The following is a 115,343-nucleotide window of genomic DNA, read 5'->3' on the forward strand; positions in this document are numbered from 1 at the left end:
CCCGAGGTTTGTGGTGGGTGGGCGTGGGCCCAAGATGTGCCGCCGGGGCCCCCAACTACTTGCCCACTTTTTATGGGGTTTCGGGTTTAGCGTTCGCTAAAACGTGTCGTTTTATTTCTTAAGCTGTTGTTTTTGTTTGGCTAATTTGTAGCTGGCACAGCCCTTGATATCTCCGTGGCCCCCGGATTGGCATTCACGTCATTTCGGGTGGTTTTTTTGAGCACGGAGAGCACCCTTGGCAAGCCCCCTAAATCCGCCCGTTGGTGGCGAGCAACGCGAAACGCAAGTGGCGATCGTTCCGCTTGATCTGATTCAGGTGGAAGACGTTGGTCTTGGTGCGGCCAGTTTTGATGCCTGGCTGCAAGAGATCAGCGGCGGGTTTGTCACGCTTGAGCGGATCAAGACTGTAGCGGGTGGACTCCCCGTCGTGGGCAACATCATGGCGCTGGTCGATGCGCTGAATGACATTGTCCGGCTTGCGACCAGTGACGAGCGCGACCCTCTGGATTGGGTCAGTTTGGGCATCAATCTGATCGGCATGATCCCCATCCCGCCAGGCATGGCGGCAGCACGGATGAGCTTGCGGCCGATGCTGTTTCTGGTGCGTCAGGAGATGCGTCAGGCCGGGAAGATGGTGTTGGGGGATGCGCTGATCGAGGTTTTGATCGGGCATCTGAATGCCACCATTGTCGGGACGCTTGATGACTTTGTGAGCCAGGCGCAGGGCAAGCTCCCCGGGATTCTCGAGGATGCGGGGAAGCTTGGGGAAGGCGTACTTTTTCAGATCGCTGATGGTCTGGAGAAGCTGGTTAACCCGGAGCTGAACGCCAAGGCTGACTTGCTGGAAGCGGAGCAGTTGGTTCATGCCGCTGGAGATCTCTGGGCTTACGACCCTAAGGCGGCGATTGGCAACATCTTTGCGGCGGCTGCGGAGGTTTGCGCTGCTGCGGGCAAGGGTGCGGTAAATGGCGCTGTTGAACATCTTGTGCCTGAAGCAGTTAAAAAAGAGGTCGTCAAACAGGCCGATTTGTTGCGTGCGATGGGGCCGGAGCTTCGGACCCAGATCAAAGGGCTGGCGGATCCTGGGGCTCAGAACTCGCTTGGTTCTTTGCTGCTAACGTTGGACGGCGCCGTTGTCAGTTGGCGGGCGCGCAACGGGCATGGTCAATCGTTCAACATCAAGCCTGGGGTGACTAATCAGGCCAAGCGCAGGGCCGGGGAAGGCAAGCTTGAGAAGGTTCAGCGTGAGACGCCAGCAAAGGGCCAGCCCAACCCGAAGATAAACTGTGTCTGTGCCGCTACGGGCAACAGCATTAGTTTTGCGATGGGTTCGGAGTCGGTGCGGCATACCGATTTCAGTCTGCCGGGGCCGTTTCCGATTGAGTGGGCGCGGACTTATTGCTCGAGTCTGGATGCTTACGATCAGGATGTTATTGGCGCACGCTGGATCACGCCGTTTACCACGCGGTTTGATTGTGTGGATGACCGGTTGGTGTTTCATGACTCCGACGGTCGCAGCCATGAATTCCCTCTGCCCAAGGTCAAGCTGTTCCACTTCAACGCCATTGAAAATCTGACCGTTATTCGACTCAGCAAGGATCGGCTGTTGCTGATGCGTGGCCTGGATCACAGGGAGACCTATGTTCGGCGGGGCAAGCGCTTTGTTCTGATCAACAAGATGCTGCCCAACGGCGCCGGGGTCATGCTGCATCACGAGCATCGGCATGATGGGCGTTTGGTGCTCTCCGAGTTGGTCACTTACTCGGAGAAAGATCTAAACAAAGTCCATCTTCGTCTGGGTACGTTGATTGATGATCAGGGGCGGCTGACCGGTCTCTGGGAAGTTCGCGATGGCGAGGTTAAACGCCAACTGTGTGCGTATCAGTACGATGATTCCGGCGATCTTGTTCTGGCACAAGACGAGAACGGCTCGGCCTGGCGTTATCAGTATCAAAATCACCTGATCACTCGCTACACCGACCGTACGAATCGCGGTTTGAATCTTCAATGGCAAGGCTCCGGTCCCGATGCGAAGGCCATCCGCGAATGGGCTGACGACGGCAGTTTTGACACGCGATTGGCGTGGGATGAAAACATCCGTCTGACCTACGTCACTGACGCTTTGGGTCACGAAACCCGGCATTACTACGACGGCCTCGGTTACACCTATCGCATCTGCCACGCCGACGGGCGTTCGGAATGGTTCTTCCGTGATGCTGCAAAAAACATCATTCGCCACGTCCATACCGATGGCAGTACAGACCGTTATCGCTACGACAAGCTGAGCAATCTGACCGAGCACACCCGCGCTGACCACAGCGTGATGAATTACGCCTACGACGACAAAAGCCATCTGATCAAAATCAGCGATGGCGAAGGCGGGTTGTGGAAACGGGACTATGACCTTCGCGGAAACTTGGTTGAGGCGATCGATCCGCTAGAGAACGTTACCGAATACGCCTACAACTCGTTTGGTCTTCCTACTGCGATCAAGGACGCCAACGGCAATACAAAAGCGTTGGCCTACAACGACGCCGGACAACTCGTTAAGTACACCGACTGCACCGGGAAGGTAAGCGCTTGGGAGTACGACGAACGCGGCCAGATGATCCGCTTCACCGATCCGGCCGGGCACAGCACGGCCTACGAGTACAAGTTAGGTCAGTTAGTGCTGATCAAGCATCCGGACAAAACCGAAGAACGTTTTAGCCGCGATGCCGAAGGTCGTTTGCTGGCCCACTCCGATGGTCTTGAACGCTGCACCACCTGGCGCTACACGGCTGCCGGTTTTATTGCCGAACGCATCGACGCCGCCGAACAAACCTTGCGTTACCGCTGGGACAAGCTTGGCCGGCTGGTGGCGCTGGAAAACGAAAACGAGCGGCGCGCGCACTTTCACTACGACCCGGTCGGAAGACTTTTGGAAGAGCGCGGCTTCGACGGGCGCTCGACTCGCTATCAATACGATCCCGAAACCGGGCGCCTTGCCGAGACCCTCAACGGCCAGCGGGCCATTGCGCTGACCTTCGACCCGATGGGCCGCTTGACCGAGCGCCGCGCCACCCTCGGCGAACAGTCCCAGAGCGAAACCTTTGCCTACGACGGCAATGGCCATCTGGTCATGGCGACCAACGCCGTCAGCAAGCTGCAATGGTTCCACGACCCGGCCGGCAACCTGCTGCGCGAACATCAGCACTACACCAGCCTTATATAACCGCTGGTCGCCGTCTGGCAGCACGAGTACGACCCGCTTAACCACCGCGTCGCGACTATCAGACCGGACGGACATCGCGTCAGCTGGCTGACCTACGGCAGCGGTCATTTGCTGGGTATGAAGCTCGACGAGCACGAACTGCTCAGTTACGAACGCGATGACCTGCACCGCGAAGTCGCTCGCCATCAGGGCAACCAAGTTCTGCAAACCCAAAGCTGGGATGCAACTGGGCGTTTAAACGAGCAACTGCTGGGACGCGCCGACGACAAGTCCACACTCATTAAACGCGCGTACACCTACGATGCCGCCGGCCAGCTCACCGACATCAACGACAGCCGCCGCGGGCCGCTTTCTTATCGCTACGATCCCGTCAGCCGACTAATCAATGCGACCAGTCGCTTGGGTGTGGAAACCTTCGCCTTCGACCCCGCGAGCAACCTGCTCGACGACAGCGCAGCACCCGTCCGCCGTCCACTCGACCCCGAACCTGTCCGCAACAAACTCATGGACAACCTGCTCCGCGACTACGCCGGCGGCCACTACGAGTACGACGAACGCGGCAACCTTACCGAGCGTTGGACCAACGGCCTGCGCAGTGAACTGCACTGGGACCTCTTTGATCGCCTCGCGCATTTCCGCGATCCCCGTCTGACCGTCGATTTCGGCTACGACCCCCTCGGACGTCGCCTCTACAAATCCTCCAAAGCCCACTACCGGCCGCGCCCCGAAGCCGGCACCGGCTGGAACGAAAACGAACACGCTCGCAATGAACGCGAACTCGGCTGCAGCTTTACCCTGTACGGCTGGGACGGCGACAACCTCGCTTGGGAAAGCAGCCCGCCGCCGTACGCAGGTGCCCTCGGCCGCACCGTCCACTACATCCACGAACCCGGTACTTTCGTGCCGGTGGCCCAGGCCATCCGCCACGAAACCATCCGCCTCGTAAGCCAACCCACTTACGAAGGGCGCTACAACTTCAAAGAAGACCCGCTTTGGAACTACAAACCCGTCGCACTAAAAGTCGACGCCTTGGCCTGGTACCAATGCGACCACCTCGGCACCTCACAGGAAATCACCGACCAAAACGGCAACACCGCCTGGAGCGCGCAATACAAAGCGTGGGGCGAGGCGCAAGAACAGCGCTCCGAATTCGCCCAACAGATCGGCCTGACCAACCCGATCCGATTCCAGGGCCAATACCACGACCACGAAACCGGCCTGCACTACAACAGGCATCGGTATTATGATCCAAGGGTCGGGCGGTTCATCAGCAAGGATCCGATTGGCTACAGTGGTGGGCTAAACCTCTACCACTACGTGCCGAATCCGTCAGGGTGGTTTGACCCGCTGGGGTTGAAACGAAAACTCGGAATCACACCAAATAACAAAGGCACTCGCTCCACCGGTGACGACGGGCCAATCCCAATACCCGAGGTTGGTTACAGCACGCGAGCCGGTGGCGCTGGCGCAGAGCACCCCGTTGTGAGGGACCTCTACGCTTCGGTTCCGCGCGACAAACGTACTGAGTTGTTTCATGGGGACTGCGGAGAAGCTGACCTACTTAGCAAGATAGCGCGCAATCACGACGCGCAGAGCGTTCCCCAGTTACAGCAACTAGTTGAAGGTGCCACCTTTACGACCGTACGCAACGATGGCAAACCGATGCCTTTTTGTCCTTCCTGTTCCCAAGTGATGGGAGCTCTCGGTATCAAAGACGGAGTTTTACAATGATAAGTGATCAACTTGCCCAAGAGATTGACGTTCTTGAAGAAGCACTGGTCTTACACGGAGTGTCGATAGATGATTTGAGGCGTCATTACGCTAAATTTTTACTCCAGCTGATAAGTGATGGCAGCTTTAGCGACATTCCTAAGGGAATAATGGAGAAATTTGTTTCTTGTCTTAATGTGGCGGCGGCGCACGAAAGAATAAATAAAGAAGATTGCATGACGAAAATGCTTATCTCTGTATTGTGGGAGATCGAAGAGCTAAGAACGGAGAGCGACGCAGCTAGTTCCAAGCTGGCGAGATGCGTGATTCTGTGCTTTGGAACAGAGGAAGGCTGGCTAGAGATGGACTCCGGCGAACCTACACCTTTAGACTTTTACCTGTTTAGCTTGATAAGGTGCCGTCCGCAGATTGCGCAGCGATATATGATTTTCTTTAGAAATCTCTTACGTCCTAGGGTTGAACTGGGCGAGCCCCTTTAGCTTTGTTGCAACCAACACGGGCAAAGGCGAGCGGCCAGACGTGACACCTCCCTTTAACTCAATTTTGCGATTCCTGTTTACCTGTTATGAATCGGCTCGGCGTGAGGGACGGAATTTCAGGTGATTGGAAACCAGGAAGACCCTTGGCATCAAGGATGGAACATTAATATGATTGATGAGATAGAAGCTCTAGAGATGGAAGCACTCGAACAACGATTCGTTGAGGAGGGATTGTCATACGACACAGTTAGACGTCTTTTTGGAAAGTTCTTGCTAGGACTTTTTGACAACGGAACATTTTCTAGCATTTTTGACGAGCGAACGCCAAATCTTGTTCCTCATCTAAAAAAAGCGGTCGCTTGTCGAAAAATAGATCGACGCGACCCAGCAATAATAAAACTGATGCATGAACTTTGGGTTTTGCACGACCAGCAATGTGGACCAAACGCCGCCCTTTCAAATCTTGCTAGGTGTGTAATCGTCTGCTATGGAACTCAAGAGGAATGGGAAGAAGGAGACTCAACTGAGCCAACAGCGGTATATCTCTACTTGGTCTACTTAAAGAAAGTTATTCCCGGGATCCGCCCGCTTTTAATTGAGTTCTTTACCAAGGATTAGGCTTTGAATAGCGGCCTCTTTCTTTTCTGTGATTACCTAAAAGGGCTGGCCTCGGTTTTTTTGCTGATTCGAGGTGGACAGCCGCCCTAGGCCCTAGAGCTCGTTTCTGTTTAATCTAAATCTGAGGATGAAAAAAAAAGGAAGCGGCTCATACAGCCAGTATCGCTCAACCGCCTTGAGTAATTGGAAATAAATCATGGATCGCGAACACTTTAAAAAATATAGTATCAACTCAATAGTTCGACCTGCCGGCGACTCTAATGCACTTAAGCATCAGCTTACGTTCTTTGTCAGCGTTTTGGACGCATTGGATATTCATTTTTCAAATCCCGAAAACGATCCGATGAGGTTGGTGGGGGACTATATTGAAGACAAGATCCCTGTTGAGACACTTACTGCTAAAGCCTCAACTTGGTGGTCAATAATTGATGATTCAGCAGCGGTGCGTGAATTCCGAGACCGTAATATATTAATGGCAAGACTTGCTATCTGTCTTCTCTACTGGGATGAGACCAAACGCTCAGACCTAGGAGATAACCTGTCATGGTTTCTTGAGCTGCTACACGCTTTGAACGTCGATAGGAACCTACCAACTGAAATGATGATAAAGTATTTTGAATATAGATAAAAATAGCTAGCACGTTAAAGATGCGGACCATTATGGTTTACTGCGCTCATGTCCTGAAGTCTCAGAAGAGTTCTTTGCCTTTTTCAACGTGCTGATTGCAGCGCTGTGGGAGGAGGCTCGTTGTGATTGGTCACGCACTGAAAGCTCATTACGAAGATCAACCCGGATTTCGAGTTGCAGATGCAGCGCGAAATCGAGCGCACTGAGCCGGCGAAAATCGTGTTGAAGCCCGCTCAGCCCTGATCGGTCTTTGATCAAAAGAAAAGGCGTTGCCCTCGCGGGCAACGCCTTTTTTGTTACTGCCAGCCCTGCAGATTACGCAGGAATCGCTTTCGCTTTCGGCTCACGAGCCCAGACGCGGTGCTGCTGGATCGCATCGAAGAACGCCTTGCAGGAGGCTTCGTCCGAAACGGTCAGCAAGCCGGCATCGGATTCCAGACGCAGTAGGTCGATCAATTTCTGCGCGTCGCCCGCGTAGGCGATGGCTTTGAGGTGCTTGTACGCCTCAAGCACGTAGTGCAGTGCCACGCCGTCGCCGCTCAGGGCCTTGATCGAAGCTTCGCCGCCCGGGATGAACACAGCGTCGAACGCGACCGATGGCAAACCTTCCATCGAAGCATCCACTGCCAGGGACGCGCCACTCGCGGTTTTGACCGGTGCCGAGGTAGGACCCAGCACCTTGGCGTGCGCGCCTTTGGCTTCCAGCGCCGATTTCATCGTCGCTACAGCTTTGTCGTCAACACCGTTCGCGACGAGGATGGCAACTTTGCGCGAAGCAATGTCAGCAGGCAGCAGGTTCGCCTGGCTCAGCAGGGGCGAGCTGTCGACGCTCAACTTGCCGTTGCCTTGCGCCTTGACGGTAGCGGCTTTCGGCGCCGGCAAGCCAAGATTTTCAGCCACACGTGCGGCTAGGGTGAGGTCGATATTCGCGAGAATCTCGTTCACCTGACGTGCGCGAATGTGCTCACGTTCAACCTTGCCCAGCTCGAAGCTGTAAGCCGCGATGATGTGCTCTTTCTCGTGCTCGCTCATGCTGTTGAAGAACAGCGTGGCTTGGGAGAAGTGATCGCCAAACGACGGGCTGCGTTCACGCACTTTGTGCGCTTCGATGCGTTCTGGATACGTCTCGAAGCCGCCATCCTCTGGACCTGCAGGGGTTTCTTTCGGCCAGCCGCCGTCGATCGAGTTCGGCTCGTAGGAAGCGCGACCCTTGTCGATGGTGGTGCGGTGTTGAGCATCACGCTGGTTGTTGTGGTTCGGCGAGACCGGACGGTTGATCGGGATCTCGTGGAAGTTCGGCCCGCCCAGTCGGCTGATCTGCGTATCGGTGTAGGAAAACAGCCGACCTTGCAGCAGCGGATCATTGGAGAAGTCGATACCCGGCACGACGTGGCCTGGGCAGAACGCAACCTGCTCGGTCTCGGCGAAGTAGTTGTCTGGGTTACGGTTGAGCACCATCTTGCCCAGCGGTGTTACCGGCACCAGCTCTTCCGGGATGATTTTGGTCGGGTCCAGAATGTCAAAGTCGAACTTGTGCTCGTCTTCCTCGGCAACGATCTGAACGCCCAGTTCCCATTCCGGGTAGTCGCCCATCTCGATGGACTCCCACAGGTCGCGGCGGTGGAAATCGGTGTCCTTGCCCGCAAGCTTCTGCGCTTCGTCCCACACCAGAGAGCACGTACCGTACTTAGGCTTCCAGTGGAATTTAACGAAAGTGGATTTACCTTCGGTGTTGATCATGCGGAACGTGTGAATGCCGAAACCCTGCATAGAGCGCAGGCTTTTCGGAATCGCACGGTCGGACATGGTCCACAGCACCATGTGCGCGGATTCCGGCACTAGGGATACGAAGTCCCAGAAGGTGTCGTGGGCCGAGCCGCCCGTAGGGATTTCGTTGTGAGGCTCTGGCTTCACCGCGTGTACGAAATCGGGGAACTTGATGGCGTCTTGAATGAAGAACACCGGCATGTTGTTACCGACCAGGTCGTAGTTACCTTCGCCGGTGTAGAACTTGACCGCGAAACCACGTACGTCACGCACGGTATCGCCGGAGCCGCGTGGGCCTTGAACCGTGGAGAAGCGTACGAAGACCGGGGTTTTCTTGCCCGGGTCACGAAGGAATTCGGCTTTGGAAAGCGCCGAATGGTTTTCATAGGTCTGGAAGTAACCGTGAGCCGCAGTACCGCGCGCGTGGACGATACGCTCCGGGATACGTTCGTGGTCGAAGTGGGTAATCTTCTCGCGCATGATGAAGTCTTCAAGCAGCGACGGGCCGCGCGAGCCGACTTTCAGCGTGTTTTGGTTGTCGGAGATCTTTACGCCCTGATTGGTACGCAAAGCCTCGCCGGTGGCGTCGGAGCGGAAGGTTTCAAGGCTTTCGATCTTGGCGTTGGTATTGCCACGATCCAGCGTGTCAGTGCCAGCCAGTTCACTGTTGGCGGTGGCGCTAACAGGCGGATTGGTGTTCTTACTCATCAGACAAAACTCCTCGGTTCGGACGGCTCCCTGTTCGGCGTTCCATGGTGTGGAGGCAGCAGGAGCTCGCAGGCGGCAACACCTGACACGAGGTCAGGCATTATTCAGGCGCTAAGTAAGTGACTGACGATGAAATCAGCCGTTCCGTTTGTTTTTCGGATTCATCGATTTCCTTCGTCAGCCCGACAGTCGGCCGTGCATATGACCGTTCGGCAGGTGCAGTGTGAAATAAATGATAAGAAGGCTGGGCCCAATCCGGATTCGACAGGCTAAAATGCGCGCCCGGTTTACCCAGCCGAAGCCGAAATGGCATCGCTCAGCAGCGTGATGAAGGCATAAGTCTCCACGCTGATTTTTCAACGCGCCCCACAAGGTTCGCTCCGTGATCGAGTTCCAGAACGTCCACAAAACCTATCGGGTCGCCGACCGGGAAATTCCCGCGCTGCACCCCACCAGCCTGCGCATCGAAAATGGCCAGGTGTTTGGCCTGATTGGCCACTCCGGCGCCGGCAAAAGCACCATGCTGCGCCTGATCAACCGCCTTGAAGCGCCGAGTGGCGGCCAGATCCTGGTCGATGACGTCGACGTCACCGCATTGGACGCCGAGGGTCTGCGCGGCTTCCGCCGCCAGGTCGGCATGATTTTTCAGCACTTCAACCTGCTGTCGTCCAAGACAGTGGCCGACAACGTCGCCATGCCACTGACGCTGGCCGGGGACATGTCCCGCGGGCAGATCGATCAGCGCGTGGCCGAGCTGCTCGCTCGCGTGGGTCTTTCCGATCACGCCAAAAAGTACCCAGCGCAATTGTCCGGCGGTCAGAAGCAACGCGTTGGCATCGCCCGCGCGCTGGCGACCAAGCCGAAGATTCTGCTGTGCGACGAGGCCACCAGCGCCCTCGACCCGCAAACCACGGCCTCGGTGTTGCAGCTGTTGGCCGAGATCAATCGCGAACTGAAGCTGACCATCGTGCTGATCACCCACGAAATGGACGTGATCCGTCGCGTCTGCGATCAGGTGGCCGTCATGGATGCGGGCGTGATCGTCGAACAGGGCGCTGTGGCCGATGTGTTTCTGCACCCCAAGCACCCGACCACTCGCCGCTTTGTGCAGGAAGACGAAGAGGTCGACGAAAACCAGGTGAACAGTGATTTCGCCCATGTTCAGGGCCGCATCGTGCGCCTGACGTTTCAGGGAGAAGCGACCTACGCGCCATTGCTGGGCACGGTCGCGCGGGAAACCGGCGTGGACTACAGCATTCTGGCCGGTCGTATCGACCGCATCAAAGACACGCCTTACGGGCAACTGACGCTGGCCATCACCGGTGGTGACATGGACGCCGCGTTTGCCCGCTTCACCGCAGCCGACGTTCATATGGAGGTCCTGCGCTGATGGACACTTTTCTCAACCTGTTTTCCAACGTCGACTGGTACGAAATCTGGCTGGCAACCGGCGACACCCTGATCATGCTTGGCGTCTCGCTCGCCTTCACTGTTCTGCTGGGCTTGCCGCTGGGCGTGCTGATGTTCCTGACCTCTCCGCGTCAGTTGCTCGAGAACAAGCCGGTCTACACCACCGTCGGCTTGATCGTGAACATGCTGCGGGCGTTGCCGTTCATCATCCTGCTGATCGTGATGATGCCGCTGACGGAAATCATCACCGGCACCTCGCTGGGCATTCTTGGCACGCTGCCACCGTTGATCGCAGGCGCCACGCCATTCTTCGCGCGCCTGGTGGAAACCGCGCTGCGGGAAGTGGACCGCGGGATCATCGAGGCCACTCAGGCGATGGGCGCGACGACCCGGCAGATCGTGATCAAAGCGCTGTTGCCTGAAGCACGCCCCGGCATTCTCGCGGCAATCACCGTGACCGCAATTGCGCTGGTGTCGTTCACGGCCATGGCCGGTGCGGTCGGTGCCGGTGGCCTGGGCGATCTGGCGATTCGCTATGGTTACCAACGCTTCCAGAACGATGTGATGTTTGTAACGGTCGTATTGCTGCTGGTGCTTGTGCAGATCCTGCAAACCGTCGGCGACAGACTGGTCGCGCATTTTTCACACCGTTAACCGAATTCGCCGGTCACTGACCGGCAGATGCATGCGACTGCGCGTGCATTTCAGGAGTAGTAGAAATGAAGAAGTTGTTGGCTGTATTCGCTGCCGTGGCGGCGCTGTCTGCCCATGCCGATGAGACCTTGACCGTTGCGGCCTCCGCCGTGCCCCATGCCGAGATTCTCGAGTTCGTGAAGCCGATGCTGGCGAAAGAGGGCGTGACGCTGAACGTGAAGGTCTTCAACGATTACATTCAGCCGAACGTGCAGGTCGACCAGAACCGCATGGACGCCAACTTCTTCCAGCACCAGCCGTATCTGGATGAGTTCAACAAGGGCAAGGGCACTCATCTGGTGAGTGTGGCCAAGGTTCACATCGAGCCGTTTGGCGCTTACTCGGACAAGCTCAAGAGTCTGGCCGAGCTGCCGGATGGCGCCAACGTGGCCATCCCGAATGACGCCACAAACGAGGGCCGTGCCCTGTTGCTGCTGGTCAAGGCCGGTCTGATCACCCTGAAGGATCCGACCAGCATCACCGCCAAGCCAAGCGACGTGCAGCAGAACCCGAAGAACCTGAAGTTCCGCGAGCTGGAAGCGGCGACCCTGCCACGCGTACTGACGCAGGTGGACCTGGCGCTGATCAACACCAACTACGCCCTGACCGCCAAACTTGATCCGACCAAGGATGCGCTGATCATCGAAGGGGCGGAGTCGCCTTACGCGAACATCCTGGTGACCCGCGAGGACAACAAGGATGCCCCGGCCATCCAGAAACTGGTCGCCGCGCTGCACAGCCCGGAAACCAAGGCGTTCATCGTTGAGAAGTACAAAGGCGCCGTGGTCCCGGCGTTCTGATCGCCACACGCCCATGATCTCGGCGCAACGCCGAGATCATTCCTTACTTCCTCTCAACCAGCCCCGGCAACTGCGCCACCAGCTTCTGGCTGTTCAGCGGCGCGCGGATGAACCCGCGCTGGGTGCCGTCAGGGCCGAGGAGGGCGAGGTTGCCGCTGTGGTCGACCGTATAGCCCGGCTTACTGGTGTCCGCCGGGATGTACGGGATGCTCACCGCATTCGCCAGGTTCTTCAGCGTATCGACCGGCGCCCTCAAGCCGACGAACCCCTTGTCGAAATAACCCAGGTATTGCTTGAGCTGTTGCGGCGTGTCGCGATCAGGATCAACGCTGACCAGCACGATGCGCAGCTTGTCGACGGTCTCAGGGGGCAGCTCGCTTTTGATCTGACGAAGCTGGGCGAGGGTGGTCGGGCAGATGTCCGGGCAGAAGGTGTAGCCGAAGAACAGCACCGTCCATTGACCCTTCAACTGGCTCAATGGAAAGGGTTGACCGTCCTGATCGGTGAACGAGAGATCAGGCACAGTGCGGCTCTGCGGGAGAAGGATGATGCCCGCGTCGTTAAGCGCGGTCTGATCGCCCTGATCCGTTCCGGACAACACCCGGAAGACGGTCAGACCCAGCACCAGCGCCACGATGGCGGCAAGGATGAAAACGGTTTGTTGGGTTCGGGTCATGAGTTCAGCACATTGATAGTCCACGAGCGCGCGATTATGCACATAAGCATGAAGCTGTTATGACAATTACGTCTTAGGGCCATTCGTGAGCAGGCTAATGTATGAATTCCCTATAATGACCGCCTGGTTTCACTGCCTATGGAGCATCCATGAACACCGCCGCATTGCGCGAGCAGATCACCCTAGCTCAGGAACACGAAGCCCAATCCGGTCAGCTTTCGCGCCAGTTGGAGTCGCAACTTCCTCATCTCCACCCGTCCATTCACCTGCCTGACGTAGACGCGCGAGGCGTACTGACGCGCTTTGTCATTGCCTACATTGGTCAGGTTCCGGACCTGCTGGACGCTGCCCATGACGTCGCGTTGCAGGCCGGAATCGATAGCCAGATCAGACCGGTCCTGAAAATCGCCGAGCAATTCTTCACGGCGCCGCCGGCCATCATGGCGGGCCACGAAGGGCTGGATGGGTTGCTGGACGAAGCTTACCTGGCCCACCGGCTGGTGGAAGAAGTGAACGATCTGTACATCAAGCACTTCGGCCAGCCGCTGATACCCATGAATACCACCGTGGCCAGCGTCATCGCCCACCAGCTGATCGGCGAGGCCTTCGCCAATCAGCTGGACGAAGTGGTGCATCACGCCATCGACGAGATGCTCGACGACGACAGCTTCTCCCTGGAGTCGGTGGAAGCCTACCGCGAGCGCCTCGCCAGCCCGGACACCGAAGCAGCATGGAAACGCTGGCCCAGCCTGTCACGCCAGTTGGGCGTGGGGCTGGAGATGGAATGCGGGAAAGACTGATCCCGCACGCCCCTCACGCGGACCTTAATGCAGCGCTGTTCCTCCAATCGACGTGCGGATCCTTCCCTCCACGCGACGCTTGAGCAGCCGTTGCTCCAGCAGTAAACGCGAACCCTGCGCCGCGTTGGCGCGGCCCCACTCTTCCAGCAGCTCCAGGCAGGAATGGTCGATGTAGGTCAGGTTGCCCAGCGGCACATGCAACGTGGTGCCAGGGGGCACGGTTTCCAGCGTCTGGGTCAGGGCCGGCACCTTGAGGAACGTGGCCGAACCATTCAGGCGCAGCTCCATCTCCCCCTCGGCTGGCAGATCGACGAGGTTGATTTTCAAGCGCGATGCATTCAGCGCCAGCTTCACCAGGGTCAGGCCAAAGCCGATCAACACACCCGTAAGCAGGTCGGTCAGGACAATCGCGCTGGCGGTCGCGCCATAGATGAACATTGGCATGCGGCCATAGCGCCCCAGCCCTTTGAGTGCTTGAACATTCACCAGCTTCACGCCGGTGTAGACCAGCACGCCTGCCAGGCTCGCCACAGGAATGCTTTGCAGCACACTGGACAGCAACAGCACGAACGCCAGCAGCCACAAACCGTGGAACATTGCCGACAGCCGCGTCTTGGCACCGGCCTGGACGTTGGCCGAACTGCGCACGATCACGCCCGTCATCGGCAGCGCACCGACCAGACCGCACAACATGTTACCCACACCCTGGGCGCTGAGTTCTTTGTCGAAGTCCGACCGCTGGCCGTCATGCATCCGATCCACCGCCGCTGCCGACAACAGGGTTTCAGCGCTGGCAATGAAAGCCACGGCAATCGCCGCGATCAGGATGGCAGGGTCAGCGAGGTTCAGCAGGTCTGCGGGGCGCAGCCAGTCGATGGCCTCTGCAAGATTGGCTGGAACCTCGACGCGCTTGACCTGCAAGCTCATCACCAGACTCACCACCGTCGCAATGCCGACGCCGAGCAACGCGCCCGGTACGAACCGAAGTGCCTGGGGCCGACGCTTTTCCCACAGCCACATCACGGCGATGGTGCCCAGCCCGAGCAGGCCGGCCTGCATGGCGCTGCCCATTCCCATCGCACCCATGAGGGTCTGCGGGAACGCCACGAGATTATCGAGCCCGGAAGGCTTGGGCCCACTGTCGAACATAACGTGGACCTGGGAGAGCACAATCAGCACGCCGATGCCCGCGAGCATGCCGTACACCACCGCAGGCGCCGTCACACGAAACCAGCAACCGAGCTTCAAGCGTCCAGCCAGCAATTGCAGCGCACCGGCGAGTAGCAGAATCGGCCCGAGCATGGCCATACCGTGTTCACGTACCAGCTCGAACACCAGCACTGCCAGACCTGCCGCCGGGCCGCTGACCTGAAGCGGCGAACCGGCCAGCCAGCCCACCACCAGACCGCCGATGATGCCGGTGATCAGACCCTTGGAGGGCGGCATGCCGGAAGCGATGGCGATCCCCATGCACAGCGGCAGGGCCACCAGAAAAACCACCACGGAAGCCAGCAGCTCCCGTGGTAACAGCGCTTTCAGATCAGTAGTAGCCATGACGACTCTCCGGAATTCAGACGTGACAACGCCCGGCGGCACGCGCTATGCGCGGCCGCTACGAGCTTGTATGGGGGTGGAACCGTCAGGGCTGACCCGCTGCGCTCAGGCGCAGCGGGTCAGCCAGCGATCAATATCGCCCGCGGGGAATCGACGCCATGGGCACCGGATGGTCGCCATCCAGAGGCAGGAAGCAATCCTGCTCGGCATCGTAGGCGCGGATCTCGCTGGTCTCGATGTCGTAAACCCAACCGTGGATAAACAATTGGCCGCTGGCCAGCTTGGACGCCACGGAGGGGTGCGTGCGCAGGTGTTGCAGCTGTGCGATGACGTTTTCTTCGGTGAGCACGTGCATGGTTTCATGCTCGCCGGTGCAATTGCAGTTGTCTTGCACAACGGTCTTGGCGACCTCGGCATGACGCAGCCAGGCTTTGACCGTCGGCATTTTTTCCAGGGTGTCGGGATTGAGAACGGCGCGCATGGCCCCGCAATCGGAGTGGCCGCAGACGATGATGTGCTGAACGCCCAAGGCCAGAACGGCGTACTCGATCGCCGTCGACACGCCGCCATTCATGGGGCCATAAGGCGGGACGACATTACCCACGTTACGGGTGACGAACAGGTCGCCTGGCGAGCTTTGGGTGATGAGTTCCGGGACGATGCGCGAATCGGCGCAGGTGATGAACATGGCCCGGGGATGCTGGGCGGTGGCGAGTTTCTTGAACAGTTCTTCCTGCTGAGGGAAGACGTCATGGCGGAATTGCTTGAAGCCATCAACGATTTGCTTCAGTGCCATCTCGGCGGTTTCCACCTGAGGCGTAACGCCTGTCGTCGCAGCCTGAGGCTGCTTATCCTGGTCACTCATGTTTCATCCTCTCTGACGGATTTAAGTGAAATTTTCCGGCGAATCCTGTGGATGACCCACTCTTTTCTGGCCTTCGTACGACTCATTTCCTACAAGACCAATCGGTCACTTCCGACTCACCTTAACGACGCAAACTTAATTGAAACTGAATGCGTGGCTCTAGATCGCGGGTCTTGCGTTAGAAAATCTAAACCGCAAGCGCCTGTCGTGGTGAAACCCAGTTAGGACGCCACCCGAGTCACAACAGCGACATCTGACCACCGGGCGGGCAAAACGCGCTGCAGTCCAGCTGAAAACTTTCCCGCCGGTTCAAGCCGTACTTCTTGATGGCCAGGCTGTAACGCTGCGCCAGCAGTTCGGCGAACACCCCCTCACCGCGCATTCGCGAGCCAAAGCGGCTGTCGTACACCTCACCGCCGCGGCTTTGTCGAACCAGGCTCATCACATGTTCGGCCCTCTGCGGATAATGCGCCTGCAGCCACTCTTCGAACAGCGGGGCGACCTCCAGCGGCAGACGCAGCATTACGTAGCTCGCACTCAATGCACCGGCGGCCTTGGCCTCGGCCATCAACTTCTCCAGCTCCATGTCATTGATCATCGGGATCATCGGCGCCAGCAAGACGCCCACCGGAATACCGGCGTCGCGCAAGACCCGAATCGCCCGCAGCCTGGCCCTGGGTGCCGCAGCACGGGGTTCAAGGATGCGCTTGAGCTCATCGTCCAGCGTCGTGAGGCTGATGAACACTGATACCAGCCGCAGCTTCGCCAGCTCGGCCAGCAGGTCCAGATCCCGCAGAATCAGCGAGCCCTTGGTGATGATCGTCACCGGATGGCGATAGCGCAGCAGCACTTCCAGCGTCGCCCGGCTCAATGTGTATTCGCGCTCGATGGGCTGATACGGATCGGTATTCGCGCCCAGGGTGATCGGTGCGACGCTATAGCCTGGCTTGGACAGCTGCTGCTCCAGCAGGGCAGCCGCATTGGTTTTGGCGATCAGTCTGGTTTCGAAGTCCAGCCCCGGCGACATGTCCCAGTAGGCGTGGCTCGGCCGGGCGTAGCAGTAAATACAACCGTGTTCACATCCCCGATACGGATTGATCGAGCGGTCGAAAGGGATGTCGGGCGATGAGTTGCGCGCGATGATGCTCTTGGCGGTTTCCATCGTAACGGTGGTGCCCTGGGTCAGCGGCACTTCCTGATACCAGCCGTCGTCTTCGACCACGGATCGGTTGGGCGCGAAGCGGTTATGCGGGTTGGTCGCGGTGCCGCGCCCGCGTGGGGGCAACTGAATGGACATGACGGCTCCTTGATAACTGGTTATGCATACAGTATCGCGAAATACCTATTTCCCTCACGCTCAGACCCTGAAAAAAACCCCGGCTCCGATCAACGGCTTTCACCAACTTTTGACACGCGCCTCACAGCGCCTTGACCCAAAGCAGCGAAAACTTGCCCCATCGATAAATGGCTGGTTTCCACGGTACGTCTTCCATGCGCCTTCGCCCGCTTGCTGCTCAACTCGCCCTGCTACTGGCGGTGTCATCTGCCTCCCTCGCTCGAGCCGACGATTCTTCACCGGCGCAATCATCACGCCCGGCGCAGTGGGCGCAACTCGTGGATGCGCACTACAACCTCTACCAGATCACGCCAACGCTTTATCGCAGTCGCCAGCCGGACGCTGCAGTACAGCCGCTTCTGCAGCAGCTTGGCGTGCACACAGTGATCAACTTCCTCAAGGAAAGTGACAGTAAATGGCTATCCGACACGTCCGTCGAGCAGGTGCAGATTCCGCTGCAGGTGGTGCACATCGACGATGCCGATGTGATTGAAAGCCTGAGGGCTATCCAGGCCGCGCAGCAAAAAGGGCCGGTACTGATTCACTGCAAGCATGGCCTGGACCGGACCGGTCTGGTGGCAGCGATGTACCGCATCGTTGCTCAGGGCTGGAGCAAGCAGTCAGCCCTCGATGAGATGCAACACGGCGGCTACGGCGACGAAGACAGCCTCAAGCGGGGGATCGCCTACATCAACACTGTCGACGTGGCGGCGTTGAAGTCAGCGATGGACAGCGGTGCGTGCAGCACGAGCGTATTTGCCCTTTGTGCCATCAAAGGGTTGTCTCACAAAGTGGGCATGATCAACTAAGGGTATGCCCCCTCCGTTGGCAATCAACGGTGCCTGATTGCTCTCAACGCCTTTGCATCTTGCAATACACCTGAACAGCGCAAAGTTTGCACTGACGCAAAACACAACTACTACTCAGCAGGTGCCAATCACGGCATGGAGGCAATCAACGCTTACCGGAAACACCCTATCGAAAAGGATTTCGACAATGACATTCAATTACTCGACGTGCGCGCTGGCGACGCTCTTGAGCATCGGCACACTTGACGCATACGCGACGACGCTCGACTCACGAAACAAACCATTCAACGAATACAGCTGGGTCACCACCCACAATTCCTATGAAAAGATCAACCAGAACCTGAAGGAGATGCCGGCCCAGCTCAATGATGGTGTCCGGGGTTTCATGCTTGATCTCTATGTGGAAGGTTCAAACCCTCGCCCCGAAGAACGTATCAAAGTGTGCCATCAGCAAATTGCCTGCTATGGACCGTTATCTGCCCATTTAAAAAAAGAGTTCCTGCCTTTCCTCCAGAGGAATCCAGGGGAGGTGGTGACGCTGTTCCTTGAAACGTACGTTAAGCGGGAGCATTTGCAGGAGGTGTTCAATACGTTGCCGGAATTGGCGAGTGTTTCATTCGACCCTGCAAACTTCGCGGCGGACCGTTGGCCGACGATCAACCAGATGGCGGCACGCAATAACCGCTTGCTCCTGTTCACGGACAAACGCGAGGTCGCAGGCGACTACTGGGTTCAGGGCAAAAAGATCACGGTCATGTTTGATCAGGACTGGATGCTGCAGAACCATTGGGACACCTTGGGGAACATCGCCAGCAGCATCGAAAGTACTCATGACTGGGCATGTCCAACGCGATGGGGCGGTTTACCCCTCAACACCGCAAAGGTTGCCACCTCGACGGGCAAGCAGTGGAAACGGTTGTTCCTCATGAACCAGTTTCACCCGGGCACATCGACCGTCTTCGATTCGGCCAGCTACGACAACAATCTGACCTACCTCAAGCGCCGCCAGGACAACTGTGGTGTTGTCCCCAACTACGTTGGTATCAACAATTACAAAAGCGGTGAGGCGGAGCGTTATACCGCTGCGCTCAACAACGGCGGCATCTTTCTGCATGAAGGTCGAAATGCAAGCCGGTCACAAGACATTGTCTGCGTGATCCCTGTCCGAACCGGGGTGGTTGATCGCAAGGCCAACGGTTGTGAAAACGATGAGGCGAGGTCGATGTCCTTGTCGGGTGTTGCCAGTGGAACCCGCATTCAGTTGTTCGACAGTGGCAGTGGCAATACCCAGGACGACCACATCACCATCGACGTGAAGCGCAACATCGGAATTGGCGAGCGTGTGGTCATCCCGAGCTTCGAGTCCGACGCGAGCAACAGCAACTTTCAGGCAGTTTATAACCGCAACAACGGGCTTGATGGCAAGACTTCACGCATTGTCATTGGCCGGACCCCCACCGACTTTTCGGATGCATCCGTGGCGTTCTACGAGGGCACTAACGCCAGTCAGAATCTGGACTGCGTGATTCCTTTCAGTTCGAGCTACACCATGAAGATGAAGAGCAACAGCTTTGGCTGCTCCAACGATGAAGTTAAGTCGGCCCGGATCATCAAAGCCAAAGCGGGCACGTCTTTCACGCTCACGGGCCATCCCCAAGGCAATTTCAACGAGGGTCGCACGACGGTGGAGGTCCTGCGCGACATTACCCTTCCCGTGGTCATCCCGGGGTTCAACAGCAGCTACTCAAACGCCGATATTAAAGTCACGAATTACACCAGGGCCGTCGGTGGCAAAATCTCTTTCGCCTATCTCAACGGCGCCCGGTAATCCGCAAACGCAAAAAAAAGGGATACCCATTGCAGGTATCCCTTTCTTTATCAGAAATCACGTCAACTCGGATCAACCGGCTTTTTCAGCTTCGGATTCGGGAAGAACTGCACGCCCTGCACCTTGGGATCGGCCGGCTTCACCACAGGCTTGTTCACTCGCGTGCCAAGTTCTGTCGGGATCGATTGCCCCTGCGCATTGAGGGTGTCGGAATAACCGCAGTGCACGCATTGACGGTGCGGCAGGTCGTCTTCGTTCCACATCATCAACTTGTCAGGCTCGCTGCACGCCGGGCAGATAGCCCCGGCGATGAAGCGTTTCTTGGTAATCACCTGCGGTGTCTCGGTCATGCTGCCGCTTCCTCACTCAAGCCCGAATGGCGCAAGAGTGCGTCAATCGAAGGCTCGCGTCCGCGGAAGTCGACGAACAGCACCATCGGCGCCTGGGACCCGCCCCGCGCCAGAATGGCCTCACGGAAAGCCCGGCCGGTCTGCTCGTTGAATACGCCTTCTTCCTCGAACTTGGAGAACGCATCGGCAGATAGCACTTCGGCCCACTTGTAGCTGTAATAGCCCGCCGCATAACCGCCGGCAAAGATGTGTGCGAAGCTGTTCGGGAAGCGGTTGTACGCGGGCGGACGCATGACCGACACCTCGTCACGCACGGCTTCGAGCACTTGCAGCGTGGTGCGGCCGTCGCCGTGGGTAGCGTGCAGCTCGAAGTCGAACAGTGAGAATTCCAGTTGGCGAACCATCATCAGCCCGGACTGAAAATTCTTCGCCGCGAGCATTTTTTCCAGCAGGTCCTGAGGCAGCGGTTCACCGGTTTCGTAATGACCGGAGATCAGCGCCAGGCCGTCCGGCTCCCAGCACCAGTTTTCCATGAACTGGCTAGGCAATTCGACCGCATCCCACGCCACGCCATTGATGCCCGACGCGCCCGCATGCTCGACGCGGGTCAGCAGGTGATGCAGGCCGTGGCCAAATTCGTGGAACAGGGTGGTGACTTCATCGTGGGTAAGCAGCGCAGGCTTGCCGCTGACCGCCGGGGTGAAGTTACAGACCAGATTGGCCACCGGGCTTTGCAGTGTGCCTTCAGCGGTGCGACGACGATCGCGGGCGCCGTCCATCCACGCGCCGCCACGCTTGTTGGCGCGGGCGTAGAGATCAAAGAAGAAGCGGCCGACGTGCTGGCCGTTTTCCTTGATTTCGAACAGGCGAACGTCCGGGTGCCAGGTGTCGAAGCCCTTCTGTTCGGCGATTTCAATGCCGTACAGTTTTTGTACGATCGCGAACAGGCCGGTCAGCACTTTGTCGACCGGGAAATAGGCGCGCAGGGCTTCCTGAGAAACGCTGTAGCGCTGTTCACGCAGTTTCTCGCCATAGAAACCGCTGTCCCAGCTTTGCAGGTCCGGGCAGCCTTGCTCGGCGGCATAGGCTTTCAACTGCTGCAAATCCTGAACGGCAAACGGCTTGCTGCGCTTGGCCAGATCACGGAGGAAGCTAAGAACGTGATCGCTCGACTCAGCCATCTTGGTGGCCAGACTCAGCTCGGAGAAGCTGGCGAAACCCAGCAGTTTGGCCAGTTCCTGACGCAGATCGAGAATCTGCTCCATGATCGGACCGTTGTCGTTTTTGCCTGCGTTCGGCCCCTGGTCAGACGCGCGGGTGCAATACGCCGCGTAGACTTCTTCACGCAGCGCACGGTCTTCGGCATAGGTCATGACGGCGTAGTAGCTCGGGAACTCGAGGGTGATCAGGTAGCCTTCCAGGTCTTTTGCCTGGGCAGCGACGGCCATTTGGGCTTTGGCCGAATCTGTCAGGCCGGCGAGGGCGGCGTCATCAGTGACGTGCTTGCTCCAGGCTTGAGTCGCGTCGAGCAATTGGTTGGAGAACTGGCTGCCCAGCTCGGACAGCTTGCTCTGCACCTCGGCGTAGCGTTTTTGCTGCTCCGGCGGCAGATCAATGCCCGACAGGCGGAAGTCGCGCAGCGATTGCTCGAGAATGGTCTTCTGGGCGACGTCGAAATTCGCCGCTTCCGGGCTGTTGGCCAAGGCTTCGAAGGCCTGGAACAGCTCGCGGTTCTGGCCCATTTCTGTCGAATAGGCGCTCAGGGCCGGCAGACAAGACTCATAGGCTTCGCGCAGTTCCGCGCTGTTGCACACGGCGTTAAGGTGACTGACCGGGCTCCAGGCGGCGCCCAGGCGATCGTTGAGTTCGTCCATCGCCAGCACCAGGCCAGCCCATGTAGGCTGCGAACCTTGCTTGGCGAGGATGTCGGCAATCGCGGCGCGATTGTCGGCGAGAATCTGTTCGATGGCAGGTTTTACATGCTCGGCACGAATCGCCGAGAAAGGTGGCAGGTCGTAGGATTGCAACAGAGGGTTGTTCGCGCTCACGGTTTGGCACCTTGGCTAAAAGAAACACCCACGCATCTTAATTAGAATCGGCGCCGACCGCAGCTATCGGCGCCAGAGAAGGAGCCTATCGTGGCCATTCGCACGTTCCAGAACCACACCCCGGCCCTTGGCGAGCGGGCGTTTGTCGACCATTCGGCGGTTGTGATCGGCGATGTCGAAATCGGCGCCGACAGTTCGGTCTGGCCGCTGACGGTCATCCGCGGCGACATGCACCGCATCCGCATCGGCGCGCGCACCAGCGTGCAGGACGGCAGTGTGCTGCACATCACCCATGCCGGGCCGTTCAACCCCGACGGTTTCCCGCTGTTGATCGGCGATGAAGTCACCATCGGCCACAAGGTCATGCTGCACGGATGCGCCGTCGGCAATCGCATTCTGATCGGCATGGGCACCACGATCATGGACGGTGCGGTGGTGGAGGACGAGGTGATCATCGGCGCGGGCAGTCTGGTGCCGCCCGGCAAACGCCTGGAGAGCGGGTTTCTCTACGTCGGGCGTCCGGTGAAGCAGATGCGCCCGCTGACCGAGAAAGAGATCGCTTTCTTCCCCTACAGCGCGACCAATTACGTGAAGTTGAAAGACCAGCACCTGGCCGAAGGCTTCGACAAACCCTGCTGAGAGCACACATGCATTACCAGAATATTTTGTTCGACCTGGACGGCACCCTGACCGATCCGCGCGAAGGCATCACCCGGTCCATCCAGTTTGCCTTGAGCAAGCTGGGTATCGACGAACCCGACATCACCCGGCTCGAGCATTTCATCGGCCCGCCGCTGTTGCAGCAATTCATGCGCGCCTACGATTTCGACGAAGCGAAGGCCTGGGACGCGGTGGGCTTTTACCGCGAGCGTTTCAAGGTGACGGGCCTGTACGAGAATCTGGTGTTCGACGGCATCTTCGAACTGCTCGACATGCTCTCGGATCAGGGCCGTACGCTGTACATCGCGACATCCAAGCCTTGGGTATTCGCCCATGAAATCGCCCGGCATTTCGACTTCGCGCGCCATTTCAAGGTGATCTACGGCAGCGAGCTGGACGGCACCCGCACTGACAAGGTCGAGCTGATCCGGCACTTGCTGGACGAAGAGCAGCTCGACCCAAAACAGACGCTGATGATCGGGGACCGCAAACACGATTTGATTGGCGGCAAGCGCAACGGCTTGGACGTGGCAGCGGTGGGGTACGGGTTTGGCAGTCGTGACGAGCTGGAAGCCGAGGCGCCGACGTATCGCTTTGAGTCTGTCAGCGCGCTGCATCAGGCGTTTCTCGATACCTGAGGCCAGTCAATCTGTAGGAACGATCATGCCGCTCAGGCTTTTTGGGCCAGCCGCTGCAGCGCCACCTTGCGTTCCTCCATGGGCAATTTGCCCAGCTTTTCCACCGCTGAATAGAACGCGGGCCAATCGCCGTTGACCTGCCTGAACAACGCCTCGAACGCCGGCACCCACTGATCGTACAAACCGATGGGCAGCAGGCGTGCGTTGTTCATCGGTGCATACACCCAGCCGTCGAAACGCTTGTCGCCGCCCCACTGGCTGTCGCGCAACTGCCGATACTCCCTGCGCAGACGCTCGAACTCAGCGGCCTTGCGTTCGCGCATCACCTGGGGGCTCAGCGGCTCGGCGTACAGCGCTTTCAGCCGATCCCGGGTCTCGAGGGCCAGTTGAGTCAGCTGATCCCGTCGCCGCGCTTCCGAAGACCCACCTTCGGCAGGCAATCCCCGCGCCGCGCGCCACTGACGCGTGCCTTCCCGCTCCACGAAACTGGCGTAGGACTCGTTGAATTCACTGTCGTCCTTCACGTAAAACCGCTGGTGCGCCAGCTCGTGGAAGATCAGCGTGGCCAGTCGCTCATCGCCCCAGTTCATCATCGAGCTCATGATCGGGTCATCGAACCAGCCGAGCGTCGAATATGCCTCAACGCCGCTGACATACACGTCTTTGCCCTCAAGTTTCTGCACGGCCGCATCCCCGCGCGCCGCGCCCTGGGTGTAATAGCCGCGATAGGCCACGCACCCGGCGATGGGGAAGCAATGGGTGACAGGATCAAGGGAAAATTCGCCGGTCGCGAAGACGTTCCAGACGACATACGCGCGATGGATGTCGGCGTAAAGGCGATAGCTGCGGTTATCCGGCAGGTGCAGATGCTCGGTCGCAAACGCACGGGCCTGCTGAGATGTGCGCAGATGATCCCGCAGCGTAGGGTCGCGCTTCGGGTCAGCGATGACGTCCGCAACCGGTTCACGCGCCCGCAACAGGGCCATTTGGCCGCTGGCCAGTTGTGAGTAATAGGAAAGACTGGAGCAGCCCCCGAGGAGTAAAGTCGCCAGCACCGGGAGACCATATTGCAGCCAGGCCGTTTTCGATCGAATCATGCAGCAGCCTTAACGTCGATATTCATGAAGTCCAAACACCAGCGTTATGCCGGACAGCCCGCCGCTGACGCAACCATCATCGCCATTTGTCCTGCTGCGGAGTTCATCATGCGCTCGCTTCTGTCCCTCATTGCCCTGAGTCTTCTGGCTGGATGCGCGGGCCCGTTGCCTGCGGTTGATCCCCAACAGGCGTGGGTCGACCTGCACACCTTCACCGGCAAAACCCTGATGGCCGACAAACTGGACGGCGTGCGCACGTACGACGGTCGCTTCTTTCAGGTGACGCCCGGCCAACACAAGCTCGAAGTGCGTTACGACTACGACTACGCGCCCGGCGCGATGGGCTTGTCGATGGACATCTACAACGAGCGAACCTGCTACGTGACGATCAACTACGACCGCTTCGAGGCCGGCCACCGCTACCGTCTGGATGTGCGCAATATCACCAACAGCATCGACGCACAGTTGCGGGACGAGCAACGCAACGTGCTCGCGGAGGAGGGGGACATCTTCTGTATTCCATAAGGCTTCTGTGTCCCACGACGCTGCTGAATTCCGTGACCCGTGATCGCGACGGCAACGCGCACAGGGACTCGCTCATTCAAGGCTCACGAAACACTTCGCTCAACGCCCGAGCTACCGATCGTTGTTCTGATAGATGATCTTTTTCGTGCCGTTTTCGCAGGTGCCGACGACCATGTTCTGGTCATGGACCTCTTCATTGGTCACTACTTCCAGCGTGTAAGAGCTGACATTCTGAGCCTGGATTTTGGCCTCGATTTCGTCCTTGAGCTCATCGCAGGGCTTGGGCGCTGCGAAGGCACTGGTGGTCAGTGCACCGAGAATCAGTATTGCGGCGATACGTTTCATGATCGACTCCTTCGACACCGTGCGATACGCATCGGCCTTGCATGTGACCGTGGGGGCGCACGCCGGTTCTGGCGCGCGTCCATAACGAAGATGGCCCGCAATTGCGGGCCATCGAGTACAGCGGTGAAGCAAATCAGCTCACGAGCGTGGCATCGAGCGTGATTTTGGCGTTCAGCACTTTCGAAACCGGGCAGCCTTCCTTCGCATCGTTGGTCAGCTTTTCGAACTGCTCCTGAGTCGCGCCAGGGATCTTGGCTTTCAGTGTCAGGTGCACTGCGGTGATTGCGAAACCGCCATCGACTTGATCCAGGGTGACGTCAGCAGTGGTGTCGATGCTGTCAGCTTTCAGGTTGGCATTGCCGAGGATCATCGACAGGGCCATCGAGAAGCAGCCAGCGTGGGCTGCGCCGATCAGTTCCTCCGGATTGGTGCCCTTGCCGCCTTCAAAACGGGCCTTGAAGCCGTACGGCGCTTCGCGCAGGACGCCGGTTTCAGTAGAGATGCTGCCGATACCCGACTTCAGGTCACCTTCCCAGTGGGCGGATGCTTTCTTGACGATGCTCATGGTGTCTCCTCATGAAAAAGTGCGATTTCGCTCGCACGCGGACCAAAGTTCTGAGGAGTGTAGGCGGGACTTAGTTCAACGCTTGTGCCGCACGTGCTTTTTTGCGGACGGTCGCACCGTTAAAATCCGACCAAATTAGTAGGAAATTTCGCATTCCCCATTGCAACTCTGAAATCCGCCCTTATCCTATGGCTTAACGCAAATATTTAGTCTTAATGCCGGTTTGCTCGCGTGATGTCCCCCGACGGATGCGCCGATTCAAGCCTCAAGAGGATCAACAACGGCCTATGAAACGATTAGCTGATGTGAAGATTTCGACGCTCGATCTGGTGCCCGTCCGCGAAGACAAAGGCCCGGCGGAATCGCTGCGTAACGCGCTGGATCTGGCGCAACACGTCGAGAAATGGGGCTACAACCGTTTCTGGGTGGCCGAGCACCACAACATGGACGGCATCGCCAGTTCGGCGACTTCTGTTCTGCTGGCCTACCTGGCCGGTGGGACATCGACCATCCGGGTTGGGTCGGGCGGGATCATGCTGCCCAACCACGCGCCGCTGGTGGTCGCCGAGCAGTTCGGCACGCTGGAAAGCTTGTTCCCGGGGCGTATCGACCTTGGCCTCGGCCGCGCGCCAGGTTCCGATCAGATGACCGCCCGCGCCCTGCGTCGCGAGCGCTCCGGCAGTTCCGATGATTTCCCGGATGACGTGACTGAACTGGTCAACTACCTCGGACCGCGTCAGCCTCATCAGCGGGTTCTCGCTGTGCCGGGGACCAACACCAACGTGCCGATCTGGTTGCTGGGTTCGAGCCTGTTCAGCGCTCAACTGGCCGGTGAGCGAGGGCTACCGTATGCATTCGCGTCGCACTTCGCGCCGCGTTTCATGCACGAAGCGATTCGCGTCTACCGCAGTCACTTCAAACCTTCCGAGGTGCTCGACAAGCCCTACGTGATGCTCGGCGTGCCGCTGGCCGCCGCAGAAACCGACGAGCAAGCCGAGTATCTGGTGACGTCGGTGTATCAACGGATTCTGAGCCTGATGCGTGGGCAGAGCTTGATGCAGAAGCCGCCCGTCGAGAGCATGAATGGCCTGTGGCTGCCCCATGAACGCGACGCAGTGATGGATTTCCTGGGGCTGGCGGTCGTCGGCGGCCCGGAGAAGATTCGCGCGAAGCTGGACGTGCTGCTTGAACAGACCGACGCGGACGAGCTGATATTCACCTGCGACATGTACGAACATGCCGATCGCCTTCGCTCTTACGAGATCCTGGCGCAAGCAGCGAGGGGCTGATACAGGGCCACGCTCTAAAACGGTCTGCCAAAAAAACCGGCGCCAGATGCGTCGGTTTTTTTATGTCAGCGGGCCGGTATCAGCCGCGCTTGTAAACGATTTCCATGCTGCCGCCTTCGCAGGTGCCGACGACTTTGCCGTCCGCCGAGCTGCCTTTTTCAACAGCTTCCAGCGTGTAGGAAGAAACGCCTTTGGCTTTGATCTTCGCGTCGATATCGGCTTTCACGTCATCGCACGATTTGCCAGCGGCCATGGTAGTGCCCGCGATGCTCAACAAGCCTATGGCCAACAGAACTTTTTTCATCGGTACATCCCCTCGTCAGGCGCAATTTTAGGATCAACAAGGCCGCTCCAATCGAGCGGCCTGACTACATGAACCTGCGTCGTCACCTTGGAAAAGTCACGACTGCGCGGTATGTATAGCGAAGGTTGTGGCACTCGGCCACTGCAAAAGTTCAGCGACTTAGCTGTTGTCGATGCGGAAGCCGACCTTGATGGTGACCTGGAAGTGGCCCACTTTGCCATCTTCAATGTGACCGCGGGTTTCCAGTACTTCGAACCATTCCATGAGTTTCACGGATTTGGCCGCCTGGGCGATTGCGTTCTGAATCGCGTCGTCGGTGCTCACAGTCGATGAGCCAACCAGTTCCAGCATTTTGTAAGTGTGATGATCAGACATGGCAGTTCTCCTGAAGGGTGTTGCGCGGTGGCAGCGCCGCAGTGATTGTGTTCACTACCTCTGTGCCGAAATGCGCCCTAAAAGTTCAGAAGAAACGGTACTTCACATCACGCACTGCACTTTCTCGAAACCCTGTAGTCGGAAACAACACACGCCACTCATCACAGCAGGAGAGTCAAATCATGGCATTCACGTCATCCCGTAAAGCGTCGTTGCAAAGCATGGAAGCCGAGATCGAGAGTCTGCTCAAGTCGCTGGAAGGCTTGAAGTCCGACGCTTCCGACGAGTCGCGCAAGACCCTGAAAAACCTGAAAGCCAACGCTGAAAGCGCGCTGAGCCATTCGCGCAGCCTGTTGAGCGATGTCTACGAAGACGTCAAAGTCAAAACTCGCGAAACCAGCGTTGCGACCCGTGATTACGCCCAAGAGCACCCTTGGACCACCGCAGGCGTCGCCGTCGGCGCAATCGGCCTGCTGGCAGCCTACCTGCTGTGCAAGCGCGGCTGATCAAGCCCGCCCCGATCGCTCGAGTTCCTGCTTGAGCCATCGAGCCAGGTGCTGAGCGCGCCCATGGGCAGCGCGCTTTGGTACCCATAACGCCAGCTGCGCCGGGGTTTCACTGAATCCCCATGGCGCAGCCAGGCGTCCGGCCTTCAAATCCTCAGCCACCAATGGCTCTGGTGCGATCGCAACCCCCAGGCCCGCGACGGCCGCCTCCAGTAAATAATACAAATGCTCGAAATCCTGTCCGTAGCTCAGCGCGTCGGGCTCGATGCCGTTTTGCGTCGCCCATGTCGGCCAGGCTTGCAGCCGCGATGTGGTCTGTAGCAAGGGCTCACCCAACAGCGCGTGGACCGGTGCGTGCCGTAGCTCGTCGAACCGTGCGAATCGTGGACTCATCACCGGCCCGATGCGCTCGCTGGCAAGCTCGAAGACCTGCATGTCCGCAGGCCACGGCGGCTCGGCGAATATCAGCAGCGCGTCCAGCCCCGGGCGCCGTGGGTCGAGGTCTCCTTCTCCTGCGGACAAATGCAGGCGCAGATCGGGGAGGTCGGCATTCAGGCGCCCCAGCCGTGGGATGAACCAGCGCGCCAGCAAGCTTCCTGAACAACCCAGTACGAACGGCGCATCTGCGCTGCCCTGGCTAAGCTCGGCACAGACGGTGCGCAGACGGTCGAACGCTTCAGCGCTCGCGTCGCGCAGACGGATCCCTGCATCTGTGAGTTTCAGGCCACGACCTTCCTTGATGAACAGGCCAACTCCCAAGTGCTCTTCCAGCACTTTCAGCTGACGACTCACGGCACCATGGGTTACGTGCAATTGCTCGGCCGCCTGACTGACGCTGTTCAGCCGGGCGGTGGCTTCAAACGCACGCAGGGCGTTGAGGGGCGGAAGGTCTCGGCTCATGGGATAGGTGAGTTTTCCTGACAGGTTGCGCCGATCTTATCGGTTTTCATCGTCGCTGGCGCTGGTTAGAGTGTGATCACTGCCTGACGGCTCATCCAATTCGCATCCCCGGAGGTCCACATGACCCAGACCCAGACACAAAATGCCTACAGCAGCGGCCCGGACGACCGCGGTATGTTTGGCGGGTTCGGCGGCCGTTATGTCGCTGAAACGCTGATGCCGCTGATTCTTGATCTGAGCCGCGAGTATGAAATCGCGAAGACTGATCCAGCATTTCTCAACGATATTGCCTACTTCCAGCGCGACTACGTGGGCCGTCCCAACCCGCTGTATTTCGCCGAACGCCTGACCGAATACTGTGGCGGCGCGAAGATTTACTTGAAGCGCGAAGAGCTCAACCACACCGGCGCGCATAAGATCAACAATTGCATCGGCCAGATTCTGCTGGCGCGGCGCATGGGCAAAAAACGCATCATTGCCGAGACCGGCGCCGGCATGCACGGCGTTGCAACGGCGACGGTCGCCGCGCGCTTCGGGCTGGAATGCGTCATCTACATGGGCACCACTGACATCGAACGTCAGCAGGCCAACGTATTTCGCATGAAGCTGCTGGGTGCCACGATCATTCCGGTAGTCTCCGGCACCGGCACGCTGAAAGACGCCATGAACGAGGCGCTGCGTGACTGGGTCACCAATGTCGACAGCACCTTCTACCTGATCGGCACCGTCGCCGGCCCTCATCCTTACCCGGCCATGGTCCGCGATTTCCAGGCCGTCATCGGCAAGGAAACACGTGTACAGATGCAGGAGCATGAAGGTCGCCTGCCGGACAGTCTGGTGGCGTGCGTTGGCGGTGGCTCCAATGCCATGGGCCTGTTTTACCCGTTTCTGGATGACAAGAGTGTGCGCATCATCGGCGTGGAGGCGGCTGGTCACGGCATCGAAACCGGCAAGCACGCCGCCAGCCTGAACGGCGGCGTTCCGGGCGTGCTGCATGGCAACCGTACTTTCCTGCTGCAGGACGACGATGGCCAGATCACCGACGCCCACTCGATTTCAGCCGGCCTCGATTACCCAGGCATTGGTCCTGAGCACGCCTGGTTGCACGACGTTGGCCGGGTCGAATACACCTCCGTCACTGACGACGAAGCGCTGGCTGCCTTCCACCGATGCTGCCGCCTCGAGGGCATCATCCCGGCGCTGGAAACCGCTCACGCCCTGGCTGAAGTCTTCAAACGCGCACCATCGCTGCCAAAGGATCACCTGATGGTGGTCAATCTGTCCGGTCGTGGTGACAAAGACATGCAAACCGTGATGCACCACCTTGATTTGTCCCAGCAGGAGAAACACTGATGAGCCGCCTGCAAACACGTTTTGCCGAACTGAAAGAACAAAATCGCGCAGCCTTGGTGACCTTCGTCACCGCAGGCGATCCGGGCTATGACACCTCGCTGGCTATTCTCAAGGGATTGCCGAAGGCAGGTGCCGATGTGATCGAACTGGGCATGCCATTCACTGACCCGATGGCCGACGGCCCGGCGATTCAGCTGGCCAATATTCGCGCACTCAACGCCAAGCAAAATCTCGCAAAAACGCTGCAGATGGTGCGTGAGTTTCGCGAAGAGGACAGCACAACGCCACTGGTACTGATGGGTTACTACAACCCGATTCATAATTACGGGATTGAGCGCTTCATCTCCGAAGCCCATACCTCGGGCGTTGACGGATTGATCGTGGTGGATCTGCCGCCAGAGCACAACGCCGAGCTGTGCGACCCTGCGCAGGACGCTGGCCTGGACTTCATTCGTCTGACCACACCGACCACCGATGACGTTCGTTTGCCTACGGTGCTCAACGGTAGCTCAGGTTTCGTCTACTACGTGTCGGTAGCGGGTGTGACGGGTGCGGGCTCGGCAACCATTGATCACGTCAAGGATGCTGTGCAACGCCTGCGCCGCCATACCGATCTGCCAATCAGTGTCGGCTTCGGGATTCGCACGGCTGAGCAAGCAGCAGCCATTGCGCGCGTGGCCGACGGTGTTGTTGTCGGCTCGGCATTGATCGACCAGATCGCCAATGCGTCTTCCCCAGAACAAGCAGTCAGCGGCGTGCTGGATTTGTGCGCGCAGTTGTCGGAAGGGGTGCGTAAAGCCCGCGTAGCCGAAGGTAAAGTTTCTGATACAGAGGAATCTCGTTCTCTGGCAGCACACTAAGCCGTACAGCGAAGGGGTTCAGGACCACGTTCTGAACCCCTTTTTGCTGCCCGTATTGGCTCAGGAGCGCGCTACATGAAAGTCTCGAATCGTTTGATCGCCGGGTTGGGTGTGTTGATGCTCAGCGCCAGCGCGCTGGTTCAGGCTGCACCACCGGATCAACGCGGCGGCGATGACAATGGCCCCGGCCAGCATCAGGACCACGGCCAACCCAATGGTCCGCAGGGCGGTCCGCAGGGCGATCGCGGCAACGGCAATAACAACGGCAACGGCAACGGCAACGACCATCGCAACGAACCGCGCACCGATAACCGTGGCAACAACCAGCGTGGCGGGCGTCCTCCTGCCGACTTCGGCGACGTGCGCCGGACCATCACCGAGCACCGGGAAGTCATCGGTCGCGGTCAGCCACTGCCTCCCGGCGTCCACATCGTCAAAGGCCACCCGCTGCCACGCGGTTATGGCCGTCGACTGGACCAACGCTCGCTGCAATACCTGCCGCAATACGATGGCTACGAATGGCGCCGCCTGGGCCCGGACGTTGTGCTGATCGCAATCGGCAGCGGAATTGTTTATGAAATCCTGGATGGCGTGCTGAATTAAGGCTCCTCCGAATCGCGTCCGTCCATGCACGTGAGATGGACGCAAAATCTGTAGGAGCGCGCTTGCCCGCGAATGCGTTGTGTCAGCAGTGCAAATCGCAATGCCCCATGCATTTAGCAGGCAAGCGCACTCTAAATAGGGATCAGTAGTTAGTCATATCACTCTAGCCAGAAAACTGGCCCACGCCCCCCCTCCACCTGTTTGTTCATATCCACTTCCGGGATGACCCCTATGGGTCGTCGGCGGGGGAAGGCGTGGCCTCCTGCGAGGTTTGCGTACTGGATTGACTGGTACTCGCGGCGGCGCGGGTATCGGAGGCGGGGGCGTAGTAGCGGCATTTGGCACTGGCAGTGGAGTTGCTGCGGGTGCGGGTGTCCATGTCGGTATAATCGTACCCGCTGGCACGGGCCCCAAAATGCTATTGGTAATATCGTTAAAAAGATTTCCGATTCGATCGGCGATCATACCGGTCGCACCGCTTCCAACAGCTGCAATTGTTGATGCCGCATCCACTCGCGATCGCCATCCGTTAGCAACAGCCTTCATATGCTCATTGCCGATGACAGAAGCAGTTGCCATAAAGGTCTCTGTTTTCATCATAACTAAAGCTTCTGTGACCGGGTTACCAGCGGATTCAAGAATTTCAGTCCAATACCGCTCCCTTACTTCATCATTTGCCATGACCATGAAAACTGAATTCAGCGTCCAAGCATCCGCGGAATAGCCGAGGTACGCTAAAACCTTGTTGTGGCTCTCCCATGCCTCTTGATGATTTATATCTCTATTGACTACGCCTTGACTTTTGTACTGTGCGTTGAGCACATCCAAGTAAGCTTGAGCCATTCTGTCATAGACAAAGCGAATCGAATTTTCCGTAAATCGGGCGCCGTCGCGCTACGCAGTTAGCCGTAGAAAGCTAACCGCCGCCGAGCCCGATGGCGAATGGGGGTCAATAATACCTCCAGCAAGTGCTGCATATTTATAGCCATAGGATTGAAGTGCCCCATACATAAGTTCAGGGGATTCGTGTTTAAGCAATATATTCAGCCTATCAATATCATTTTTATTCAGTTGCGCAGGCATTATTCAGTCCAACCCATTAAATGTGTGACAGTCATATTAACCAGCCAAAGCTGTAGTATCTGAAAAAGAAAAGCAGGAAATAAGCAATCAAAACTGCCCTGCATACGTTAAGACAGACAATAATAAGCCTTCTGTTCAAGCGCTCGCCAAGCCATCGCCAAGTCGCTATCAAGTTCACCCTTGCATTTATCAGCATCTTCGTAAGCCGGATTAGCATGGTGAACTCCTGCATGACAATTAGCTTTGACAAAAGTGGATGCAGTGATCCCGATTGCCATACCCCAGTTGCATGTAGGAAATAATCTTAAGTGACTGCAGTTGTAAACCTCACCGAGTCCGACAAGTCTGTAGGAATCTTCTGGAATGAAAATAAATTCTGGGAGGCCAACGGCCCCGCAATGATCCGCCACCAGACCGGTGTCGGTATGTTTCTGATAACGCCTTTAAACCGCAATCGACGGCAGGGCCTTGCCCTTCAGCAAATCCCCGCTCAACGCCTGCTCACTCCTTAACCAATCCACAAATCTTTGGACGATCTGCACGCGGCGTTTGCGTTGCGGCAGGACGATGTAATAACCGTATCCGGAGACGGCGCTGGCTTCGATCGGGCGGCACAACAAGCCCTGCTCCAGCAAATCATCCACCAAGTGTCGCCAGCCGATGGCCACGCCCTGGCCGCCGATCGCCGCTTGAATCATCAGTGTGTAGTTATCGAATCGCAGCTGTCCCGGCGCGGGTGCCTGGAGGATATTCAGGGCGCGGAACACGCCACTCCAGTCAAACCAGTTGTTGCCGCCTTCGCCACGAAGGTGCAGCAGCGCGAAGTCTTTCAGCGCCTCAGTGGGCAGGGGCAGGTCGCGCCCCTTCAGCAATTGCGGACTGCACACCGGGAACACCTCCTCGCTGAATAACCAGTGGCTTTCACCCTGCTTGAATCGCCCGTCACCGAACAACACGGCCACATCGATATCCGCGCGCAGCATGCTGTGACTGCGTTCGCTGGTGACCAGGCTGACGTCGACGTCGGGGTTGTCCTTGTGGAAACGGTGCAGGCGCGGCATCAGCCAATAGGCGGCGAAGGCGAAGTCAGTCGCCACTTGCAGCACCTCGTGCTGATGCTGCTCGGTGATCGCGCTGAGGCCAGCGTCCATCGACTCCAGCCCGGTCTGTACGTGATTAAACAGGATCTGCCCGGCGTCCGTCAGCTCGATGCCGCGGTAGATGCGATCAAACAGCCGCGTCGCCAGTTGCTCCTCCAGCCGCTTGATTTGCTGGCTGATGGCCGGCTGAGTGGTGCCGAGCTCGATGGCCGCAGCGGTAAAGCTGCGCAACCGTGCGGCGGCTTCGAAGCCGCGAAGTAAATCCAGCGACATGACACCAAGGGCTTCAAACATAAGCTGTACTTATCCTAGGCATTGCCTCTCATGGGCTTTACCGCAGACGGCATGGGCACCATCCTCGGTCGGAGCACTTTCGCATAAATAATGACTATGGGATGCCGCGAATACATGAAGCGCAAGAACATTCTTTTCATCATGGCCGATCAGATGGCCGCGCCCATGTTGCCGATGTACGCCTCTTCTCCCATCAAGATGCCCCACTTGAGTCGCCTCGCTGCTGAAGGCGTGGTGTTCGACGCCGCCTACTGCAACAGCCCGCTCTGCGCACCGTCACGCTTCACTCTGGTGAGCGGTCAGTTGCCGAGCAAGATCGGCGCCTATGACAATGCGGCTGATTTCCCCGCTGATGTGCCGACCTACGCCCACTACCTGCGGCGTCTTGGCTATCGCACCGCACTGTCCGGCAAGATGCATTTCTGCGGGCCTGATCAATTGCACGGCTACGAAGAACGCCTGACCAGCGACATCTATCCGGCCGACTACGGTTGGGCCGTGAACTGGGACGAACCGGACGTGCGCCCGACCTGGTACCACAACATGTCATCGGTGTTGCAAGCGGGACCTTGCGTACGCACCAATCAGCTCGATTTCGACGAAGAAGTGGTGTTCAAGGCTCAGCAGTATCTGTTCGACCATGTGCGCGAAGACGGCGATCAGCCGTTTTGCCTGACGGTGTCGATGACCCATCCCCACGATCCGTACACAATCCCCAAGCCTTACTGGAATCTGTACAGCGACGAAGAAATCCCGATGCCCCATGCGCCGTTGGCCCAGTCCGAACTGGACCCCCATTCCCAGCGCCTGCTGAAGGTCTATGACCTGTGGGACAAACCGCTGCCCGAGCAAAAGATTCGTGATGCGCGCCGCGCCTATTTCGGTGCCTGCAGCTACATTGATGACAACGTCGGCAAACTGCTGAAAACCCTGGAGGAAACCGGCCTGGCCGACGACACCATCATCGTGTTCTCCGGCGACCATGGCGACATGCTGGGTGAGCGCGGGCTCTGGTACAAAATGCACTGGTTCGAGATGTCGGCGCGGGTGCCGCTGCTGGTCTACGCTCCGGGGCAGTTCAAGGCCGGCCGCGTGCAGGCTGCAGTGTCCACCGCCGACCTGTTGCCGACGTTTGTTGCGTTGGCGGATGGTCAGCTGGACGCTGGCTTGCCGCTCGATGGGCGCTCACTGCTGCCGCATCTGCAAGGCGAGGGTGGTCACGACGAGGTCTTCGGCGAGTACATGGCCGAGGGCACCAACAGTCCGCTGATGATGATTCGTCGCGGCGCGTACAAATTTATTTATTCGGAACGGGACCCCTGTCTGCTGTATGACGTGCGCAACGATCCGAAGGAGCAGGAAGAGCTGAGTCGATCCGAGGCTCATCGCGACCTGTTCGCTGCGTTCCTGGCCGAAGCAAAGGCCAAGTGGGACATTCCGGCGATACACCACCAGGTGCTCGCCAGCCAGCGTCGTCGGCGTTTCGTCGCCGAGTCGCTGGCCATCGGCAAGCTGAAGAGTTGGGATCACCAGCCGCTGGTCGACGCCAGTCAGCAGTACATGCGCAACCATATTGATCTGGACGATCTGGAGCGCAAGGCCCGTTATCCGCAACCTTGAACCCTGCCAACACTTAGAAAACCAAAAAGGGGCACACCATGAATAAGCTGTTCACCACGCTGGCGGTTGGGGTCTTGAGTTTGAGCAGCGTCGTGGCCTATGCCGCCGACGCTAGCTGCAGCACCGTGCGGATGGCCGATCCAGGCTGGAGCGATATCGCCGCGACCAACGCCACTGCAGGCTTTTTGCTCGATGGCATGGGCTACAAAACCAAGATCGACACCCTCGCGGTGCCGATCGCCTATGGCGGCCTGAAGGATGGGCAACTCGACGTTTTCCTGGGCAACTGGATGCCGGCGCAGCAGGGTTTCTACGACAAGTTCATCGCCACGGGTGACGTGACGCAATACGCGAAAAATCTGGAAGGCACGGAGTTCACCCTCGCCGTCCCTGATTACGTGTATGACGCAGGCGTCCACAACTTCGCCGACCTCAACAAATTCGCCGACAAATTCCACAAGAAAATCTACGGCATCGGTTCGGGGGCTCCGGCCAACGCGTCGATTCAGGAAATCATCAAAAAGAACGAGTTCGAACTGGGGGACTGGAAGCTGGTGGAGTCCAGCGAGCAGGCGATGCTGGCCGAAGTGCAGCGCAACGTGAAGAAGGGGGAGTTCGTGGTATTCCTCGGCTGGACGCCGCACCCGATGAACGTGCAGGTCAAAGGCATGCACTACCTCAAAGGCGGCGAGAAATACTTCGGCGATACCGGCAGCGTCTACACCGTGACCCGCAAAGGTTACGCCGACGCCTGCCCGAACGTGGCCAAGCTGCTTTCCAACCTGGTCTTCACCCAGGACATGGAAAACTCGATCATGCAAACCGTGGTGGATAAGAAGGTCAGCAACACCGAAGCGGTGAAAGCGTGGCTGAAAGCCAACCCGGCGGTGCTGGACAAATGGCTGAGCGGCGTGAAGACCGTTGACGACAAAGATGCGCTGCCAGCGGTGAAAGCCAAGTTGTAAGCGCCGACAAGAAGCATCGCGAGCAAGCTCACGCCTACAGGGCCAATATCAGTCTGTAGGAGTGAGCTTGCTCGCGATGAGGTCGGTACATTCGCTAGATCTGCGCCATCAGCCGTCGCAGTTCCTCCAGCACCGGCGCCGATTCCGGTCGAACGCCACGCCACAGGTAGAACGCCTCGGCGGCCTGCTCGACCAACATCCCCAAACCATCCACTGCTTGCCCGGCATGGTGTTCAGTGGCCCAGCGGCAGAATGCGGTCGGCTCCTTGGCGTACATCATGTCGTAGCAGAATGTCACGCCCGGCTGAATCAGGCTGGGCGAAATGGGAGGTACTTCCCCTGAAAGGCTGGCTGACGTGGCATTGATGATGACGTCTACAGGCTCATCCAGCCAGTCATAGCCTGCGGGCAGCACCGGGCCGATGTCGGCGAATTCCTGAGCCAGCTGTTCAGCCTTTTCCACGGTGCGGTTGGCGACCACCAGCACGTAGGGATCTTCCGCCAGCAAGGGCTCAAGTGCGCCACGCACTGCACCGCCAGCCCCTAGCACGAGAATGCGTTTGTCCTTGAGCGTGACGCCATGACTGACCTTCAGGTCCCGAACCAGGCCTGCTCCGTCCGTGTTGTCGCCGAGCAGGCTGCCATCCGCTTGAACGGCGAGGGTATTGACCGCGCCGGCACGACGGCCGCGCTCGGTCAACTGATCGGCCATCCGGTACGCTTCTTCCTTGAAGGGCACGGTGACGTTGGCGCCACGGCCTGTCTCGAAAAACGCCCTGGCGAAGGCGGTGAAGCCGTCCAGCGGCGCGAGTGAGGTCTGGTAGTCGAGCGCCTGACCGGTCTGCTCGGCGAACAGGCGATGGATCAGCGGGGATTTGCTGTGGCCAATGGGATTGCCGAAGACAACGTACTGGTCAGTCATCACTGGGCCGCCTCAGCCAGCCAGTCGCGATCCTGCAGAAAATATTCCGTCAGGCGTGCTTCCTCACTGCCCGGCTCGGCTTTCCAGTCATAGCCCCAGCGCACTTGCGGCGGCAGCGACATGAGGATCGATTCAGTGCGGCCACCCGATTGCAGCCCAAACAAGGTGCCGCGGTCGTACACCAGATTGAATTCCACGTAACGCCCACGGCGGAACTCCTGAAACTCACGCTGCTGCGGCGTGTACGGCGCGTCCTTGCGGCGCTGAACGATGGGCAGATACGCCTCGACGAACGCATCTCCGATGGCACGGATGAACGCGAAGCTGGTGTCGAAATCCCACTCGTTCAAGTCGTCGAAAAACAGTCCGCCGACGCCGCGCGGCTCATTACGGTGCTTGATATGGAAGTAGCGATCGCACCACGCCTTGTAGCGGGGATAGACGTCAGCCCCGAACGGCGCGCAGGCCTGTTCGGCGACGCGGTGCCAATGAACGCAGTCTTCCTCGACACCGTAGTAAGGCGTCAGGTCAAAGCCGCCGCCGAACCACCACACCGGTTCTTCGCCTTCTTTCTCTGCGATGAAGAACCGCACATTGGCGTGGGCAGTCGGCACGTGAGGGTTGTGCGGGTGCATCACCAGCGACACACCGAGCGCTTCAAAGCCACGCCCTGCCAGCTCCGGACGATGGGCACTGGCCGACGGTGGGAGGCCGGCGCCGAAGACATGGGAAAAGTTAACGCCGCCTTTTTCGAGGATGTGGCCGTTCTCGATCACCCGGGTTCTTCCGCCCCCGCCCGCAGGCCGTTCCCAGGCGTCTTCGACGAAACGGGCGCTGCCATCCTCGGTTTCCAGGGCGGCGCAAATGCGGTCTTGAAGATCGAGCAAGTAGGCTTTGACGGCATCGGTGCGAAAGGACATGGCGGTACCTGCATAAACTGAAACGTGCGTCGGGAGCGGGATTGGATCGGCCTTGGCGTTAATGACACGCCTCGCTGAGCAAATCCCGTCGGCGAAATTCGGCCCGTAGCATATCACCGGCTTGGCGGATGCCGCAGTTGACGAAGCGACGACGAAGGAGTCCGATAGAGCCCTTTCGCATCGACAGTCATCCCCTGCAAGTCCGATCCATGACGGAGAAAGCAAATGGCAAAACGTATCCAGTTCAAGGCTTATGGCGGTCCCGAAGTGCTTGAGTACGTGGACTTCGAACCCGCGGCGCCAGGCCCGAAAGACGTGCTCGTGCGTAACAAGGCGATTGGCGTCAACTTCATCGAGACCTACTTTCGCAGCGGCCTGTACCCGGCGCCTTCGTTCCCATCGGGGTTGGGTAACGAAGGCGCTGGCCTGGTTGAAGCGGTCGGCAGCGAAGTCACCCACGTCAAAGTCGGCGACCGGGTGGTGTACGGCACAGGCCCGCTGGGTGCATACGGGGACGTTCATGTAACGCCGGCCGCTAACATCGCCAAACTGCCTGACGGCATTAGCTTCGAGCAGGGCGCCGCCGTCATGCTCAAGGGCCTGACCGTGCAGTACCTGTTTCGCCAGACCTACGAAATCCGTCCTGAAGAAACCATCCTGTTTCACGCCGCTGCCGGCGGGGTGGGATCGATCGCCTGCCAGTGGGCCAACGCCTTGGGCGTCAAGCTCATCGGCACGGTCAGCTCGGCAGAAAAGGCCGCACACGCTAAGGCCCACGGCGCATGGGAGGTGATCGATTACAGCAAGGAGGACGTCGTTCAACGTGTACTGGAATTGACCGATGGCAAGAAGGTCCCGGTGGTCTATGACGGCGTGGGCAAAGACACGTGGGAAACCTCTCTGAATTGCCTGGAATTACGCGGCCTGCTGGTCAGCTTCGGCAATGCGTCAGGCGCAGTGACCGGCGTGAACCTGGGGGTTCTCGCTCAGAAAGGCTCGCTCTACGTCACGCGCCCGACATTGGGCTCCTACGCGAACACCCCGGAAGCCTTGCAGGCAATGGCCGATGAAGTGTTCGAAATGGTCGCCACCGGCAAGGTGAAGGTCGACGACATCCAGAAGTTTGCCCTCAAGGATGCCGCGAAGGCCCACACCGAACTCTCCGGTCGCAGAACGGTGGGGTCGATCATTCTGGTGCCTTGATCACACCCGGCCAGACGGTGGAAGGGCATTACCCCGCCCTTACCACCTCAGCCGTGACCAGATCCCGTATCACACTCGGATTGCGGCGCCCGCCGAGACTTCCCTCCAGAACCAAGTCCAACTGCTCGTGGAAATACTGCTCGACCCGCAGCCGGGAGCGGGCGGCAGGGCGGCCGGTGGGGTTCGCGGAAGTCGACACCAGCGGGCCGGTCAACGCGCACAGCTCCCGGACGATGGGGTGATCGCTGACGCGAAGGGCGACGGTGTCGTGCTTTCCGGTGATCCAGTCCGGCAACAGGCCTTGATGGGGAACCAGCCACGTATTCGGTCCCGGCCAGGTGCTGGCCATGCGATCGATCCACAGCTCAGGGAAATCCTCGAAGAGGAAATCAAACTGACGGATGTTGTCTGCGATCAGGATCAAGCCCTTATCAACCGGCCGCGCCTTGATTGCCAGCAGGCGATACACCGCCTCCGCATCCCAAGGGTCACAGCCCAACCCCCACACCGCTTCGGTTGGATAGGCAATCACCGCCCCGGCCCGAATTTCTCGTGCGGCTTGCTGCACTCGCCAACTGCTGACCATCGTCCGTTCTCCCAAATTACGCAGGCGGGCAGTTTAACCTCAGCGTGCCCGGGCAAACCATCGCCCGGCTTCGCAAGCCACGCTGCTGTCGAGTTCCAGCTCGGTCAGCGCCGCCAGGACTTTTGGCAAAGGCCAACCGCTGTTGTGGGCCAGCGCCTCGCCGGTTTGCGGCGCTGCGTGCAAGAGGGCGAGAAGCGGATGGAGCGGCGTCGACGGCTTATCAACGACCTCATGGCTCGGCGCAATGTTTTTCCAGCCCTGCAGCGCCTCAAGAATATGGTCGATGGTTTCCACCAGCACCGCCCCTTCACGGATCAACTGGTGACACCCCCTGGCGCCCGGATGATGGATCGAGCCGGGAATGGCGTAGACCTCACGACCCTGTTCGGCGGCAAGACGTGCCGTGATCAGCGATCCGCTGGCGACGCTGGCCTCGACCACCAGCACACCCAGGGACAAACCGCTGATGATTCGATTGCGCCGGGGAAAGTTGCTGGCGTGGGGACCTGCGTCCAGTGGCAGCTCGGAGATCACCGCGCCGCCGTCGGCCACCATGCGCGCTGCAAGCTGGCGATGCCGCTGTGGATAAAGTTTTTCGATGCCCGTGCCCAGCACGCCGATTGTCCCGCCTTTTACGTCCAGCGCACCTTGATGCGCGGCGCCATCGATACCCAGCGCCAACCCGCTGGTGATGACAAAACCGGCACCTGCCAGGCTCCGCGCGAACGCTGCAGCGGTGTCGAGTCCGGGCTTGGACGCGCGTCGACTGCCCACCATTCCCAACTGCGGACGATCAAGCAAAGCGCGGTTTCCGGCGATGAAAAGCAGGGGCGGCGGATCAGGGATTTCTGCCAGCAACGCGGGGTAGTCAGGGTCGTCCCACATCAGCAAATGCTGGCCCGGGCGCTCTAACCAGGCCAGTGCCGCGCTGGCGCCGTCGCGTACTTCGGGGCTGCGACGGGCCTCGGCACTGGCCGCCGGCAGACGTAAAGATCGCCACGCTGAAGCCGGCGCACTCAATGCCGCGCCGGCGCTGCCGAACGCATCGATGAGGGTGTGGAAACGTTTTGGGCCGACTTCCGGCAGCCGATGCAAACGCAAGCGTGCTTCCAGCTCGGCCGGCGACTGACCGGCCTTTTCGAACAACGGCATGTGATCTTCCTTGATCCGTGGTCCACCCTATTCAGTGAACCAAGCTGTGGATAAGTCTGTTAACAACAATTTGATAAGTGAAGCATGCCGGTGGAGAAAAGTGAGTTACAGCTGATACATAGCATTACGGATTGCGGACTTTGTCCTGCACCGCCAGAGATCGAGTTGCGTGCAGCACCATGCCATAGCTCAGTCGCTCGTACGTGCGAAAGACCATCAGCAGTCCGGAACGCTCGTCGGGAATTTTGACTTGATCACCGTTGACCCGGTCGCGCACCGTCTCACCGGTCTTGTAGATCGCCAACACGTTGCCTTCGGCCAAGCCATCGAGCCGTCCACGGTCGATGGTGACCACGTCGAACTCGCCGATCTGGGTCACGCCCCGAGGCACGTCGATGATGTTGCCGTCGACTGGCTGCTGAGGTTCGCTGGGGACAAAAGTGGAATTGATTCGGCGCTCTTCGCTGACAAAGAGGCGGTCGCCAAGGCGCACTTCCTGGGTCGAACGCTGCATTTGCAACGTCGCCACATCACCTTCCGTGGCGATGACTTCGCCGCTGCCGATGTCATCGGCATTGATGCCCAGCACCACGCCGGTGACCGGATCGACGTAGGTCTTGCCCTTGCGATAGATGCCGTACGCCACATGGCTCGGCTCGAACTGTCCGCGCGCATAGATGCGGTCACCCGCGCCACTGAGCACCCGCTCGCCAGGACCGGCCACGACATGGGGCGCGGCTTCGAACTGGCTGGCGTTATCGATGATCCGGTTGTTCAGCAGAAAGGCATTGATTGCGCCCAGCGGTATGGTCGGAATCGCCTCGGCAATCGGCGTACTGCGCACACGCGGGGACAATTTGATGGTGCCCCGGGACGCGCCGCGATTGACCACGATGCGTGGCTGACCATCGACGTAAATCAGATTGAGCGTATCGCCGGGGTAGATCAGATCAGGGTCGTGAACCTGTGGATTGGCGCGCCAGAGCTGCGGCCACTTCCAGGGCTGATTGAGAAATTTTCCGGAAATGTCCCAAAGTGTGTCACCGGCGACGACGGTGTAACTCTGTGGATGGCCATCCCTGAGCTGTACTTGCGCCTGGACAAGGCCGGTCGCGGCCAACAGCAGCAGGGCGAGTAGTGATTTCCTCATGCGGTGAATCCCTTTATCATGTTGGCTTCGCGTGAAACGCTGAGTCTTGCGAGACTTCCCGTTTTACTAGGGCTGCAGCTTGTGACGTCCCAAGCCTAGCAGCCGATTTTGACTTTACCCTACAGTGCATCCCTTACGCATATGGCCATTCTAAACATCCTCGAATTTCCCGATTCGCGCCTGCGCACCATCGCCAAGCCGGTGGCTGAAGTGGACGACGGCATTCGCCAGTTGGTCGACGACATGTTTGAAACCATGTACGAAGCCCCCGGCATCGGTCTGGCCGCGTCGCAGGTTAACGTACACAAGCGCGTGGTGGTGATGGATCTCTCCGAAGATCGCAGCGAGCCGCGGGTGTTCATCAACCCCGAGATCGAGCCGCTGACCGACGAGATGGACCAGTACCAGGAAGGCTGTCTGTCTGTTCCAGGTTTCTACGAGAACGTGGATCGCCCGCAACGGGTCAAGGTCAAGGCGCTGGACCGTGATGGCCAGCCCTATGAATTCATCGCCGAGGGCCTGCTCGCCGTGTGCATCCAGCACGAATGCGACCACCTGAACGGCAAGCTCTTCGTTGATTACCTGTCCAATCTCAAGCGCGACCGGATCAAGAAAAAGCTGGAAAAACTCCACAAGCAAAACGCCTGATCCCGCCATCCTACTTTCTACCGTAGGAGCCCGAGTGCCCGCGATAGCGACCTGTCCTCCGCCGCATTTGTCGGCCGACACCACGCCATCGCGGGCAAGTGCGTTTCTACAGCCTTACTTCAAGAGAAGCCCATGACTGAGCCACTGCGCATCGTGTTCGCCGGCACCCCGGAATTCGCCGCCGAGCATTTGAAAGCCCTGCTCGACAGTCCCCATGACGTCATTGCGGTGTACACCCAGCCAGATCGCCCGGCCGGTCGTGGTCAGAAGCTGATGCCCAGCCCGGTCAAGCAGCTTGCCCTCCAGCACAATATTCCTGTCATGCAGCCGCCTACCTTGCGCGCACCCGAAGCCCAGGCCGAGCTGGCTGGGTTAAAGCCGGACCTGCTGGTCGTAGTCGCCTATGGCTTGATCCTGCCGCAGACCGTGCTGGATATCCCGCGTCTGGGCTGCATCAACAGTCACGCCTCGTTGCTGCCACGCTGGCGCGGTGCTGCGCCGATTCAGCGCGCGGTGCAGGCGGGCGATGCCGAAAGCGGCGTGACGGTCATGCGCATGGAAGCGGGCCTGGACACCGGCCCGATGCTGCTCAAGGTGACGACCCCGATCACAGGCGACGACACCGGCGGTACGCTGCACGATCGACTTGCCGAGCTCGGCCCACCTGCAGTGATTCAAGCCATTGCAGGGCTGGCGGACGGCACGCTGGTTGGCGAAGTGCAGAACGACAGCCTCGCCACTTACGCGCACAAACTGAACAAAGACGAAGCACGCATCGACTGGACCCGCCCGGCCGTTGAGCTGGAGCGACTGGTACGCGCCTTCAACCCATGGCCGATCTGCCACACCACGCTCAAGGGCGAATCACTGAAAGTGCTGGCCGCGCAGATCGCCGACGGGGAGGGCACGCCCGGCAGCATCATCGACGCCAGCAAAGACGGCCTGCTGGTCGCGTGCGGTGAAGGCGCGCTGCGTCTGACCCGTCTGCAACTACCGGGCGGCAAACCTATGGGCTTCGCTGACCTGTTCAACAGCCGTCGCGAGAAGTTCGCCGTTGGCACCGTCCTCGGCCAAGCGGTGGATGCGCAATGAACCCGCGTCTGGCCGCGGCCAAGGCACTGGCTGCCGTACTGAGCGGCAAGGCATCTCTGAACAGCTCTCTGCCCACGCAACTGGACAAGGTTGAAGACCGCGACCGCGGGCTGACCCAGGACCTGGCATTTGGCACCGCGCGCTGGGAGCCAAGGCTGTCCGCGCTGGCGGCCAAGCTGCTGCAGAAACCATTTAAAACCGCTGATAACGACGTGCAGGCCTTATTGCTGGTGGGTCTGTATCAGCTGTTCTATTCGCGAATTCCTGCCCACGCCGCTATCGGCGAAACCGTGGGCTGCGCTGACAAGCTAAAAAAACCGTGGGCAAAAGCGTTGCTCAACGCTGTGCTGCGTCGTGCTCAACGGGAAGGCGAGGCATTGCTGACGGAGCTGGAACACGATCCGGTGGTGCGTACCGCTCATCCACGCTGGCTGCAAAAAGCGTTGAAAGCCGCGTGGCCTGAGCATTGGGAAGCGATTTGTGCGGCGAACAACGCCCACCCGCCGATGATTTTGCGGGTCAACCGCCGGCATAAAACCCGTGAGCAGTACCTTCAGCTGTTGCTGGACGCAGGCATCGGCGCAACGTCCAGCACGTTCAGCCAGGACGGCATCGTGCTCACCGAACCGGGCGATGTTCGCTCACTGCCGGGTTTCGCCGAGGGCTGGATCAGCGTTCAGGATGAGGCAGCGCAACTGGCCGCCGACTTGCTGGAGCTGGTGCCGGGTCAACGTGTGCTGGACGCCTGTTGCGCGCCGGGTGGCAAAACTTGCCATCTGCTGGAAGTACAACCGGGCCTGGCGGGCGTGGTCGCAGTGGATCTTGAAGCCAAGCGCATGGTGCGGGTCAAAGAGAACCTTGATCGCCTGGGCCTGAGTGCCGAACTCATCGCCGCCGATGCCCGCGCCACCGACCTATGGTGGGACGGCAAACCGTTCCAGCGCATTCTGCTCGACGCGCCGTGCTCGGCAACCGGCGTGATTCGTCGCCACCCCGACATCAAGCTGACCCGTCAGGCGGATGACATTCCCCCCCTCGCAACGCTGCAAGGCGAATTGCTCGACGCGCTGTGGCCGACGCTGCAGGTTGGCGGGATCTTGCTGTACGCCACATGCTCGACGCTGCCCACTGAAAATACCGAAGTCATCGCTGCATTCCTGGCGCGTACGTCGGGTGCTCGGGAGCTGGACATTGCCGGTCAGCAAGGCAAGCCACCGCCCGGTCTGAAACAGCCCCACGGCCGTCAGCTGCTGGCGCAGGAAGGCGGGCATGACGGGTTTTACTACGCCAAACTGATCAAGATTGCGGCGGCGTGAAGACGATTGCCCGGTATGACGGAATCATCATTTCAAGGAGAGACTGATTGAAGATCATCATTCTCGGCGCAGGGCAGGTCGGCGGTACGCTGGCTGAGCACTTGGCGAGCGAAGCCAACGACATCACCGTCGTGGACACCGATCAGGATCGTCTGCGAGCGTTGGGTGATCGTCTCGATATCCGTACCGTCCATGGTCGCGGCTCGTTCCCGACCGTACTGCGTCAGGCCGGCGCCGATGACGCCGACATGCTGGTGGCCGTGACCAGCAGCGACGAGACCAACATGGTCGCCTGCCAAGTCGCCTACACGCTGTTTCAGACCCCGACCAAGATTGCCCGTGTTCGCGAGTCGGCGTACCTGACCCGCTCAGGCCTGTTCGCCAACGGCGCCATTCCCGTGGACGTGCTGATCAGCCCTGAGCAAGTGGTGACCCATTACATCAAACGGCTCATCGAATACCCCAGTGCCCTGCAAGTCATCGACTTCGCCGGCGGCAAGGTGCAGATGGTGGCGGTCAAGGCGTACTACGGCGGGCCTCTGGTGGGCCAGCAGCTGCGTCAACTGCGCACGCACATGCCGAATGTGGAGACTCGCGTTGCGGCTATTTTCCGTCGCGACCGCCCGATCATTCCCCAGGGCGATACGGTTATCGAGGCTGACGACGAGGTCTTTTTCATCGCTGCCAAGGCGGATATTCGCGCCGTCATGGGCGAGATGCGTCGCCTGGATGTGAGCTACAAGCGCATCGTGATTGCCGGCGGCGGTCAGATTGGCGAGCGGCTGGCGGAAGCCATCGAGAACCGCTACCAAGTCAAGATCATCGAGATGAACCCCGCCCGATGCCGTCACCTCTCAGACACGCTGAACAACACGGTCATCCTGCAAGGCAGCTCTTCGGATCGCGACCTGCTCGTGGAAGAGAACATCGATAACGCCGACCTGTTTCTGGCGCTGACCAACGACGACGAGGCAAACATCATGTCGTCGTTGCTGGCCAAACGTCTCGGCGCGAAGAAGGTGATGACGATCATCAACAACCCGGCGTATGTCGATCTGGTGCAAGGGGGAGAGATTGATGTCGCCGTCAGCCCTCAGCTCGCCACCATCGGTACGTTGCTGGCCCACGTACGGCGCGGCGATATCGTCAGCGTGCATTCATTGCGTCGGGGCGCGGCGGAAGCCATCGAGATCGTCGCCCATGGCGATGCCAAATCCAGCAAGGTGATTGGCAAAGCCATCATGCACATCAACTTGCCGCCCGGCACGACCATCGGCGCCATCACACGCGCCGACCAAGTGATCATCGCCCATGACAGCACCGTGATCGAATCGGGCGACCACGTGGTCATGTTCCTTGTGGATAAAAAGTACATCCGCGACGTGGAGCGGCTGTTTCAGGTGGGCTTGAGCTTTTTCTAGAGGCTCAATACCAGCGCTTCTCACCTTCGGGGCGTTTCTTGAAGCGCTTCATGGTCCACATGTATTGGCTTGGGTAGGCTCGCACGTACTTTTCAACCACCTTGCTCATGGCAGCTGCCGACGTTGCGGTGTCGGTGCTGTACATGTCGTCCGGCGCGGCTTCGAGTACGACTTTGTAGCCAGAACCATCCTCCAGACGCATCGCGTGGAGGAACACGCCAACGGCTTTGCCGCCCGCCAGCATGTTCGGTACGAACTTGCTGGTCAGCGCCATTGTTCCGCAGAAGGGCACGAATATGCCTGCCGACTCAGCGGGTTCCGGGTCCGCCGGAATGCCGACGGCGCCGCCTTTGCGCACTTCCTTGATGACGCTGAGAATGCCTTCCTTGGTCGAGGCTGCAACGCGGTTACCCAACTGGACGCGCTGCTTGCGCAGCAGATCGTCCACGGCCTTGAGCTTGGGTGGCCGGTAGAAAATGATCGGTCTGCACTGGCTGCAGTAGAAGTGGTTGAGCACTTCCCAGTTGCCCAGATGGCTGGTGATACCGACGACGCCCTTGCCCGACGCCAGGGCATCTTTCAACACCTGAAGCCCTTCGACTTCGCGAACCAGATTGATCGACTTCTGCGCCGGCCAGATCCACGCGCAGGCGCTCTCGGTCAGGGTCTTGCCGATGTCCATCAGACTGCGGCCGACCAGTGCTTCGAGCTCTTCAGGGCTCAGTTCGGGGAAGCACTTGGACAGGTTGATGCGCGCGACGTCGCGGGACCGGTTAGGCAACTTCCACATCAGCCAGCCGATGCAGGTGCCGACCCATTGCACTGCGCGCCACGGCAACAGGGCAAACAGGCGCAATGCCCCAACCATCAAGGCGCCTTTGAACTTATCCACAGATCACTCCCGAATACATGAGGCGGCCATTGTAACCGTTCATGGGAGCCGATTATCCACATCACCCGCCAGCTCGGCGTATCGATCACAGTCAACCGTATGATCCATCACCATTCCGGTGGCCTGCATGTAGGCGTAACAGATCGTCGGGCCGACGAAGGTGAAGCCGGCTTTCTTCAGCGCTTTGCTCATCGCTTCGGCCTCGGGCGTAATGGCCGGGACTTCGCTGCGGTCCTTGAAGTGATTGACCTTTGGCTTGCCGCCGACGAATGACCAGACGAACGCAACCGGGTCTTCCAGCCGCAGCCAAGCTTGGGCGTTTTTGCGCGCAGCGTTAAGTTTGAGGCGATTGCGCACAATGCCGGGCTCCAGCATCAGCGCTTCGACTTCAGCATCGGTCATCGAAGCGATGCGCTGGACGTCGAAGCCGAACATCACTTCGCGGTAGCGCTCACGCTTTTTCAGGATGGTGATCCACGACAGTCCGGCCTGGAACCCTTCGAGCAACAGGAACTCGAACAGCATCTGCGCATCGCGCAACGGCACACCCCACTCTTGATCGTGGTAGTCCATGTAAAGCGGATCTTCGTTGCACCAAAAGCAGCGTGGCATAGGGCTCCAAGGGTGGAGGCGCGGCCGAATCGGGTATACTCCCGCTCTTTAAATCGCAGCCCCCCAGTACAGGTGAATTTCGTGAGCCAGCCTACGCCAGCCGTGCGTACCTTCCAAGACTTGATCCTCGCCCTCCAGCAATACTGGGCTGAGCAAGGTTGTGTGGTACTTCAGCCCTACGATATGGAAGTGGGCGCCGGCACTTTCCACACCGCTACGTTTCTGCGCGCCATCGGCCCGGAAACCTGGAACGCCGCCTACGTACAACCGAGCCGTCGTCCTACCGATGGCCGTTATGGCGAGAACCCGAATCGCCTGCAGCACTACTATCAATTCCAGGTCGTCCTCAAGCCCAACCCGGACAACTTCCAGGAGCTGTACCTTGGCTCGCTGAAGCACGTGGGTCTTGACCCGCTCGTGCACGACGTCCGCTTTGTCGAAGACAACTGGGAGTCACCCACCCTCGGCGCCTGGGGCCTGGGTTGGGAGATCTGGCTGAACGGCATGGAAGTGTCGCAATTCACCTATTTCCAACAGGTCGGCGGCATCGAGTGCTACCCGGTCACGGGTGAAATCACCTACGGCCTCGAGCGTTTGGCGATGTACCTCCAAGGCGTCGAGTCGGTCTACGACCTGGTCTGGACTGACGGCCCGTTCGGCAAAGTCACCTACGGCGATGTGTTCCATCAGAACGAAGTGGAGCAATCGACCTACAACTTCGAGCACGCCAACGTCGACAAACTGTTCGAGCTGTTCGATTTCTATGAAAGCGAAGCCGTGCGCCTGATCGAAGTGGAGCTGCCATTGCCGAGCTACGAAATGGTCCTCAAAGCCTCTCACACCTTTAACTTGCTGGATGCCCGTCGCGCGATTTCCGTGACGGCGCGTCAGCAGTACATTCTGCGCGTCCGCACCTTGGCTCGCTCCGTGGCCCAGGCGTACCTGATGGCCCGGGCCAAGCTCGGCTTCCCGATGGCCGCACCCGATATTCGCGATGAAGTGTTGGCCAAGCTGGAGGCTGCGCAATGAGTGCTCAAGATTTTCTGGTTGAACTGGGCACTGAAGAACTGCCACCCAAAGCATTGAATACCCTGGCCGATGCGTTCATGGCCGGTATCGAAAAAGGCCTGCAGGCTGCCGGTCTGACCTACAGCGCCAAGCAGGTCTATGCCGCGCCACGCCGCCTGGCAGTTTTGATCACTCAGCTCGCCACCGAGCAGCCGGATCGCAGCGTCAACCTGGACGGCCCGCCACGCCAGGCAGCGTTCGATGCCGAAGGCAATCCGACCCAGGCTGCCTTGGGTTTCGCCAAGAAGTGCGGCGTTGACCTGAGCGAAATCGATCAGAGCGGCCCGAAGCTGCGCTACAGCCAGAGCATCCCTGGCAAGCCAACGTTGAGCCTGCTGCCGACGATCATTGAAGATTCGCTGAACGACCTGCCGATTCCGAAGCGCATGCGCTGGGGCGCGCGCAAGGAAGAGTTCGTGCGTCCGACCCAGTGGCTGGTGATGCTGTTCGGCGATCAAGTCGTCGACTGCACCATTCTTGCCCAGACGTCCGGCCGTGTATCCCGTGGCCATCGCTTCCATCATCCGGACAACGTGCGCATTTCGTCCCCGGCCAATTACGCCAGCGACTTGCGCGCGGCCCACGTGCTCGCGGATTTCAACGAGCGTCGTCAGTTGATCAGCAAGCGCGTCGAAGAGCTCGCCACGCAACACGAAGGCACCGCCATCGTGCCGCCGGCATTGCTTGATGAAGTGACTGCGCTGGTCGAGTGGCCGGTGCCGCTGGTGTGCTCGTTCGAGGAACGTTTCCTTGAAGTGCCGCAGGAAGCGCTCATCACCACGATGCAGGACAACCAGAAGTACTTCTGCCTGCTGGATGCCGACGGCAAGCTGCTGCCGCGCTTCATTACGGTCGCTAACATCGACAGCAAGGACCCGTCCCAGATCGTCCACGGTAACGAGAAGGTCGTTCGCCCGCGTCTGACCGACGCCGAGTTCTTCTTCAAGCAGGACAAGAAGCAAAAGCTGGAGACCTTCAACCAGCGCCTGCAGAACGTGGTGTTCCAGGCGCAATTGGGCACGGTGTTCGACAAGGCCGAGCGCGTTTCCAAGTTGGCCGCGTTCATCGCGCCCCGCATTGGCGGCGATGCCCAGCGCGCCGCGCGTGCAGGTTTGCTGTCCAAGTGCGACCTGGCGACCGAGATGGTCGGCGAGTTCCCGGAGATGCAGGGCGTTGCAGGCTACTACTACGCCTTGGCCGACGGCGAACCCGAAGACGTCGCACTGGCGTTGAACGAGCAATACATGCCGCGCGGCGCTGGCGCTGAATTGCCAGGCACGTTGACCGGCGCCGCAGTTGCCATCGCTGACAAGCTCGACACACTTGTGGGCATCTTCGGCATCGGCATGCTGCCGACCGGCAGCAAAGACCCGTACGCACTGCGCCGCGCTGCCCTCGGCATCCTGCGCATCCTGATCGAGAAGAAGCTGGATCTCGATCTGGTCAAAACCGTGCAGTTCGCCGTCGCTCAGTTTGGTGTGAAGATCAAACCTGCTGGCCTACCAGAGCAGGTGCTCGAATTCATCTTTGATCGTCTGCGTGCGCGCTATGAAGACGAAGGTGTCGACGTTTCCGTCTACCTGTCGGTGCGCGCCTTGCAGCCCGCTTCGGCTCTGGACTTCGATCAACGTGTTCAGGCTGTCCAGGCCTTCCGCAAATTGCCTGAGGCTGCAGCACTGGCCGCCGTGAACAAGCGGGTTTCGAATCTGCTGAGCAAGGCGGACGGCAACATCGCCCAGACCGTCGAACCGAAGTACTTCGATAACGCCAACGAGTTCTCGCTGTACTCGGCCATTCAGCAGGCAGATCAGGCGGTAGCGCCGATGTCTGCGAGCCGTCAGTACAACGAAGCGCTGACGCGTCTTGCGGCACTTCGCGAGCCTGTAGATGCCTTTTTCGAGGCAGTGATGGTCAATGCGGAAGACGCTGGCGTGCGAGCCAACCGTTACGCCTTGCTCGCCCGTCTGCGCAATCTCTTCCTCGGCGTTGCCGACATCTCCTTGTTGAGCTGACGGCGGAGCGCATGCCAGTGAAGTTGCTGATTCTCGATAGGGACGGGGTGATCAACCAGGATTCCGACGCCTACATCAAGTCGGTCGACGAGTGGGTTCCGATTCCTGGCTCTATCGAGGCTATTGCGCAACTGAGCAAAGCCGGCTGGACGGTGGCAGTGGCCACCAACCAGTCCGGCATCGCTCGCGGTTACTACGATCTGGCCACCCTCGATGCCATGCACGCACGCTTGCGTGAACTCGTGGCGGAGGAGGGCGGCGAGGTCGGACTGGTTGTTTATTGCCCTCACGGCCCGGACGCGGGCTGCGATTGCCGCAAGCCAAAACCGGGCATGCTGAAGACCATTGCCCGCCATTACGCCGTGGATTTACGCGGCGTTTGGTTTGTGGGCGACAGCAAGGGTGACCTGGAGGCGGCGGTGGCCGTCGATTCACAACCTGTTCTGGTCATGACCGGCAAAGGTCAGAAGACGCGAAGCGGTGCATTACCCGCAGGCACGTTGGTTTTTGACGATCTGGCGGCGGTTGCCGCAGAACTTATTCACAACAGCGCCCCGTTGAACGGCTAACAGCTCTTCAACGGCTCGCTCAATTCGGGCAATTGCCCCGTAACGGTAAAAGCAGCTATGTCGATTGTGCAGGCCATCAGGATTTTCTTCTTTTACCTGCTGCTGGGCACTACCGCCCTGCTGTGGTGTTCGCTGAGTTTCTTTATTGCACCTTTCCTGCCGTTCCGTCTCCGCTATCGTTTCATCAATGTTTACTGGTGCCGCTGCGCCCTATGGCTGACTCGCGTGTTCCTCAACATCAAGGTCAGCATCACCGGCCAGGAAAACATCCCCGACACACCCTGCGTGATCGTCTCTAATCACCAGAGCACGTGGGAGACGTTTTTTCTCTCGGCCCACTTTCAGCCTTTGAGCCAGGTGCTCAAGCGGGAGCTGCTGTACGTGCCGTTCTTCGGCTGGGCCATGGCGATGCTGCGTCCCATCGCCATTGATCGCAACAATCCAAAGGCGGCGCTGAAGGTTGTCGCGAAGAAAGGCGATGAGCTGCTTAAAGATCGGGTCTGGGTGCTGATCTTCCCTGAAGGCACACGCGTACCTTACGGCCAGATCGGCAAGTTCTCGCGCAGCGGTTCGGCGTTGGCAGTAAACGCGGACTTGCCCGTCCTGCCTATCTCCCATAATGCCGGCCGCTATTGGCCGAAAGAGGGGTGGGGTAAGAAGCCGGGCACCATTGAAGTCGTGATTGGCAAACCGATGTACGCAGAGGGCACTGGCCCACGCGCAATCGCTGCGCTGAACGATCGCGTGTCGGCGTGGAACGAGCAAACCCAGCGCGATTTGGGGTCGCCGGCAGTACCTGCGCCAACCCCAGAGAAATCACCGGCATGAATTGTGGATAACCTGTGCACGAATAAATCGAAATTCGAAAAATTCGGCGCTAACTCGTTAATTTAAATACTTATTTCTTCCAGCACTTAGCGCGGCCGATGCGTGCATAAGTTTTTCCTTACCGTTCCCCACTGACTAAAAAAAACCCGGTCTTGAGCCTGTGCAGCCAAGACCGTGGTGTGAATCAAGCCGTTCTGGCCGGCGCCGATATTCTCAGGTTGCAGAGCGCCCCCATACCCACCAATACAATCCCTCCGCACGCGGCTGCGACGAATCCCATGGCGGGGGAAACGCTGTCGATCGCGAATCCCACCATCGGCGCGGACAGTGTCTGGCCTATTCGATAAGCCGAATCGTGCAGCCCCATCACTTCACCTCTCACGCTGGAAGGCGCCAGCTTGGCAACCGCTTCCGAGCCTGCAGCCAGCGTCGGCGTGCACAGCAGATTAGTGGGCAACAGCGCGAGCATCAGCCACCACCAGACGTCATCAAAGAACACCACGGGAAGCAGCAGCAGGCTCATTGCCAGGGCAAGTTTCATCTGTGACCACGACCGGTGGACGACACCGTGGACATACCCGCCCACGATGGACGCGATAGACATTGCGGCGATGACATACCCGGTAAAGGCGAGCTGATCGCTGGCGCGCAGCACAGCAATGAGTGCCAACTCGGTGCCATACAGCACGAATAACGCCCCCGCACTGACAAACATGACGGCCAATAAGCGGCCGCTCATCCATGTGCGGAGTTTGGGTCGGACACGATCCGGATTCGCTGCAACCTCGTCCACATTGCGCGTGGGCCAATTCAACACATAGAGCACGACGTAGGAGAGCGCTCGCCAAAGGCCTATGCCCGCCAGAGTGGCTGTCGCCGAATAGGTAGTGATCAAAAGAATACCGCTGGCGGGCCCGATGACGAATGAAAGCTCCATAAGCATCATGTTGAGCGAGTACGCAGGCCGGCGCTGATCTTCCGGAACCAGGCTGGCGACGAACTGCCGGGCTAGCGATCCTGTCGGCACGGTAAACAGCCCGGCCACAAACGCCAGAAGCACGTAAAGCCAATAGCTCACCATGGGCAGCAGTATCCAGGCGAGAGTCGACAGTGTTCCGCATACGGCCACCACCGGGCGCAGGCCGTGACGGTCAATCATTCGACCGAGGAGGGGAGAGCCCACCGCGAAGCCAAGTGCGGTCGCCGTCCCCACCACGCCTGCATCAAAATAACTGCCACCCATTTCGTTGAGCACATGCAGGCTCAGGGTGAGGCCCATGATGGTCAGCGGCAGGCCTGCGACGAACATGAACAATGTGGCAGGCAACACTCGAGGGATAGCCAGCACTCTTTGGTATTTACGAATCGACATATGAATGAGGCTCCTTTGTCTTACATCTGTCCTGATGCAACGGTTTGATCGATAGGTATCCGGGTATTTTGGGCAGTCATCGGTCAATTAGCGCGCAACGACACAGTCTCGCCCAACAAAAGCTATCGATCGAGTTTCATGGCCAAATTATTGGCTGACAAGGCATGCAGGTAATCCGCGTCCCGATTGGAGATGCCAATTAGACGTGCAGCGCCCCCAGTGTATCGTTCAAGCTCAAAAACCATTTCCAACCCTCTCGGTATCGCGCGTCCCCGACGGCGTGAGCGTCACAGCGGTGAATGGATCGAACCGGTACGACCCTGACCGCGCGCGGAGGCAGTATGAATACGTTGGGTGACCTGGCGTCCAGACGAAACAACCACTTCAACCTGATCAGAATGCTTGCCGCCACGGCGGTATTGATTTCCCACAGTTACCCTCTTGCACTTGGGCATGATGCGGTTGAGCCGCTCTCTGACTGGATCGGACTGTCCCTTGGTGACGTGGCGGTGATTACGTTCTTCTGCATCTCCGGCTTTTTTATTTCGCTTAGCCGCGATCGGGCGGACAGCACGATGGATTTTTTCACCGCCCGGTTTCTGCGCATCTTTCCTGGATTGATACTTGTGCTGCTGCTGAGCGTATTTCTGATCGGCCCCCTGCTTACGACACTGAGTGCGTCAGAATATTTCAGGTCAGGGGAAACATACGGCTATCTCGCCCACAACCTGACGCTGTTCAGCATGAAGTTTCAGCTGCCTGGTCTGTTCCAGAACAACCCTTGGCCCGGCATCAACGGTTCGCTGTGGACACTCTTTTATGAGGTGGCCCTCTACCTTCTGGTCGGCGCGCTTGGGACAGTCTCCTTCTTCAGTGAAGGCCGGAAATTCACCGGCTTTGTCATGTCTTATGCCGCCCTTTACGTCTCGTTCAAAGCCTTGATGCTGAACAGCGCTTTGGTCAGTGACTTCTACGGCACCGAATCTTTCTTCACGTGGAGCTTGCCGTTTGTGCTCGGCATGTCCTTCTACCGCTATCGTCAGCACATCGAGCATCGATTTATCGGCCTCCTGCCTTTTGTCGTATTAGCCGCCTGCACGTGGCGCACAGGATATTTCTTCGAGTGCTTTGTGCTGGCCTGGACGTATCTGATCTTCTACCTCGGGTATGCAACCCAGCCCGCGATAGACCGTTACAACCAGCTGGGCGATTACTCGTACGGGGTTTATATCTATGCCTTCCCGATTCAGGAAATAATTGCCCACCTGTTCAAAGGCCTCGGCCCTGGCAGTCTGATGCTGCTCGCCTTCCCACTGGTGTTACTGGCGGCCATATTCTCTTGGCACTTCATCGAAAGGCCATCCATGGCCCGGCGCCGTGAGCTTGCCAAGCGCTTAGGCAGTCGCTGGGAACACATAAAAACTCGTTGGAACACGACCGGGAAAGGTAACGCATGATGACCTACGCCCAGAGGGCGGATCTAAACGCATTCGGCATGGATTCAACAGGGAGTTGGCGATGAAGAGATTTCAAGTGCTGGACGGATTCAGGGGCATCTGTGCACTCAGCGTTGCGGTCTATCACATCCACATGCCACTGAGCTTTGGCGAATGGGCGTTCTTCAGAAATGCTCATTACCTGGTGAGCTTCTTCTTCGTCCTGAGCGGCTTTGTCATGGTCCACACCTACGGCCAGCGACTGGCCACGACCGATCAGTTCAGGCAGTTCTTCATTACTCGCACCTTCCGCCTGTATCCACTGCACGTCTTCGTGCTCCTGTTTGCCATCGCATTGGAGGTCGTGAAGATGGGCGCCGAGCATGCCGGTATAACGTTCAATCAAGCCAGCTTCACCGGGCAGCGAGCGCCTCAGGAAATCATCCCCAATCTGCTGCTGTTGCAATCCTGGTGGCCGGGATTCAACCCCCAGTCGTTCAACTTTCCGGCGTGGAGCATCAGTGTCGAGCACTACATCTACATGATATTCGCGGGGATACTCCTGTGTACCCCGCGCTTCGCCACGGCGATATTTCTCATGACTTCATTGATCGCTACTGTGTGCTTGTCGCTGGGACTTGCCTATCTGATGGAGCCCGCACTGCAGGGGCTGTCTTGTTTCTTTGCAGGTGTGATGACTTACCAGCTCTACCAAGTTATCCACAACAAAACCATGGCCCGCTGGCTGCACACCGTCCTGGAACTTGTCGGCATCTGTTTGGCAGTGAGCTTGCTGGTGAGTGACATTGATCATAAGCAGATCATCCTGATGGTGGTGTTCTGCGTGCTTATGTTGATTTTCTCTTTTGAGGGAGGGGTGATCTCGACGTTGCTGAAGGCTAGCCCATTCGAGAAATTGGGCACGCTGTCGTACTCGATCTACATGACTCATGCGATGGTTCTTTTCGCCTTCACCCTCGCCATGCTTCTAATAGGGAAAGTCACCGGCTTCACGATCGTGACTTATGCTGCTGCCGCCCCAGGTCCACTGCTTTCCTTTCACAATGCAGCAGCTGACAACTCCGTGCTCATCGGTCTGTTAATCGTCATCGTGGGTATATCCGCTATCAGCCATCGGTTCATTGAACTGCGCGGTATCGAATGGGGCAAACGGTTGAGCAGGAGAGGGCGGAACCCAGCGCCGATCAGTCCGATTAAAACAGTGAGCTGAATGCCTAAACGAAAACAGCCCCAATCGATTCACATCGTTGGGGCTGTTTTATTTACGGGTGAACCTTAGAAGTCCAGGTTCGACACTGCCAATGCGTTGGCTTCGATGAAGTCACGGCGCGGTTCGACGGCGTCACCCATCAGTGTGTTGAAAATCTGATCAGCGCCGATGGCGTCTTCGATCGTCACCTTGAGCATGCGTCGCACGCTTGGGTCCATCGTGGTTTCCCACAACTGATCAGGGTTCATCTCACCGAGACCTTTATAGCGCTGAATGGTATGGCGCTTGGTGCTCTCTGCCATTAACCAGGCCAGTGCTTCCTTGAACTCGGTAACCGCTTTCTTGCGTTCACCACGTTGAACGTAAGCGCCTTCTTCCAGCAACGTGCTGATCTGAGCACCGAGTGCAGTGACTGTCTTGTAGTCATTGCTGCCGAAGAAATCGCGGTTGAACGTCACGTAGTTGGACAGGCCGTGGGAGATCAGCTCGACCTCTGGCAGCCATACGTTACGCTCGCGGTCTTCACGCAAGCTGGCCTTGTAGACCAACCCGGACTTCTCACCCACCCGCAGGCGCTCATCAAACTTCGCCAGCCACTCTTGCATGGCCGCGTGATCCGACAACTGCTCCATTGGCACAGCCGGCAGATAAACGAAGTGCTCGGTCAGCTCTTGCGGGTACAAACGGGACAGGCGCTTCAAGGTCTTCATGACCATGCGGAAGTCGTGAACCAGTTTCTCCAACGCTGCGCCGGAAATGCCAGGCGCCGATTCGTTCAGGTGCAGGCTCGCATCTTCAAGGGCCGACTGAGTCATGTACTCTTCCATGGCATCGTCGTCTTTGATGTACTGCTCTTGCTTGCCTTTCTTCACCTTGTACAACGGCGGTTGAGCAATGTAGATGTAACCGCGTTCAACCAGCTCCGGCAACTGACGGAAGAAGAAAGTCAGCAACAGGGTACGGATGTGCGAACCGTCGACGTCAGCATCGGTCATGATGATGATGTTGTGGTAGCGCAGCTTTTCGATGTTGTACTCGTCACGGCCAATACCGCAGCCCAGCGCCGTGATCAACGTGCCCACTTCCTGAGATGAGATCATCTTGTCGAAGCGCGCCTTCTCCACGTTCAGGATCTTGCCCTTGAGTGGCAGGATGGCTTGGGTCTTACGGTTACGTCCCTGCTTGGCGGAACCGCCAGCAGAGTCACCTTCCACGAGGTACAACTCGGAAAGGGCAGGGTCCTTTTCCTGGCAGTCGGCCAGTTTGCCGGGCAAGCCTGCGATATCCAGCGCGCCCTTGCGACGGGTCATTTCACGTGCTTTACGGGCAGCTTCACGGGCACGCGCTGCATCGATCATCTTGCCGACGACGGCTTTTGCTTCGTTCGGGTTCTCGAGCAAGAAGTCAGAGAAATACTTGCCCATCTCCTGCTCAACCGCAGTCTTCACTTCTGAAGACACCAGCTTGTCTTTCGTTTGGGAGCTGAACTTAGGGTCGGGGACTTTGACGGAAATGATCGCTGTCAGGCCTTCACGCGCATCGTCACCGGTGGTGGCGACCTTATGCTTCTTGGCCAGACCTTCCTGCTCAATGTAGTTGTTCAGGTTCCGAGTCAGCGCAGAGCGGAAGCCGACGAGGTGGGTACCACCGTCGCGCTGTGGAATGTTGTTGGTGAAGCACAACAGGTTCTCGTTGAAGCTGTCATTCCACTGCAGGGCAATTTCAACGCCTATGCCATCTTCACGCTGGATGTTGAAGTGGAAGACCTGATTCACAGGCGTCTTGTTGGTATTCAGGTACTCGACGAATGCGCGCAGACCGCCTTCATACTTGAACAGCTCTTCTTTGCCGCTGCGCTCGTCCTTAAGAACGATACCCACACCGGAGTTGAGGAACGACAGCTCACGAATGCGCTTGGCGAGAATGTCCCAGCTAAAGTGAATGTTCTTGAAGGTTTCAGAGGAGGGCTTGAAGTGAATCTCTGTCCCCGTGGTATCGCTTTCACCAACGATTTGCATTGGTTCTTGTGGAACACCGTGGACGTACGTCTGTTCCCAGACTTTTCCACTGCGCCGAACAGTCAGGTTCAACACCTCAGACAGCGCGTTCACCACTGAAACGCCCACACCGTGCAGACCGCCGGATACTTTGTACGAGTTATCGTCAAACTTACCGCCGGCGTGCAACACAGTCATGATGACTTCGGCTGCGGAAACGCCTTCTTCTTTATGCACATCGACCGGAATGCCACGACCGTTATCGCGTACAGTGATCGATTCATCCGGGTGAATGATGATGCTGATGTCGTCACAGTGACCGGCCAATGCCTCATCGATCGAGTTGTCTACAACCTCAAACACCATATGGTGGAGGCCGCTGCCATCGTCTGTGTCGCCGATATACATACCAGGACGCTTGCGTACGGCATCGAGCCCTTTCAGCACTTTGATGCTGGTCGAGTCGTACGTTTGGTTTTCGCTCATGCCTTCACTCCCGGTGGTCGTGGGTCTGGGTGATATTGCCGTGTTCCACGTGGAACAAAGCAACTGGCGTTTCCGTCTGCCAGCCTTCCCTCAACAATTCATGATCTACGCAGGTGATAAATACCTGGCAGCGTAATTCTTCCAGCAGGCGACATAGCGCACCGCGGTGATTCTCATCGAGCTCCGATGGCAGATCGTCGACGAGGTAAATACATTGGCCACGACGGGCCGTGCTGACTAAATGTCCCTGCGCAATGCGAAGGGCGCAGACCACGAGTTTCTGCTGCCCACGGGAAAGGATATCCGCCGCGTTGTGTCCGCCTAGCCGTAGGCGTAGATCTGCACGTTGGGGTCCCGCTTGCGTGTGACCCATCTGCTGATCGCGGTAAAGGGAAGATGCCAGCACGTCACTCAGGTTTTTTTCCTTGTCCCATCCTCGATAGTAACTAAGCGTCAGCCCATCGATCTGAACAAGCTCACTCAGGGTTTGCTCGAACACAGGTTTCAACGCTTTGATATAAGCGCGCCGAAACTCATCAATTTCATCGCTAGCAAGACACAGCTCACGGTCCCAAGCGGCCTGCGAAGCGGCGTCAAGTGTACCATGCCGAAGCCACGAGTTCCGCTGCCTCAGGGCCTTCTGGAGCCGCTGCCAAGTCGACATGAAACGAGGTTCCACGTGGAACACTCCCCAATCCAGGAACTGACGACGAATTTTAGGAGCACCTTCAAGGAGCCGAAAGCTGTCGGGGTTGATCAGTTGCAGCGGCAGAGTCTCGGCAAGTTGCGCGGCGCTTTTGGCGTTTTGGCCGTCGATCCGAATCTGGAAATCTCCCTGGCGATCGCGGGAAATGCCAAGGCTGCTGTGGCCGCCTTCGGCGAGTTCTACCTGGCCAAAGACTGTGCACGCAGGTTGCTCATATTGAATGACCGGCTGCAGCCGTACACTGCGGAATGAGCGCGCCAAGCCGAGAAGGTAAATCGCTTCAAGGACACTGGTTTTCCCACTGCCGTTAGCGCCATACAGGATGTTGATGCGGGGAGAAGGAGAGAAGGTCACCGGGTGCAGATTGCGCACCCCGGTGACCGAGACGCGGCTAAGAGACATTGATCAACTGCTGTTACAGACGCATCGGCATAACGACATAGGCCGAGTCGTCATTACCGGATTCCTGCACCAAAGCACTGCTGTTGGAATCAGAGAGGATCAGACGGACTTGCTCCGTGGTCATGACACCCAGTACGTCGAGCAGATAGCTCACGTTGAATCCGATCTCGAGAGAGCTGCCATTGTAGTCGACGCTGATTTCTTCCTCGGCCTCTTCCTGCTCCGGGTTATTCGCTTGAATCTTCAACTGACCGTTGGCCAGTTGTAGGCGAATGCCCCGGTACTTCTCGTTCGAGAGAATCGCGGTACGGCTGAACGCTTCCCGCAGTGCCTGACGATCACCCACCACCAGCTTGTCGCCGCCCTTGGGAAGCACTCGCTCATAGTCCGGGAATTTGCCGTCGACCAGCTTGGACGTGAACGTGAACTCACCCGTGGTTGCACGAATGTGATGTTGACCCAATACGATACTGACCAAGCCATCTTGCTCGGTCAGTAACCGGGCCAATTCCAGGATGCCCTTACGCGGCACGATCACCTGATGACGGTCAGCCTGCTCGATCTCGGCGGCCATGGAACACATCGCAAGACGGTGCCCGTCGGTTGCAACCGCGCGCAGAATGCCCGACTGAACCTCAAGCAGCATACCGTTAAGGTAGTAGCGAACGTCTTGCTGGGCCATTGCAAAGCTGGTGCGCTCGATTAACCGGCGCAATTTGCTCTGAACGAGGCTGAATGTAAGCGAACCCGGGCCTTCTTCGACGGTAGGAAAGTCGTTGGCAGGCAGGGTCGAAAGCGTGAAACGGCTGCGGCCCGCTTTGACGATCAGCTTCTGCTCGTCGAGCTTGATGTCGATGAGCGCATCATTCGGAATACTTTTGCAGATGTCCATCAGCTTGCGCGCAGGAACCGTGATCTCGCCAGGCTCCGCAGGCTCTTCCAACTGCACACGGCCGACCAGCTCGACTTCGAGGTCAGTACCAGTCAAAGACAGCTGCTGGCCCTCCACGACCAGTAGCACGTTCGACAGAACCGGCAAGGTCTGACGGCGTTCAACGACGCCCGCGACCAGTTGCAGGGGTTTCAACAGGGCTTCGCGTTGAATGGTGAAATGCATGGTCTAGTCCCTTGCCTTGATAAGCTGCGTCGGCATCACGTTGTCAAAGTCCGCAGCAGGTTCTTGTAGTCCTCGCGGATGTCCGCATCGGATTCTTTAAGCTCATTGATCTTCCGGCACGCGTGCAAGACCGTCGTGTGGTCCCGGCCGCCAAACACATCGCCGATTTCAGGAAGGCTGTGATTGGTCAGCTCCTTTGACAATGCCATCGCCACTTGCCGCGGTCGCGCAACAGACCTGGAGCGGCGTTTGGAAAGCAGGTCGGAGATCTTTATCTTGTAGTACTCAGCAACAGTCCGCTGAATGTTATCCACACTCACCAGTTTGTCCTGCAGCGCGAGCAAATCTTTCAGCGATTCACGGATCAGCTCGATCGTGATGTCCCGACCCATGAAGTGTGAGTGAGCGATGACGCGCTTCAGCGCACCCTCAAGCTCACGCACATTGGAGCGGATTCGCTGCGCGATAAAAAATGCGGCGTCGTGAGGCAGATCGACTTTCGCCTGATCCGCCTTCTTCATCAAAATCGCCACGCGTGTTTCAAGTTCCGGTGGCTCGACCGCCACCGTCAAACCCCAGCCAAAGCGTGACTTGAGCCGCTCTTCGAGGCCTTCGATTTCCTTGGGGTAGCGGTCACTCGTGAGAATAACCTGCTGACCGCCTTCGAGAAGGGCGTTGAAGGTGTGGAAAAACTCTTCCTGAGAACGTTCCTTGCGCGCAAAAAATTGAATGTCATCAATCAATAGTGCGTCGACGGAGCGATAGAAGCGTTTGAACTCATTAATGGCATTGAGCTGTAGCGCCTTGACCATATCCGCCACGAATCGCTCGGAGTGCAGATACACGACTTTGGCGTTCGGATTCTTCTTGAGCAGGTGGTTACCCACAGCATGCATCAAGTGGGTTTTACCCAGACCCACACCTCCGTAAAGGAAGAGCGGGTTGTACCCATGCTTGGGATTGTCAGCTACCTGCCAGGCAGCAGCCCGCGCCAGTTGGTTCGATTTACCTTCGACAAAGTTCTCGAACGTGAAGGTCCTGTTCAGATAGCTGGTGTGCTTCAGCGCTCCCTCAACCTGAACATTACGCTGCTCGGCGCGCGCAGGAGCTTGCTGAGAACTGGCGCCAGCCATCGGATCGAAGCTCGCCCTGGAAGGCTCATCCTCGACATTCAATGAGGTCTGAATCATCGGAGCAGGCGTCGCTACGGACTGCGGCGCTCGTGCTACAGCCGGTGCTTCGATGGTGGCTGCCAACTCGGCGGCCTGAGAAGCGGCAGCCGCTGCTGCAAGCGGAGCGTTCGGAGCGGCGCGTGGAGCAGAGCTGCGCTTGCTGCCTATTAATAAGGACAGCGCCGGCGCAATTCCCTGGCCATGCTCGCCCAGCAACTCGAGCAATCGACCCAGGTACTTCTCATTCACCCAGTCCAGCACAAACCGGTTGGGCGCATACACGCGCAATTCGTCGCCTTCGGCTTCAACTTGTAAAGGTCGGATCCAGGTGTTGAATTGCTGGGCAGGCAGCTCATCGCGCAAAAGCTCAACGCATTGCTGCCAAAGTTCCACTGACACAAATATCCCCTAGATTCTGAAGCCGGCGTGGCAAAAACAAGCGGCCATTGTAACCACCCGTAGCTGACTTATCCACACGAAGGTAGAGCGCCAGCGCACGAAAGCCTGCACAAAGCGCCTAAAAAGACGACAGCCGGTGGATAGTTAAGCTCTGTGGATAACCGAGGGTTAGCTCTCTGCATAACGATGGGTTGAAGTCTGTGGATAAAGCAGCTGTGGATAAGTAGCCCTTCTATGCACAGCTTGTCGCCAGCCGTCGCACAGCCGCGACACTGCTTGTGGACAGACTTTCATTCCTCTGTACATCAAGCAGTACGTGGTCTGCAGCGGTTTATCCACAGAAATCCTCTCCCTAAGCTTTTATAAGCTTTACAAAGAAGCTTTAAATACCTTCCTTCTTTATTTCTATATATACGTCCCAAGAATGTACCGACGGATAGATCGCTGTCGACGAAATGGACCCAGGAACTAAATGCAAGAAACATTGGTTGGAAATTGACCTGCGGGCCCGCTTTCTCTAGAATCCCCGGTCTCTTAAAACGGGGGCCATTCCGGCCCGTTGTGGACGAACCAGGTAACACGCCATGAAACGTACTTTCCAACCCAGCACTATCAAGCGCGCTCGCACCCACGGTTTCCGTGCTCGTATGGCCACCAAAAACGGTCGCGCAGTTCTGTCGCGTCGTCGCGCCAAAGGCCGTAAGCGTCTGGCAGTTTGATTAATCGGCACAGGTGGTGAGTCAGGACTTCAGTCGGGAAAAGCGTTTGCTGACACCCCGGCATTTCAAGGCAGTCTTTGACTCCCCCACCGGCAAGGTTCCGGGAAAAAATCTCCTGCTCCTTGTGCGCAACAACGACCTTGATCATCCCCGTCTAGGGCTGGTGATCGGAAAGAAGAGCGTGAAGCTCTCCGTCGAGCGCAACCGTTTGAAACGCCTGATGCGTGAGTCGTTTCGCCTTCACCAGGACAACCTGGTCGGATGGGATATCGTCGTCGTTGCACGCAAAGGCTTGGGTGATATTGAAAACCCCGAATTGATTCAGCATTTCGGCAAGCTCTGGAAACGTCTGGCGCGCAGCCGGCCCGATCCCGAACTTAAAACCGAAACTGCGGGGGTAGACAGTACTGATGCGTAAACTGGCGCTCGTTCCGATCCAGTTTTACCGCTATGCCATCAGTCCTCTGATGGCCAGTAACTGTCGTTTCTACCCCAGTTGCTCCTGCTACGCGTACGAGGCCATTGAAAATTATGGTCTGGTGCGCGGTGGCTGGCTGACCTTACGTCGCTTAGGTCGGTGTCATCCGTGGAATCCCGGTGGTTATGACCCGGTTCCACCTGCTCCCACCTCCCGTTCCTCTTCGATGGCCGAGTAATCATGGATATTAAACGCACGATCCTGATCGTCGCCCTGGCAATCGTGACCTATGTCGGTGTCCTGAAATGGAACCAGGACTATGGTCAGGCTGCCTTGCCGACTCAGAATGTTGCTGCCAACACCAATACATCCGCTATTCCTGATGCTCCGCAAGGTTCAGCGACTGCCAATGCAGACGTTCCTAGCGCTACCGGCGAAGTGGCTGCGCCGGCGGAAATGCCGGTGGCTACCAGCAAAGATCTGATCCAGGTGAAGACAGACGTCCTTAATCTGGAAATCGATCCGGTCGGCGGCGACGTGGTGCAGCTTCGTTTGCCACTTTATCCACGCCGTCAGGATCATCCCGAGATTCCTTTCCAGCTGTTCGATAACGGCGGCGAACGGATCTTTCTCGCTCAGAGCGGTCTGACTGGCGCAAACGGCCCTGATGCCCGAGCCACTGGTCGCCCGGTCTACTCGGCTACGCAGAAAAGCTACCAGTTGACTGATGGTCAGAACGACTTGGTCGTCGACCTGAAATTCAGCGACGGCGGCGTCAACTACATCAAGCGCTTTACGTTCAAGCGCGGTCTGTATGACCTGACCGTTTCTTACGTGATTGACAACCAGAGCGCCCAGCCTTGGAACGGTAACCTGTTCGCACAGCTGAAACGTGATTCGAGCGCTGACCCATCCTCGACGACTGCCACTGGCACGGCCACCTATCTGGGTGCTGCGATGTGGACTCCTTCGGAACCTTACAAAAAGGTTTCCATGAAGGACATCGACAAAGGTTCGGTGAAGGACACCGTTCAGGGTGGTTGGGTTGCCTGGTTGCAGCATTACTTCGTGACCGCCTGGATTCCGAACAAAACTGATAGCAACACCGTCACCACCCGTAAGGACAGTGCCGGCAATTACATCATCGGCTTCACCGGCCCGGCACTGACAGTCGCACCTGGCGCAAAAGCCGAGACCACTACAACGCTTTACGCCGGGCCGAAGAGTCAGGCAGTCCTGAAGGAGTTGTCCCCAGGTCTGGAATTGACGGTGGATTACGGGATTCTGTGGTTTATTGCCCAGCCTATTTTCTGGCTTCTGCAACATATCCACAGCATCGTGGGCAACTGGGGCTGGTCGATCATCTTCCTGACCATGCTGATCAAAGGGCTTTTCTTCCCTCTGTCGGCGGCCAGTTACAAGTCGATGGCACGCATGCGTGCAGTCGCTCCGCGCTTGGCCGCGTTGAAAGAGCAGCATGGCGACGATCGTCAGAAGCTTTCTCAGTCGATGATGGAGCTGTACAAGAAAGAGAAGATCAACCCGTTGGGTGGATGCTTGCCGATTCTGGTACAGATGCCGGTGTTCCTGTCGCTGTACTGGGTACTGCTTGAAAGCGTCGAGATGCGCCAGGCGCCGTGGCTGCTGTGGATAACCGACCTGTCGATCAAAGACCCGTTCTTTATTCTGCCGATCATCATGGGCGCTACCATGTTCATCCAGCAGCGTTTGAACCCGACACCGCCGGACCCGATGCAGGCCAAGGTCATGAAGCTGATGCCAATCATCTTCACGTTCTTCTTCCTGTGGTTCCCGGCTGGTCTGGTGCTGTACTGGGTTGTGAACAACACCTTGTCCATTACTCAGCAGTGGTACATCACCCGCAGCATCGAAGCGAAAGCCAAGAAAGCTGAAGCCTGATCTATCCTGTTAACAAGTTATTCAAAACGCCCCCTAGTGGGGCGTTTTGCTATCCGTCGGTTGTCCAGGAGTCGGTCCATGAATGTTCTGTCAGAAACCATTGCGGCCATTGCAACGGCTCCAGGACGAGGAGGCGTGGGTATCGTCCGTATTTCCGGCCCGAAAGCTTGCAAATGCGCCGAGATGATTCTTGGCAAATTGCCACAGCCTCGTTACGCACATTACGGCGCTTTCAAGGGTGAAAGCGGCGAAGTGATTGACGAGGGTATTGGTCTTTATTTTTCAGGACCTCACTCGTTCACCGGGGAGGATGTGCTCGAGCTTCAGGGGCATGGTGGGCCTGTGGTTCTGGATATGTTGCTGCAGCGCTGTGTGCAGCTGGGGTGCCGCCTGGCACGGCCGGGTGAATTCAGCGAACGCGCATTTCTCAATGACAAGCTTGACCTGGCCCAAGCCGAGGCGATCGCGGACCTCATTGAGGCGAGTTCTGCGCAAGCTGCGCGTAACGCCTTGAGGTCGCTGCAGGGTGCATTTTCCCAGCGAGTGCATGAGCTCACTGAGAAACTCATCAGCCTGCGCATTTACGTTGAAGCGGCCATCGACTTTCCAGAGGAGGAAATCGACTTTCTCGCGGACGGTCACGTGCTGACCATGTTGGATAACGTACGCAATCAGTTATCCACAGTGTTGCATGAGGCCAATCAGGGAGCGTTACTCAGGGATGGCATGAATGTGGTTATCGCCGGCAGGCCCAATGCCGGTAAATCCAGTCTCCTGAATGCATTGGCGGGTAAAGAAGCGGCGATCGTAACTGAGATTGCCGGCACAACCCGGGATGTCCTCCGTGAACATATCCACATTGACGGGATGCCACTTCATGTTGTGGACACTGCCGGTCTGCGTGATACCGACGATCAGGTGGAAAAGATAGGCGTTCAACGCGCGCTTCAGGCGATTGGCCAGGCAGATCGCATTTTGTTGGTGGTCGATGCAACGGCGCCCGAGGCCAGCGATCCCTTTGCACTGTGGCCAGAGTTCCTCGATCAACGGCCTGACCCGGCCCATGTCACCCTGATTCGTAACAAGGTGGACTTGAGCGACGAACCAGTGGAACTGGTGACCAGCGTCGATGGCCACGTGACCATCAGCCTGAGTGCAAAGGCCGGTGGGGAAGGTGTGGAGCTTTTGCGCGAGCATCTGAAGGCGTGCATGGGGTATCAGCAAACAGCCGAGGGAAGCTTCAGTGCACGCCGGCGCCATCTTGAGGCGTTGCACACGGCAAGTGCTTCTCTCGAGCATGGACGCTCGCAGCTGACCTTAGCCGGCGCGGGTGAGCTACTTGCCGAGGACCTGCGCCAAGCCCAGCAGTCCCTTGGCGAAATTACCGGCGCCTTCAACTCGGACGACTTATTGGGGCGGATTTTCTCCAGCTTTTGCATCGGCAAATAGCACCACGCCCTATCCCCAGGCAGGTCAATCTCTCCGGACCTGCCTCATATCGATTTACTCATCCCATTTTTCGTGACTTCCGATCAGCGCGCCGGCGGATAAGTGCACCTCGAATTTAACCGTTCAGCACCTGAATGCTCGGATAAGCCCTGTGCATAACAGCAACTGAGCTCGGTTGATAAACAGGCGTCTGACCTGAGGATAATCGTGCCTGTGGACAACTGGTCATTTAATCCACAGGCTTAGACCCGTTATCCAAGGGTCTCTTGGTCACATGGACACAGGGTTTTGATTCTCTGTACAGCACGTAGATAAAGGCCCGCATGACTTTATCCACAGAAAGGGTGCTCAGTAGAAATAATCATAAAAACAAAGATCTTATAAATTTCTTTCTTTTTAATTTCTATAACCGCTATTCATCCACAGCTGGTTAGATTTTGCGCAACGGGTTTCTTAAGGGGGGGTAAGTCCCTATACTTGCCGCCATTCCTATTCCCCCCAATCAACAGGCACGAGGTGCGTGGTGGATTTCCCTTCCCGTTTTCAAGTGATCGTCATCGGCGGCGGTCATGCCGGTACCGAGGCAGCACTGGCGTCCGCACGTATGGGTGCTACCACCCTGCTGCTTACGCACAACGTGGAAACCCTCGGCCAAATGAGTTGCAACCCGGCCATTGGTGGCATCGGTAAGAGTCATCTGGTCAAAGAGATCGATGCGCTTGGCGGAGCAATGGCAACGGCCACTGACAAAAGTGGTATCCAGTTCCGCGTGCTCAATAGCCGCAAAGGCCCAGCTGTCCGGGCAACGCGTGCCCAGGCTGACCGGGTGTTGTACAAGGCGGCAGTCAGAGAAATTATTGAAAACCAGCCCAACCTCTGGGTATTCCAGCAGGCATGCGACGACCTGATCGTTGAGCAAGACCAGGTGCGCGGCGTAGTGACTCAGATGGGCCTACGATTTATGGCCGACTCCGTGGTTCTCACCACGGGTACCTTTCTGGGCGGACTTATCCACATTGGTCTACAGAACTATTCAGGCGGTCGCGCCGGTGATCCGCCATCCATTGCGCTTGCACGCAGGCTCCGTGAGCTCCCGCTGAGAGTGGGCCGTCTGAAAACGGGCACACCTCCGCGCATCGATGGCCGATCTGTGGATTTCTCGGTGATGACAGAACAGCCGGGCGATGCGCCGATCCCCGTGATGTCGTTCATGGGCTCCAAGGCCCAGCACCCGAGCCAAGTCAGTTGCTGGATTACCCACACCAACGCCCGGACCCACGAAATCATCGCTGCGAATCTGGATCGGTCGCCGATGTATTCTGCTGCCGGGGAGATCGAAGGGGTCGGCCCGCGCTATTGCCCGTCGATTGAGGACAAGATCCATCGTTTTGCCGACAAGGAAAGCCATCAGGTGTTTATCGAACCGGAAGGTTTGACGACCCATGAGCTTTATCCAAACGGTATATCGACCTCGCTGCCGTTCGATGTACAGCTCCAGATCGTCCGGTCTATTCGCGGGATGGAAAACGCCCACATTGTCCGGCCTGGCTATGCCATCGAGTACGACTACTTCGACCCGCGCGACCTGAAGTACAGCCTGGAAACCAAGGTTATCGGTGGTTTGTTCTTTGCAGGCCAGATCAACGGCACGACCGGTTACGAAGAAGCCGGTGCGCAAGGTTTGCTCGCCGGTGCCAACGCGGCCCTCAGGGCTCAAGGCAAGGACAGCTGGTGTCCGCGTCGCGATGAAGCTTACATCGGCGTGCTGGTGGATGACCTGATTACGCTGGGCACACAAGAGCCGTACCGGATGTTCACCTCGCGCGCCGAATACCGGCTGATTTTGCGCGAAGACAACGCGGACTTGCGTCTGACTGAACAGGGTCGGGCGCTGGGGTTGGTCGACGACGCCCGCTGGGCGGCGTTCTGTGCCAAGCGTGAGGGCATCGAGCTGGAAGAACAACGCCTGAAGTCCACCTGGATTCGTCCGGGTACCGAGCAGGGTGATGCGGTCTCGGCGCACTTCGGCACGCCATTGACCCACGAATACAATCTGCTGAATCTGCTGAGCCGCCCCGAAGTGGATTACGCCAGCCTGGTTGCGCTGACCGGCCACGGCTCGCCTGACCCGCAGGTCGCTGAACAGGTCGAAATCAAGACCAAGTACGCCGGTTACATCGACCGTCAGCAAGATGAAATCACCCGTCTGCGTGCCAGCGAAAATACTCGACTCCCTGCTGACATCGACTACACCGGGATTTCCGGTCTGTCCAAAGAAATCCAGAGCAAGCTGGGGATAACTCGTCCGGAAACCCTAGGCCAAGCCTCGCGGATTCCCGGCGTTACCCCGGCGGCGATTTCTCTGTTGATGATTCATTTGAAAAAACGCGGCGCGGGCCGTCAGTTGGAGCAAAGCGCTTGAATTCGATGGTTTCCCCGCAGCACGCAGAAGAGCTGACGCTCGGCGCTCGAGAGCTCGGCGTCGATTTGAGCGAGAGCCAACACAGCCAGTTGCTGGCGTATCTGGCCTTGCTGATCAAGTGGAACAAGGCCTACAACCTGACCGCAGTTCGTGATCCGGATGAGATGGTCTCTCGCCATCTGCTGGACAGCTTGAGCGTGGTGCGTTTCATCGAAGGTGAGCGTCAGCTGGATGTCGGCAGTGGCGGCGGTATGCCGGGTATCCCGCTGGCCATCCTGTTTCCAGAGATGAAAGTCACCGTGCTGGACAGCAACGGCAAAAAGACTCGGTTTCTGACGCAGGTCAAACTCGAGCTGGCGCTGGCCAATCTTGAAGTTATCCACAGCCGTGCCGAAGCTTTCCAGCCTGAGCTGCCGTTCAACGGCATCATCTCCCGCGCTTTCAGCAGCCTGGAAGACTTTACTCAGTGGACTCGGCACATGGGCGACGGTGAAACGCGCTGGTTGGCAATGAAGGGTCTGCATCCGGTGGATGAACTGGTAGCATTGCCCGCAGATTTTCATCTGGAAAGCGCGCAAGCCTTGGCCGTACCCGGTTGCCAAGGTCAACGGCATCTGCTGATACTGCGCCGCACGGCATGACAGGGAACACACGCAAGAATGGCTAAGGTATTCGCGATAGCGAACCAAAAAGGGGGGGTGGGTAAGACCACAACCTGCATCAACCTCGCGGCTTCGCTGGTGGCTACCAAGCGTCGGGTGCTGTTGATCGATCTCGATCCGCAAGGCAATGCCACCATGGGCAGCGGTGTGGATAAGCATGCGCTTGAGCATTCGGTCTACGATTTGCTGATTGGCGAATGCGACCTGAATCAGGCCATGCACTTTTCCGAACACGGGGGCTATCAGCTGCTGCCGGCAAACCGTGATTTGACGGCTGCCGAGGTGGTCCTGCTCGAAATGCAGATGAAGGAATCGCGTCTGCGTTCGGCACTGGCGCCCATCCGCGAGAATTACGATTACATCCTCATCGACTGCCCTCCATCGCTTTCGATGCTGACGCTGAATGCGCTGGTTGCGGCCGATGGCGTCATTATCCCCATGCAGTGCGAGTATTTCGCGCTCGAAGGTTTGAGCGACCTTGTGGATAACATCAAGCGCATCGGTGAGTTACTCAACCCTCAACTCAAGATCGAAGGCTTGCTACGGACCATGTACGACCCGCGGCTCAGCCTGATCAACGATGTTTCGGCGCAGCTAAAAGAGCACTTTGGCGACCAGCTGTACGACACCGTTATCCCGCGCAATATTCGACTGGCTGAGGCGCCCAGCTTCGGCATGCCGGCATTGGCGTACGACAAGACATCTCGCGGCGCGCTGGCTTACCTGGCGCTTGCGGGCGAGATGGTCCGTCGCCAACGTCGCGGCAGTCGTGCCGCGGCCCAGCCCACTTAAGGAAATTCCATGGCCGTCAAGAAACGTGGACTCGGACGTGGGCTGGACGCACTGCTGAGCAGCCCCACCGTCACCGCCCTGGAAGAACAGGCGGTTAAGGCCAGTGAGCGCGAGCTTCAGCACATTCCGCTGGACCTTATTCAACGAGGCAAATATCAGCCGCGTCGTGATATGGATCCCCAGGCATTGGAAGAACTGGCGAACTCGATCAAGGCGCAAGGGGTGATGCAGCCGATCGTGGTCCGTCCGATTGCTGACAACCGCTTCGAAATCATCGCAGGAGAGCGCCGCTGGCGCGCGAGCCAGCAGGCAGGGATCGAAACCATCCCTGCCATGGTGCGCGACGTGCCTGATGAAGCGGCCATCGCGATGGCGCTGATCGAGAACATTCAGCGCGAAGACTTGAATCCGATCGAGGAAGCGATTGCACTGCAGCGTCTGCAGCAGGAATTTCAGCTGACCCAACAGCAAGTGGCCGAGGCGGTGGGTAAATCGCGAGTCAGCGTCGCGAATCTGCTGCGCCTGATCGCATTGCCGGAAGCGATCAAGACAATGCTTTCCCATGGTGATCTGGAGATGGGCCACGCCCGTGCGCTGCTGGGTCTACCCGAAGATCAGCAGGTTGATGGGGCGCGACACGTTGTCGCACGCGGTCTGACTGTGCGTCAGACCGAGGCACTGGTTCGCCAGTGGCTCAGCGGGAAGCAGGACGCTGCGGAGCCAGTGAAGGCCGATCCTGACATCACACGTCTGGAGCAGCGCCTCGCCGAGCGGCTGGGCTCCGCGGTGCAAATCCGCCATGGACAGAAGGGCAAAGGTCAGTTGGTTATCCGTTATAACTCTCTGGATGAGCTGCAGGGTGTGCTCGCCCACATTCGCTGAAACAAATCATGCGTAGCGCGTAGTCGGAAATCACTACCTGGCAGTTGAATAGGGGCTGAACCGCCCCTATACTCTGCGCGCATTTTGTCGGCACAATTTATGCCAAGTTATTGATTTTGGCGGCCGGCTCACGAGGAGCCCATGTGATGGAGACACGCACGCCAAACCGCTTGCCATTCCATCGCCTGGCTGTTTTCCCGATTTTGCTGGCTCAGTTGATTGTCCTTCTCGGGGCTGCGCTGGCGCTTTGGCAGTGGCACGGTGTCGTGGCCGGGTATTCAGGGCTTTGCGGAGGCCTGATAGCCTGGCTGCCGAATTTGTACTTTGCTCATAAGGCATTCCGGTACTCCGGGGCCAGGGCAGCGCAGGCCATCGTTCGGTCGTTCTACGCCGGCGAGGCAGGCAAGCTGATTTTTACGGCAGTGCTTTTTGCACTGACGTTTGCAGGAGTAAAGCCGCTGGCTCCGCTGGCGGTTTTCGGCGTATTCATACTGACCCAGCTGGTCAGCTGGTTTGCGCCCCTGCTACTGAAAACAAGACTTTCGAGACCTTAGGGCGTTTGAGGCAACCATGGCAGAGCAGACAGCTTCGGGCTATATCCAGCACCACTTGCAGAATTTGACCTTTGGTCATTTGCCTGACGGCAGTTGGGGCTTCGCGCATTCTGCGGCGGAAGCAAAAGAAATGGGCTTTTGGGCTTTCCACGTCGATACCCTCGGCTGGTCTGTCGCACTGGGTCTGATTTTCGTCCTTATCTTCCGTATGGCCGCAAAAAAGGCGACTTCCGGCCAGCCGGGCGCATTGCAAAACTTCGTTGAAGTCCTCGTCGAGTTTGTCGATGGCAGCGTTCGAGACAGCTTCCATGGCCGTAGTGCCGTGATCGCACCTCTGGCATTGACCATCTTTGCCTGGGTGTTCCTGATGAACGCCGTCGACTTGATTCCTGTCGACTGGATCCCGCAATTGGCAATCATGGTCACCGGTGATCACCACATTCCTTTCCGCGCCGTCTCGACAACCGATCCTAACGCGACGCTGGGTATGGCACTCTCCGTATTCGCGCTGATCATTTTTTACAGCATCAAGATCAAGGGTATCGGCGGCTTCATCGGCGAATTGACCCTGCACCCGTTCGGCAGCAAGAACATTTTCGTTCAGGCTCTGTTGATTCCGGTGAACTTCCTGCTTGAATTCGTGACTCTGGTGGCCAAGCCGATCTCCCTGGCACTGCGACTGTTCGGCAACATGTACGCGGGTGAGCTGGTGTTCATTCTGATCGCGGTCATGTTCGGCAGCGGCCTGCTGTGGCTCAGCGGTCTGGGCGTGGTCCTGCAATGGGCGTGGGCTGTGTTCCACATCCTGATCATCACCCTGCAAGCGTTCATCTTCATGATGCTGACCATCGTGTACCTGTCGATGGCTCACGAAGATAACCATTGAGACCCGCCTGGCGAGTCTGATGATCCCCTTGCTTCGGTAAGGGGGTGCCCGCGAGGGCTTGATGTAAGAAACGATTTTGCTTTACCGCTTTAATCTAAGAAAACCTAACCAATACGACGTAAAAGTCGGGAGGAAAGATGGAAACTGTAGTTGGTCTAACTGCTATCGCTGTTGCACTGCTGATCGGCCTGGGCGCACTGGGTACTGCAATCGGTTTCGGCCTGCTGGGCGGTAAATTCCTGGAAGGCGCTGCGCGTCAACCGGAAATGGTTCCAATGCTGCAAGTTAAAATGTTCATCGTGGCTGGTCTGCTCGACGCCGTGACCATGATCGGTGTTGGTATCGCTCTGTTCTTCACTTTTGCGAACCCCTTCGTTGGTCAACTCGCTGGCTGATCACTCGAATTTTCGAGTTGATTGGTGTGATGGACAACGAACGAGCGAGGTGTTGGCGTGAACATTAATGCAACCCTGATTGGCCAGTCCGTTGCGTTCTTCATTTTTGTGCTGTTCTGCATGAAGTTCGTGTGGCCTCCGGTCATCGCGGCTTTGCACGAACGTCAGAAGAAGATTGCGGATGGACTGGACGCTGCTACACGAGCAGCTCGCGACCTGGAGCTGGCCCAAGATAAAGTGGGTCAGCAACTGCGCGAAGCTAAGGCTCAGGCAGCTGAGATCATTGAGCAAGCCAAGAAACGCGGTACCCAGATTGTCGACGAAGCCCGTGAACAGGCTCGCGTCGAAGCTGACCGCATCAAGGCTCAGGCTCAGGCCGAGATCGAACAGGAACTGAACGGCGTCAAAGACGCGCTGCGCGCCCAACTGGGTAGCCTGGCAGTCAACGGCGCAGAGAAGATCCTGGGTGCCACAATCGATCAAAACGCGCACGCGGAGCTGGTAAACAAACTGGCTGCTGAAATTTAAGCGAGGGCGATCATGGCAGAACTGACCACGTTGGCCCGACCTTACGCTAAGGCAGCCTTCGAGCATGCACAGGCGCACCAGCAACTGGCCAATTGGTCAGCCATGCTCGGCCTGGCTGCTGCAGTGTCGCAAGACGACACGATGCAGCGCATGCTCAAGGCCCCGCGACTGACGAGCGCAGACAAGGCCGCCACTTTTATTGAAGTGTGCGGCGACAAGTTCGATGCCAAGGCACAGAATTTCATTCACGTCGTTGCTGAAAACGACCGTCTTCAGCTTCTGCCGGAGATCTCCGAACTGTTCGAGCTTTACAAGGCCGAACAGGAAAAATCGGTAGATGTGGATGTAACTAGTGCCTTCGCATTGAACCAAGAACAGCAAGACAAACTCGCCAAGGTTCTCAGTGCACGGCTCGGCCGGGAAGTGCGCCTGCACGCTGCGGAGGATGCTGCCCTGATAGGTGGTGTCATCATCCGCGCCGGCGACCTGGTTATCGATGGCTCAGTTCGCGGCAAACTCGCGCAACTAGCCGAAGCATTGAAATCTTGAGTTTGAAGGGGCAGCAGAGCAATGCAGCAACTCAATCCTTCCGAAATAAGTGAAATCATCAAGGGCCGCATCGAGAACCTCGATGTAGCCTCCCAAGCCCGAAACGAAGGCACTGTCGTCAGCGTGTCTGACGGTATCGTGCGGATTCACGGTCTCGCCGACGCTATGTACGGCGAAATGATCGAGTTCCCGGGCGGCGTTTACGGTATGGCACTGAACCTGGAGCAAGACTCCGTGGGTGCTGTCGTACTGGGCGCTTACACCTCTCTGGCTGAAGGCATGAGTGCCAAGTGCACCGGCCGCATCCTGGAAGTTCCGGTTGGTAAGGAACTCCTGGGTCGCGTGGTCGACGCACTGGGCAACCCTGTCGACGGCAAAGGTCCGCTGAACAACACCGAGACCGATGCGGTCGAGAAAGTTGCTCCAGGCGTGATCTGGCGTAAGTCGGTAGACCAGCCTGTACAGACTGGCTACAAGGCTGTCGATGCGATGATCCCCGTCGGCCGTGGCCAGCGTGAGCTGATCATCGGCGACCGTCAGATCGGTAAAACCGCTCTGGCGATCGACGCGATCATCAACCAGAAGAACAGCGGCATTTTCTGCGTCTACGTAGCAATCGGTCAGAAGCAATCGACCATCGCCAACGTTGTTCGCAAGCTGGAAGAAAACGGCGCTCTGGCCAACACGATCATCGTGGCGGCCAGTGCTTCGGAATCTCCTGCGCTGCAATTCCTGGCTCCGTATGCCGGTTGCACCATGGGCGAGTACTTCCGCGACCGCGGTGAAGACGCACTGATCGTTTATGACGATCTGTCCAAGCAGGCCGTGGCTTATCGCCAGATATCCCTGCTCCTGCGCCGTCCACCAGGCCGTGAAGCTTACCCAGGCGACGTGTTCTATCTCCACTCCCGTCTGCTGGAGCGTGCATCCCGCGTTTCGGAAGAGTACGTAGAGAAGTTCACCAATGGCGCAGTGACCGGCAAAACCGGTTCCCTGACCGCATTGCCGATCATCGAAACCCAGGCTGGCGACGTTTCCGCGTTCGTTCCGACCAACGTGATTTCCATCACTGACGGTCAGATCTTCCTGGAATCGGCCATGTTCAACTCCGGCATCCGCCCGGCAGTGAACGCCGGTGTTTCGGTATCCCGTGTGGGTGGTGCCGCTCAGACCAAGATCATCAAGAAGCTCTCCGGTGGTATCCGTACCGCTCTGGCTCAGTACCGTGAACTGGCAGCATTTGCCCAGTTCGCCTCTGATCTGGACGAAGCGACCCGTAAGCAACTTGAGCATGGTCAGCGCGTGACCGAGCTGATGAAGCAGAAGCAATATGCGCCAATGTCGATCGCTGACATGTCGCTGTCGCTGTATGCCGCTGAGCGTGGGTTCCTGACTGACGTCGAAATCGCCAAGGTTGGCAGCTTTGAACAAGCGCTGATTGCTTACTTCAACCGAGATCACGCCGATTTGATGGCGAAGATCAACGTGAAGGGTGACTTCAATGACGAAATCGATTCTGGCCTGAAAGCCGGTATCGAGAAGTTCAAGGCCACCCAAACCTGGTAAGCCGCAGCGGGAGCCGCGAGGTTCCCGCTTGCTAACCTGATAGGTGTTACATGGCAGGCGCAAAAGAGATTCGCAGCAAGATTGCGAGCATCAAAAGCACGCAAAAGATCACCAGCGCCATGGAAAAAGTGGCGGTCAGTAAAATGCGCAAGGCTCAAATGCGCATGGCTGCTAGCCGTCCTTACGCGGAGCGCATCCGCCAGGTGATTGGTCATCTCGCCAACGCTAACCCGGAATACCGTCATCCCTTCATGATCGAGCGCGAAGTAAAGCGCGTCGGTTACGTCGTGGTGAGCAGTGACCGTGGTCTGTGTGGTGGCTTGAATACCAACCTGTTCAAGGCTTTGGTCAAGGACATGGCGAAGAACCGTGAAAACGGCGTAGAGATCGATCTGTGCGTGGTCGGCAGCAAAGGTGCGGCGTTTTTCCGCAACTTCGGCGGTAACGTCGTCGCTGCGATCAGCCACTTGGGCGAAGAGCCGTCGATCAACGATTTGATCGGCAGCGTCAAGGTGATGCTGGATGCCTACCTGGAGGGCCGTATTGATCGCCTGTCCGTGGTGTCCAACAAGTTCATCAACACCATGACTCAGCAGCCAACGGTCGAGCAGTTGATTCCGTTGGTCGCGACCCAGGATCAAGAACTCAAGCACCACTGGGATTACCTGTACGAACCCGACGCCAAAGAGCTGCTGGACGGCTTGATGGTCCGTTACGTGGAGTCACAGGTCTATCAGGCGGTGGTCGAGAACAACGCGGCTGAACAGGCTGCGCGGATGATCGCGATGAAGAACGCCACTGACAACGCCGGTGATCTGATCAGCGATTTGCAGCTGATCTACAACAAGGCGCGTCAGGCAGCGATCACCCAAGAGATCTCGGAAATCGTCGGCGGCGCTGCCGCGGTTTAACGGTTCAAATATTCAGAGGATCCAGCTAATGAGTAGCGGACGTATCGTTCAAATCATCGGCGCCGTGATCGACGTGGAATTTCCACGCGACAGCGTACCGAGCATCTACAACGCGCTGAAAGTACAAGGCGCGGAAACTACTCTGGAAGTTCAGCAGCAGCTGGGCGACGGCGTAGTTCGTACCATTGCGATGGGTTCCACCGAAGGCTTGAAGCGCGGTCTGGACGTTATCGACAGCGGCGCAGCTATCTCCGTACCGGTCGGTAAAGCGACGCTGGGCCGGATCATGGACGTACTGGGCAACCCGATCGATGAAGCGGGCCCGATCGAGACCGAAGAGCGCTGGGGCATTCACCGTCCTGCGCCTTCGTTCGCTGATCAGGCTGGCGGCAACGACCTCCTGGAAACCGGCATCAAGGTCATCGACCTGGTTTGCCCGTTTGCCAAAGGCGGTAAAGTCGGTCTGTTCGGTGGTGCCGGTGTCGGCAAGACCGTAAACATGATGGAACTGATCCGTAACATCGCCATCGAGCACAGCGGTTATTCCGTGTTCGCCGGTGTGGGCGAGCGTACCCGTGAGGGTAACGACTTCTACCACGAGATGAAGGACTCCAACGTTCTGGACAAAGTAGCGCTGGTCTACGGTCAGATGAACGAGCCGCCGGGTAACCGTCTGCGCGTCGCCCTGACTGGCCTGACCATGGCTGAGAAGTTCCGTGACGAAGGTAACGACGTTCTGTTGTTCGTCGACAACATCTACCGTTACACACTGGCCGGTACTGAAGTATCCGCACTGCTGGGCCGTATGCCGTCTGCAGTAGGTTACCAGCCGACGCTGGCTGAAGAGATGGGCGTGCTTCAAGAGCGCATCACTTCGACCAAGGAAGGCTCGATCACTTCGATCCAGGCGGTATACGTACCGGCGGATGACTTGACTGACCCATCGCCAGCTACAACGTTTGCTCACTTGGACGCCACTGTCGTTCTGTCCCGTGACATCGCATCCCTGGGTATCTACCCAGCGGTCGATCCACTGGACTCGACTTCGCGCCAGCTGGACCCGAACGTCATCGGTCAGGAGCATTACGACACCGCTCGCGGCGTTCAGTATGTTCTGCAGCGTTACAAAGAGCTGAAAGACATCATCGCGATCCTGGGTATGGACGAGCTGTCGGAAACCGACAAGCAGTTGGTATCCCGCGCTCGTAAGATTCAGCGCTTCCTGTCGCAGCCGTTCTTCGTGGCTGAAGTCTTCACCGGTGCCTCGGGTAAATACGTTTCCCTGAAAGACACCATTGCTGGCTTCAAAGGCATCCTCGCCGGTGACTACGACCATCTGCCTGAACAGGCGTTTTACATGGTCGGCGGCATCGAAGAAGCGATCGAGAAAGCCAAGAAACTGTAATCCAGGCGCCCGGCAACGGGCGCTAATCAGGTTGAGGCAGGCAAATGGCTATGACAGTCCATTGCGATATCGTCAGCGCGGAAGGAGAGATTTTCTCCGGTCTGGTCGAGATGGTGATTGCACACGGTAACCTGGGTGATATCGGTATTGCTCCAGGTCACGCACCGTTGATCACCGATCTGAAGCCAGGTCCGATCCGTCTGATCAAGCAGGGTGGCGAAGCCGAGGTGTTTTACATCTCCGGTGGTTTCCTTGAGGTTCAACCGAACATGGTCAAAGTGCTTGCCGATACCGTGCAACGCGCTGCTGATCTGGACGAAGCCTCAGCTCAGGAAGCCGTCAAGGCTGCCGAGCGTGCTCTGAATGAAAAAGGCGCAGATTTCGATTACGGATCTGCTGCTGCACGTCTGGCGGAGGCCGCGGCTCAGCTGCGCACCGTTCAGCAAATTCGCAAGAAGTTCGGCGGCTAACCCCGACGTCTCGTTGCGCGATTGAGTAAAAGGGTAGCCTCGGCTACCCTTTTTCTTTTTTCGGCTTTCTCGCCCGAATCATCAGCTTGGCTAATGTGGCCTGCTCGTCTGGAATCCCTTCATGTCTCTCGATATCGTCATTCTTGCTGCGGGTCAGGGCACTCGCATGCGTTCTGCTCTGCCCAAGGTGTTGCATCCTGTGGCCGGTAAATCGATGCTCGGTCATGTTATCCATAGCGCACGGCAGCTTTCACCCCAAGGCATTCATGTGGTTATCGGGCATGGCGCCGAGCGGGTCCGCGAGCAACTGGCCAGCGATGATCTGAGTTTTGTTCTGCAGGACAAACAATTGGGGACAGGCCATGCAGTCGCGCAAGCGCTGCCGGTATTGACCGCCGAAACCGTCCTGATTCTTTACGGCGACGTCCCGCTCATAAAAGTGGAGACCTTGCACCGCTTGCTTGCCCTGGTAAACCATCAGCAACTGGGCCTGCTGACAGTCACCCTGGATGACCCAACCGGCTACGGTCGGATTGTTCGTGACACGGAGCACCGCGTCACTGCCATCGTCGAGCACAAGGATGCAACGGAAGCGCAGAAGGCTATCAAGGAAGGGAACACCGGAATACTCGCAGTACCGGGCAAGCACCTGGCCGACTGGCTGGGCCGCCTTTCCAATAACAATGCTCAAGGTGAGTATTACCTGACCGATGTTATCGCGATGGCCGTCAGCGATGGCTTGGTAGTCGCCACCGCACAGCCTGAAGATGCGATGGAAGTGCAGGGCGCCAATGATCGTAAACAGCTTGCCGAGCTCGAGCGTCATTACCAGCAGCGCGAAGCCCGCCGACTCATGGCGTTGGGCGTCACCCTTCGGGACCCGGCGCGTTTCGACGTTCGTGGCGACGTCACCACGGGCCGCGACGTGATGATCGACGTGAACGTCATCCTTGAAGGCCGAGTGGTGATCGAAGACGACGTTTCGATTGGGCCAAACTGCGTGATCAAGGACAGCACCTTGCGCAAAGGCGCAATCATCAAGGCAAACAGTCACCTGGAAGGCGCAATCGTGGGCGAAGGCGCGGATGCGGGGCCTTTCGCTCGTCTGCGCCCAGGCAGTGTGCTCGACGCCCGCGCCCACGTGGGTAACTTCGTAGAATTGAAGAATGCTCATCTGGGCGAGGGTGCCAAGGCGGGTCATCTGACCTACCTGGGTGACGCGGTCATCGGCGCGCGTACCAACATCGGGGCAGGCACCATTACGTGCAACTACGATGGCGCGAACAAGCACAAGACGGTGATGGGCGAAGACGTATTCATTGGCTCGAACAACTCGCTGGTGGCCCCTGTGCATATCGCGTCGGGCGCGAGCACTGCCGCCGGCTCTGCCATCAATCAGGATGTACCCGCCGAACAGCTTGCGGTCGCCCGTGCGCGTCAACGCAACATAGAAGGCTGGAGGCGTCCGGTGAAAATCAAGAAAGACTAAGTTATCCACAGGTCTGTTCGGCTGCTTGCCAGACAAGCAGCCGATGCCGGGTTTTGGATGGCATCCGTTCAAGCAAATCCCTGATTCCTTCTCTAGAAACGCCTCTCTCCCCTTGACGTATATCTTTCGATGAGCTTTCATTGTGATCGTTAACTTTCGAATCGAAACTTAAGATCATCATGTCGAAACGTAATACGCCCCAGCGCCGCCATAACATCCTTGCTTTGCTCAATGAGCGGGGCGAGGTAAGTGTGGATGAGTTGGCCAAGCGCTTTGAGACCTCCGAGGTGACGGTCCGGAAGGATCTGGCTGCGCTCGAAAGCAACGGGTTACTGCTTCGTCGTTACGGCGGCGCCATCCCCATGCCCCAGGAATTGATCGGCGAACCCGGCCAGCCCGTTTCCAGGTTCAAACAAGCCATCGCACGCGCGGCGGTTGCCCGCATTCGGGAACACGCACGGATCATCATCGACAGCGGCAGTACAACGGCTGCGATGATCCCGGAGCTGGGGTTGCAGCCGGGCCTCGTGGTGATGACCAATTCACTGCATGTCGCCAACGCGCTGGGTGAGCTGGAGCACGAACCGGTCCTGCTGATGACCGGCGGCACGTGGGACCCGCATTCAGAGTCGTTTCAGGGCCAGGTGGCAGAGCAGGTGCTGCGTTCCTACGATTTTGATCAGCTGTTTATCGGTGCCGATGGCATTGATCTGACTCGCGGCACAACCACATTCAACGAACTGCTCGGCCTCAGCCGGGTGATGGCCGAAGTCGCCCGGGAAGTGATCGTGATGGTCGAGGCTGACAAGGTCGGGCGCAAGATTCCCAATCTGGAGCTGCCCTGGAGCAGCGTCCATACCCTCATTACCGATGATCGCCTGCCTCAAGAGGCACGCGAACAAATTCAGGCTCGCGGCGTAACCTTGATTTGCGCTGCTGTTTCCTAGGAGAAGACCATGTGTGGAATTGTCGGCGCTGTTGCTGAACGGAATGTGACTGCGATCCTGCTGGAGGGTCTCAAGCGCCTGGAATACCGGGGCTACGACAGCGCTGGCGTAGCGTTATTCAACAACGCCGGCGTGCTCGAGCGTCGTCGTCGAGTCGGCAAGGTGAACGAACTGGAGCGGGCTCTTGCCGGCGAACCGGTGACAGGACGCCTCGGCATTGCCCACACCCGTTGGGCGACCCATGGCGCACCGCTGGAGCACAACGCGCACCCGCATTTCTCCAACGAGCAATTGGCGGTGGTCCACAACGGCATCATCGAAAACCATGAGCCGCTTCGCGAGCGCTTGAAGGGTCTGGGTTACGTGTTCACGTCTGACACGGACACCGAGGTCATTGTCCACCTGCTGCACCACAAACTGCGGGACACCCCTGACCTGGCCGCTGCCTTGAAGGCTACGGTCAAAGAACTGCACGGCGCGTATGGTCTTGCGGTCATCAGCGCACAGCAACCGGATCGCCTGATTGCCGCTCGCAGTGGCAGTCCGCTGGTGGTGGGCCTGGGCCTTGGGGAAAACTTCCTCGCCTCCGATCAACTGGCATTGCGTCAGGTCACCGATCGCTTCATGTACCTGGAAGAGGGCGACATCGCCGAGATCCGCCGCGACAGCGTGCAGATCTGGGACGCCTCCGGCCTGCCCGTCGAGCGGGAGACCGTTCAGTACCACGAGGGCGCAGAAGCGGCGGACAAAGGCGAGTACCGCCACTTTATGCTCAAGGAAATCCACGAGCAGCCAAAAGTCGTGCAGCGCACCCTGGAAGGCCGCCTCGGTCAGCAGCAGGTTCTGGTGCAGGCATTCGGGCCGCAAGCGGCGCAGCTGTTCGCTAAAGTGCGCAACGTGCAAATCGTCGCCTGCGGCACCAGCTATCACGCCGGCATGGTCGCGCGTTACTGGCTCGAAGGCCTGGCTGGTATTCCCTGCCAGGTCGAGGTGGCCAGCGAATTCCGCTACCGCAAAGTCGTGGTCCAGCCGGACACGCTGTTCGTTTCGATCTCCCAGTCCGGCGAGACGGCTGACACCTTGGCCGCGCTGCGCAATGCTAAGGAACTGGGTTTTCTTGCCAGCTTGGCGATCTGCAACGTGGGCATCAGTTCGCTGGTGCGTGAGTCCGATCTGACCCTGCTCACTCAGGCCGGCCCGGAAATCGGCGTCGCGTCGACCAAAGCGTTCACCACCCAGTTGGTCGCGCTGATGCTGCTGACGCTGTCCCTGGGTCAGGTCAAAGGCACGCTGGAAGCTGGCGTGGAAGCAGAACTGGTTGAAGAACTGCGCCGCCTGCCGACCCGCCTGGGTGAAGCGCTGGCGATGGACACAACGGTGGAGAAAATTGCCGAACTGTTCGCCGAGAAGAATCACACCCTGTTCCTGGGGCGTGGCGCGCAATTCCCGGTGGCGATGGAAGGCGCGTTGAAGCTCAAGGAAATCTCCTACATCCACGCCGAAGCCTATCCGGCCGGCGAACTGAAACACGGCCCGTTGGCCTTGGTGGACAGCGACATGCCTGTTGTCACCGTGGCACCTAACAACGAGCTGCTGGAGAAGCTGAAGTCCAACCTGCAGGAAGTGCGGGCACGGGGCGGCGAGCTGATCGTCTTCGCGGACGAACAGGCTGGGCTGATCAACGGAGAGGGCACCCATGTGGTTTCCATGCCACATATCCTCGATGCACTGACGCCGATTCTCTACACCATCCCGCTGCAACTGCTTTCGTATTACGTGGCAGTGCTCAAGGGGACGGACGTGGATCAGCCGCGTAACTTGGCGAAGTCTGTGACGGTGGAATAAGTTATCCACAGGGCATTGGCCGAGGTCGCCACCGTCCCAGCGAATTAGGGAATCGAAGCCCTCGACGCGTTAAGCGTAAAGCTCACTCCGGTGAGCTTTTATGCCGTTTAAAGCGCAGTTTAGTGCGCGTTAACCTGCCGGTGAGATAAGCACAGACCTCAGCGCGTGGATCTACCCTCTGAGTTGGCGCGGCAGTTTGATAATTGGGATCCAGTTCACAAACCTCGTGCGAACTTTCCTGCATTCCTCGGTACTAAGGTGTCTCGGCAGTAGCTTGATGGCTAATTAATAGCATCTCGGTAAACTTCGCCGCTCTGTTACCAAACGGCTGCCGCTTGTCGGAACAACCACGCCGGTAACAGGCTGTAACTCTTTTTTGTACTTTATTCCTATACCAATCAAAGACTTGCAGAATTATTTGTCAAGAACGCCCATCTGATCCAACGCTTTGGATCACCGGGGGGTTCGATGTTAATTTGCCGCCCCTTGATTTTTCGACGGATCGAACATGCCCTTGTCATTGCCACGGATTCGGTTACTGCTGTGCACCTTCCTGCTCACGTGTGTGAGCCTGAACAGCGCCACCGCTGCCCCCACGCCCGGCGATCAAGACCTGATCCGCGACCGGCAGAACCGCCTGCTCGAAGAGCAAAGCCGCCGCCTGCAAGAGCTTCAGGACTTGCCCGGCAAACAGGCCAAGCCCGAGGCCCCGGCCACGCCGGCCGACAGCCGCTGCTTCCCGATCCAGGACATCGAACTCAAGGGGGCCGACAGCCTGTCCGCCACCGACCGCACGCGCCTGCTCAAACCTTACATCGGCCAATGCCTGGGCGTGACGCAGCTCAACGAACTGCTCAAGGTCATCACCGACTACTACATCGACAAGGGTCGCGTCACCAGCCGTGCCTACTTGCCGCAACAAGACCTCTCCAGCGGTCACCTGCAGGTGCTGGTGGTCGAAGGCAAACTCGAAGCGTTGAAAGCCGCCGAGGGCAGCACCGTGACGGACCGCGAACTGGCTATGGCCTTTCCAGGCAAAGTCGGCGAGGCGCTCGACCTGCGCGAGATCGAGCAACTGGTGGACCAACTCAACCGCTTGCCCTCCAGGCAGGCGCAAATGCAATTGACCCCGGGCCAGCAAATCGGCGGCAGTGACGTAGTGGTCAGGAACATCCCGCAGAAGCCCTGGCGCGCCAGCCTGTCGCGTAACAACGACGGCCAGGAAAGCACCGGTGAACAGCAATGGGACGCGGGCCTGGAATGGGACAGTCCGCTGGGCCTGGGCGACCAATTGATACTGCGCAGCGGCCACGACGCTGTCAGTGACCACCAGGAAACCTCGAAAAACAACATGCTGTATTACAACGTGCCGTGGGGCTGGTGGAACTTCAGCTACACGTACAGCGAAAGCGACTATCGCACCTACGGCCAGACCGACAGCAGCGAATTCAAGCTCAATGGCGATAACGAGAACCACCAGCTGCGCGCCGAGCGGGTGATCCATCGCGATGACGTGAGCAAGACCTCGGTGAACGTCGGCCTGGCCCATCTGCGTACCAACAACTACGTGCTCGACGTGCGCACCGAGCCGAGCAGTAACCGCCTCAGCGAACTCCAACTCGGCCTCAACCACGGTCGGCGCATCGGCAATGCGTTCGTCAACCTTGACCTCGGCATGCAGAACGGCATCGGCCTGCTCGATGCCCAGTCTGAAGAAGAACGCGATGAGTTCGGCAACCGGCAGGCCAATTCGCGCTACCGCAAATACACCGGCACCGTCAGCTACCTGCAGCCGTTCACGCTGTGGGGCGAGTTGTTCAGTTTTTCCAGCCTGGCCACCGGTCAGCGTAGCGAAGACATCCTCTTCAGCCCGCAACGCATGAGCCTGGGTGGCTCGGCCTCGGTACGCGGCCTCAAGGACCAGCAGCTTACCGGCGACAGCGGCGGTTACTGGCGCAACGAAGTGCGCTGGGCACGCCCGGTAACGCTGGATTGGATGCGCCCGGCCTTTGCCGAGTACGGCACCAGCGTCGGCTACGACCAGGGCGTGATCAGCAACGACCGCTACAACGGCGACGTGCATGGTCGAGTGTCCAGCAATTCCCTGGAGCTGTTCGCTCGGGGCAAGTACGTCAGCACCAGCGTGACCTTTGCCCATTCTTTAGAAAGACCGGGAGCAGTCACCGAGCGCGAAGCGCCGATCTACTTCCGTATGGATTTCTTCCTGTAATTCAACGCCCCGTTACATCGAGAATCTGACAATGGACGTTCGCCAGTTTGCCTTCCTCGCTCGCCAACCTTCTTCTGCGCTGAAGCCGCGGGACTCGTTCTTCGGCCTGCCCAAGCGCGGCCTGGTGCTGATCCTGATCAATGCGCTGTTCTGGCAGCCACTGCTGGCTCAGGCCGAAGGCATCGTGGTCAGTGCCCCGGGCACCACCGTAGGCCAGGCGGGCAACGGCGTGCCCGTGGTGAACATCGCCACGCCGAACGGCAGCGGCCTGTCCCATAACAAGTTCCAGGACTACAACGTCGGCCCCAACGGCGTGATCCTCAACAACGCCACCGGCATTGTGGCCAACACCCAGTTGGGCGGCTATATCGTCGGCAACCCCAACCTCAAGGGCGGCGCGGCCAACGTTATCCTCAACGAAGTCACCGGCAGCAACCCCAGCCAATTGCGCGGCTACACCGAAGTGGCGGGGCAGTCGGCCAAAGTCATCGTTGCCAACCCGTACGGTGTTACCTGCAGCGGCTGCGGCTTCATCAACACACCGAACGTCACCCTCACCACCGGCAAGCCGGTGCTCGACGCGAACGGCCAACTGAAAAGCTACCAGGTCGACGGCGGCGCCGTGACCATCGACGGGGAAGGCTTGAACGCCAGCAACGTCGACCGCTTCGACATCATCACCCGCTCGGCCAAGATCAACGCGCAGATCAATGCGCGCGAACTGAATGTGATCGCCGGTCGCAACGATGTGGACGCCCAAAGCCTGACAGCCACACCCCGCGCAGACGATGGCAGCACCAAGCCCGAGCTGGCGATTGACTCGTCGGCCCTGGGCGGGATGTACGCCGGCGCGATCAAACTGGTGGGCACCGAGGCCGGTGTGGGCGTGAAGCTCGACGGCACGCTGGCGGCCAGTGGCGGGGATATTCAACTGGATGCCAATGGGCGCCTGAGCATGGCTCAGGCGGCGGCCACCGGTAACGTAAGGGTTACGGCGCAGAGCGTTAACCTGACTGACAAGGTTTACGCCACCGGCAACGTAAACATCACCAGCGCTCAAGCCCTGGTCAACCAGAAGAGCGTGGCCGCCGGCCAACGCATTGAACTGAACGCGGCCAGCGTGACCAACGCCGGCATCATAGAAGCGGGCGTGGCAGCGGACAACAGCCGCAACGCCACCGGCGACCTGGTGGTGAACGCGCAAACCGTCAACACCAGTGGCGACCTGCTGGCCAGCCGCGCCTTGGCGATCACCGCCGCGCAGGCGCTGACCAACCAGGGCAGCATCGTCCAGGCCAAAACCGTCAGCGTCAATACGAGCAACCTGACCAATCAGGGCGCCACCGCACGCATCTTCGGCGAGCAAAACCTGGCAATCAGCGCACCTGCCATTGCCAACCTGGGCGGCTTGATTCGCTTCGGTGAAGGCCAGGCCACGACGCTCGACACGGCCTCCCTGGATAACCGCCAGGGCCGCATTGAAATGGCCGGCGGCAGCCTGGTGCTCAGCAGTGCCGCCCTGAACAACAGTGGCGGGCAAATCGTCGCCAACGACCTGACGGTCAACGCAGCCAGCCTCAACAACCAGAACGGCGTGCTGGTCGCCGGTGCGCTGACGGTGAACGCCGGCGACCTCGACAACAGCCAAAAGGGCCTGATCCAGGCCGACAACGGCGCGCTGAACCTCTCCGTCGCCAATGCCTTGAATAACAGCCAGGGTTTTGCCCAGGCCGGCACCGACCTGAATCTCAACGCAGGCAGCGTTAGCAGCAACGCCAATGGCGTACTTAGCGCCAATACCGGCAAGTTGACCGTGGTAACCGCCCAGCAGCTCAATAACGCTCAGGGCCGCTTGCAATCCGGGCAGGGCAACGTGGAGCTTCACGCTGCGAAACTCAATAACCAGAGCGGCGTGATCGTCGGCAAGCAGCTGCTGCTCGACGCCAGTGGCGGTGACATCGACAACCGCGCCGGGCGTGTGCTGGGTGATCAACTCGACGTACGCGCGTCCAGCCTGGACAACCGTGACGCTGGCCTGCTGGCCGGTGGTGCGCAAGGGGTGAGCCTGCTGCTCAAAGGACCGGGCCAATTGCTCAACGCCCAAGGCCGCATTCAAAGCGAAGGCCTGTTGCAGCTGGACGGCGAGCGCCTCGACAACAGCGCGGGCATCCTGCTCGGCCAGTCGGTCGAAGTGACTGCGCCGACCTTCACCAACAGCAATAAAGGTGCCCTGGTCAGCGACGGCGGCGACATCACCTTCAACGTCAGCGACCTGCTGACCAACGCTGGCGGCACCCTTGATGCGGGTGAGCGCAGCATTCTGGTCAAGGCCCTCACTACCCTCGATAACATCGGCGGCACTTTACGCGGCAAGCGCGTGGACATCACCGCCCAACACCTGAACAACGACGGCGGCGGCCAACTGCTGGCTGGCGATCAAGGCCTGAGCTATAGCGGCAGCGATGTGTCCAATCGTAAAGGCCTGATCCTCAGCGCAGGCGCGCACACCCAGCTGGATACCGGCAGCCTGAACAACAGCGGTGGCACCGTGCAGGGCGATACCCTGACCGTCACCGCCAACGCGGCGGACAACGGCGACGGCGGCCTGATGGCAAGCTTGCTCGGCAACTTGCAGCTGACCGTCGAAGCCCTGGCCAATCGCGGCGGCAAACTGTTCGCCAAAGAACAGGCCACCGTCAGCGGCGCCAGCCTCGACAACAGCGCAGATGGCCAGATCAGCGGCAACCTGATCAACCTGACTTCACGCGACACGCTCACCAACAACGGCGGCCTGATCGAGGCCAACCAGGGTCTGACCTTCACGGGCGGCAACCTCGACAATAGCGCCGGCGGCCAGCTGCGTGCACTGGCCGGTGCCAGTAGTAGCCTCAACCTCAGCGGCGCACTCAACAACCAGAACGGCACCCTCGAATTCGGCAGCACGGCTTTCAACCTCGATGCTGCCAGCCTGAACAACACGTCTGGCCTGTTGCAGCATGCGGGCTTGGGCGCGTTCCACATCAATACCGCCAGCCTCACCGGTAGCCAAGGCACTATCAACGGCATGGGCAGCGCCGACTGGGCATTCGGCACCGTCGATGGCCTGGGGAGCGTGCAACTAAACGAAGTCCTCACCTATAAAAGCACCCAAGGCCTGACCCTGAAGGCGGGCGATCGCATGGCCAGCGGCAAGGGTTTGATCCTCGACGTAGCCAGCCTGAACAACGGCGGAGAACTGCTCAGCGACGGTGACCTAAGCATCACCACCACCGGCGACATGACCAACAGCGGCCGGGTGTCAGCCCTGCAAACACTGAGTGTGGCGGCGAATAACCTCAGCCAGAACGGCGGCCGTCTCGCAGGCCTCAATACCCAGGTCAAGCTGGGCGGGACTCTGGACAACCTCGGTTTACTCACCGCGCGTCAGCAGCTGGACATCGCAGCGACGCAGATCAATAACCGGGGCACCCTTGGTGCTCAAGGCGCGGTGAACCTGACGGCCGTCAACGGTATCAACAACGCGGCAGACACGCTGTTGTTCAGCGGCGGCGACATGACGTTGCGCGGTAATGGTTTCAGCAACCTGTATGGCGACGTTTACAGCAAGGGCGACCTGAGTTTTGCAGCGGCGGATGGCGGCAAGGCGGCGCTGTTCAGCAACCGCTCCGGCACCGTGGAAAGCGAAGGCTCCATCGGCATCAATGCAGGATTTATCGAAAACGCCAAAGACGAGTTCGAACTCGGGCAGACGTTGACCACCGGCAGCCTGAGTTGGATCTGTTACCAGCACTGCGGCGAGAAAGACAGCTGGGAACGTGGCGAGATCACCATCTACGAGACGTACCTTGAGGCGGCGACCAAGGATTCGGTAGCGGCGCGCCTGGTGGCTGGCAAAAACATGCTGGTGCAAGGCGACAATGTGCAGAACCGCTACAGCCTGATGGCAGCCAACGGCGACCTGAGTATCACCGCCGGTGACCTGCTGAATCAGGGCGCCGCGACACGCACAGGGGAGCGCAAGATTGTCGTCAGCACGCCAGGTCACGTTTCCGACGATTTGTTTGAACGCATGCAATATGTCGACGTTCCAGCGTTCAATGCGGCCACGGCGGCTGGGCATTTCGATAAGGCGCGCTTCGAAGAACTGAAAAACCGCTCACCCGATAGCCAGCCTTTCGCCCACTCAAGCGACGTCACCACTTGGACCGACAACGGCGGCCCAGGCTACGCGGCCACGATACAAGCCGGCGGCACCGTCAACCTCAACGTCGCGCGCACCCTGCAAAACGGCACGCTGCATAACAACACTCTGGCGCAGTTGACCGGCACCCTGGGCGACGACCAGACCGGGATCCCCGTCGGCGGCATCAATATCAACCTGAGCAAACACGCCAACGACCCAAGCGCTCAAGCCGCCGGTAGCCTGTTGCCGGTTGCCAGCGTCGCCCCCGGCGGCGGCTTCGTACCCGTGGACTACACCGGCACGCCGTTCGCGCCGGTCGACCCCACCACCGCGCCGAACTTCCAGACGCCCAAGGGCGAGTACGGCCTGTTCGTCAAAAACCCCGACCCGACCAGCCATTACCTGATCGAGACCAACCCGGAATTTGCCACCACCACGGGCTTTTTCAGCTCCGATTACATGCTCGGCAAACTCGGGTTAACCGATGACAACGCCTGGCGCCGCCTGGGCGATGGCCAATACGAGAGCCGTCTGATCCGCGACGCCGTCCTCGCGCAAACCGGCCAACGCTTCCTCGCCGGCGGCCTCTACAGCGACGCCGACCAATTCCGCTACCTGATGGACAACGCCCTCGCCAGCAAAGACGCCCTGCGCCTGAGCCTCGGCGTGACGCTCACCAGCCAGCAAGTCGGCGCTCTGACCCACGACATCGTGTGGATGGAAAACCGCGTGGTCGACGGCCAGACCGTCCTCGTGCCGGTGCTCTACCTGGCCCAGGCCGAATCACGCAACGTACGCGGCAACAGCCTGATCCAGGGCCGCGATCTCAACTTGGTCACCGGCGGCGACCTGATCAACGTCGGCACCCTGCGCGCCAGCAACAACCTCTCCGCCGTCAGCAGCGGCAGCATTTACACCGGCGGCCTGATGGAAGCCGGCAACAACCTGAGCCTGCTGGCCCAGGACAGCATCCGCAACGCCATGGCCGGCGAAATTCGCGGCAACCAAGTCAGCCTCGCCGCCCTCAAGGGCGACATCACCAACGACAACACCGCGATCCAGGTACGTGACGGCGCCGGCATGCGCACCCTCACCGACACCAGCGCGAGCACCATCGTCGCCCGCGAAAACCTCGCCATCGACGCCGGGCGCGACCTCACCAACCGAGGCGCACTCACCGCCGGCAAAGACGCCAACCTGACCGCCGGCCGCGACCTCAACCTGATCGCCGCCAGCGACACCCGCGTCAAGCACGAGACCCGCGACGGCGGCGAAAAATCCAGCATCACCACCGACGTCAAAAACCTCGCCGCCAGCGTCGCGGCAGGCGGCAACCTCAATATGAAAGCCGGGCAGGACGTCAACATCATCGGCAGCACGGCCACAGCCGGCAAAGACCTGAATATTCAGGCCGGGCGCGACTTCAACGTGGCGTCGGTCAGCGAGATGCACAACGTCGAGGGCAAGGAAAAACACGGCAAGGAACGCATCAAGACCTCGGATGACCAGACTACCCAAGTGGCTAGCGTGTTGACGGCAGGCGGGGACTTTGTGAGCCAGGCCGGGCGCGATACGACGATTGTGGCGAGCAAGATCAGCGCGGGGAATGAGGCTTATCTGTACAGCGGGGATAAGTTGAGTTTGTTGGCGGCTGAGAACAGCACGCACACCCTCTACGACATGAAGAAAAACAGCGGCTGGGGCTCCAAAAAGACCCAGCGCGATGAGGTAACCCGCGTTACCAATGTCGGCACTGAGATCAAGACGGGGAGCGACTTATCGCTTGTCAGTGGCGGCGACCAGTTGTATCAGCGCGCCAAGCTCGACAGCGCTAATGACCTGACGATTGCCAGCGACGGCGCGGTGACGTTCGAAGCGGTTAAAGACTTGCATCAAGAGAGCCACGAGAAAAGCAAGGGTGACCTAGCCTGGACGAGCGCCAAGGGTAAGGGTAATACCGACGAGACGTTGCGTCAGAGTGAGTTGAAGGCGCAGGGCGAGTTGGCGATCAAGGCCGTGGACGGCTTAAGGATTGATGTAAGGCAGGTTAACCAGAACACCGTAAGCCAGACCATTGACGCGATGGTCCAAGCGGACCCAAGCCTCGCCTGGATCAAGCAAATGGAGCAGCGCGGCGATGTTGACTGGCGTGAGGTCAAAGAGCTGCACGACAGCTTCAAATACAGCAACTCAGGCCTGGGTGCCGGCGCGCAAATTGTCATAGCGATCATTGTTACCTACTTCACGATGGGGGCTGCCACGGGTGCAATCGCCGCTGCTGGAACGGGCACGTCGATGGCTGGTGCGACGGCTGCTGCCACCGCCACGTCTGCGGCAGGCTGGGCCAATGCTGCGGGCAGCGTCGTTCTTGGCGGCATGGCCAGTAATGGTGCGATCAGTACGATCAATAACCGTGGCAATTTAGGCGCAGTGTTTAAGGACGTAACCTCCAGCGATGCGATGCGAGGCTATGTTGCATCCGGTGTTACTGCAGGGCTAACCGCAGGATTGTATGACGACTGGACCAGCACGCAGACGGGCACTACTACCGCGCTGCCTAACTCAGGCGCAGTAGCCTCTGCTAGCCCACTGAGTACTTGGCAAGGTGTTGGTCAATTCACTGCGAATCAGGTTCTGCAAAATGGCACATCGGCCATCCTGACTAAGGCGCTGGGAGGGGAGGCCAGCCTTGGGGACGCATTGCAAAGCAGCCTTGCCAATGCATTTGCTGCTTATGGCTTCAACATGATTGGTGACGTCTCCAAGAATCGATTTGCCGACGGCGGCATCACCAAGATTGGACTGCACGCGTTGATGGGCGGGCTGGCAGCTGAAGCGGCTGGCGGCGATTTCCGCACCGGCGCATTGGCAGCCGGTGTGAATGAGGCTTTGGTGGATAGCCTCTCCAAACAGTACGCCAGCATGCCTGAGGATAAGAGAAAAAGTTTGCTGGTGATGAGTTCGCAGTTGATTGGCGTGTTGGCGGCCTCGGTTGACAGCGATGCTGACGGTGAGAGTTTGCAAACCGGAGCATGGGTTGCGGGAAATTCGACACAGTACAACTATCTAAATCATGAAGAAAATCAAGAGCGCTGGGCTGCCAAGAAAAAATGCCAGGGCGGAGATAGCGCTGCGTGCGGGCGTGCTGACGCTCTGGATGCTCTAGATAAAAATCGAGATTTGGCGCTAACCACGGCCTGCACTGCGAATGGTGCTGGTACTACCTGTCGTTTTTTACGGCAAGAAGCATCCGCGGCTGCTAGAAGCCTGGTGGTTGCGAGATTCGGTCCTGAGGCTAAAGAGCAGGCTAAGCAAATTGATCAAAATAAGGAGCTTGCGGCGTATTCCATTGAGGCGGAGCTTCGAAGCATTAGGCAAGTAGATAGCCCGATTGCCCTTGCTCAGACAGAGCGACTGGCTAAGCAGCTCGCTGAATTTGGATCAGACTTCATTCCGGTTTACGGCGATGCGAAGGGCTTTTATGAGGCTGAGGATCCGTTTGACTATGCAGTGGCGAGTGTTGGGCTGATCCCGGGCGCCGGCGATGCAGCCCAGAAAATCTTAGGGAAAGCTAAAAAACTTTATCTGGAAGGTAAGGTCGCCGAGTCTGCAGATTTGGTAGAGGGGCTTTCGAAAGAACTGTCAACGGGCAACTTGAAAGCAGTTGGAGAGGTACCATCAGGCAAGCCTTTAGCCCTAGCTTCACCTGAGTTCAACGTACCAGTAGACTATCATCTGAGTCGGAATGCAGACGGCACGGCCACGGTCACAGGACCTAGAGGTGGAGTGTATAACTCAACTGGGCGTTATACTGCAGAAGGAAAGCCAGTGTACCGAGATAACAGTGGCGGCTATGTTACATTGGATGGCGGTCGGGCTAGTGTTCCTGCACCCGTAAATTATGAATCCATACCCATACACCATATTTGCACTAATAAATGTACCTCTGGAGCGAATGGGCAGATTGCGTGGACAAAGGAATACCAGCAATTCTTTGATGGAGCTAATCTTAATATTAACAGCGCCACGGAAAATTTGGTTGCGGTGCCAGGACACAGAGGGCCTCATCCTATCGAGTACCATCAGTATGTATTTGGTAGCTTGGAGCAGGCTACTCGAGGATTAGAGCCAGGGACCCAAGCTTATCAATCAGCTGTGACGAGAACATTAGAGGGGATTAAGAAGGAGGCAGTAATCGTGGGTAGTGAAGTTAATAAGTGGCTTACGAGGGACTGAGATGAAATATTATTTAATGCGGCAAGACGTAACTGTCTGCGATAAGTGGGTGCTTGGCGACGTAAAGCATGTAAATAACTGGCATTTTAGTGATCCTCCAGTTAATTTCATGGAGCCAGGTACGTATACGCTTGATGTCAAGTTCGACGGTAGAGAGGTTGATTATTCCCTCGCTGGATACGCAGGTGTTCCAGTCTTAAGCGAAAAAGCACGGAATTCGCTAGTCGGCTTGCGAGAAGTTGATGAGCCTTATCGAGATGTCATTTTTGCGCCAGTTGAAATAAGTAATAAAGAAGTTTGCCAGAACTATTTCCTGATGATCATTGAGACGCAAATTGATTGTGTAGATGAAAAATGCTCGCGCTTCAAAAAGTTTGAAGTTGATGATCCTGTCAGGCCTGATATGGCTGGCAATTACCGTGCTTTCTACAATTTAGTAATCGATCTGGATAAGGTAGGTGCAAGTCATATTTTTAGACTAAAAAAGTATTTGGGCGCTATTATAGTTAGTGAGGAAGTGAGGCAGCGGTTGATCGCGGCTGGCATCGTCGGCGTCCTGTTTGACTCAGTCATTGGTGATCAAGAAACTGTTACTTAGTTGCTTGATTAGTGGTGAGGTGGTTCGGCCAATTTTTGCTAGGATTGGGTCGATAGCTTTACGATATATATACGTTTTGTGGAAACTCAGCGCATAGAGGGTGGCGTTGATATTTGGCTTGTAAGCCAAGATTTAAATTCGGATGTAAGTTGCTGGGTTATTGAGCGAGCCCAAGGTGCGCGCAATGAAATTAAAAAAAATACCTAGCAATGAAAATATTCTTCATATTTTTATTTTGCCCTTTTTTCGCAGGTCTGCTCATAGAACCAATTTCTCTAATAGTCATGCTTGTAGGACTGTTTTAGCAACGCTGGTTAGCCAGGGAAAGTGAGGGGGGGGACGCGTTTTCAATTCTGTTGACTGCTCCATTTATTGCGGAGCTAGTTTTTTGCCTTCCCTTGCATTTGCATGCTGTATAAACATTGTTAAGCCGACTGGAACTTTAAAAGTTTGCAGGAGTGTTTCGATTTTCGGGGCTGTAGTTGCTTCTTTATATATGTTTTTGGCGGATTCTCATTTACGTCGTAATAGTTTCAGTTTGAGCGTTGTGAACAGCATGTTTCCTGCTTCGATTGCTTTCTTTGGAGGGGCGCTAATGACGGGGCTGCTATCGTATTGGCCCTTCCCGAAATATTTTATTGAGTGCAGGCGGTAAATTACAAGGTCTTGGAAGATAACAGTGGTCTGACCCCTATTTTCGCCGTAAACGAAGATTTTGCCCATTGGGTTCCAGCGGGGTGGGTTGGCGGACGCGAGCAAGGTAATAGAGTACGGAAAGCAACATAATATTAGCGTGATCACTAAACGATTTTGTGGCTAATCATATGGTTGAAATTGAAGTTGTTTTTAACGAGAGGTTACGTGATTGCACTTCAGATGTGTGGGGAAGCCTGATCCAGCCGCTCAGAAAAATTAATGAAAGTGCCGTCACTGATGGATTCTCGGGCAAGAGATTATTGTTGACGGACGTCTCGGATTACTTGATAAAAAATAAGTGTCGAAGTTTTTTATTGAACTGGCAAACGGTTCTGTTGAGTTTTCGTATGTGGCAGATAAAGCGATTTATCGGCTTGATATGAAGCACTTGGCTAACTCGATTGAGGTGGCCCAATCCTTGATGGAAGGGTTGATCGATGAGTCCGGATTTGTTCAGGCGCGAATTTACGACGCTGAGTATGAGCGTTGGCAGAATGCCGAGAGTCTTACGCTCTTTGAAGTTGAGTGCGCTGAGCATGCTCATCTGCCCAAGAGAAGTAACGGGCTTCCTTTTCCGTTGACCCAAGAGATCGTAGATATATCAAAAAATCTTGGGCGCTGGGTTTTAAAAAGCGGCTATATTGAGGCAGTTGGCGCTGTCATGTGGGTAAATAAATCCTTGCTTCAGGTAGAGGGTGTGGACGAAAAGACGTTAATGGATGTCGACTGCTTTGAAGTAGAAGATTTGGGTGGAGTTTTGAAAATCGCTGCCTATGATCAGTGCTTCACTTCAGCCGTAGGGGCTCAGGCTGAGAGGCAGGCCTTGCTGAGGAAAGTTTTGTTTAATACGTAAAGTTTCAGCGAGAAGCTGGCGGATTTAGTTGAGTGTTAAGCCCTTTACAACTCGAATGAGTCTGCCTCCTTTATCTTCATCTTGGCTGCTTGCCTACCGGCACCACTGAAAAGGAAAGCGTCTCGCTGCGCCGTGTCACCAATATTGCTACGGGCGACCAACGTTACGCCGGCATCATCCAGGCCGGCGGCGCGGCCACTGTCATCACCCAGAACAACATCGATAACACCGTGGTGCGCCCGGGCTATACCTACGTGGGCGCGGGCGCCAAAACCGGTACCGATGCTACAGGCGCCAGCGGCGCTACCGGTTACTCGACCCGCATCACCCTTAACCAGCAATTACCTCCTGACCTGGCCCAGCAGCAGATCAACCCGCTGAGCTTGCCCGGCTTTACCTTGCCCAGCGGGCAGGGCGGCCTTTTCCGCCTCAGCGGTGAAAGCGCCAGCGCGCCTGCCAGCACCGGCCCTCAGGGCTGGACCCTGAGTGGCGGCACCGTTGACCGTGCGCCGGCCAGTGGCCCGATCGTACCTGGCAGCGGCACCTCGGCCGACGGTGTAGTCATCAATCGCGTGCAAGGCCTGCCGGACAGCCAGTTCGTCTCCAACCCGCAGAAATACCTGATCGAAACCAATCCCGCACTGACCAACCTCGGTCAGTTCCTCAGTTCCGATTACCTGCTGTCCAAACTGGGCTACGACCCGGACCAGGCGCAGAAACGCCTGGGTGATGGTTTCTATGAACAACGCCTGATCCAACAGGCCATCATCGCCCGCACCGGCCAGCGCTTCATCGACGGTATTACCAGCGATACAGCGATGTTCCAGTACCTGATGGACAACGCGATCGGCAGCAAGCAGGCGCTTAATCTGTCGGTGGGCGTGAGCCTCACCGCCGAACAGGTCGCCGCCCTGACCCACGACATTGTGTGGATGGAAAACGCCACCGTCGCCGGCCAGCAAGTTTTGGTGCCGGTGCTCTACCTGGCCCAGGCCAACAACCGCCTGGCGCCAAACGGCGCATTGATCACCGGCAGCGATCTCAATCTGGTGTCCGGCACCGACCTCAACAACGTCGGCACCCTGCGCGCGACCAACAACCTCGCCGCCAGCGCCGGGCGCAACATGGTCAACAGCGGCCTCACCGAAGCCGGCAACCGACTCGACCTGCTCGCCGGCAACAGCCTGACCAACCGCGCTGGCGGCATCATCGCCGGGCGCGACGTCAGCGTGGGTGCCATCAACGGTGACGTGCTCAACGAACGCAGCGTAACCAGCCACCAGAGCAGCAGCGGCTACCGCACCGAACGCACCGACTTTGTCGACAACGCCGGGCGCATCGAAGCCGCCAACACCCTGACTCTCCAAGCCGGGCGTGACGTCAACAGCACCGGCGGCGCGCTGAAAAGCGGCGCCGACACCCGCATACAAGCCGGGCGCGACGTAAATCTGGCTACCGCCGAACAGCGCACTGCCAATAGCGTCGGCACTCGCTCACGCAGTAGCAGCGTGGCCCAGTACGGCACCGTTGTGGAGGCGGGGCGAGACTTCCAGGTTGTGGCTGCGCGGGACATCAGTGCGATTGGCAGCCAGTTGAATGCAACGCGTGATCTGGCGATGGTGGCCAATGGGAATTTGAACCTGGCGTCGGCGGCGAATGAACAGCATTCGGCCTCTAATTCCAAGAAGATCACCCAACAGGAAGACCATGTTCAACAAGTGGGCACCTCTTTGGTGGCCGGTGAAAATCTCTCACTGAGTGCAGGCAATGACCTCGCCCTCAGCTCCAGCCGCGCGAGTGCGGGCAAGGAAGCCTACCTTTACGCAGGTAATGATCTGGCGCTGAACGCCGCGCAGAACAGCGACTACAGCTATTACCGGAAAACCAAAACCAGCAGCGGGTTGTTGTCCAGCAGCTCGAAAACGCGTATCGACAGCAGTAACCAGATCAGCCAGCAGGGCTCTTCAGTCAGTGCGGACACCGTCGTCGTACGTGCCGGTCGAGACATCGGCACTGCGGCCAGTGACGTGGTTTCTACCAACGCCACCAGCCTGATTGCCGGGCGCAATGTGGTGATCGACGGCGCGACGGAAACCTTTGAACAAAGCCATTCGTCCTCAACCAAAAAATCAGGCCTGCTGAGCACTGGCGGCATCGGCGTCACGTTGGGCTCAAGCAGCAACAAAAACACGTTCACCAGCAGCACCGAAACCACCCGGGCCAGCAACATCGGCAGTGTGCTGGGCAGCGTGGATGTACAGGCGGGTAAAGACCTGACCATTCGCGGCTCTGACGTGGTTGCCGGTAAAGACATCAGCCTGATTGGGCAAAATGTCAGCGTCCTGGCTTCTGAGAACAACAACCGCAGCGAGCAGACGGCTAAAAGCAAATCCAGCGGTCTGACTCTGGCGTTATCCGGCACCGTGGGTGGCGCAGTGGACGCCGCTTACCAGACCGCCAAGCAAGCCAAGAACGAGGACGACAGCCGCCTCTCGGCGCTGCAAGGTGTTAAAGCAGGGTTGACCGGCGTACAGGCCTGGCAAGCAGCGCAGCAAGACGGCGGAATGACCGGGGACAACGCTGCGCAGTTCGTAGGTATCAGCCTCTCCGTGGGCTCGCAAAAGTCCGAATCCAAACAGACCCAAGAGCAAACCCTTAGCCAGGGCAGCAGCCTGACGGCCGGCAATAATCTCACCATCGTGGCGGACGGTAATGGTACGCCTGGCGACGCGGGTGATATCCATGTTCAAGGCAGCAAGCTTCAGGCTAGCAATGAGATGCAGCTGGCTGCCGCGCGCGATATTCGCCTGGAAGCTGCGGCTAACAATCAAAAGCTCGATGGGAAAAACAACAGCAGCGGGGGAGCGCTTGGCATCAGCCTTGGCGTGGGCTCCGAAGGCGGTGGCCTGAGCGTTTTCGCCAATGCGAACAAGGGCACCGGAAACGAAAAGGGCACCGGCACGACCTGGACAGAAACGACGCTAGATGCGGGCAAGCAGATCAGCTTGGTCAGCGGGCGAGATACCGTCCTCAAAGGTGCTCAGGTCAGTGCATACCAGATTAAAGCCACCGTAGGTCGCGACCTCACGCTGCAAAGTCTGCAAGACACCGATGACTACAAGTCCAAACAGACGGATGTCAGCGGGGGCATCAGCTTCGCAATCATCGGCAGCGGTGGTAGCGCAAACCTGAGCGTCAGCAAAAGCAAGATCGACTCCAACTATAAGAGTGTGCAAGAGCAGACCGGCCTGTTCGGCGGCAAGGGCGGTTACCAGATCGATGCGGGCAACCATACCCAACTTGATGGCAGCGTGATTGCCAGCACTGCGTCGCCGGACAAGAACCGCCTGAGCACGGGCACGCTCGGGTGGAGCGTCCTAAAAAACAAGGCTGACTACACGAGCCAGTTGCAGAGCGCGAGCGTCAGCAGTGGCAGCGATGGCACCAATGCTTTCATCAGCAATATGCCCACCGGCACCTTGATCGCCTTCAACCATGGCGACAGTGCCAGCGGCACGACATCATCGGCCATTTCCAACGGCACCCTCGACATTCGCGACCCTGCCAAACAGCAGCAGGATGTTGCGACGCTAAGCCACGATGTTGAACACGCCAACGACAGCATCAGCCCCATCTTCGATAAGGAGAAAGAGCAGAAGCGCCTGCGGCAGGTGCAGTTGATTGCGGATATTGGCACTCAGACAGTAGACATCGTGCGGACCCAAGGTCAGATCGATGCCGATAAAGAGGCGCGTGCTGAACTTGATAAGCGTGGGGTCAAGGAGCCTGGAAAAGATGCCAAAGAAGAGGAGGTCGAAGCCTACCAAAAACAACTGATTGCCACTGATGCTTATCAACGGATCATGGCTGACTACGGGGTCGGCGGCAATTACCCACGTGTCGCACAGGCGGTGACAGCGGCATTGCAAGGGCTGGTGGGGGGCGATATCGGCTCAGCCATTGCGGGCGCATCGGCGCCTTACCTGGCACAGGTCATCAAGAAATCGACTGGCGATAACACCGCGCTCAATATCATGGCCCATGCCGTATTGGGCGCGGTGGTGGCGCAGGCACAAGGCAATTCTGCGGGAGCGGGGGCTGCGGGAGCTGCGACAGGCGAGCTCATCGCGCGCCAACTCTATCCGGGCACGGCAACGGCGGATCTGACGCAGCAGCAAAAAGAAACGGTCTCAGCGCTGTCGGGCTTGGCGGCAGGGCTGGCTGGGGGGATTGCTGGTGGTGATCTGAGCGGTGCGGTGACGGGGGTGCAGGCGGGGACAAATGCTGTTCAGAACAACTACCTGAGCAAAGCGCAGAAAGCCCAGCGAGATAAGGAGATGGAAGGGTGTCCGAGTGTGGTGTGCAGGACAGGCACTGCTACCAAATGGACAGCGATTGATATCGCCCAGGATGCCGTTTTTACAGCAGGCATAGCCAAAGGTGCTGTTCTGGAGCTAAACGACACCGTTGATGGCATCGTGCGCACGGCGGGTAATCTCACGGAGACTTATACGGCGCTGAAAGCGGTAGTTGAGAGCGGTGGTGTTTGGGACTCGGTCAAGCAGTCGTACGTCGACCGTATCGATCACTTGCAAGCGCAGTATGAGGAGGCCGGGGCCAGTGGTGCATTTGAGGCTGGAGCCGAAACTGGAAGACTGATCAGTGATATGGCTGCGGTTCTTTCAGTCGGTGGTGGCGCGTTGAAGGGGGGGGCCTTGCTGGCGGAAAAAGTTACGGCTAAGGTTGCTGCCAAGGCAGAGCTGGCGGGTGCGAAAGCAACCCCTTCAGGTTTGGTTTCTGGAGAAACTGGCTTTGTAGATACCGGTAAAGCTGCTGCTAACGATGCGGATTTCTGGGGTGCAAAAGCAACTGGAGCTGCGTTAGAGAGCGAGGCGACGGGCTTCTTTGGTCAGCAAAGAAAGTATTGGTCTCAAGAGCCAATACAGTTCAATGGTAATAAAGTTTATCAGAGGAACGATTTGGTTGATCCAAGTAGGGTGGATAGCCAAACTGGTCTTACAAATTTGGATCTCATGAAAAATGGCTTGGCTCCATATGGACCTGATGGCAAGAAGGTCAATCTGCATCATATGTTGCAAACCCAAGACGGTCCAATTGCTGAGGTTAGGCAAAGCTTTCACCAAAAAAACAGTGGTGCTATTCATATAAATTCGGGTTCTGATATTCCTTCGGGAATCAATAGGTCACAGTTTGAGAAGTGGAAAAAAGACTATTGGAGAAGCCGGGCAAACAATTTTTGAATTATGAATTTTAGTGTTGGAGATTGTTATGGATATCGACATAAGAGATGCTGTCGCAGAGCTGAAAAGCGTTCGTATGTCTCTTCCAAATGCACAGCGACTTCCTGATGATGCCTTAATTGTTGCTTATGAGCGTGAACTCGGTATTTCATTTTCGGATGAGTATAAGATTTTTGCCAAGGAGGCAAGTGATAGTATTTTTAATGGCAAGGATGCGCTTCGATTAACCGTGGACAGAAATAGCCCGAGAGAGCTTCTGAACGTTGTTGCAGAGGCTCGAGAGCAGGGTGTTCCAAAATCGTGGCTCCCCATTTGCGAGGATAATGGAAACTACTATTGTCTTCTTGAGGATGGCTCTGTCAGTTACTGGGCGCATGATGGACGCTCCAATGAAAATTGGCCCAATCTTGCTAGTTGGATAAAACATGCATGGATAGATGGTGAATAGCCTTTATAGGAATATTACTAACACCGGCCTTGCGCCGGTGTTTTTGCACCCTATCTGCACCCTTTTTGCCGCCTTCTTGCATCCTATTTGCATCCTATTTGCAGTCAAGTTGCATCCCTTTTGCACCCCCCCTGACGACCTACGCTCTGTGAGGCTCAAGGTTTCCCTCGCCGCGTCGATAGCTTCTCAAGTCAATGCGAGCGCCCCTCATGTTCAATACCCGGTTGAAAAATAGAATCCAGCAATTGGAAAAACAGCTGGGAGCCCTGGAGCAGGTAAAGGCAACTCTGGATCTCGAAACCGTGTCCGTCACTCTGGATGCAGGAGGCGTCATCCTGGAGGTGAATGCTCAGTTCGAGAAAGAGTTGGGATTCACCCAGGCTGAATTGTCCGGGCGTACCCTGCGTGAGTTCAGTCCCTCTGAACTGCAGGGCGACGTCCATCAGCGGCGCGCATTGGATGCAATCGCCGAAGGCAAGCATTACAGCGGTACCTTGCGCCTGTGCAGCCACGACGGTCGACACGTCTGGCTACGAGCAATGGTTATACCTTTCGCGGGTGAGAGTGGGCGTGTCGAACGGATCGTTATGTATTCCAGCGTGCTCACAAGAACCATTGAAGCCTCAAGGGAGAACGAAGCGCTGGTGGGAGCGTTGATGCGCTCCACTGCCGTTATCGAGTTCTCCCTGGACGGAGTCGTGCTGACAGCCAATCAGAATTTTCTGAGCGCTATGGGCTATACGCTTCCCCAAATCCTGGGCAAGCACCACCGAATCTTTTGCGTGCCATCCGACGCTCATTCAGAGGAATACGATCGGTTTTGGCAGACCCTTAGACAGGCATCCTATGTCGCCGGCAGGTTCTGCCGAGTGGATAAATTCGGCAACGAGGTATGGCTGGAGGCTTCCTACAACCCAATCGTGGATGCCAATGGCAAGCTGTACAAAATTGCCAAGTTAGCCACCGTTATTACCGACCAGGTCATCCGCGAGCGCGCTGTCTCCGAGGCAGCCGGCATGGCCCACGGCACCTCGGTTCGAACCAATACCAGCGCACAGCAAGGTCGCGAAGTCATTCAGAACACCGTCACGACCCTCAATACGCTTTCTGCCTTGATGGAGGATGCGGCCCATGGCATCGAAGCACTGGATGCCCAGAGCCAGGAAATCGGCACCATTGTCAAAACCATCGGCAGCATCGCGGACCAGACCAATCTGTTGGCCTTGAACGCGGCGATCGAAGCGGCACGTGCCGGGGAGCAAGGCAGGGGATTCGCTGTGGTCGCCGACGAGGTCAGGAACCTGGCCCTTCGAACCACTAAAGCGACGGCGGAAATCTTCGAGGTCGTGAAAAACAACCAGGTTCTGGCGTCCAGTGCGGTGACCTTGATTGGCAAAAGCAAGCAGCAGGCCGGGGCGGCGCTGGATCTGGCCAGTGAGGCGGACGAGGTGATCAAGGACATTCAGCAAGGTGCCAACAGTGTCGTGGTTGCCGTTGAGCAGTTCTCGGGTCAAGCCGGCCAGTAATGACTCTTGCAATGGGTCGTGTCTGCACGTCTCAATGACCCCCAGTTAATGCGCGATCCAGGTGATCCTTGTGCTCGATGCTCTCAAGCAATCCATAAACGATCTGCATAAGGTCGACCGGCCCAGACTGGAAGATGAGTGTGACGCGCTGCTCACTCGGATCGAGCAGGGACGGACAGAAGGGACTCTGACTGGCGAGCAGGCCACACAGCTGTTCTATGATGTCCGTAACGAACGTTCAAGGTGCTTTCGCAGCGGAAGTCAGCGTCGCATGGGCAACCCCTCGGCCAATGTCCCATCGCGCGACTCAGTGGGCATGAGCCGCATGCTTATTTGAAAGATGTTTTCAAAGGGTTGCTCGAACCGAATCAAGCCACCTGGCCCGCGCTTTCAATCTCCCGCGCATGCCCCTTCGCGGTCTTGCCCGCCTGCTGCACGGCCCACTTCATGAATTCCGCAATCGCCCACTCTTCGCGCCGTTCTTTCGCGCAGTACACGAAATAGTCGAACTTGAGCTCCGCCGTCGCGTTGGTGACTTGCACCAGGCGTTTACTTTGCAGGGCTTCGGAGGCAAAGACGCTGTTGACCAGTGCAATGCCTTGACCCGCACAGGCCGCACTGATCAACAGGGACTCATCGCCATAACTGGAGCCCTGAATCATCTTGCGATTGCTCATGCCGAACGCGTTCATCCAGACCTTCCAGTAGTTGCGCTCGGTGTCCTGCAGCAGCGGGAAGGTCAGGCAATCCTGCGGGCTCTCGATGTTGCGCTGGGTGCTGAGCAGGCGTGGGCTGCACACGGGTATCAGGTAGGACGACCACAAATGCGTGGCGTGGTTTTCGCAACTGGCTGCCGTTTCACGCTGAATGCAGATGTCCACGTGGCCGTGCTTGAGCTCGGAAAGACCATTACAGATCTGAATCGAGATTTCGACGTTGGGGCAGCGCTCCTTGAAGCCGCTCAGTGCCGGGATCAGCCACGAACTTGCGATGGTGGACGTTGTGCTGATGACCAGACGCGTCTGACGTGGCGCCTTGAGTGCAGCGCGCGACCAGGCTTTTTCGATCACGTCGAAAGTGCCGGCGAGTTCGTCAAACAGACTGCGTCCGCAAGGGGTGAGCTGGATGCCCTTGGCGTCTCGCTCGAACAGGCGCCTGCCAATCTGGTCTTCCAGCCCTTTGATCTGCTGACTGATGGCCGCCGGTGACACGCACAGCTGATCCGCTGCACGTTTCATGCTTCCGGCCTTGCACACCTCAACGAACGTGCGGAGGGCTATCAACGGGATCGCTCTGCTCATCCTGCATACCTCGCCGTGAGAGTGCTGCCCGTGCGCCAGGTGACGGAAAAGCGTCTAGAAGTTGCCATCGGATGAATCCCAAAAGGGTGTTTATCACCCGGCATTGGATATTGTCAGGCGCAGCCGGGCCCGGGCGGGTGCATACCCGGCGTGGAAGTCAGTTGTGGATAACGTGTTTTCAGGTGGTTGCGGCGCTGTCCCGAGCGACCGGTACCGGCTTCGGCTTGCTTTGGCTCAGCACGAACCAGACCGCCAGGCAGATGAGGCCGCCGCCGTAAAGGTGTCCCGCAGAAACCTTTTCACCGAGGAACATCACTCCCCACAGGACGCCGAACGGCGGAATGAGGAAGGTGACGGTCAGCGAACGCACCGGGCCGATATCAGCGATCAGACGGAAGTACAGAATGTAAGCGCACGCCGTGCACACGAAACCAACGGCTGCCAGGGACAGCCAAACGGTCGAGTCGCCCCACGTGGCCGGCGGGTTGACCGTCGCGGAGACGGCGAAGAAGGGCAGCAGGAACAGCGTCGCGCCGATCTGGCTGCCGAAGGCTACGAGCTTGGCGTCCAGTCCTCCCCGGTCGCCGATCCACCGACGGGTCATGAATCCTGCGGCGCCATAGCAACTGGTCGCGACCAGGCAAGCGAGTGCGCCCATGACCACCGACGTGGTGAAAGTCACCGGGCCTGTCGTGGTCAGTAACGTTATCCCCAGCAAACCGAGAAACACGCCGACGGCTTTTTTGGGTGTTAGCGAATCATTGAAAAACACAGCGCCAATTAACACGCCCATCAATGGCGTGGTCGCGTTCAGGATGGCGGAATAACCCGCGGGTAATAACAGGGCCGCCATGCTGTACATCAAAAAGGGAATGCCGGAATTGATAATGCCGAGGATCAAGGTGGATTTGAACTTGCCGTTGAACTCATGGCGGGTTCTGAAGATGGTCAGAATAACCATTAACCCGATGGCGCCAAGCAACACCCGAAAGAAGGCGGTCGGCAACGCACCCAGCACCGGGGCGGCAACGCGCATGAAGAGAAAACTGGCGCCCCAGATGGCGGCCAGAACGATCAGTCGAACACAGTCGGACACTTTCATCGTGTTTCCTTTCTTGATCCCTATCACTGATACGCCGACCGAAACGTTGTTGATTGACGCTCGTCGAGTTCGGGTGTGATTATTTGAGCAGTGTCTGAAGTGGGGCTCAAGCGAGCTTTTCTTAAGCACATTAGATTTTCTTAACCGAGGTCAGGCATGAAATTCCCGCCCCTGCACGCGCTGTTGTGTTTTGAAGCGACGGGGCGCCACGCCAGCATGAAAGGCGCGGCCGGTGAGCTGTTTGTGACCCCTGCGGCCATTAGCCAACAGATCGCCAAGCTCGAGAAAGCCGTTGGCGTCACGCTGTTCATCCGCAACACCAAACGCCTGGAGCTGACTGCCGAGGGCAAGATCTACCTGCGGGCCATTCGCCCCGCACTTGGGCAGATATCCGACGCCACCCAGCGTCTGATGAGCGACAACGGCCCCAATACAATCACTGTCAGCTGCACCAGCGGCTTTGCCATGCAGTGGCTGCTGCCCCGCCTGCCTGATTTCCAGGCCATCTGCCCCGGCATCGAGGTGCTGATCAGCACCACAAACAGGCTGGTTGATTTGCTCGGCGACGGCGTTGACTTCGCCGTGCGCCATGGCCTCGGCCGTTATCCCGGTCTGGAAGTGGAGATGCTGATCAACGACCGACTGCAGCCTGTCTGCAGCCCTTCCTTGCTGCCGGACTCCCGGTACCTTTCGTCGCCCATTGACCTGAAAAGCTACACCCTGTTGCACGACGAACACCGCGAAGACTGGGCGTTATGGCTCCGTGCGGTGGGTATCGAAGATGGCGAGGCTGCTGTACACAAAGGTTCGGTGTTCGTGGATTCCAACGGCGTCATCGAGGCTGCGCTGGCGGGAATGGGCATTGCGCTGGTGCGCCGTTCGCTGATTCGAGAAGAGCTGGCGTCCGGCCGATTGGTTGTGCCGTTTCGCGCGACGATCGACACGCCGATTGCCTATTACCTGGTTTACGACGAGACAGCCATTCTCCCCAAGTCCAGCAAGCAGTTTCGTGACTGGCTAGTGTCCCAGGCCACCGTCAGTCAGCGTGAATTCACCACGCGATAGTTTGCGTTCACGTTCCCCGACTCAGTGTTGATTAGTTATCAGGGCAGTTAAGTCCTGCTTCAGTGTCCGTGGGTGATACACCCATACGGGTAAAACTGATCAACGTGTTGATTATAAAAACAATTAAGCCGAGACCCGTTAAGTCAGACTTAACCGCTGATTGCGGATTTCTAGTTTGCCCCGCCACTCACTTTTCTTCAGTTTATTCCTTAGCTAATACGCGCCCGTCAGCTCAGTCTGGCGCCGATAAAACAGCGAGCAGGATGCTCCGGCTGAAGGAAAACCCCATGACTGATTTCGATATTTTTCGTCCCATGGCGTGGGACAAACTGGTTCATGAATATGACCTGGATGGCGCAAGGCTGCTGCCGTGGAATGGCTATCCGACGCCCATCGGCGGCGGCTGGTGTGTCGTGCGGCCCCACACCAAATCCTTGTCCCACACGCAGATAGACCAGGAATTCTTTATCGGCATCAAAGGGACCGCACAGTTGATCGTCGGGGATCGAACGTACCCGTTCACCATGGGCGACATTGCTGCCATTCCCAAACACACCGATCACTATGTATTCAACGACACTGACGAAGACTTCCACTTCTACGTCGTATGGTGGGATCGCGAATCCGCCAATCGCTTCCTCGATGAAGACGCCCGGCAGGCCGTGGCCGCCAATGAGTTCGCCCTGCACAAAGCGACGGTTCATGACGTGTCCGATCAGAGGGCGTCGTGATGGGCAAGTTGCTGGTTACGATCACGCCGCCGACCCCCAATGGTGATTTACACATTGGTCATATGGCGGGGCCTTTTCTGGCAGCGGACATCTATACCCGGGCCCAACGCCAACGCGGTCACGATTGCACCCTCGTCTCATACTCCGATGACTATCAATCCTACATGCTGCGGCGAGGAATCGAGCTGGACCAGGCGCCTCAAACACTGGCGCTGGAGAACACTGACAAGATCAACGACACGCTTGAGAAGATGGGCATCCAGGTGGATTTCTGGATGCGCCCGTTCGGCAACAGTTACTTCAAGAACGCCGTGGAGGAGATGTACGAGTACGCGGTGAAGGCGGGGGCCATATACAAAAAAGTCAGCCCGGAACCTTATTGCGAGCACTGTGATAAGTGGGGCTACGAAGCCTTCGGGCGGGGCAATTGTGATCACTGTGGCTCGGACTCGGATGCCAGCCAGTGCGAAGAATGCGCCCATACCCCCAATGCCTCGAAGATGAGTAACTTCCGCTGCAAATTATGCGCGGCGCCTATGCTCTGGCGGCCGATAGAGCGTGAGTTTCTGGCGCTGTCGAACTTCCGTAACCACCTCAAAAGCACATTCGAACATGCGCCGCTGCGGCCTTTCATTCGCCGCTTTCTGGAGGAAGAATTCGACATCGGCCCGGCGGACTGGGGCATAACCCGTCCCTACGACGGCGGACTGGATCTCAAGCCCGATGGCAGCCGGCGCATACACACCTGGGTCATGGGCCTGTCCGGTTACCTGGCGGCCTTCCGCGAATACCTCAATGAACACAAGCTTGCGCCGTGGGAGTACGACGAATACTGCCGCTCCGGCAAAGGCCGGCTGGTGCACTTTCTGGGTTACGACTGCGCCTTTAGCCACATGATGGTTTACCCCTCGTTGCTGCAGACCATGCACGGCTATCGCCTGCGCCAGACCTTCTACACCAACCAGTTTCTGACCTTGAACGGCAAGAACCTTTCCACCAGTCGCAACTATGCGATCTGGGCGCGGGATCTGGTGGCAGACGCCTGCACCGACAGCGCGCGCTTCTATCTGGCGTTGATCGCGCCGGAGCAGGACACGGATGATTTCGATGTCGAGAGGTTCTCCGCCTGGCGTGAGCAAACCTTCAACGAGGTGCTGGTCAAGCTGGCCGCCCAGGCCGAGCGCGAACGGGTGGACGGCGACAGCCTGAAAGTCAGTGCGGCGGACGCGGCGGCCCTCAAGATTCTGGTGGCGCGCTGGTTCGAAGCGACGTCGGTGGATCACTTCAGCATGAAGGGCCTCGCGGTGCTGCTGTCGGACATCATCAACGCCGCCCGTGATCGGCAGACCCTCGGCAAGCGGATTCTGCCGTACATGGCCCTGATCGGTGCCATCGGCGCACCCGTGTTCCCGGACTTGGCGAAACAGATCCTGCGCTATTGCCGCTTTACTGAAAACGAAGTCCTGCAGCAGCTGGTGTATGTCAGTGCGGTCGAGTACGAAATTTGACCGAAGGACGGGCGACGACGATGAAAACTTCATTTGATGTGATCGTGATCGGAGCCGGCATCATGGGCGCTTCGATCGCAGCGGCACTGGTTGAAAGCGGCCTCGATGTGGCGCTGATGGAGAAAGGCATCGCTGGCGCCCAAGGCGCAACGCGGGACACGGGCGGCATCGTTCGCGGTCTGGAGCTAGACGCCACGTTGCGTCCCTTGACTCGCCGCGGATCACTTTACGGCAATCCAGGCATTGTCCACGCTGTCTACGAAAGCGCACTCAACCGCAGTGGTGTCGCTTACATCGCCAGCGCTGAAGTATGCGGGCAATACCTCGAAGCGGTGGACAGCGAAGGCTCCGAAAGCATTGAGCTGCACGCCTCTGTCGATGCACTGGATAACGCGCGTTTTTCATCTTTTTGTGTCGGCGAATGCCTGCTTATCGAACGCAATGGCGGCACGGTCGATGCCCGCGTCACAGTGTCGACTCTATGCCGCTATGTCAGTGAAAAAGCGACGTACCTCGATCACCTGGCCGTCGACCGCTGCGTCGAACTGGACGGCTATGTTCAGGTTCATGCTGGCAAGCTGTGTCTGGAAGCGACGTGGGTCGTCGATGCCTGCGGCGCCAGCGGCCCGATGCCCCGGCCGCATAACGCCGTGCACGCGCGGACGATTCCGTTCACGCGCTTCGGCTGCGACCAGGCCCCGAGCATGCCGATCATTGCTCACCACCTGAATACCTACCTGCTGCCGCTGGGGCGCAATCTCGTGCAAGTGGGCGGCCAGCGGCGCCAGCGCGCAGAACATGCGGATCAGCTGAACATGGCGCCGCTGGACAACGAGCAAGACGTCATGGACCGAGTGTCTCGTCTCGGCTACGACCGGCGCTACAGTCTACCGGTGGTCACGCAGGTGGGCTGGGACGCGTACACCGAAGACGGCCGCCCCGTGATCGGCCGTTTCAGCGCCAAGAGCCACCTGTTTCTCGCCACCGGGTTTTGCGGCATCGGCTTCAAAATGGCACCGAATGTTGCCGAGCTGCTGGCGCTCGAGCTGGGTGGTTTGATGTCCGGTGTGTCGATGGACGAGGCTTACCGATCGGTCATGGAAGCGTTCCGCCCTTCGCGGTTCGCCGAGGTGGCGTTGTCATGATGCGCCTGGGTATCTGCGCGGCACTCGACGTTGGCACCACGCTGCACGCGCGCGGTTTCTTGCGTAGCGTGTACCTGTCCAGCCACCTGTTCCCCCATGTGCGACGCGCGCGACATTTTTACTTTGATGACGGCGCGAGCGCGGAGGGCGGCCGTGCGGCGGCAAGGCATTTCATCGACGCGAAGGTGGATGCTGTGATTGGTCACTTCGCCTCGGACTCTGCCGCCGCTGCGGCAGAAAGTTATGCACAGGCCGGCATTCCGTTGATTTTGCCAGCATCCACCTGTGCAGCGTTGACCGGGTTTGGGAAAACCACGTTTCGCCTTTGCGCCTCTGATCGACTCTTGGCAACGCGCCTGATCGAATTCGCCGAATCTGAAGGGCTGCGCCGCCTCGCTGTGTTCACTGATCCGAGCCTGCACGGGCGCCAGCAGATGCACGAACTTCACGCAGCGGCGACGTTATCCACAGTCGATCTGGTGGGCGATGTGAATAATGCCGATGCCCTGGTTTTCTGCGGGCGATTGAAAGCAAGCCGGCTGTTCCTTGTGGATAACCGTGCTGCTGGCTGTGGATTGCCGATCTTCTTCACCGACGATGCCGCGTCTCCTGCGCTGGTGGATGGAATGGCGCAAACCGGCACGGTGTACGTCATCAGCTTTCCGATCGCGGGCGACCTGGCCGAGGCGCAGTCATTCGATGCGACTTATCAACAGATCTACTTCGAACAGGCGCCGGTATACGCCGTCGAGACGCTTGCAGCGTTTGCCCTGGTGGACCGAGCCGCCGCTGATGAGCGCGGACTGCTGAACGCACTGCGTCTTGATCACTTTGCCACTCCTGCCGGCCCGGTCAGTTTCAGCGACGGGGAGAACGATTACGCCCGGGTGTCGCTGTGGGTCTACACCGACGAGCACGTCCATGAGCGGCGGCTGCTGTGTTGAAGCGTCCTGCCCAAAAGCTCGCCACATCTTTTGCAACTTTCAGGAAGAATGACCATGACTCAGTATGAAATCGAAGGTGTGCGTGAAACGCTGGACGTCGTCTCGATCGGCTTCGGCCCGGCCGGTATCGCACTGGCCTGTGCGCTGGAGGATGAGGCGGAAGATTGCGGCCGAAAGCCTTTCCAGCGCGTGCGCTTCTTCGAAAAAGGGCGTGATTCAACCTGGCATGGCGCGTTTCTGCTGGCGGGCACCGACATCAACCACCATGTCTTTCGAGACCTGGTGACGCCGCGCAATCCGCGCAGCCGCTTTTCCTTCGCCATGTACCTGAAGGAAAAGGGTCGTCTGCATAAATTCGGCTTGCTCGGGCGTCCGGCCAGCCGGGTGGAATGGTCTGACTACATCGCTTGGGTCGCCGCACAACTCAAGGACTACGTTGCCTACGACGAAGGCGTGCTCGACGTGTTGCCGGTGGCGGAAAAGGGCATCTTGAAGGGCGTTGATGTCGTCACTGCAAAAGGCACCTATCGCACCAAGCGGCTGGTGCTTTCCCACGGCAGCATGCCCCGGATACCGGAGCCGTTCAGCGCGCATCTAGGCGGTCGTGTCTTCCACACATCCCGGTACCTTAAAAACATCCACCTCGGCGGCGGTCCCATCGCGCAGCGGTGGCTGGTGCTGGGCTCGGGTCAAAGCGCGGGGGAGGCGGTCACCCACCTGCTCGGCGCCGCGCCCACCACGCAGGTGCATTCGGTGCACCGCGGCGTGGGTTTCAAGGTGGGACAGCTCGGGCAGTTTCCCAACATGGCCTTCCTGCCAGAGCACATCGACTATTTCCACGACCTTGAGCCCAACAGACGCAGCCGGGTATTCGAAGAGATCCGGTCGACCAATTACGCAGGCATCGATGTCGACGAGAGTCAGGCGCTTTACTCCTTCCTGTACGAAGGCGAGGTGACGGGACACCGACGTCTGAATCTGCATGCGTGGTCCGAAGTGGCCTCGGTGGAAAAAGTGGGCGATGCCTATTCGGTGGTGCTGCGTGACAGCAATACCGGCGTTGAAACCGTGCTGTACGTCGACGGCATTGTCCTGGGTACCGGCTACGAGCAGCTCGCCGTGCCACCGCTGCTGACCCTGCTGCAACCCTGGCTGGTCCGCGATGAGGACGGCACGCTGGCGGTCGACCGTTATTACCGGGTTGCCCTGCAGCACAGCGAAGGCGTGCAGATTTTGGCGAACGGCACATCGGAAAAAACCCACGGCATCAGCGACGCCCAGTCGTTTTCCATGGTTGCCTTACGGGCGCAGCACCTGACCGATGCGCTGCTGGCGACCCAACCCCGGCAGCACGCGCCGCGGGTGACCATGGCGAGCTACACCCGGCCCGCACCCGTCGAGGCACGGTCATGAATTTCATCTCCCACATCGTCGGCGATTCGAACTTCGTCAGGGTAAAAGGCCTGGGTTTTGAAAACCTGCATCTGAAGCTCGAGTCCTGCAACCCAGCCGGCTCAATCAAGATGAAGACAGCCATCGGCCTGATCGACTCCTTTACCGAGCGCCGACTTATCCACAAGGACACGGTGTTGATCGAGTCTTCGTCCGGAAATCTCGGCGTGGCGCTGGCAATGATCTGCGCCGAGCGCGGCTACACCTTCTGCTGTGTCGTTGACCCCAACACCAACCTGCACAACATCAAGATGATGGAAGCCTTCGGTGCGCAGATCGTTATCGTCACCGAGCGCGATGACAACGACGGCTATCTGGGCACGCGCATTCGTTACATTCGCGATGCCGTAGCCCGCGATCCCCGGCATCTGTGGCTTAACCAGTACAGCAATCCGGCCAACGCCAAGACCCATGAACACACCACGGCGCGGTCGATTCATATCGCCTTTCCGGCATTGGATTACTTGGTGGTCGGCGCCGGAACGACCGGCACCTTGATGGGTTGTGTGCAGTATTTCCGCAAGCATTCGCCGCGCACCAAGATCATCGCGGTAGACAGCGTTGGTTCGGTGACTTTCGGTCAGGCGCCCGGCCCGCGCTTCATTCCAGGACTCGGCTCCAGCCAGACGCCGCCGATCTTCCGCGCCCACCACCTGCACAAGCAGCAAGTGGTGGATGAGCGCGCCACCGTCGCCATGTGTCGCTGGCTGGCGAAATCCAATGGCGTGCTGGCGGGCGGTTCTACCGGGACAGTGGTGGCCGGGCTGGCAGCACCCTCGCTGGGAATTCCCAAAGACGCCGTTGTCGTGGCGATATCACCGGACGCCGGCGAGCGCTATCTGGAGACCATCTACAACGATGAGTGGGTCATGCAGAAGTTCGGGCGCGCAGAGTTGACCGCGCTGGGTTCGCAGCCGATCACTCGGTATCTGAAGCAGTATGTTCACACCTTCGAGGGAGAAGCGCTGAATGTCTGACTTCCATGTGATCCCCGGCGCTGTCATCAAAGATATCCTCGACAGCCACGCCCGCGACATGGTGCGGCGCATCGAGCAGGTGTATCTGCAGCACCATGACGGCCAGACGCTCAACCCGGACAGCTACTTTCTGCGTTTCCCTCAACAACCTGCCAACCGGATCATCGCGCTGC

The 115,343-nt window shown here is 58.2% G+C and carries 93 protein-coding genes and 2 pseudogenes (1 of these 95 running past the window's edge); 67 read left to right on the forward strand and 28 right to left on the reverse strand.

What is annotated here, in order from left to right:
* Nucleotides 1-316: 316 nt before the first annotated feature.
* The 4 genes and pseudogenes from QWI18_RS02780 to QWI18_RS02795 form a co-directional block, all read left to right on the forward strand.
* Nucleotides 317-4,573: pseudogene (locus QWI18_RS02780) on the forward strand (RHS repeat-associated core domain-containing protein); the annotation flags it as partial.
* A 368-nt stretch (nucleotides 4,574-4,941) separates the two neighbouring features.
* Nucleotides 4,942-5,424, forward strand: a complete 483-nt coding sequence (locus QWI18_RS02785) for a hypothetical protein (RefSeq protein ID WP_369318169.1) — start codon at nucleotides 4,942-4,944, stop codon at nucleotides 5,422-5,424.
* A 168-nt stretch (nucleotides 5,425-5,592) separates the two neighbouring features.
* Nucleotides 5,593-6,042: a hypothetical protein gene (locus QWI18_RS02790; RefSeq protein ID WP_369318170.1), complete on the forward strand. Its 450-nt coding sequence runs from the start codon at nucleotides 5,593-5,595 to the stop codon at nucleotides 6,040-6,042.
* 196 nt (nucleotides 6,043-6,238) lie between these two features.
* Entirely contained in the window at nucleotides 6,239-6,670 is a 432-nt protein-coding gene (locus tag QWI18_RS02795) for a hypothetical protein (RefSeq protein WP_369318171.1), read from the forward strand.
* Nucleotides 6,671-6,985: 315 nt separating this feature from the next.
* On the opposite strand, the gene katE is transcribed toward QWI18_RS02795, so the two are convergent.
* Entirely contained in the window at nucleotides 6,986-9,145 is a 2,160-nt protein-coding gene (katE, locus tag QWI18_RS02800) for a catalase HPII (RefSeq protein WP_369318172.1), read from the reverse strand.
* A 382-nt stretch (nucleotides 9,146-9,527) separates the two neighbouring features.
* On the opposite strand from katE, the gene QWI18_RS02805 reads away from it, so the two are divergent.
* The 3 genes from QWI18_RS02805 (at nucleotide 9,528) to QWI18_RS02815 (ending at nucleotide 12,048) form a co-directional block, all read left to right on the forward strand.
* A complete protein-coding gene (locus QWI18_RS02805; RefSeq protein ID WP_369318173.1) occupies nucleotides 9,528-10,535 on the forward strand; it encodes a methionine ABC transporter ATP-binding protein in 1,008 nt (335 codons plus the stop codon).
* Nucleotides 10,535-11,209 carry a methionine ABC transporter permease gene (locus QWI18_RS02810; protein ID WP_065987960.1) on the forward strand — a complete coding sequence of 225 codons (675 nt, stop codon included), beginning with the start codon at nucleotides 10,535-10,537 and terminating at the stop codon, nucleotides 11,207-11,209. The genes QWI18_RS02805 and QWI18_RS02810 overlap by 1 nt, the downstream gene beginning before the upstream one ends.
* A gap of 65 nt (nucleotides 11,210-11,274) precedes the next feature.
* The gene (locus QWI18_RS02815; protein WP_065987962.1) at nucleotides 11,275-12,048 is read left to right on the forward strand and encodes a MetQ/NlpA family ABC transporter substrate-binding protein; all 774 of its coding nucleotides are present in this window, start codon (nucleotides 11,275-11,277) and stop codon (nucleotides 12,046-12,048) included.
* A 43-nt stretch (nucleotides 12,049-12,091) separates the two neighbouring features.
* Here QWI18_RS02815 and QWI18_RS02820 read toward each other — a convergent pair whose 3' ends face one another.
* Nucleotides 12,092-12,724: an SCO family protein gene (locus tag QWI18_RS02820; protein WP_192130565.1), complete on the reverse strand. Its 633-nt coding sequence runs from the start codon at nucleotides 12,722-12,724 to the stop codon at nucleotides 12,092-12,094.
* 149 nt (nucleotides 12,725-12,873) lie between these two features.
* Between QWI18_RS02820 and QWI18_RS02825 the strand changes: the two genes are divergently transcribed.
* Nucleotides 12,874-13,524 carry a hypothetical protein gene (locus QWI18_RS02825; RefSeq protein WP_369318174.1) on the forward strand — a complete coding sequence of 217 codons (651 nt, stop codon included), beginning with the start codon at nucleotides 12,874-12,876 and terminating at the stop codon, nucleotides 13,522-13,524.
* 24 nt (nucleotides 13,525-13,548) lie between these two features.
* On the opposite strand, the gene QWI18_RS02830 is transcribed toward QWI18_RS02825, so the two are convergent.
* The 3 genes from QWI18_RS02830 to QWI18_RS02840 all read right to left on the reverse strand — a co-directional run bounded on the left by QWI18_RS02830 (nucleotide 13,549) and on the right by QWI18_RS02840 (nucleotide 17,240).
* The gene (locus QWI18_RS02830; RefSeq protein WP_065987967.1) at nucleotides 13,549-15,078 is read right to left on the reverse strand and encodes a SulP family inorganic anion transporter; all 1,530 of its coding nucleotides are present in this window, start codon (nucleotides 15,076-15,078) and stop codon (nucleotides 13,549-13,551) included.
* Nucleotides 15,079-15,208: 130 nt separating this feature from the next.
* Nucleotides 15,209-15,943 (reverse strand): carbonic anhydrase, encoded by a 735-nt coding sequence (locus QWI18_RS02835; protein WP_065987969.1) that lies wholly within the window; start codon nucleotides 15,941-15,943, stop codon nucleotides 15,209-15,211.
* A gap of 238 nt (nucleotides 15,944-16,181) precedes the next feature.
* Nucleotides 16,182-17,240, reverse strand: a complete 1,059-nt coding sequence (locus tag QWI18_RS02840) for a PA0069 family radical SAM protein (protein WP_369318175.1) — start codon at nucleotides 17,238-17,240, stop codon at nucleotides 16,182-16,184.
* Between the two features lie 194 nt (nucleotides 17,241-17,434).
* Here QWI18_RS02840 and QWI18_RS02845 point away from each other — a divergent pair, with 194 nt between their 5' ends.
* Together QWI18_RS02845 and QWI18_RS02850 are read left to right on the forward strand one after the other, a co-directional pair.
* Nucleotides 17,435-18,088 (forward strand): dual specificity protein phosphatase family protein, encoded by a 654-nt coding sequence (locus QWI18_RS02845; RefSeq protein ID WP_369318176.1) that lies wholly within the window; start codon nucleotides 17,435-17,437, stop codon nucleotides 18,086-18,088.
* A gap of 187 nt (nucleotides 18,089-18,275) precedes the next feature.
* Nucleotides 18,276-19,916: a hypothetical protein gene (locus tag QWI18_RS02850; RefSeq protein ID WP_369318177.1), complete on the forward strand. Its 1,641-nt coding sequence runs from the start codon at nucleotides 18,276-18,278 to the stop codon at nucleotides 19,914-19,916.
* A 62-nt stretch (nucleotides 19,917-19,978) separates the two neighbouring features.
* Here QWI18_RS02850 and QWI18_RS02855 read toward each other — a convergent pair whose 3' ends face one another.
* A complete protein-coding gene (locus QWI18_RS02855; protein ID WP_369318178.1) occupies nucleotides 19,979-20,266 on the reverse strand; it encodes a YheV family putative zinc ribbon protein in 288 nt (95 codons plus the stop codon).
* On the reverse strand, nucleotides 20,263-22,314 hold the full coding sequence (prlC, locus tag QWI18_RS02860) for an oligopeptidase A (RefSeq protein WP_369318179.1): 2,052 nt from the start codon (nucleotides 22,312-22,314) through the stop codon (nucleotides 20,263-20,265). The genes QWI18_RS02855 and prlC overlap by 4 nt, the downstream gene beginning before the upstream one ends.
* A gap of 90 nt (nucleotides 22,315-22,404) precedes the next feature.
* On the opposite strand from prlC, the gene QWI18_RS02865 reads away from it, so the two are divergent.
* Together QWI18_RS02865 and QWI18_RS02870 are read left to right on the forward strand one after the other, a co-directional pair.
* A complete protein-coding gene (locus QWI18_RS02865; RefSeq protein ID WP_065987984.1) occupies nucleotides 22,405-22,953 on the forward strand; it encodes a gamma carbonic anhydrase family protein in 549 nt (182 codons plus the stop codon).
* 8 nt (nucleotides 22,954-22,961) lie between these two features.
* Nucleotides 22,962-23,612, forward strand: a complete 651-nt coding sequence (locus QWI18_RS02870; protein WP_192130572.1) for an HAD family hydrolase — start codon at nucleotides 22,962-22,964, stop codon at nucleotides 23,610-23,612.
* A 32-nt stretch (nucleotides 23,613-23,644) separates the two neighbouring features.
* Here the strand turns inward: QWI18_RS02870 and QWI18_RS02875 are convergent, their stop codons facing one another.
* On the reverse strand, nucleotides 23,645-24,709 hold the full coding sequence (locus QWI18_RS02875) for an aminopeptidase (RefSeq protein ID WP_369318180.1): 1,065 nt from the start codon (nucleotides 24,707-24,709) through the stop codon (nucleotides 23,645-23,647).
* A 108-nt stretch (nucleotides 24,710-24,817) separates the two neighbouring features.
* Here QWI18_RS02875 and QWI18_RS02880 point away from each other — a divergent pair, with 108 nt between their 5' ends.
* A complete protein-coding gene (locus tag QWI18_RS02880) occupies nucleotides 24,818-25,234 on the forward strand; it encodes a hypothetical protein (protein WP_369318353.1) in 417 nt (138 codons plus the stop codon).
* A gap of 111 nt (nucleotides 25,235-25,345) precedes the next feature.
* Here the strand turns inward: QWI18_RS02880 and QWI18_RS02885 are convergent, their stop codons facing one another.
* Both QWI18_RS02885 and QWI18_RS02890 read right to left on the reverse strand, forming a co-directional pair.
* A complete protein-coding gene (locus tag QWI18_RS02885; RefSeq protein WP_065987990.1) occupies nucleotides 25,346-25,579 on the reverse strand; it encodes a DUF1161 domain-containing protein in 234 nt (77 codons plus the stop codon).
* 133 nt (nucleotides 25,580-25,712) lie between these two features.
* Entirely contained in the window at nucleotides 25,713-26,144 is a 432-nt protein-coding gene (locus tag QWI18_RS02890; protein WP_037017022.1) for an OsmC family protein, read from the reverse strand.
* 287 nt (nucleotides 26,145-26,431) lie between these two features.
* On the opposite strand from QWI18_RS02890, the gene QWI18_RS02895 reads away from it, so the two are divergent.
* Nucleotides 26,432-27,433 (forward strand): LLM class flavin-dependent oxidoreductase, encoded by a 1,002-nt coding sequence (locus QWI18_RS02895; RefSeq protein ID WP_296307455.1) that lies wholly within the window; start codon nucleotides 26,432-26,434, stop codon nucleotides 27,431-27,433.
* 79 nt (nucleotides 27,434-27,512) lie between these two features.
* Here the strand turns inward: QWI18_RS02895 and QWI18_RS02900 are convergent, their stop codons facing one another.
* Together QWI18_RS02900 and QWI18_RS02905 are read right to left on the reverse strand one after the other, a co-directional pair.
* On the reverse strand, nucleotides 27,513-27,737 hold the full coding sequence (locus tag QWI18_RS02900; protein ID WP_122623653.1) for a DUF1161 domain-containing protein: 225 nt from the start codon (nucleotides 27,735-27,737) through the stop codon (nucleotides 27,513-27,515).
* 159 nt (nucleotides 27,738-27,896) lie between these two features.
* Nucleotides 27,897-28,112: a dodecin gene (locus QWI18_RS02905; RefSeq protein ID WP_065987998.1), complete on the reverse strand. Its 216-nt coding sequence runs from the start codon at nucleotides 28,110-28,112 to the stop codon at nucleotides 27,897-27,899.
* A 182-nt stretch (nucleotides 28,113-28,294) separates the two neighbouring features.
* Between QWI18_RS02905 and QWI18_RS02910 the strand changes: the two genes are divergently transcribed.
* Entirely contained in the window at nucleotides 28,295-28,618 is a 324-nt protein-coding gene (locus tag QWI18_RS02910) for a YqjD family protein (protein WP_037017008.1), read from the forward strand.
* Here QWI18_RS02910 and QWI18_RS02915 read toward each other — a convergent pair whose 3' ends face one another.
* Nucleotides 28,619-29,518 (reverse strand): LysR family transcriptional regulator, encoded by a 900-nt coding sequence (locus tag QWI18_RS02915; protein ID WP_369318181.1) that lies wholly within the window; start codon nucleotides 29,516-29,518, stop codon nucleotides 28,619-28,621.
* Nucleotides 29,519-29,638: 120 nt separating this feature from the next.
* On the opposite strand from QWI18_RS02915, the gene trpB reads away from it, so the two are divergent.
* From trpB to QWI18_RS02930, 3 genes are all read left to right on the forward strand, one after another.
* Nucleotides 29,639-30,871, forward strand: a complete 1,233-nt coding sequence (gene trpB, locus QWI18_RS02920; RefSeq protein ID WP_065988002.1) for a tryptophan synthase subunit beta — start codon at nucleotides 29,639-29,641, stop codon at nucleotides 30,869-30,871.
* Nucleotides 30,871-31,731 carry a tryptophan synthase subunit alpha gene (gene trpA, locus QWI18_RS02925; RefSeq protein WP_192130576.1) on the forward strand — a complete coding sequence of 287 codons (861 nt, stop codon included), beginning with the start codon at nucleotides 30,871-30,873 and terminating at the stop codon, nucleotides 31,729-31,731. The genes trpB and trpA overlap by 1 nt, the downstream gene beginning before the upstream one ends.
* 75 nt (nucleotides 31,732-31,806) lie before the next feature.
* A complete protein-coding gene (locus QWI18_RS02930; RefSeq protein ID WP_192130577.1) occupies nucleotides 31,807-32,334 on the forward strand; it encodes an anti-virulence regulator CigR family protein in 528 nt (175 codons plus the stop codon).
* A 1,526-nt stretch (nucleotides 32,335-33,860) separates the two neighbouring features.
* Here QWI18_RS02930 and QWI18_RS02935 read toward each other — a convergent pair.
* Nucleotides 33,861-34,811 (reverse strand): LysR family transcriptional regulator, encoded by a 951-nt coding sequence (locus QWI18_RS02935; protein WP_065988006.1) that lies wholly within the window; start codon nucleotides 34,809-34,811, stop codon nucleotides 33,861-33,863.
* Between the two features lie 114 nt (nucleotides 34,812-34,925).
* On the opposite strand from QWI18_RS02935, the gene betC reads away from it, so the two are divergent.
* Together betC and choX are read left to right on the forward strand one after the other, a co-directional pair.
* Nucleotides 34,926-36,431, forward strand: coding sequence for a choline-sulfatase (gene betC / locus QWI18_RS02940; protein ID WP_192130578.1), 1,506 nt, complete (start codon nucleotides 34,926-34,928; stop codon nucleotides 36,429-36,431).
* A 38-nt stretch (nucleotides 36,432-36,469) separates the two neighbouring features.
* On the forward strand, nucleotides 36,470-37,396 hold the full coding sequence (gene choX, locus QWI18_RS02945; RefSeq protein WP_192130579.1) for a choline ABC transporter substrate-binding protein: 927 nt from the start codon (nucleotides 36,470-36,472) through the stop codon (nucleotides 37,394-37,396).
* A gap of 94 nt (nucleotides 37,397-37,490) precedes the next feature.
* Here the strand turns inward: choX and aroE are convergent, their stop codons facing one another.
* Nucleotides 37,491-38,318 (reverse strand): shikimate dehydrogenase, encoded by an 828-nt coding sequence (gene aroE / locus QWI18_RS02950; protein WP_369318182.1) that lies wholly within the window; start codon nucleotides 38,316-38,318, stop codon nucleotides 37,491-37,493.
* Nucleotides 38,318-39,238 carry an oxygen-dependent coproporphyrinogen oxidase gene (gene hemF / locus QWI18_RS02955; RefSeq protein WP_192130581.1) on the reverse strand — a complete coding sequence of 307 codons (921 nt, stop codon included), beginning with the start codon at nucleotides 39,236-39,238 and terminating at the stop codon, nucleotides 38,318-38,320. The genes aroE and hemF overlap by 1 nt, the downstream gene beginning before the upstream one ends.
* A 225-nt stretch (nucleotides 39,239-39,463) precedes the next feature.
* Here hemF and QWI18_RS02960 point away from each other — a divergent pair, with 225 nt between their 5' ends.
* Nucleotides 39,464-40,441 (forward strand): NADPH:quinone reductase, encoded by a 978-nt coding sequence (locus QWI18_RS02960; RefSeq protein ID WP_192130582.1) that lies wholly within the window; start codon nucleotides 39,464-39,466, stop codon nucleotides 40,439-40,441.
* A gap of 28 nt (nucleotides 40,442-40,469) precedes the next feature.
* Here the strand turns inward: QWI18_RS02960 and QWI18_RS02965 are convergent, their stop codons facing one another.
* The 3 genes from QWI18_RS02965 to QWI18_RS02975 form a co-directional block, all read right to left on the reverse strand.
* On the reverse strand, nucleotides 40,470-41,027 hold the full coding sequence (locus QWI18_RS02965) for an L-threonylcarbamoyladenylate synthase (protein ID WP_369318183.1): 558 nt from the start codon (nucleotides 41,025-41,027) through the stop codon (nucleotides 40,470-40,472).
* Nucleotides 41,028-41,066: 39 nt separating this feature from the next.
* Complete coding sequence (gene dprA / locus QWI18_RS02970) at nucleotides 41,067-42,179, reverse strand: DNA-processing protein DprA (RefSeq protein ID WP_065988021.1); 1,113 nt, start codon at nucleotides 42,177-42,179, stop codon at nucleotides 41,067-41,069.
* A 124-nt stretch (nucleotides 42,180-42,303) separates the two neighbouring features.
* On the reverse strand, nucleotides 42,304-43,329 hold the full coding sequence (locus tag QWI18_RS02975; RefSeq protein ID WP_192130583.1) for a LysM peptidoglycan-binding domain-containing protein: 1,026 nt from the start codon (nucleotides 43,327-43,329) through the stop codon (nucleotides 42,304-42,306).
* Between the two features lie 141 nt (nucleotides 43,330-43,470).
* On the opposite strand from QWI18_RS02975, the gene def reads away from it, so the two are divergent.
* From def to trkA, 4 genes are all read left to right on the forward strand, one after another.
* Nucleotides 43,471-43,977, forward strand: coding sequence for a peptide deformylase (gene def, locus QWI18_RS02980; protein WP_065988024.1), 507 nt, complete (start codon nucleotides 43,471-43,473; stop codon nucleotides 43,975-43,977).
* A 132-nt stretch (nucleotides 43,978-44,109) separates the two neighbouring features.
* The gene (gene fmt, locus QWI18_RS02985) at nucleotides 44,110-45,069 is read left to right on the forward strand and encodes a methionyl-tRNA formyltransferase (protein ID WP_369318184.1); all 960 of its coding nucleotides are present in this window, start codon (nucleotides 44,110-44,112) and stop codon (nucleotides 45,067-45,069) included.
* Entirely contained in the window at nucleotides 45,066-46,385 is a 1,320-nt protein-coding gene (gene rsmB, locus QWI18_RS02990; RefSeq protein ID WP_369318185.1) for a 16S rRNA (cytosine(967)-C(5))-methyltransferase RsmB, read from the forward strand. Before fmt ends, rsmB begins: the two co-directional genes overlap by 4 nt.
* A gap of 47 nt (nucleotides 46,386-46,432) precedes the next feature.
* Nucleotides 46,433-47,806, forward strand: a complete 1,374-nt coding sequence (trkA, locus tag QWI18_RS02995) for a Trk system potassium transporter TrkA (protein ID WP_172610176.1) — start codon at nucleotides 46,433-46,435, stop codon at nucleotides 47,804-47,806.
* 4 nt (nucleotides 47,807-47,810) lie between these two features.
* Here trkA and QWI18_RS03000 read toward each other — a convergent pair whose 3' ends face one another.
* Nucleotides 47,811-48,698 carry a lysophospholipid acyltransferase gene (locus QWI18_RS03000; protein WP_369318186.1) on the reverse strand — a complete coding sequence of 296 codons (888 nt, stop codon included), beginning with the start codon at nucleotides 48,696-48,698 and terminating at the stop codon, nucleotides 47,811-47,813.
* A 39-nt stretch (nucleotides 48,699-48,737) separates the two neighbouring features.
* Nucleotides 48,738-49,310, reverse strand: coding sequence for a DNA-3-methyladenine glycosylase I (locus QWI18_RS03005; protein WP_369318187.1), 573 nt, complete (start codon nucleotides 49,308-49,310; stop codon nucleotides 48,738-48,740).
* A gap of 81 nt (nucleotides 49,311-49,391) precedes the next feature.
* Between QWI18_RS03005 and glyQ the strand changes: the two genes are divergently transcribed.
* From glyQ to QWI18_RS03025, 4 genes are read left to right on the forward strand one after another with little or no spacing between them, the layout of a single operon-like run.
* Nucleotides 49,392-50,339 carry a glycine--tRNA ligase subunit alpha gene (gene glyQ, locus QWI18_RS03010; protein ID WP_065988033.1) on the forward strand — a complete coding sequence of 316 codons (948 nt, stop codon included), beginning with the start codon at nucleotides 49,392-49,394 and terminating at the stop codon, nucleotides 50,337-50,339.
* Nucleotides 50,336-52,390, forward strand: coding sequence for a glycine--tRNA ligase subunit beta (glyS, locus tag QWI18_RS03015; RefSeq protein ID WP_369318188.1), 2,055 nt, complete (start codon nucleotides 50,336-50,338; stop codon nucleotides 52,388-52,390). Before glyQ ends, glyS begins: the two co-directional genes overlap by 4 nt.
* A gap of 11 nt (nucleotides 52,391-52,401) precedes the next feature.
* The gene (gene gmhB / locus QWI18_RS03020) at nucleotides 52,402-52,959 is read left to right on the forward strand and encodes a D-glycero-beta-D-manno-heptose 1,7-bisphosphate 7-phosphatase (RefSeq protein WP_369318189.1); all 558 of its coding nucleotides are present in this window, start codon (nucleotides 52,402-52,404) and stop codon (nucleotides 52,957-52,959) included.
* Nucleotides 52,960-53,016: 57 nt separating this feature from the next.
* Nucleotides 53,017-53,787: a 1-acyl-sn-glycerol-3-phosphate acyltransferase gene (locus QWI18_RS03025; RefSeq protein ID WP_296306702.1), complete on the forward strand. Its 771-nt coding sequence runs from the start codon at nucleotides 53,017-53,019 to the stop codon at nucleotides 53,785-53,787.
* Nucleotides 53,788-53,971: 184 nt separating this feature from the next.
* Here the strand turns inward: QWI18_RS03025 and QWI18_RS03030 are convergent, their stop codons facing one another.
* Complete coding sequence (locus QWI18_RS03030; RefSeq protein WP_065988037.1) at nucleotides 53,972-55,159, reverse strand: MFS transporter; 1,188 nt, start codon at nucleotides 55,157-55,159, stop codon at nucleotides 53,972-53,974.
* Nucleotides 55,160-55,500: 341 nt separating this feature from the next.
* Here QWI18_RS03030 and QWI18_RS03035 point away from each other — a divergent pair, with 341 nt between their 5' ends.
* Both QWI18_RS03035 and QWI18_RS03040 read left to right on the forward strand, forming a co-directional pair.
* A complete protein-coding gene (locus QWI18_RS03035; RefSeq protein WP_192130590.1) occupies nucleotides 55,501-56,616 on the forward strand; it encodes an acyltransferase in 1,116 nt (371 codons plus the stop codon).
* A 61-nt stretch (nucleotides 56,617-56,677) separates the two neighbouring features.
* Complete coding sequence (locus tag QWI18_RS03040) at nucleotides 56,678-57,826, forward strand: acyltransferase family protein (protein WP_369318190.1); 1,149 nt, start codon at nucleotides 56,678-56,680, stop codon at nucleotides 57,824-57,826.
* Between the two features lie 65 nt (nucleotides 57,827-57,891).
* Here the strand turns inward: QWI18_RS03040 and gyrB are convergent, their stop codons facing one another.
* Genes gyrB through dnaA form a run of 4 tightly spaced genes read right to left on the reverse strand, consistent with a single transcriptional unit; the run spans nucleotide 57,892 to nucleotide 64,105 of the window.
* On the reverse strand, nucleotides 57,892-60,309 hold the full coding sequence (gene gyrB / locus QWI18_RS03045) for a DNA topoisomerase (ATP-hydrolyzing) subunit B (protein ID WP_065988041.1): 2,418 nt from the start codon (nucleotides 60,307-60,309) through the stop codon (nucleotides 57,892-57,894).
* 4 nt (nucleotides 60,310-60,313) lie between these two features.
* Nucleotides 60,314-61,417 (reverse strand): DNA replication/repair protein RecF, encoded by a 1,104-nt coding sequence (gene recF, locus QWI18_RS03050; RefSeq protein ID WP_065988043.1) that lies wholly within the window; start codon nucleotides 61,415-61,417, stop codon nucleotides 60,314-60,316.
* Between the two features lie 13 nt (nucleotides 61,418-61,430).
* Entirely contained in the window at nucleotides 61,431-62,534 is a 1,104-nt protein-coding gene (gene dnaN / locus QWI18_RS03055) for a DNA polymerase III subunit beta (RefSeq protein ID WP_065988045.1), read from the reverse strand.
* 35 nt (nucleotides 62,535-62,569) lie between these two features.
* Nucleotides 62,570-64,105: a chromosomal replication initiator protein DnaA gene (dnaA, locus tag QWI18_RS03060; protein ID WP_369318191.1), complete on the reverse strand. Its 1,536-nt coding sequence runs from the start codon at nucleotides 64,103-64,105 to the stop codon at nucleotides 62,570-62,572.
* A 584-nt stretch (nucleotides 64,106-64,689) separates the two neighbouring features.
* Between dnaA and rpmH the strand changes: the two genes are divergently transcribed.
* The 28 genes and pseudogenes from rpmH (at nucleotide 64,690) to QWI18_RS03200 (ending at nucleotide 104,945) form a co-directional block, all read left to right on the forward strand.
* Complete coding sequence (gene rpmH / locus QWI18_RS03065) at nucleotides 64,690-64,824, forward strand: 50S ribosomal protein L34 (protein WP_002551315.1); 135 nt, start codon at nucleotides 64,690-64,692, stop codon at nucleotides 64,822-64,824.
* Between the two features lie 16 nt (nucleotides 64,825-64,840).
* A complete protein-coding gene (gene rnpA / locus QWI18_RS03070; protein WP_065988273.1) occupies nucleotides 64,841-65,242 on the forward strand; it encodes a ribonuclease P protein component in 402 nt (133 codons plus the stop codon).
* Nucleotides 65,235-65,480 carry a membrane protein insertion efficiency factor YidD gene (gene yidD / locus QWI18_RS03075; RefSeq protein ID WP_369318192.1) on the forward strand — a complete coding sequence of 82 codons (246 nt, stop codon included), beginning with the start codon at nucleotides 65,235-65,237 and terminating at the stop codon, nucleotides 65,478-65,480. Before rnpA ends, yidD begins: the two co-directional genes overlap by 8 nt.
* Before the next feature lie 2 nt (nucleotides 65,481-65,482).
* Complete coding sequence (gene yidC / locus QWI18_RS03080; protein WP_065988047.1) at nucleotides 65,483-67,162, forward strand: membrane protein insertase YidC; 1,680 nt, start codon at nucleotides 65,483-65,485, stop codon at nucleotides 67,160-67,162.
* Nucleotides 67,163-67,240: 78 nt separating this feature from the next.
* Complete coding sequence (gene mnmE, locus QWI18_RS03085) at nucleotides 67,241-68,611, forward strand: tRNA uridine-5-carboxymethylaminomethyl(34) synthesis GTPase MnmE (protein ID WP_369318193.1); 1,371 nt, start codon at nucleotides 67,241-67,243, stop codon at nucleotides 68,609-68,611.
* Between the two features lie 523 nt (nucleotides 68,612-69,134).
* Complete coding sequence (gene mnmG, locus QWI18_RS03090; RefSeq protein WP_369318194.1) at nucleotides 69,135-71,033, forward strand: tRNA uridine-5-carboxymethylaminomethyl(34) synthesis enzyme MnmG; 1,899 nt, start codon at nucleotides 69,135-69,137, stop codon at nucleotides 71,031-71,033.
* A gap of 5 nt (nucleotides 71,034-71,038) precedes the next feature.
* Nucleotides 71,039-71,674, forward strand: a complete 636-nt coding sequence (rsmG, locus tag QWI18_RS03095) for a 16S rRNA (guanine(527)-N(7))-methyltransferase RsmG (protein ID WP_192130998.1) — start codon at nucleotides 71,039-71,041, stop codon at nucleotides 71,672-71,674.
* Nucleotides 71,675-71,692: 18 nt separating this feature from the next.
* On the forward strand, nucleotides 71,693-72,487 hold the full coding sequence (locus QWI18_RS03100; protein WP_065988051.1) for a ParA family protein: 795 nt from the start codon (nucleotides 71,693-71,695) through the stop codon (nucleotides 72,485-72,487).
* A 9-nt stretch (nucleotides 72,488-72,496) separates the two neighbouring features.
* The gene (locus QWI18_RS03105) at nucleotides 72,497-73,369 is read left to right on the forward strand and encodes a ParB/RepB/Spo0J family partition protein (protein ID WP_065988052.1); all 873 of its coding nucleotides are present in this window, start codon (nucleotides 72,497-72,499) and stop codon (nucleotides 73,367-73,369) included.
* Between the two features lie 146 nt (nucleotides 73,370-73,515).
* Entirely contained in the window at nucleotides 73,516-73,923 is a 408-nt protein-coding gene (locus QWI18_RS03110; RefSeq protein ID WP_065988054.1) for a F0F1 ATP synthase subunit I, read from the forward strand.
* A gap of 16 nt (nucleotides 73,924-73,939) precedes the next feature.
* Complete coding sequence (gene atpB, locus QWI18_RS03115) at nucleotides 73,940-74,809, forward strand: F0F1 ATP synthase subunit A (protein WP_065988055.1); 870 nt, start codon at nucleotides 73,940-73,942, stop codon at nucleotides 74,807-74,809.
* A gap of 137 nt (nucleotides 74,810-74,946) precedes the next feature.
* The gene (atpE, locus tag QWI18_RS03120) at nucleotides 74,947-75,204 is read left to right on the forward strand and encodes a F0F1 ATP synthase subunit C (RefSeq protein ID WP_002555987.1); all 258 of its coding nucleotides are present in this window, start codon (nucleotides 74,947-74,949) and stop codon (nucleotides 75,202-75,204) included.
* Between the two features lie 57 nt (nucleotides 75,205-75,261).
* Nucleotides 75,262-75,732 (forward strand): F0F1 ATP synthase subunit B, encoded by a 471-nt coding sequence (locus QWI18_RS03125; protein ID WP_065988056.1) that lies wholly within the window; start codon nucleotides 75,262-75,264, stop codon nucleotides 75,730-75,732.
* Between the two features lie 12 nt (nucleotides 75,733-75,744).
* Nucleotides 75,745-76,281 (forward strand): F0F1 ATP synthase subunit delta, encoded by a 537-nt coding sequence (locus QWI18_RS03130; RefSeq protein ID WP_037016920.1) that lies wholly within the window; start codon nucleotides 75,745-75,747, stop codon nucleotides 76,279-76,281.
* 21 nt (nucleotides 76,282-76,302) lie between these two features.
* Nucleotides 76,303-77,847 carry a F0F1 ATP synthase subunit alpha gene (atpA, locus tag QWI18_RS03135; protein ID WP_065988057.1) on the forward strand — a complete coding sequence of 515 codons (1,545 nt, stop codon included), beginning with the start codon at nucleotides 76,303-76,305 and terminating at the stop codon, nucleotides 77,845-77,847.
* Between the two features lie 50 nt (nucleotides 77,848-77,897).
* Entirely contained in the window at nucleotides 77,898-78,758 is an 861-nt protein-coding gene (gene atpG / locus QWI18_RS03140; RefSeq protein ID WP_037016916.1) for a F0F1 ATP synthase subunit gamma, read from the forward strand.
* 28 nt (nucleotides 78,759-78,786) lie between these two features.
* Entirely contained in the window at nucleotides 78,787-80,163 is a 1,377-nt protein-coding gene (gene atpD / locus QWI18_RS03145; protein ID WP_065988059.1) for a F0F1 ATP synthase subunit beta, read from the forward strand.
* A 44-nt stretch (nucleotides 80,164-80,207) separates the two neighbouring features.
* Nucleotides 80,208-80,633 carry a F0F1 ATP synthase subunit epsilon gene (locus tag QWI18_RS03150; protein ID WP_037016911.1) on the forward strand — a complete coding sequence of 142 codons (426 nt, stop codon included), beginning with the start codon at nucleotides 80,208-80,210 and terminating at the stop codon, nucleotides 80,631-80,633.
* 121 nt (nucleotides 80,634-80,754) lie between these two features.
* Entirely contained in the window at nucleotides 80,755-82,122 is a 1,368-nt protein-coding gene (gene glmU, locus QWI18_RS03155) for a bifunctional UDP-N-acetylglucosamine diphosphorylase/glucosamine-1-phosphate N-acetyltransferase GlmU (RefSeq protein ID WP_192130596.1), read from the forward strand.
* A 176-nt stretch (nucleotides 82,123-82,298) separates the two neighbouring features.
* On the forward strand, nucleotides 82,299-83,069 hold the full coding sequence (locus tag QWI18_RS03160) for a DeoR/GlpR family DNA-binding transcription regulator (protein WP_208600742.1): 771 nt from the start codon (nucleotides 82,299-82,301) through the stop codon (nucleotides 83,067-83,069).
* A gap of 9 nt (nucleotides 83,070-83,078) precedes the next feature.
* The gene (gene glmS, locus QWI18_RS03165; RefSeq protein WP_369318195.1) at nucleotides 83,079-84,914 is read left to right on the forward strand and encodes a glutamine--fructose-6-phosphate transaminase (isomerizing); all 1,836 of its coding nucleotides are present in this window, start codon (nucleotides 83,079-83,081) and stop codon (nucleotides 84,912-84,914) included.
* A gap of 508 nt (nucleotides 84,915-85,422) precedes the next feature.
* Nucleotides 85,423-87,144 (forward strand): ShlB/FhaC/HecB family hemolysin secretion/activation protein, encoded by a 1,722-nt coding sequence (locus QWI18_RS03170; RefSeq protein ID WP_369318196.1) that lies wholly within the window; start codon nucleotides 85,423-85,425, stop codon nucleotides 87,142-87,144.
* A gap of 31 nt (nucleotides 87,145-87,175) precedes the next feature.
* Nucleotides 87,176-95,563 carry a DUF637 domain-containing protein gene (locus QWI18_RS03175; protein ID WP_369318197.1) on the forward strand — a complete coding sequence of 2,796 codons (8,388 nt, stop codon included), beginning with the start codon at nucleotides 87,176-87,178 and terminating at the stop codon, nucleotides 95,561-95,563.
* A 1-nt stretch (nucleotide 95,564) separates the two neighbouring features.
* Complete coding sequence (locus QWI18_RS03180; protein ID WP_192130598.1) at nucleotides 95,565-96,161, forward strand: DUF1629 domain-containing protein; 597 nt, start codon at nucleotides 95,565-95,567, stop codon at nucleotides 96,159-96,161.
* A 994-nt stretch (nucleotides 96,162-97,155) separates the two neighbouring features.
* Complete coding sequence (locus QWI18_RS03185; RefSeq protein WP_244656892.1) at nucleotides 97,156-97,710, forward strand: hypothetical protein; 555 nt, start codon at nucleotides 97,156-97,158, stop codon at nucleotides 97,708-97,710.
* A 578-nt stretch (nucleotides 97,711-98,288) separates the two neighbouring features.
* Nucleotides 98,289-102,971: pseudogene (locus tag QWI18_RS03190) on the forward strand (hemagglutinin repeat-containing protein); the annotation flags it as partial.
* 28 nt (nucleotides 102,972-102,999) lie between these two features.
* Nucleotides 103,000-103,419 (forward strand): SMI1/KNR4 family protein, encoded by a 420-nt coding sequence (locus QWI18_RS03195; protein ID WP_369318198.1) that lies wholly within the window; start codon nucleotides 103,000-103,002, stop codon nucleotides 103,417-103,419.
* 209 nt (nucleotides 103,420-103,628) lie between these two features.
* Entirely contained in the window at nucleotides 103,629-104,945 is a 1,317-nt protein-coding gene (locus QWI18_RS03200) for a methyl-accepting chemotaxis protein (RefSeq protein ID WP_369318199.1), read from the forward strand.
* A 368-nt stretch (nucleotides 104,946-105,313) separates the two neighbouring features.
* Here the strand turns inward: QWI18_RS03200 and QWI18_RS03205 are convergent, their stop codons facing one another.
* Together QWI18_RS03205 and QWI18_RS03210 are read right to left on the reverse strand one after the other, a co-directional pair.
* On the reverse strand, nucleotides 105,314-106,246 hold the full coding sequence (locus QWI18_RS03205; protein ID WP_274605106.1) for a LysR substrate-binding domain-containing protein: 933 nt from the start codon (nucleotides 106,244-106,246) through the stop codon (nucleotides 105,314-105,316).
* Nucleotides 106,247-106,424: 178 nt separating this feature from the next.
* Entirely contained in the window at nucleotides 106,425-107,348 is a 924-nt protein-coding gene (locus QWI18_RS03210) for a DMT family transporter (RefSeq protein ID WP_369318354.1), read from the reverse strand.
* Between the two features lie 156 nt (nucleotides 107,349-107,504).
* On the opposite strand from QWI18_RS03210, the gene gcvA reads away from it, so the two are divergent.
* From gcvA to sbnB, 8 genes are all read left to right on the forward strand, one after another.
* Entirely contained in the window at nucleotides 107,505-108,413 is a 909-nt protein-coding gene (gene gcvA / locus QWI18_RS03215) for a transcriptional regulator GcvA (protein WP_065988075.1), read from the forward strand.
* A 287-nt stretch (nucleotides 108,414-108,700) separates the two neighbouring features.
* The gene (locus QWI18_RS03220) at nucleotides 108,701-109,144 is read left to right on the forward strand and encodes a cupin domain-containing protein (protein WP_065988077.1); all 444 of its coding nucleotides are present in this window, start codon (nucleotides 108,701-108,703) and stop codon (nucleotides 109,142-109,144) included.
* Nucleotides 109,144-110,652 (forward strand): methionine--tRNA ligase, encoded by a 1,509-nt coding sequence (locus QWI18_RS03225; protein WP_369318200.1) that lies wholly within the window; start codon nucleotides 109,144-109,146, stop codon nucleotides 110,650-110,652. The genes QWI18_RS03220 and QWI18_RS03225 overlap by 1 nt, the downstream gene beginning before the upstream one ends.
* A 20-nt stretch (nucleotides 110,653-110,672) precedes the next feature.
* Nucleotides 110,673-111,797: an NAD(P)/FAD-dependent oxidoreductase gene (locus QWI18_RS03230; RefSeq protein ID WP_369318201.1), complete on the forward strand. Its 1,125-nt coding sequence runs from the start codon at nucleotides 110,673-110,675 to the stop codon at nucleotides 111,795-111,797.
* Entirely contained in the window at nucleotides 111,794-112,741 is a 948-nt protein-coding gene (locus QWI18_RS03235; RefSeq protein WP_369318202.1) for an ABC transporter substrate-binding protein, read from the forward strand. Before QWI18_RS03230 ends, QWI18_RS03235 begins: the two co-directional genes overlap by 4 nt.
* Nucleotides 112,742-112,795: 54 nt before the next feature.
* A complete protein-coding gene (locus QWI18_RS03240) occupies nucleotides 112,796-114,154 on the forward strand; it encodes a SidA/IucD/PvdA family monooxygenase (RefSeq protein ID WP_369318203.1) in 1,359 nt (452 codons plus the stop codon).
* Nucleotides 114,151-115,170, forward strand: coding sequence for a 2,3-diaminopropionate biosynthesis protein SbnA (gene sbnA / locus QWI18_RS03245; protein ID WP_369318204.1), 1,020 nt, complete (start codon nucleotides 114,151-114,153; stop codon nucleotides 115,168-115,170). The genes QWI18_RS03240 and sbnA overlap by 4 nt, the downstream gene beginning before the upstream one ends.
* Nucleotides 115,163-115,343: the start of a 2,3-diaminopropionate biosynthesis protein SbnB gene (gene sbnB, locus QWI18_RS03250; protein WP_369318205.1), read on the forward strand. Its footprint extends 827 nt past the window's final position; 181 of the gene's 1,008 nt are visible here — the first part of the coding sequence; it begins with the start codon at nucleotides 115,163-115,165; its stop codon lies off the right edge, out of view. The genes sbnA and sbnB overlap by 8 nt, the downstream gene beginning before the upstream one ends.

The sequence above is a fragment of the Pseudomonas sp. W2Oct36 genome (genome assembly GCF_041060465.1).
In the GTDB taxonomy this organism is placed as follows: domain Bacteria; phylum Pseudomonadota; class Gammaproteobacteria; order Pseudomonadales; family Pseudomonadaceae; genus Aquipseudomonas; species Aquipseudomonas graminis_B.

Bases quoted from the DNA above. Each gene is read 5' to 3' on its own strand.
- QWI18_RS03180 (WP_192130598.1), top strand. From the start codon at position 95,565: ATGAAATATTATTTAATGCGGCAAGACGTAACTGTCTGCGATAAGTGG.
- QWI18_RS02885 (WP_065987990.1), bottom strand. From the start codon at position 25,579: ATGAAACGTATCGCCGCAATACTGATTCTCGGTGCACTGACCACCAGT.
- fmt (WP_369318184.1), top strand. From the start codon at position 44,110: ATGACTGAGCCACTGCGCATCGTGTTCGCCGGCACCCCGGAATTCGCC.
- QWI18_RS03225 (WP_369318200.1), top strand. From the start codon at position 109,144: ATGGGCAAGTTGCTGGTTACGATCACGCCGCCGACCCCCAATGGTGAT.
- mnmE (WP_369318193.1), top strand. From the start codon at position 67,241: ATGAATGTTCTGTCAGAAACCATTGCGGCCATTGCAACGGCTCCAGGA.
- QWI18_RS03200 (WP_369318199.1), top strand. From the start codon at position 103,629: ATGTTCAATACCCGGTTGAAAAATAGAATCCAGCAATTGGAAAAACAG.
- QWI18_RS02835 (WP_065987969.1), bottom strand. From the start codon at position 15,943: ATGAGTGACCAGGATAAGCAGCCTCAGGCTGCGACGACAGGCGTTACG.
- dprA (WP_065988021.1), bottom strand. From the start codon at position 42,179: ATGCCGTTGTTCGAAAAGGCCGGTCAGTCGCCGGCCGAGCTGGAAGCA.
- QWI18_RS02870 (WP_192130572.1), top strand. From the start codon at position 22,962: ATGCATTACCAGAATATTTTGTTCGACCTGGACGGCACCCTGACCGAT.
- QWI18_RS03130 (WP_037016920.1), top strand. From the start codon at position 75,745: ATGGCAGAACTGACCACGTTGGCCCGACCTTACGCTAAGGCAGCCTTC.
- QWI18_RS03220 (WP_065988077.1), top strand. From the start codon at position 108,701: ATGACTGATTTCGATATTTTTCGTCCCATGGCGTGGGACAAACTGGTT.
- recF (WP_065988043.1), bottom strand. From the start codon at position 61,417: ATGTCTCTTAGCCGCGTCTCGGTCACCGGGGTGCGCAATCTGCACCCG.
- sbnA (WP_369318204.1), top strand. From the start codon at position 114,151: ATGAATTTCATCTCCCACATCGTCGGCGATTCGAACTTCGTCAGGGTA.
- QWI18_RS03195 (WP_369318198.1), top strand. From the start codon at position 103,000: ATGGATATCGACATAAGAGATGCTGTCGCAGAGCTGAAAAGCGTTCGT.
- QWI18_RS02960 (WP_192130582.1), top strand. From the start codon at position 39,464: ATGGCAAAACGTATCCAGTTCAAGGCTTATGGCGGTCCCGAAGTGCTT.
- QWI18_RS02855 (WP_369318178.1), bottom strand. From the start codon at position 20,266: ATGACCGAGACACCGCAGGTGATTACCAAGAAACGCTTCATCGCCGGG.
- QWI18_RS03210 (WP_369318354.1), bottom strand. From the start codon at position 107,348: ATGAAAGTGTCCGACTGTGTTCGACTGATCGTTCTGGCCGCCATCTGG.
- gcvA (WP_065988075.1), top strand. From the start codon at position 107,505: ATGAAATTCCCGCCCCTGCACGCGCTGTTGTGTTTTGAAGCGACGGGG.
- atpG (WP_037016916.1), top strand. From the start codon at position 77,898: ATGGCAGGCGCAAAAGAGATTCGCAGCAAGATTGCGAGCATCAAAAGC.
- QWI18_RS02820 (WP_192130565.1), bottom strand. From the start codon at position 12,724: ATGACCCGAACCCAACAAACCGTTTTCATCCTTGCCGCCATCGTGGCG.
- glyS (WP_369318188.1), top strand. From the start codon at position 50,336: ATGAGTGCTCAAGATTTTCTGGTTGAACTGGGCACTGAAGAACTGCCA.
- dnaN (WP_065988045.1), bottom strand. From the start codon at position 62,534: ATGCATTTCACCATTCAACGCGAAGCCCTGTTGAAACCCCTGCAACTG.
- QWI18_RS02935 (WP_065988006.1), bottom strand. From the start codon at position 34,811: ATGTTTGAAGCCCTTGGTGTCATGTCGCTGGATTTACTTCGCGGCTTC.
- QWI18_RS03205 (WP_274605106.1), bottom strand. From the start codon at position 106,246: ATGAGCAGAGCGATCCCGTTGATAGCCCTCCGCACGTTCGTTGAGGTG.
- QWI18_RS03035 (WP_192130590.1), top strand. From the start codon at position 55,501: ATGAATACGTTGGGTGACCTGGCGTCCAGACGAAACAACCACTTCAAC.
- QWI18_RS02895 (WP_296307455.1), top strand. From the start codon at position 26,432: ATGAAACGATTAGCTGATGTGAAGATTTCGACGCTCGATCTGGTGCCC.
- QWI18_RS02850 (WP_369318177.1), top strand. From the start codon at position 18,276: ATGACATTCAATTACTCGACGTGCGCGCTGGCGACGCTCTTGAGCATC.
- QWI18_RS03110 (WP_065988054.1), top strand. From the start codon at position 73,516: ATGGAGACACGCACGCCAAACCGCTTGCCATTCCATCGCCTGGCTGTT.
- QWI18_RS02905 (WP_065987998.1), bottom strand. From the start codon at position 28,112: ATGTCTGATCATCACACTTACAAAATGCTGGAACTGGTTGGCTCATCG.
- atpE (WP_002555987.1), top strand. From the start codon at position 74,947: ATGGAAACTGTAGTTGGTCTAACTGCTATCGCTGTTGCACTGCTGATC.
- QWI18_RS03025 (WP_296306702.1), top strand. From the start codon at position 53,017: ATGTCGATTGTGCAGGCCATCAGGATTTTCTTCTTTTACCTGCTGCTG.
- QWI18_RS02890 (WP_037017022.1), bottom strand. From the start codon at position 26,144: ATGAGCATCGTCAAGAAAGCATCCGCCCACTGGGAAGGTGACCTGAAG.
- gyrB (WP_065988041.1), bottom strand. From the start codon at position 60,309: ATGAGCGAAAACCAAACGTACGACTCGACCAGCATCAAAGTGCTGAAA.
- QWI18_RS02900 (WP_122623653.1), bottom strand. From the start codon at position 27,737: ATGAAAAAAGTTCTGTTGGCCATAGGCTTGTTGAGCATCGCGGGCACT.
- QWI18_RS03100 (WP_065988051.1), top strand. From the start codon at position 71,693: ATGGCTAAGGTATTCGCGATAGCGAACCAAAAAGGGGGGGTGGGTAAG.
- gmhB (WP_369318189.1), top strand. From the start codon at position 52,402: ATGCCAGTGAAGTTGCTGATTCTCGATAGGGACGGGGTGATCAACCAG.
- glmS (WP_369318195.1), top strand. From the start codon at position 83,079: ATGTGTGGAATTGTCGGCGCTGTTGCTGAACGGAATGTGACTGCGATC.
- atpD (WP_065988059.1), top strand. From the start codon at position 78,787: ATGAGTAGCGGACGTATCGTTCAAATCATCGGCGCCGTGATCGACGTG.
- QWI18_RS02790 (WP_369318170.1), top strand. From the start codon at position 5,593: ATGATTGATGAGATAGAAGCTCTAGAGATGGAAGCACTCGAACAACGA.
- QWI18_RS02815 (WP_065987962.1), top strand. From the start codon at position 11,275: ATGAAGAAGTTGTTGGCTGTATTCGCTGCCGTGGCGGCGCTGTCTGCC.
- choX (WP_192130579.1), top strand. From the start codon at position 36,470: ATGAATAAGCTGTTCACCACGCTGGCGGTTGGGGTCTTGAGTTTGAGC.
- QWI18_RS02965 (WP_369318183.1), bottom strand. From the start codon at position 41,027: ATGGTCAGCAGTTGGCGAGTGCAGCAAGCCGCACGAGAAATTCGGGCC.
- QWI18_RS03170 (WP_369318196.1), top strand. From the start codon at position 85,423: ATGCCCTTGTCATTGCCACGGATTCGGTTACTGCTGTGCACCTTCCTG.
- QWI18_RS03175 (WP_369318197.1), top strand. From the start codon at position 87,176: ATGGACGTTCGCCAGTTTGCCTTCCTCGCTCGCCAACCTTCTTCTGCG.
- rpmH (WP_002551315.1), top strand. From the start codon at position 64,690: ATGAAACGTACTTTCCAACCCAGCACTATCAAGCGCGCTCGCACCCAC.
- trpA (WP_192130576.1), top strand. From the start codon at position 30,871: ATGAGCCGCCTGCAAACACGTTTTGCCGAACTGAAAGAACAAAATCGC.
- aroE (WP_369318182.1), bottom strand. From the start codon at position 38,318: ATGACTGACCAGTACGTTGTCTTCGGCAATCCCATTGGCCACAGCAAA.
- def (WP_065988024.1), top strand. From the start codon at position 43,471: ATGGCCATTCTAAACATCCTCGAATTTCCCGATTCGCGCCTGCGCACC.
- QWI18_RS03030 (WP_065988037.1), bottom strand. From the start codon at position 55,159: ATGTCGATTCGTAAATACCAAAGAGTGCTGGCTATCCCTCGAGTGTTG.
- QWI18_RS02810 (WP_065987960.1), top strand. From the start codon at position 10,535: ATGGACACTTTTCTCAACCTGTTTTCCAACGTCGACTGGTACGAAATC.
- QWI18_RS02975 (WP_192130583.1), bottom strand. From the start codon at position 43,329: ATGAGGAAATCACTACTCGCCCTGCTGCTGTTGGCCGCGACCGGCCTT.
- hemF (WP_192130581.1), bottom strand. From the start codon at position 39,238: ATGTCCTTTCGCACCGATGCCGTCAAAGCCTACTTGCTCGATCTTCAA.
- QWI18_RS03150 (WP_037016911.1), top strand. From the start codon at position 80,208: ATGGCTATGACAGTCCATTGCGATATCGTCAGCGCGGAAGGAGAGATT.
- QWI18_RS03240 (WP_369318203.1), top strand. From the start codon at position 112,796: ATGACTCAGTATGAAATCGAAGGTGTGCGTGAAACGCTGGACGTCGTC.
- QWI18_RS03005 (WP_369318187.1), bottom strand. From the start codon at position 49,310: ATGCCACGCTGCTTTTGGTGCAACGAAGATCCGCTTTACATGGACTAC.
- QWI18_RS02795 (WP_369318171.1), top strand. From the start codon at position 6,239: ATGGATCGCGAACACTTTAAAAAATATAGTATCAACTCAATAGTTCGA.
- atpA (WP_065988057.1), top strand. From the start codon at position 76,303: ATGCAGCAACTCAATCCTTCCGAAATAAGTGAAATCATCAAGGGCCGC.
- QWI18_RS02830 (WP_065987967.1), bottom strand. From the start codon at position 15,078: ATGGCTACTACTGATCTGAAAGCGCTGTTACCACGGGAGCTGCTGGCT.
- QWI18_RS02875 (WP_369318180.1), bottom strand. From the start codon at position 24,709: ATGATTCGATCGAAAACGGCCTGGCTGCAATATGGTCTCCCGGTGCTG.
- QWI18_RS03105 (WP_065988052.1), top strand. From the start codon at position 72,497: ATGGCCGTCAAGAAACGTGGACTCGGACGTGGGCTGGACGCACTGCTG.
- QWI18_RS03230 (WP_369318201.1), top strand. From the start codon at position 110,673: ATGAAAACTTCATTTGATGTGATCGTGATCGGAGCCGGCATCATGGGC.
- atpB (WP_065988055.1), top strand. From the start codon at position 73,940: ATGGCAGAGCAGACAGCTTCGGGCTATATCCAGCACCACTTGCAGAAT.
- yidD (WP_369318192.1), top strand. From the start codon at position 65,235: ATGCGTAAACTGGCGCTCGTTCCGATCCAGTTTTACCGCTATGCCATC.
- betC (WP_192130578.1), top strand. From the start codon at position 34,926: ATGAAGCGCAAGAACATTCTTTTCATCATGGCCGATCAGATGGCCGCG.
- QWI18_RS02845 (WP_369318176.1), top strand. From the start codon at position 17,435: ATGCGCCTTCGCCCGCTTGCTGCTCAACTCGCCCTGCTACTGGCGGTG.
- rsmG (WP_192130998.1), top strand. From the start codon at position 71,039: ATGGTTTCCCCGCAGCACGCAGAAGAGCTGACGCTCGGCGCTCGAGAG.
- QWI18_RS02840 (WP_369318175.1), bottom strand. From the start codon at position 17,240: ATGTCCATTCAGTTGCCCCCACGCGGGCGCGGCACCGCGACCAACCCG.
- QWI18_RS02880 (WP_369318353.1), top strand. From the start codon at position 24,818: ATGCGCTCGCTTCTGTCCCTCATTGCCCTGAGTCTTCTGGCTGGATGC.
- QWI18_RS02785 (WP_369318169.1), top strand. From the start codon at position 4,942: ATGATAAGTGATCAACTTGCCCAAGAGATTGACGTTCTTGAAGAAGCA.
- QWI18_RS02825 (WP_369318174.1), top strand. From the start codon at position 12,874: ATGAACACCGCCGCATTGCGCGAGCAGATCACCCTAGCTCAGGAACAC.
- QWI18_RS02930 (WP_192130577.1), top strand. From the start codon at position 31,807: ATGAAAGTCTCGAATCGTTTGATCGCCGGGTTGGGTGTGTTGATGCTC.
- rsmB (WP_369318185.1), top strand. From the start codon at position 45,066: ATGAACCCGCGTCTGGCCGCGGCCAAGGCACTGGCTGCCGTACTGAGC.
- trpB (WP_065988002.1), top strand. From the start codon at position 29,639: ATGACCCAGACCCAGACACAAAATGCCTACAGCAGCGGCCCGGACGAC.
- yidC (WP_065988047.1), top strand. From the start codon at position 65,483: ATGGATATTAAACGCACGATCCTGATCGTCGCCCTGGCAATCGTGACC.
- katE (WP_369318172.1), bottom strand. From the start codon at position 9,145: ATGAGTAAGAACACCAATCCGCCTGTTAGCGCCACCGCCAACAGTGAA.
- QWI18_RS03040 (WP_369318190.1), top strand. From the start codon at position 56,678: ATGAAGAGATTTCAAGTGCTGGACGGATTCAGGGGCATCTGTGCACTC.
- QWI18_RS02910 (WP_037017008.1), top strand. From the start codon at position 28,295: ATGGCATTCACGTCATCCCGTAAAGCGTCGTTGCAAAGCATGGAAGCC.
- QWI18_RS02915 (WP_369318181.1), bottom strand. From the start codon at position 29,518: ATGAGCCGAGACCTTCCGCCCCTCAACGCCCTGCGTGCGTTTGAAGCC.
- QWI18_RS03235 (WP_369318202.1), top strand. From the start codon at position 111,794: ATGATGCGCCTGGGTATCTGCGCGGCACTCGACGTTGGCACCACGCTG.
- glmU (WP_192130596.1), top strand. From the start codon at position 80,755: ATGTCTCTCGATATCGTCATTCTTGCTGCGGGTCAGGGCACTCGCATG.